General features: G+C 70.4%; 76 protein-coding genes, 3 tRNA genes and 3 pseudogenes (1 of these 82 running past the window's edge). 26 read left to right on the top strand and 56 right to left on the bottom strand.

Annotated features, from left to right (window positions below):
* From ACK4HH_RS01000 to ACK4HH_RS01040, 9 genes are all read right to left on the bottom strand, one after another.
* Positions 1–52, bottom strand: the start of a protein-coding gene (locus ACK4HH_RS01000; RefSeq protein ID WP_409647387.1) for a fumarylacetoacetate hydrolase family protein. It extends 809 nt beyond the left edge of the window; the window shows 52 of its 861 coding nt (coding positions 1–52); the start codon lies at positions 50–52; the stop codon falls past the left edge of the window.
* On the bottom strand, positions 49–525 hold the full coding sequence (locus ACK4HH_RS01005) for a YybH family protein (protein WP_409647389.1): 477 nt from the start codon (positions 523–525) through the stop codon (positions 49–51). The genes ACK4HH_RS01000 and ACK4HH_RS01005 overlap by 4 nt, the downstream gene beginning before the upstream one ends.
* Before the next feature lie 31 nt (positions 526–556).
* The gene (locus ACK4HH_RS01010) at positions 557–1,837 is read right to left on the bottom strand and encodes an FAD-dependent monooxygenase (RefSeq protein WP_409647391.1); all 1,281 of its coding nucleotides are present in this window, start codon (positions 1,835–1,837) and stop codon (positions 557–559) included.
* The gene (locus tag ACK4HH_RS01015) at positions 1,834–2,655 is read right to left on the bottom strand and encodes a dienelactone hydrolase family protein (protein WP_409647393.1); all 822 of its coding nucleotides are present in this window, start codon (positions 2,653–2,655) and stop codon (positions 1,834–1,836) included. Before ACK4HH_RS01015 ends, ACK4HH_RS01010 begins: the two co-directional genes overlap by 4 nt.
* Positions 2,656–2,698: 43 nt before the next feature.
* A complete protein-coding gene (locus ACK4HH_RS01020) occupies positions 2,699–3,598 on the bottom strand; it encodes a LysR family transcriptional regulator (protein ID WP_409647395.1) in 900 nt (299 codons plus the stop codon).
* A gap of 72 nt (positions 3,599–3,670) precedes the next feature.
* Positions 3,671–4,558 (bottom strand): ATP-binding cassette domain-containing protein, encoded by an 888-nt coding sequence (locus ACK4HH_RS01025; RefSeq protein WP_409647398.1) that lies wholly within the window; start codon positions 4,556–4,558, stop codon positions 3,671–3,673.
* Positions 4,555–6,450: a dipeptide/oligopeptide/nickel ABC transporter permease/ATP-binding protein gene (locus tag ACK4HH_RS01030; RefSeq protein ID WP_409647400.1), complete on the bottom strand. Its 1,896-nt coding sequence runs from the start codon at positions 6,448–6,450 to the stop codon at positions 4,555–4,557. The genes ACK4HH_RS01025 and ACK4HH_RS01030 overlap by 4 nt, the downstream gene beginning before the upstream one ends.
* Positions 6,447–7,391 carry an ABC transporter permease gene (locus ACK4HH_RS01035; protein WP_409647402.1) on the bottom strand — a complete coding sequence of 315 codons (945 nt, stop codon included), beginning with the start codon at positions 7,389–7,391 and terminating at the stop codon, positions 6,447–6,449. Before ACK4HH_RS01035 ends, ACK4HH_RS01030 begins: the two co-directional genes overlap by 4 nt.
* A gap of 43 nt (positions 7,392–7,434) precedes the next feature.
* Entirely contained in the window at positions 7,435–8,952 is a 1,518-nt protein-coding gene (locus tag ACK4HH_RS01040) for an ABC transporter substrate-binding protein (protein WP_409647404.1), read from the bottom strand.
* 193 nt (positions 8,953–9,145) lie between these two features.
* Between ACK4HH_RS01040 and ACK4HH_RS01045 the strand changes: the two genes are divergently transcribed.
* Positions 9,146–10,195: an amidohydrolase family protein gene (locus ACK4HH_RS01045; RefSeq protein ID WP_409647407.1), complete on the top strand. Its 1,050-nt coding sequence runs from the start codon at positions 9,146–9,148 to the stop codon at positions 10,193–10,195.
* Between the two features lie 8 nt (positions 10,196–10,203).
* Positions 10,204–11,508, top strand: a complete 1,305-nt coding sequence (locus tag ACK4HH_RS01050; RefSeq protein WP_409647410.1) for a DUF3500 domain-containing protein — start codon at positions 10,204–10,206, stop codon at positions 11,506–11,508.
* Here ACK4HH_RS01050 and ACK4HH_RS01055 read toward each other — a convergent pair.
* Positions 11,505–12,422: a LysR family transcriptional regulator gene (locus ACK4HH_RS01055; RefSeq protein WP_409647413.1), complete on the bottom strand. Its 918-nt coding sequence runs from the start codon at positions 12,420–12,422 to the stop codon at positions 11,505–11,507. The two genes, ACK4HH_RS01050 and ACK4HH_RS01055, sit on opposite strands and share 4 nt — an antisense overlap.
* A gap of 129 nt (positions 12,423–12,551) precedes the next feature.
* On the opposite strand from ACK4HH_RS01055, the gene hpaD reads away from it, so the two are divergent.
* From hpaD to ACK4HH_RS01095, 8 genes and pseudogenes are all read left to right on the top strand, one after another.
* The gene (hpaD, locus tag ACK4HH_RS01060) at positions 12,552–13,547 is read left to right on the top strand and encodes a 3,4-dihydroxyphenylacetate 2,3-dioxygenase (RefSeq protein WP_409647416.1); all 996 of its coding nucleotides are present in this window, start codon (positions 12,552–12,554) and stop codon (positions 13,545–13,547) included.
* 39 nt (positions 13,548–13,586) lie between these two features.
* Positions 13,587–14,288, top strand: a pseudogene (locus ACK4HH_RS01065) (hypothetical protein); the annotation flags it as partial.
* A gap of 6 nt (positions 14,289–14,294) precedes the next feature.
* A complete protein-coding gene (locus ACK4HH_RS01070; RefSeq protein WP_409647419.1) occupies positions 14,295–15,080 on the top strand; it encodes a fumarylacetoacetate hydrolase family protein in 786 nt (261 codons plus the stop codon).
* Positions 15,065–15,868, top strand: a complete 804-nt coding sequence (locus ACK4HH_RS01075; RefSeq protein ID WP_409647421.1) for an HpcH/HpaI aldolase family protein — start codon at positions 15,065–15,067, stop codon at positions 15,866–15,868. Before ACK4HH_RS01070 ends, ACK4HH_RS01075 begins: the two co-directional genes overlap by 16 nt.
* Before the next feature lie 84 nt (positions 15,869–15,952).
* Positions 15,953–16,429, top strand: coding sequence for a DUF2975 domain-containing protein (locus ACK4HH_RS01080; protein WP_409647424.1), 477 nt, complete (start codon positions 15,953–15,955; stop codon positions 16,427–16,429).
* Positions 16,429–16,650, top strand: a complete 222-nt coding sequence (locus ACK4HH_RS01085; protein ID WP_409647427.1) for a helix-turn-helix domain-containing protein — start codon at positions 16,429–16,431, stop codon at positions 16,648–16,650. Before ACK4HH_RS01080 ends, ACK4HH_RS01085 begins: the two co-directional genes overlap by 1 nt.
* On the top strand, positions 16,647–20,327 hold the full coding sequence (locus ACK4HH_RS01090) for an SCO7613 C-terminal domain-containing membrane protein (protein WP_409647430.1): 3,681 nt from the start codon (positions 16,647–16,649) through the stop codon (positions 20,325–20,327). Before ACK4HH_RS01085 ends, ACK4HH_RS01090 begins: the two co-directional genes overlap by 4 nt.
* Positions 20,328–20,432: 105 nt before the next feature.
* Entirely contained in the window at positions 20,433–22,061 is a 1,629-nt protein-coding gene (locus tag ACK4HH_RS01095) for an MFS transporter (RefSeq protein WP_409647433.1), read from the top strand.
* A gap of 145 nt (positions 22,062–22,206) precedes the next feature.
* On the opposite strand, the gene ACK4HH_RS01100 is transcribed toward ACK4HH_RS01095, so the two are convergent.
* A complete protein-coding gene (locus ACK4HH_RS01100) occupies positions 22,207–23,673 on the bottom strand; it encodes a leucyl aminopeptidase (protein ID WP_409647436.1) in 1,467 nt (488 codons plus the stop codon).
* A gap of 153 nt (positions 23,674–23,826) precedes the next feature.
* Here ACK4HH_RS01100 and ACK4HH_RS01105 point away from each other — a divergent pair, with 153 nt between their 5' ends.
* Genes ACK4HH_RS01105 through ACK4HH_RS01115 form a run of 3 tightly spaced genes read left to right on the top strand, consistent with a single transcriptional unit; the run spans position 23,827 to position 28,253 of the window.
* The gene (locus ACK4HH_RS01105; RefSeq protein WP_409647439.1) at positions 23,827–24,930 is read left to right on the top strand and encodes an AI-2E family transporter; all 1,104 of its coding nucleotides are present in this window, start codon (positions 23,827–23,829) and stop codon (positions 24,928–24,930) included.
* A 4-nt stretch (positions 24,931–24,934) separates the two neighbouring features.
* Positions 24,935–26,395, top strand: a complete 1,461-nt coding sequence (cls, locus tag ACK4HH_RS01110; protein WP_409647442.1) for a cardiolipin synthase — start codon at positions 24,935–24,937, stop codon at positions 26,393–26,395.
* Between the two features lie 43 nt (positions 26,396–26,438).
* Positions 26,439–28,253, top strand: coding sequence for an SLC13 family permease (locus ACK4HH_RS01115; RefSeq protein ID WP_409647444.1), 1,815 nt, complete (start codon positions 26,439–26,441; stop codon positions 28,251–28,253).
* A 15-nt stretch (positions 28,254–28,268) separates the two neighbouring features.
* On the opposite strand, the gene ACK4HH_RS01120 is transcribed toward ACK4HH_RS01115, so the two are convergent.
* The 15 genes and pseudogenes from ACK4HH_RS01120 to ACK4HH_RS01190 form a co-directional block, all read right to left on the bottom strand.
* Positions 28,269–30,023 carry a helicase HerA-like domain-containing protein gene (locus ACK4HH_RS01120; RefSeq protein ID WP_409647447.1) on the bottom strand — a complete coding sequence of 585 codons (1,755 nt, stop codon included), beginning with the start codon at positions 30,021–30,023 and terminating at the stop codon, positions 28,269–28,271.
* 9 nt (positions 30,024–30,032) lie between these two features.
* Positions 30,033–31,310 (bottom strand): saccharopine dehydrogenase family protein, encoded by a 1,278-nt coding sequence (locus ACK4HH_RS01125; protein ID WP_409647449.1) that lies wholly within the window; start codon positions 31,308–31,310, stop codon positions 30,033–30,035.
* A gap of 90 nt (positions 31,311–31,400) precedes the next feature.
* Complete coding sequence (locus ACK4HH_RS01130) at positions 31,401–32,630, bottom strand: multidrug effflux MFS transporter (RefSeq protein WP_409647452.1); 1,230 nt, start codon at positions 32,628–32,630, stop codon at positions 31,401–31,403.
* A gap of 169 nt (positions 32,631–32,799) precedes the next feature.
* Positions 32,800–33,966 (bottom strand): multiple monosaccharide ABC transporter permease, encoded by a 1,167-nt coding sequence (gene mmsB, locus ACK4HH_RS01135; protein ID WP_409647577.1) that lies wholly within the window; start codon positions 33,964–33,966, stop codon positions 32,800–32,802.
* Between the two features lie 87 nt (positions 33,967–34,053).
* Positions 34,054–34,512 (bottom strand): annotated as a pseudogene (locus ACK4HH_RS01140) (RDD family protein); the annotation flags it as partial.
* Between the two features lie 39 nt (positions 34,513–34,551).
* Positions 34,552–36,081 (bottom strand): multiple monosaccharide ABC transporter ATP-binding protein, encoded by a 1,530-nt coding sequence (mmsA, locus tag ACK4HH_RS01145; RefSeq protein ID WP_409647455.1) that lies wholly within the window; start codon positions 36,079–36,081, stop codon positions 34,552–34,554.
* 110 nt (positions 36,082–36,191) lie between these two features.
* A complete protein-coding gene (chvE, locus tag ACK4HH_RS01150) occupies positions 36,192–37,265 on the bottom strand; it encodes a multiple monosaccharide ABC transporter substrate-binding protein (RefSeq protein ID WP_409647580.1) in 1,074 nt (357 codons plus the stop codon).
* Between the two features lie 152 nt (positions 37,266–37,417).
* Complete coding sequence (araA, locus tag ACK4HH_RS01155) at positions 37,418–38,938, bottom strand: L-arabinose isomerase (protein ID WP_409647458.1); 1,521 nt, start codon at positions 38,936–38,938, stop codon at positions 37,418–37,420.
* Positions 38,935–40,530 (bottom strand): FGGY-family carbohydrate kinase, encoded by a 1,596-nt coding sequence (locus ACK4HH_RS01160; RefSeq protein WP_409647460.1) that lies wholly within the window; start codon positions 40,528–40,530, stop codon positions 38,935–38,937. The genes araA and ACK4HH_RS01160 overlap by 4 nt, the downstream gene beginning before the upstream one ends.
* Positions 40,527–41,234: an L-ribulose-5-phosphate 4-epimerase gene (locus tag ACK4HH_RS01165; RefSeq protein ID WP_409647463.1), complete on the bottom strand. Its 708-nt coding sequence runs from the start codon at positions 41,232–41,234 to the stop codon at positions 40,527–40,529. Before ACK4HH_RS01165 ends, ACK4HH_RS01160 begins: the two co-directional genes overlap by 4 nt.
* Before the next feature lie 190 nt (positions 41,235–41,424).
* Entirely contained in the window at positions 41,425–42,459 is a 1,035-nt protein-coding gene (locus ACK4HH_RS01170) for a LacI family DNA-binding transcriptional regulator (protein WP_409647465.1), read from the bottom strand.
* 94 nt (positions 42,460–42,553) lie between these two features.
* Entirely contained in the window at positions 42,554–43,738 is a 1,185-nt protein-coding gene (locus ACK4HH_RS01175; RefSeq protein ID WP_409647468.1) for a cystathionine gamma-synthase, read from the bottom strand.
* Positions 43,735–45,129 (bottom strand): cystathionine beta-synthase, encoded by a 1,395-nt coding sequence (locus ACK4HH_RS01180; protein ID WP_409647471.1) that lies wholly within the window; start codon positions 45,127–45,129, stop codon positions 43,735–43,737. Before ACK4HH_RS01180 ends, ACK4HH_RS01175 begins: the two co-directional genes overlap by 4 nt.
* Before the next feature lie 74 nt (positions 45,130–45,203).
* Positions 45,204–46,640: a mechanosensitive ion channel family protein gene (locus ACK4HH_RS01185; RefSeq protein WP_409647474.1), complete on the bottom strand. Its 1,437-nt coding sequence runs from the start codon at positions 46,638–46,640 to the stop codon at positions 45,204–45,206.
* The gene (locus ACK4HH_RS01190) at positions 46,637–48,826 is read right to left on the bottom strand and encodes an adenylate/guanylate cyclase domain-containing protein (RefSeq protein ID WP_409647477.1); all 2,190 of its coding nucleotides are present in this window, start codon (positions 48,824–48,826) and stop codon (positions 46,637–46,639) included. The genes ACK4HH_RS01185 and ACK4HH_RS01190 overlap by 4 nt, the downstream gene beginning before the upstream one ends.
* 192 nt (positions 48,827–49,018) lie before the next feature.
* Here ACK4HH_RS01190 and ACK4HH_RS01195 point away from each other — a divergent pair, with 192 nt between their 5' ends.
* Entirely contained in the window at positions 49,019–49,687 is a 669-nt protein-coding gene (locus tag ACK4HH_RS01195) for a DUF3105 domain-containing protein (RefSeq protein ID WP_409647479.1), read from the top strand.
* A gap of 2 nt (positions 49,688–49,689) precedes the next feature.
* On the top strand, positions 49,690–50,358 hold the full coding sequence (locus ACK4HH_RS01200) for a DUF305 domain-containing protein (RefSeq protein WP_409647482.1): 669 nt from the start codon (positions 49,690–49,692) through the stop codon (positions 50,356–50,358).
* Here the strand turns inward: ACK4HH_RS01200 and ACK4HH_RS01205 are convergent.
* From ACK4HH_RS01205 to ACK4HH_RS01220, 4 genes are all read right to left on the bottom strand, one after another.
* The gene (locus ACK4HH_RS01205) at positions 50,325–52,223 is read right to left on the bottom strand and encodes an ABC transporter ATP-binding protein (RefSeq protein WP_409647583.1); all 1,899 of its coding nucleotides are present in this window, start codon (positions 52,221–52,223) and stop codon (positions 50,325–50,327) included. The genes ACK4HH_RS01200 and ACK4HH_RS01205 overlap by 34 nt on opposite strands.
* A gap of 52 nt (positions 52,224–52,275) precedes the next feature.
* Positions 52,276–53,223 carry a carbohydrate ABC transporter permease gene (locus tag ACK4HH_RS01210; protein WP_409647485.1) on the bottom strand — a complete coding sequence of 316 codons (948 nt, stop codon included), beginning with the start codon at positions 53,221–53,223 and terminating at the stop codon, positions 52,276–52,278.
* Positions 53,220–54,212, bottom strand: a complete 993-nt coding sequence (locus ACK4HH_RS01215) for a carbohydrate ABC transporter permease (protein WP_409647488.1) — start codon at positions 54,210–54,212, stop codon at positions 53,220–53,222. The genes ACK4HH_RS01210 and ACK4HH_RS01215 overlap by 4 nt, the downstream gene beginning before the upstream one ends.
* Positions 54,213–54,328: 116 nt before the next feature.
* Positions 54,329–55,678, bottom strand: a complete 1,350-nt coding sequence (locus ACK4HH_RS01220; RefSeq protein WP_409647492.1) for an ABC transporter substrate-binding protein — start codon at positions 55,676–55,678, stop codon at positions 54,329–54,331.
* 376 nt (positions 55,679–56,054) lie between these two features.
* Here ACK4HH_RS01220 and ACK4HH_RS01225 point away from each other — a divergent pair, with 376 nt between their 5' ends.
* The gene (locus ACK4HH_RS01225) at positions 56,055–57,077 is read left to right on the top strand and encodes a LacI family DNA-binding transcriptional regulator (RefSeq protein ID WP_409647495.1); all 1,023 of its coding nucleotides are present in this window, start codon (positions 56,055–56,057) and stop codon (positions 57,075–57,077) included.
* Between the two features lie 94 nt (positions 57,078–57,171).
* Here the strand turns inward: ACK4HH_RS01225 and rplL are convergent, their stop codons facing one another.
* From rplL to ACK4HH_RS01280, 11 genes are all read right to left on the bottom strand, one after another.
* Positions 57,172–57,558 carry a 50S ribosomal protein L7/L12 gene (gene rplL, locus ACK4HH_RS01230; protein ID WP_409647498.1) on the bottom strand — a complete coding sequence of 129 codons (387 nt, stop codon included), beginning with the start codon at positions 57,556–57,558 and terminating at the stop codon, positions 57,172–57,174.
* A 48-nt stretch (positions 57,559–57,606) separates the two neighbouring features.
* Complete coding sequence (rplJ, locus tag ACK4HH_RS01235; protein ID WP_255160334.1) at positions 57,607–58,122, bottom strand: 50S ribosomal protein L10; 516 nt, start codon at positions 58,120–58,122, stop codon at positions 57,607–57,609.
* A gap of 309 nt (positions 58,123–58,431) precedes the next feature.
* Positions 58,432–59,277, bottom strand: coding sequence for an NAD-dependent epimerase/dehydratase family protein (locus ACK4HH_RS01240; protein WP_409647501.1), 846 nt, complete (start codon positions 59,275–59,277; stop codon positions 58,432–58,434).
* A 9-nt stretch (positions 59,278–59,286) separates the two neighbouring features.
* On the bottom strand, positions 59,287–60,729 hold the full coding sequence (locus tag ACK4HH_RS01245; protein ID WP_409647586.1) for a sensor histidine kinase: 1,443 nt from the start codon (positions 60,727–60,729) through the stop codon (positions 59,287–59,289).
* Entirely contained in the window at positions 60,729–61,469 is a 741-nt protein-coding gene (locus ACK4HH_RS01250; protein ID WP_409647503.1) for a response regulator transcription factor, read from the bottom strand. The genes ACK4HH_RS01245 and ACK4HH_RS01250 overlap by 1 nt, the downstream gene beginning before the upstream one ends.
* A 464-nt stretch (positions 61,470–61,933) precedes the next feature.
* Entirely contained in the window at positions 61,934–62,944 is a 1,011-nt protein-coding gene (locus tag ACK4HH_RS01255) for a sugar phosphate isomerase/epimerase family protein (protein WP_409647506.1), read from the bottom strand.
* Between the two features lie 30 nt (positions 62,945–62,974).
* Positions 62,975–64,057 (bottom strand): Gfo/Idh/MocA family protein, encoded by a 1,083-nt coding sequence (locus ACK4HH_RS01260; protein WP_409647509.1) that lies wholly within the window; start codon positions 64,055–64,057, stop codon positions 62,975–62,977.
* 9 nt (positions 64,058–64,066) lie between these two features.
* Positions 64,067–65,179, bottom strand: a complete 1,113-nt coding sequence (locus ACK4HH_RS01265; protein WP_409647512.1) for a Gfo/Idh/MocA family protein — start codon at positions 65,177–65,179, stop codon at positions 64,067–64,069.
* Complete coding sequence (locus ACK4HH_RS01270; protein WP_409647514.1) at positions 65,176–65,922, bottom strand: sugar phosphate isomerase/epimerase family protein; 747 nt, start codon at positions 65,920–65,922, stop codon at positions 65,176–65,178. The genes ACK4HH_RS01265 and ACK4HH_RS01270 overlap by 4 nt, the downstream gene beginning before the upstream one ends.
* A gap of 89 nt (positions 65,923–66,011) precedes the next feature.
* On the bottom strand, positions 66,012–66,689 hold the full coding sequence (locus ACK4HH_RS01275; RefSeq protein WP_409647517.1) for a DUF998 domain-containing protein: 678 nt from the start codon (positions 66,687–66,689) through the stop codon (positions 66,012–66,014).
* A 10-nt stretch (positions 66,690–66,699) separates the two neighbouring features.
* The gene (locus tag ACK4HH_RS01280; RefSeq protein WP_409647519.1) at positions 66,700–67,422 is read right to left on the bottom strand and encodes a Pr6Pr family membrane protein; all 723 of its coding nucleotides are present in this window, start codon (positions 67,420–67,422) and stop codon (positions 66,700–66,702) included.
* 159 nt (positions 67,423–67,581) lie between these two features.
* Here ACK4HH_RS01280 and ACK4HH_RS01285 point away from each other — a divergent pair, with 159 nt between their 5' ends.
* Positions 67,582–68,547, top strand: coding sequence for an NADP-dependent oxidoreductase (locus ACK4HH_RS01285; protein ID WP_409647522.1), 966 nt, complete (start codon positions 67,582–67,584; stop codon positions 68,545–68,547).
* Here the strand turns inward: ACK4HH_RS01285 and ACK4HH_RS01290 are convergent.
* The 6 genes from ACK4HH_RS01290 to ACK4HH_RS01315 all read right to left on the bottom strand — a co-directional run bounded on the left by ACK4HH_RS01290 (position 68,525) and on the right by ACK4HH_RS01315 (position 72,142).
* Positions 68,525–69,097 carry a GNAT family N-acetyltransferase gene (locus tag ACK4HH_RS01290; RefSeq protein WP_409647524.1) on the bottom strand — a complete coding sequence of 191 codons (573 nt, stop codon included), beginning with the start codon at positions 69,095–69,097 and terminating at the stop codon, positions 68,525–68,527. The two genes, ACK4HH_RS01285 and ACK4HH_RS01290, sit on opposite strands and share 23 nt — an antisense overlap.
* Before the next feature lie 208 nt (positions 69,098–69,305).
* Positions 69,306–69,995: a 50S ribosomal protein L1 gene (gene rplA, locus ACK4HH_RS01295; protein WP_255160344.1), complete on the bottom strand. Its 690-nt coding sequence runs from the start codon at positions 69,993–69,995 to the stop codon at positions 69,306–69,308.
* 94 nt (positions 69,996–70,089) lie between these two features.
* On the bottom strand, positions 70,090–70,521 hold the full coding sequence (rplK, locus tag ACK4HH_RS01300) for a 50S ribosomal protein L11 (protein ID WP_153982273.1): 432 nt from the start codon (positions 70,519–70,521) through the stop codon (positions 70,090–70,092).
* 155 nt (positions 70,522–70,676) lie between these two features.
* Positions 70,677–71,621 carry a transcription termination/antitermination protein NusG gene (gene nusG, locus ACK4HH_RS01305; RefSeq protein WP_409647527.1) on the bottom strand — a complete coding sequence of 315 codons (945 nt, stop codon included), beginning with the start codon at positions 71,619–71,621 and terminating at the stop codon, positions 70,677–70,679.
* 49 nt (positions 71,622–71,670) lie between these two features.
* Positions 71,671–71,955 (bottom strand): preprotein translocase subunit SecE, encoded by a 285-nt coding sequence (secE, locus tag ACK4HH_RS01310; RefSeq protein WP_409647530.1) that lies wholly within the window; start codon positions 71,953–71,955, stop codon positions 71,671–71,673.
* A 114-nt stretch (positions 71,956–72,069) separates the two neighbouring features.
* A tRNA-Trp gene (locus ACK4HH_RS01315) sits at positions 72,070–72,142 on the bottom strand.
* 163 nt (positions 72,143–72,305) lie between these two features.
* Here ACK4HH_RS01315 and ACK4HH_RS01320 point away from each other — a divergent pair.
* Complete coding sequence (locus ACK4HH_RS01320) at positions 72,306–73,514, top strand: pyridoxal phosphate-dependent aminotransferase (RefSeq protein ID WP_409647533.1); 1,209 nt, start codon at positions 72,306–72,308, stop codon at positions 73,512–73,514.
* Positions 73,515–73,516: 2 nt separating this feature from the next.
* Positions 73,517–74,146, top strand: a complete 630-nt coding sequence (lysE, locus tag ACK4HH_RS01325) for an L-lysine exporter (protein WP_409647535.1) — start codon at positions 73,517–73,519, stop codon at positions 74,144–74,146.
* A 30-nt stretch (positions 74,147–74,176) separates the two neighbouring features.
* Here lysE and ACK4HH_RS01330 read toward each other — a convergent pair whose 3' ends face one another.
* Positions 74,177–74,512 carry a histone-like nucleoid-structuring protein Lsr2 gene (locus tag ACK4HH_RS01330; protein ID WP_409647538.1) on the bottom strand — a complete coding sequence of 112 codons (336 nt, stop codon included), beginning with the start codon at positions 74,510–74,512 and terminating at the stop codon, positions 74,177–74,179.
* A gap of 164 nt (positions 74,513–74,676) precedes the next feature.
* Here ACK4HH_RS01330 and ACK4HH_RS01335 point away from each other — a divergent pair, with 164 nt between their 5' ends.
* The 4 genes from ACK4HH_RS01335 (at position 74,677) to ACK4HH_RS01350 (ending at position 78,265) form a co-directional block, all read left to right on the top strand.
* Positions 74,677–75,576 (top strand): ABC transporter ATP-binding protein, encoded by a 900-nt coding sequence (locus ACK4HH_RS01335; protein WP_409647541.1) that lies wholly within the window; start codon positions 74,677–74,679, stop codon positions 75,574–75,576.
* On the top strand, positions 75,573–76,427 hold the full coding sequence (locus ACK4HH_RS01340) for an ABC transporter permease (protein ID WP_409647544.1): 855 nt from the start codon (positions 75,573–75,575) through the stop codon (positions 76,425–76,427). The genes ACK4HH_RS01335 and ACK4HH_RS01340 overlap by 4 nt, the downstream gene beginning before the upstream one ends.
* A gap of 66 nt (positions 76,428–76,493) precedes the next feature.
* On the top strand, positions 76,494–77,642 hold the full coding sequence (locus tag ACK4HH_RS01345; protein WP_409647547.1) for a sensor histidine kinase: 1,149 nt from the start codon (positions 76,494–76,496) through the stop codon (positions 77,640–77,642).
* Between the two features lie 5 nt (positions 77,643–77,647).
* Complete coding sequence (locus tag ACK4HH_RS01350; RefSeq protein ID WP_409647588.1) at positions 77,648–78,265, top strand: response regulator; 618 nt, start codon at positions 77,648–77,650, stop codon at positions 78,263–78,265.
* Here the strand turns inward: ACK4HH_RS01350 and ACK4HH_RS01355 are convergent.
* From ACK4HH_RS01355 to ACK4HH_RS01375, 5 genes are all read right to left on the bottom strand, one after another.
* Positions 78,262–79,371, bottom strand: coding sequence for a UDP-N-acetylmuramate dehydrogenase (locus ACK4HH_RS01355; RefSeq protein WP_409647550.1), 1,110 nt, complete (start codon positions 79,369–79,371; stop codon positions 78,262–78,264). The two genes, ACK4HH_RS01350 and ACK4HH_RS01355, sit on opposite strands and share 4 nt — an antisense overlap.
* A complete protein-coding gene (locus ACK4HH_RS01360) occupies positions 79,371–79,787 on the bottom strand; it encodes a MaoC/PaaZ C-terminal domain-containing protein (protein ID WP_409647553.1) in 417 nt (138 codons plus the stop codon). The genes ACK4HH_RS01355 and ACK4HH_RS01360 overlap by 1 nt, the downstream gene beginning before the upstream one ends.
* The gene (locus ACK4HH_RS01365; protein WP_409647556.1) at positions 79,784–80,233 is read right to left on the bottom strand and encodes a MaoC family dehydratase N-terminal domain-containing protein; all 450 of its coding nucleotides are present in this window, start codon (positions 80,231–80,233) and stop codon (positions 79,784–79,786) included. Before ACK4HH_RS01365 ends, ACK4HH_RS01360 begins: the two co-directional genes overlap by 4 nt.
* 38 nt (positions 80,234–80,271) lie before the next feature.
* A complete protein-coding gene (locus ACK4HH_RS01370; protein ID WP_409647559.1) occupies positions 80,272–81,207 on the bottom strand; it encodes a hypothetical protein in 936 nt (311 codons plus the stop codon).
* Between the two features lie 104 nt (positions 81,208–81,311).
* The gene (locus tag ACK4HH_RS01375; RefSeq protein WP_409647561.1) at positions 81,312–81,446 is read right to left on the bottom strand and encodes a hypothetical protein; all 135 of its coding nucleotides are present in this window, start codon (positions 81,444–81,446) and stop codon (positions 81,312–81,314) included.
* A 159-nt stretch (positions 81,447–81,605) separates the two neighbouring features.
* Here ACK4HH_RS01375 and ACK4HH_RS01380 point away from each other — a divergent pair, with 159 nt between their 5' ends.
* Complete coding sequence (locus ACK4HH_RS01380) at positions 81,606–82,205, top strand: hypothetical protein (RefSeq protein WP_409647563.1); 600 nt, start codon at positions 81,606–81,608, stop codon at positions 82,203–82,205.
* A gap of 27 nt (positions 82,206–82,232) precedes the next feature.
* On the opposite strand, the gene ACK4HH_RS01385 is transcribed toward ACK4HH_RS01380, so the two are convergent.
* Both ACK4HH_RS01385 and ACK4HH_RS01390 read right to left on the bottom strand, forming a co-directional pair.
* A tRNA-Met gene (locus ACK4HH_RS01385) sits at positions 82,233–82,306 on the bottom strand.
* A gap of 45 nt (positions 82,307–82,351) precedes the next feature.
* Positions 82,352–82,423 (bottom strand) — tRNA-Thr (locus ACK4HH_RS01390).
* A gap of 147 nt (positions 82,424–82,570) precedes the next feature.
* Between ACK4HH_RS01390 and ACK4HH_RS01395 the strand changes: the two genes are divergently transcribed.
* Positions 82,571–84,280 carry a glycoside hydrolase family 13 protein gene (locus tag ACK4HH_RS01395; RefSeq protein WP_409647566.1) on the top strand — a complete coding sequence of 570 codons (1,710 nt, stop codon included), beginning with the start codon at positions 82,571–82,573 and terminating at the stop codon, positions 84,278–84,280.
* A gap of 162 nt (positions 84,281–84,442) precedes the next feature.
* On the opposite strand, the pseudogene ACK4HH_RS01400 reads toward ACK4HH_RS01395, so the two are convergent.
* Positions 84,443–84,955 (bottom strand): annotated as a pseudogene (locus ACK4HH_RS01400) (M23 family metallopeptidase); the annotation flags it as partial.
* On the opposite strand from ACK4HH_RS01400, the gene ACK4HH_RS01405 reads away from it, so the two are divergent.
* The coding region (locus ACK4HH_RS01405) for a hypothetical protein (RefSeq protein ID WP_409647569.1) at positions 84,837–85,187 on the top strand (351 nt) is incomplete at its 3' end. The pseudogene ACK4HH_RS01400 and the gene ACK4HH_RS01405 sit on opposite strands and share 119 nt — an antisense overlap.

The raw sequence follows: 85,187 nt of genomic DNA on the forward strand, positions 1-85,187 counted from the left end.
CGCGACCGATACGCGCGGGCTCGGTGCCGATGTGGAATCGTGCGAGCCTCATGCCTCAGTCCCGTGCCCGGCGCCGTTGTCGACGCCGCCGTGAGCGCCGTTCTCCGACGGCAGCGATCCCCAGACCTGCTCCCCCGTCGGCGTCATCTGAAAGCTCACGAACCGCCAGGCGCCGTGGGCATCGCGCCGCAGCACCTGTGTGGCGACGCCCGACAGTGTGCGCTCGCTGCCATCGGGATTGCGCAGCCGGTTCGTGAGCGGACCGGTCATGATCGCGACATCGCCCACCATGCGGATGGCCAGCTCACCGCGCACGGTGTTCAGGTACGGCCGGCGGGTGGCGAGGTGCTCGAGCAGCTGAGCCTTGCTGTGGGTCACGCCCGGTGCATGGATGTGCACCAGCTCGTCGTCGAGCAGCCCGGCGAGGGCATCCACGTCGACCGCCACGAGGGCGTCGCAGCGGCGGCGCTCGACGTCGATCAGTTCGGCGCGAACCGCGGCCGAGGGCTCGTCGACTTCGGTCATGCTCGATCCTTCCTTCACCCTCGACGTCGCGTCAGCCACGGTTCGCCGGCTCGTTCCACGTGCGGAACCCGGTCGCCTCGTTCGACTCGAAGCCCGGGCGCGGCTGCCCCACCAGCCGGTGGTAGCCGCTGAACAGCTCGTCGGCCTCGGCGAGCGGCAGCACCTGCTCGATGTCGTCGAAGGGCTTGCCATCGGTGCGCTCGGCCACCCAGCGGCGAATGACCTCGTAGCCCTCGCCGCGCATCGACATGACGATGCGGTTGACGGGCTCGCGCCGTTCGGCGTCGTACGCGACGAAGGCCTCGTGCGGGTCGGCGTGCGCGGCGAGCTTCTCGGCGACGACGCGCGCGTCGAGGAACGCCTGGCACACGCCGTTGCCACCGCGCGGGAACATCGCGTGCGCGGCGTCGCCCAGCAGCACGACGCGCCCGTCGACCCAGGTGTCGAGCGGCTCGTGGCGGATCAGCGGGAACAGATACACCTCGCGCGCATCGCGCATGAGCTGCTGAACGTCGAGGAAGGGGATGTCGACCGTGTCGTAGAGCGGCACGATCTCGTCGACCGTGCCGGTCTGGTTCCAGTCTTCGACCGTCTCGTCGCGCTCGTACTCGACGACCCAGTTGATGAGGTCGAGCCCGCTGCCCTCGAAGTCGTGAGCGATCGGGTAGATGATCATCGACGAGATGCGCGGGTCGCCGATGTGCAAGATGGTGTGGCCGTCGCGGAACGGCTCGCGCAGCGTCGTGCCGCGGTACATCGTGATGCCCGAGTAGTGCGGCTCCGACTCCGTCGGGTGCATCTGCTGACGCACGGCCGACTTGATGCCGTCGGCGGCGATGACCGCGTCGTGCCGCACCGACTCGGTGCGGCCGTCGCGGTGCTCGAGATGCAGCGTCACGCCCTCGGCATCCTGCTCGTAGCGCACCACGCGTGCGCCGAGGATGATGCGGTCGTCGCCGCCCATGCGCTCGACGAGCGCGCGGTAGAAGAGCATCTGCAGGTACCCGCGGTGCACGAAGCGCTGCTCGTGCAGGTACCCCATGTGCACGCCGCACTTCTCGGCGTAGATCTCTTGCCCGTAGTGGTTGAAGAAGATCGAGTCGACCGCGTCGACCGACATCGCCCGAAACTCCTCGAGCAGACCAAGCTCTTCGATCTCTTTCGTGCCGTAGACCTTGATGTCGACGCCGACGCCGAGCGGCTTGAGCTCGGCGACCGACTCGTACACGGTCGGGGTGATTCCCTGCTGCAGCAGGCGCAGGGCGGTGACGAGGCCTCCCGGGCCCGCGCCGATGATCGCGATGTCAGTCATGAGTGCGTCTTTCGTTCGTCGTTCGGTGAGGTCGTGGGGGTGGGATGCCCGGCGCGCGCGAGGGGCGCACCGTCGGGGTCGACGCCGTCGTCGCGCAGCACCTCGGCGAGCAGCCGCTCGGTCGAGAGCCAGGCGCGGCGAGCGCTGCGCGCGTTGTAGCCGAGCACGGGGTGCTGCGCCGCCCGCGGCACCGCGGGATTCGTGAAGGCGTGCTTCGTGCCGCTGTACAGGTCGACCTGCCAGTCGAGGCCCGCGCTGTCGAGCCCGTCGACGAGCGTGCGCCGCTGCGCCTCGGTCGCCATCGGGTCGTCGGCACCCGTGCAGACGAGCACCGAGGCGTCGCGGCGCGCGGCATGCCAGCCCGGCTCGAGCAGGTCGAGTCCGCCGTGCACACTGACGACACCGCGCAGGTCTGCTCCGATGCGCAGCAGTTCGAGGGCCGTGGATCCGCCGAAGCAGTAGCCGACCGCCGCCACGCGCCGGGCGTCGATCTCGGGCAGCGATCGCGCCGCGGCGAGCGCCGCAGCGGCCCGCGCGTGCCATCGCGCACGGTCGTTCGCCATCGCGCCGATGAGCGGGCCGATCTCGTCAACCGTCGACGGCTGCCGGCGCCCTCCCCAGACATCAGCTGCGAAGACGGCGTAGCCGAGGGCGGCGTACTCGTGCGCCCACTCGATCGCGAGCTCGCCGAGCCCGAAGGCGTCGTGAAAGAGCAGCACGGCGGGCAGCGCGGCCGCACCCTCGGGCGCCACGAGCATCCCGATCATCTCGGTGCCGTCGTGGTCGTACGCGACGTCGCGCGCTCCGATGGCGCTCATCGCCCGCCCCCGCGAGCCGACGACGCGCGGCGGCGGTCCGCCGTCAGTCGACGTGCGTGCGCCGGAACCAATCGGTCATGAAGTCGAGGAAGACCTTGACGCGCTCGGGCGTCTGCCCGCCCGGACCGTGCACGGCGTACAGCGATCGGGACTGCACGGGCGATTCGGGCAGCAGCTCGACGACGGCCCCCGACTCGAGCGCCTTGCGCGCCGACCGTCGCGGGATGATGCCGATGCCGTGCCCCGACTCGACCAGCTGCTCGATGACGAGGTAGGCATTGGTCGCGACGATCGGGTTCTGCACCTTCACATGCGCGACCTCGCCGTCGACGAGCAGGCGCCAGGTCGCGTCGCTCATGTGGGCGAGCAGATCGTGCTCGGGCAGCTCGGCGATCGACTGCGGTGTGCCCCGGCGCGCCAGGTACTCGGGCGACGCCGCCAAGAAGAACGGCAGCTCGGTGATGCGGCGCACGCGCACCCGCGAATCCTTCGGATCCCGCGCATGGAAGGCGACGTCGAAGCCCCGGTCGAGAAAGTCGTACGGCCGATCGGAGATGCCGCCGAGCTCGAGTCGAACGCGCATGCGCGGATGCTCGTGCACGAATCCGCCGATCGCGGCACCCAGGTCCATCAAGCCGATCCACTTCGGGCTGATGACCGAGAGCACCCCCTCGGCCGTCACCTGCCGACCCGTCAACCGCTCGTCGGTCTCTTCGATCTCGGTGAGGATCCGATCGGCGAACTCGGCGTAGGTCTGCCCGGCCTCGGTGAGCGTCACCGAGCGCGGTGTGCGATTGACGAGCCGCACCCCGAGGTTCTCCTCCAGGTCGGCGACGTGCCTCGAGACGAGCGAGGGCGAGATGCCCAGTTCTTGCGCCGCTCCGCTGAAGGTCGATGAGCGCGCGACGGCGGCCAGCGTGCGCATGACCACCAGTCGATCCACGTCGATCTCCTTCCCGCTCGCGAGCGTCGGGCGCCATTCTACCGAGGGCCATGAGGGCCGATACCGGGCTCATCACGACTCCACGGGCGCGACCTCGGCCGCCTTTTCGCGAAAGGCCTGGCGGCGCGCGCGGCGCTCTTCACGACCGTCGGGGTGCGACGAGGGAGTCGCCCCGAGCAGCCGCCGCGTGTAGGGGTGCTGCGGCGAGCGGAAGATCTGCTCGGTGTCGGCGAGCTCGACGAGCCGGCCGGTCGACATGACCCCGACCCGATGCGCGATGTGGCGCACCAGGCCGAGGTCGTGCGCGATGAAGAGGTAGCTGACCCCGGTGGCCATCTGCAGGTCGGCGAGCAGGTTGATGATCTGCCCCTGGGTCGACAGGTCGAGCGCGCTCACCGCTTCGTCGCAGACGACGAGTCGCGGTTGCAGCACGAGCGCGCGCGCGATGGCTACACGCTGCTGCTGGCCGCCCGAGAGCTCGTTCGGAAAACGCTGCAGGTGCTCGCGCGTGAGCCCCACCATCTCGAAGGCCTCGAGGCTGCGCGAGCGCAGCTCGACGCGATCGGTCACGCCGTGGCGGCGCAACGTGGTCTCGATCGCGTGCGAGACCAGGTGGCGGGGGTTCAGCGAGGCTGCGGGGTCTTGGAAGACGGCCTGCACCTGGCGCCGGTAGGCGAGCGGGGCACGGGCGCCGTCCTCGGCGACGTCGCGACCGTCGAACACGATCGAGCCGGACAGAGGGGCGACGAGGCGAAGGATGGCCTTGCCCACGGTGCTCTTGCCCGAGCCCGACTCGCCCACGAATCCGAGAGTCTCACCCGGGGCGATCGTGAAGGTCACATCCTCGACCGCCGGTACCACCGTCCGGCGGCCGAGGAATCCTGCGGGGGCCTCGTACCCGACGCTGAGGCCGCGCACGTCGAGCAGCGGGCTGCCCGTCGGGTGCTGATCGAGCGTCATCGGCCGGCCTCCTCGGCGTCGAGCAGGTCGATCTGCCGATCGATCTCCATGCGCAGTTCCCCGTCGATCGTCACGAGCCGGCCGCCGCGCGATGCATCGGCCGGGTTCGCGGCGAGCAGCGAGCGCGTGTAGAGGTGGCGGGGCTCACTGAAGAGCGTGGCGACGGGCGAGTCCTCGACGATGCGACCGCGGTACATCACGGCCGCCCGGTCGCACGTCTCGGCCACGACGCCGAGGCTGTGGGTGATCATGAGCACCCCCATGCCGTACTCGTCGCGCAGGTCGAGGATCAGGTCGAGCACCTGCGCCTGGGTCGTCACGTCGAGCGCGCTCGTCGCCTCGTCGGCGATCAGCAGCTCTGGGTCGGCGGCGAGCGCCATGGCGATCGCGACGCGCTGCGCCATGCCACCCGAGAACTGGTGGGGGTAGTCGTCGAGGCGCGACGAGGCGTTGCGCACCCCGACCCGCTCGAGCAGCTCGATCGCGCGCGCTCGCGCCTGCGCCCGGTTCATGCCCTTGTGCAGGCGCAGCGGCTCGGTCAGCTGCATGCCCACGGTGTGCACGGGCGAGAGGGCGTTCATCGGGTCTTGGAACACTGCCGCCATTCGCGTTCCGCGCACGTGGGTGAGCTCGCGCTCGTGCCGGTGCGCGAGCTCTTCGCCGAGCAGCAGGATCGATCCGGAGGCGAGCCAGGTGCTCGGCGGCAACATGCCGAGCACGGCACGGGCGAAGGTCGACTTGCCCGAGCCCGACTCGCCGAGCAGTCCGACGATCTCGCCCTTCGCGACCGACAGGCTCGCGTTCTTGACGATGCGGGTCTGGCTGCCGTCGGGCTGGGCGAGGGCGACGCTCACGTCGCGGGCGTCGAGCACGAGATCGGCGCTCGGCCCGGGCGCGGCCGGCGTGCCGGCCGCGGTGGCGGTCTGCTCGCTGGCCGCGGCGCGAGCGACGCGCTCGACCTCGGCCTGAGCCAGGCGCAGCCCCAGTCGTGGCAGCCGTCGGCGTTCGCCCGTGAGCGCGTCGTTGAGACCGTCGCCGAAGACGCTGAACGCAAGCACGGTGAGCACGATCGCGATGCCCGGAGGCCACGTGAGGTGGGGGGCCACCGCCTGGTTGTCGAGCGCGAGGCTCAGCATCGCACCCCAGGTCGGCACCTCAGAGGGCAGGCCGATGCCAAGAAAGCTCATGGCCGACTCGATCATGATGGCTGATCCGAGGAACACCGAGCCCTGCGTCACGATGGGCCCGACGAGGTTCGGCAGGATCTGGCCGAAGATGATCTGTCGTCGCGGCAGCCCGGCGACCTCGGCGGCTTCGACGTAGAGCTTGTTGCGCTCGACGAGCACGACGGCGCGCGTCATGCGGGCGAAGAGGCTCGCTCCGATGAGGCCGATCGCGAACATCAGGATGATGATGTTGCGCCCGAGGATGGCCACGACGGTGATGCCGATGAGCATGCCGGGCAGTGCCTGCGCCATGTCGACGAAGCGCATCCCGATGCGATCCCACCATCCGCCGTTGAAGCCGAAGATGAGGCCCAGCGGAACCCCGATCACCGCCGCGATCATGACGGCGCCGAGAGCCACGAGCAGCACGATCTGCGCGCCGAAGATGAGCCGGCTGAGCTGGTCGCGGCCGAGGTCGTCGGTTCCGAGCAAGAACTGGGCGGACGGCGGCTCGAGCACATTGTCGAGGAACACCTGCGTGGGGTCGTACGGCGCGATGACGGGCGCGAGCAGCGCCGTCGCCGCGAGCAGCACGATGAACAGCCCGGCCACGATCGTCGCCGGCTGCTTGCGCATGCGCGACAGGATGCGACCGGCGTTCGTCGAGTGGCGACGACCGTCGTCGGGGTCGGAGATCTGGATGACGGAGGTGGTGGTTTCGCTCATGAGGGACGCGACTTCGGGTTCAGGAGGCCATAGCTGACATCGAGGATGAGGTTGACGAGGATGACCATGATCGCGATCAGCAGCACACCGCCCTGCACGACGGCGAAATCCTTGCCCGTGACGCTGCGCAGCATGAGCGCGCCGATACCGGGGAAGGCGAACACCTTCTCGACCGAGAAGCTCGCGCCGAGCATGATGCTGATCGTGAGGCCGGTCGAGGCGAGCACGGGGACCAGGGCGTTCTTGAGGCCATAGCGCATCACGACTCGGCGGCGAGGGACCCCGACGGCGGTCAACGAGTCGATGTAGCGCGATGACATCGTCACGGCCATCGCCGTGCGGGTCTGCCGAGCGATGAGGGCTGCTCCTCCGATGCCGAGTGCGATCGAGGGCAGGATCAGCCCCCGCAGCCAGCCCGCCGGATCGACCGCGAGGGGCACGTACGAGACGACGGGGAAGAGCCCGAGCTGCACCGCGAAGACGAGCAGCAGCACGATGCCGATCCAGAACTCGGGCAGCGACATCGAGACCGAGCTGAACGCGGTGGCCGCGCGGTCGCGGATCGAGCCGGGCTTCGTGCCGCCGATGATGCCGAGGGCGAGACCCAGCACGACCGAGATCACCATTCCTCCCGCGATGAGCGAGAGCGTGGCCGGCAGTCGCTCGGCGAAGAGCTCGAGCACGGGTCGGCCCGAGACGAACGACGTGCCGAAGTCGCCGCGGAACAGACCGGCGTAGTACTCGATGAGCCGTTCGAAGAAGGGGCGATCCAGCCCCAGCTGCTGCTCGAGTCGCGCGATGCTCTCGGGGTTCGCGGCGACGCCGAGGATGGCGGCCGCCGGACTTCCCGGCACCAGATAGGTGAGCGTGAAGACCAGGAACGACAGGAGCAGCAGCTGGGGAACCGCCAGGGCGAGGCGGTAGAGGATGAGCTTGAGCATCAGTGACCTTTCTCGACTCGCCCTGGCTTCTGGATCTCGATCATCAGGATGCGGGCGTCAGCTCGCGGTAGTTGACCGACTTGGGCTCCCACGGCTCGTTGGGCGCGTCGACCGCCGAGACGGTGTCGGCGTTCCACGCGAGAACCTCGACGCCCCGCAGGTGCGCGCAGGTCAGGGCTTCATCCGAGATGATCTTCGTGACCTCGGCCCACAGGCCGGCGGCCTCCTCCGAGTCGCCCGCCGCGATCGCGGCCTCGGCGGCCGCGCTCAGCGCGTCGCTCTCGACGCCCGAGGGGTTGCCCGGAGCATCGGCGGCGAACCAGGCGCTGTACCACTCGAAGGGCGTCTGCTCTTCGTTGCTCGACAGGCCGAGCGGGTAGCGGCCGCTGTTCCAGGTGCTGTTGTACTCGGGCGGCGACAGCTCGGTCACCGTCACCGCGATGCCCGGCAGCGCTCCCGCGATCTGCTCCATGTAGACGGTGATCTGACGACCGTTGTACGGCGCGGCCACCATCTCGGCGGTCACCGCCGGGCTGCCCGCGGCGGCGAACAGCTCACCAGCCGCTGCGGCATCGGTCGGGTAGCCCTCGATGTCGGGGTTGTAGCCCAGCTCGCCCTCGGCGAAGTGCTGCGTGGCGGGCTCACCCTCACCGTCGACCTCGACCCACTGGGGCACGTCGATCGCGGTGCACATCGCCTGCCGCAGCTCGACCGACTCGAAAGCCCCGCCGGGGCCGCGGTCGAAGAAGAACAGGTTGTTGCGAATGGCGGGGTACTGCAGCGTGTCGATCGAGGTGCCCTCGAAGCGCGAGAACACCCGCAGCTCTGAGTCGGCGACATCGATCTCTCCGCTCACGAGGGCCGCCGCGACCGCCTCGGGGTCGGTGATCGCATACAGCTCGACATTTGCGAACCCGGGCTGCTCGCCCCAGTAGTCGGCGTAGTTCGAGAACACCATGCGGGTGCCGATGACCGAGGCGTCGACGTCGTAGGCCCAGGGCGAGGTGCCCACGGGGGCCTGGGCGATCGAGCCGTCGGCGATCGCCGCCGGGCTGCCGATGGGCAGCACGCGCGACGTGAGCGTGGTCGGCAGCGACGGGGTCGGGCCGGTGAGGTTGAGCTGCACGGTGAACTCGTCGACGACGTCGACCGACTCGACGACCTGCAGCGGACCGGAGTAGGCCGTGGCGCTGTCGCGCACGAGCTCGACGTTGGCCTTGACCGCCTCGGCGTTGAACGCCTCGCCGTCGTGGAAGGTGACGTCATCGCGCAGGGTCAGGGTGAGAGCGTCATCGGTGAGCTCCCACTCCGTCGCGAGCCACGGCTGGATCGAGCCGTCGTCGCCGCGTGCGAGCAGGGTCTCGTAGGGGATGCGGAGGGGACCGCCCTCCATCTCTTGACCGGGCGACCAGTTCTCGGGGAACTGGCCGAAGTTGACGCGCAGGGTCGCGTCGCTGACCGTGGGCTCCTCCGGCTCAGCCGTGGCCGTGCATCCGGCCAGGAAGAGGGCGGCCGCCGTCATCGGCACCACCGCCTTCAACAGCACTGACTTGCGTGGCATCGTTGCCTCCTTGCATCGTGGCCGTGGTGTCCAACAGGACGTCGGCGTCTGTGGGGTGTCTGTCACGGTAGCCAGCGGGGGGCGCGCCGCGTACGCCGGAACCCGCAACATAACTGTGCACGATCGTGGGGGTGCCCTCGACGCCGTGCTGTCTAGGGTGGGAGCCGCCCCCATCCAGAGAGCAGGAAGCACCATGCCCGTCGTCGACATCAACGTCCACCACCTGCCCGAAGATCTCTTCACCAACGAGAAGATCCTCAACGGCTTTCTCACGAGCGCCCCGCGCGGCTTCGGCGAGATCGCATCGGTCGGTGAGACCCCCGACGGACGCAAGCAACTGATCCTCGAGAAGCCGAAGGGCTTCCAGAACCTCAACTACGTCGACGGCGACTACTCGGCCGAGGCGAAGCTCGCCGCCATGGACGAGGCCGGCGTCGACTACGGCATCATGCGGGTGCCCGTCTGGCAAGAGTGGCTGGGGGTCGAGACCTGCCGTGCCGTCAACGACAACGCCTACGAGATCGTGCAGCGCTCGAACGGCCGACTGTTCTCGACCGCGGCCGTGCCGCCGTGGGGTCGCAAAGAAGACCTCTACGAGCTCGAGCGCTGCGTCAACGAGCTCGGCGTCGTGGGCGTGCAGATGGCGTGCCACTACGGGCAGCTCTACCTCGACGACGAGGTCTTCAAGCCCTACCTGTCGGTGCTCGACAAGCTCGGCCTGCCGGTTATCGTGCACCACACCCCGCTGCCGGTCGAGTGGAAGTCAGTCATCGACTACACCAACCTTCGTCGCGAGTTCGGCCGGGTCGTCGACCAGGCCACCGCCGTGGGCCGCGAGCTCTTCAGCGGCATGTTCGACGAGTTTCCGAACCTGAAGTTCATCCACACGATGATGGGCGGCAACTGGTTCGCCAATGCCGACCTCATGACGCCGCACGCCACGGTGAAGAAAGAGGCGCTGGACCGTCTCGACCCCACGGGGGGCGAGAAGATCCGGCAGTACCTGCAGAACAACATCTTCTTCGACATGACGCACCCGCACTCGTGGGGCAAGCACCAGGTCGAGGCCGCCGTGAAGATCAGCGGCGCCGATCACTACCTGTTCGGCTCGTCGTTCCCCGTGTTCTACAGCTGGATGGGCCAGGGCGTCGAGTTCATGAAGAACGAGATCGAGGTCTCCGACGCCGATCGCGAGCTCATGCTCTACGGCAACGCCAAGCGCCTGTTCAACCTGCCGATCTGAGCACCGCGATGGCCGACCGCACCGACGACGACATCGATGGCTTCTTCTCGACCGCGCGCGTCAGCGCGCGCGACGAGGCCGTCGAGCTGGGTCGCGAGAGCTTTCGCGATCACCTCTTCGACCACGCCGACCCGGCGCTCGCTCCCTGGCGCGGCCTGACCTACGAGCAGTTCACCGAGGCCCGCCACGACAACGCCTTCCTGCAGCAGCTGCTCGCCGACTGGAACACCCTCTACGAGCAGCCGTTCGTGGGCATCACGGTCGATGGCGTACCGCAGCCGGGCCTGTACGCGCTGCCCGCCTCGGGCACCGCCGACCCCGCGCTCGTCTCGGCCGCGCGCCGATTCCTCGACGCGCTCGACGACGAGCAGCGCGAGCAGGCGTGCTACGCGGTCGACGCGCCCGAGTGGCGGGCCTGGAGCAACCCCGAGTTCGTCTTTCACCGGGTCGGTCTGCGGCTCGAAGACCTCGCCGAGGGCATCGTCGACGCCGTGCACGAGGTGCTGCGGGCGGCCTTCAGCCCGGAGGGCTACGACCGGGTGCGCGAAGCGATGGCGCTCAACGGGTTCCTCGGTGAGCTCGTCGACCTGCCGCTCGTGATGAACGATCGCAGCTACTGGTTCTCGATCTTCGGCCGCCCGGCGATCGACGAGCCCTGGGGCTTTCAGATCTTCGGCCACCACCTCGCGGTCAACTTCTTCACGGTGGGCGGACGTGAGGTCATTGCCCCCGTCTTCATCGGTGCCGAGCCGGCTCTGAGCGACGATGCCCGCCCGCCGATCTTCGACGATCGCGAGCGGCTCGCGATTCGCCTCGCGAGCTCGCTGACGCCCGAGCAGCGCGCCCAGGCCGTGGTGTTCAGCTCGGTGCTTGACCCGGCGATGCCCGAGGGCCGACTGCACCCGGCCGACGAGCGGCATGTCGCCGGCGCGTTCCGCGACAACCGCGTCGTTCCGTACGAGGGAATCCGCGCGACAGCCCTCGACACCGGCCAGCGGGCGATGCTGCGCGAGATCGTCGAAGACTTCCACCTGCTGCTCGCCCTGCCCGAACGGGCGGCGACGATGGCCGAGTTCGACGCGCACCTCGGCGAGACTTGGTTCTCGTGGTACGGGGCGACCGATGGCTCACAGCCCGTCTACTTTCGCATCCACAGCCCGGTCATCATCGCCGAGCTCGACAACCATGCGGGCGTCTGGCTCGCGAACCGGCTTCCGGCACGGTTCCACGTGCACAGCACGCTACGGCTGCCGAACGGCAACGACTACGGTCGCGCGCTGCTGCAGGCCTGGCGCGAGCGGCAGAGCGCCTAGCGGGCGATGCCGACGATGCTCTCGAGAAATCGGGCGAGCGCCGGGTCGCTCGCGGCGCCCGCTCGCACGAGGGCCAGGGCCCGCAGCGGGGCAACGGCGGGCGCGAGCGCACGACGCTCGACATCGAACCGCTGCAGCGCCGACGGCTCGTGCGCGGGCCCGGCGTCGGGAAGGATCGCCCACCCCAGGCCGGCCTCGATGATCGGGATGCCCGCCTGGATGGTCTCGGTGGTGCGCACCCGCCCCGGCTGCACCCGGTGGCGCCGCAGCGCCGCGAGCACCGCTTCAGGAAGACTCGGCACGGCGGCCGTGCTGCGCGGCAGTACGAGGGTCTCACCCTCGAACGCCGTGAGCGGCACAGGATCGCCGGCCCCCGTTCCGGGCGGCAGCACCGCGACGAGCGGCACCGGCCCGAGGTCGATGATGTCGAGCTCACCGCGATGGCGACGGGCAAAGCGGCTCGCATCGTCGACGATGATGGCCGCGATGTCGACCGCGCGGCGGTGCAGTTGCTCGATCGCCTCCCACGGCGGAGGATCGACCACGCGCACCTCGACGTCGGGGTGCTCGCGGGCGTGCGCTCGCAGCCACAGCGGCACGCAGCGCCACGAGAGCGCGGGAACGGCCGCGAGGGTGAGCGCGCCGGCCGCCCCCGCACTGAACCGGCGCAGCCCGAGCACGAGGTCATCGGCCTCGCCGAGCAGGCGGGCTGCCGAGTCGAGCACGAACCGCCCCGCGCTCGTCGGGGTGACGCCGCGCGCGCTGCGCACGAGCAGGGCGGCACCAACCTCGGCCTCGAGCTTCTGGATGGCGACGCTCAGGGCCGGTTGCGAGAGGTGCAGCTCGGCCGCGGCGGCGGTGAGCGAACCGGTCTGCGCGGCGGCGACGAAGTACCGCAGCTCGCGAAGTTCCATAAGCAGAGCATACTCTCAGGCTGGCTCCATAGGCCGAGACTATGGCAGGCATGACCGACCGGCAGTACCGCGCGGCGGGGATGGCGCGCAGGCTGGCGGCATCGCATCCCGAACCGTCTGGAGGCCCTGATGCTGCCCACGACCAATCACACGCCCCCCTTCGTGATCACCCGCGCGAGCCACGTGGCCCTCTCGGTGACCGACCTCGAGAAGAGCCGCGACTTCTACCGCGACGTCATCGGGCTCGTCGTCACCGACGAGACCGACGACACGGTGTACCTGCGCGGTCTCGAGGAGGCTGCGCACCACAGCCTCGTGCTCGAGCGCGGTGACGAGGCGACGGCGCTGTGCGTGGGGCTGCGCGTGCGCAGCGACGCCGACATCGTCGCCGCCGAGAAGCACTTCACCGCGACCGGCATCGAGCACGAGCGCATCGAGCGCGACCACCAGGGCCCGACCCTGCGGTTTCGCGACCCCGTCGGCACGCACATGGAGCTGACGAGCTCGATGCAGACCGTGCCGCGCAAGATGCAGCAGTACCACGAGTTCGTCGCCGGGGCGCCTCAGCGGCTCGACCACTACCAGGTCGTCACCTACGACGTGCAGACCGCGACCGACTTCTGGACCGGGCTCGGCATGCGCATGTCGGAATACACCGCCACCGACGGCACCGACGAGCTCTGGGGCACCTGGATGGAGGTCAAGGGCAACACCCACGACCTCGTCTTCACCAACGGCCGGGGCCCGCGCCTGCACCACTTCGCCTACACCGTGCCCGACGGCCTCGCCCTGCTGCACGCCGCCGACGTGGCCGGCTCGATGGGGTTCGGCGACGAGATCGATCGCGGGCCGGGCCGGCACGGCATCAGCAACGCGCTGTTCCTCTACCTGCGCGACCCCGACCAGCACCGCATCGAGCTCTTCACGACCCACTACCAGTTCATCGATCTCGAAGACGAGCCGATGCGGTGGGACGTCAGCAACCCGCGCCGTGCGCAGCTGTGGGGCATGCCCGCCTCGAACCGCTGGTTCTTCGAGGCCAGCGAGTTTCCCGGCCAGGCCGTGCGCGAACCGCTGCTGACGGCCACACCTCCCACCCTCGAGGCCTACCTCGGGCTGCACTGACCCGCATCGCTAAGGAGACTCATGACCTCGCCGCACCCGCTCGACCCCGCCCTGCGCGAGCGCCTGCTCGCCGCCCCCGTCGCCGCCCTCTCGGCGCAACTGCGGGCGCGCGGCATCCAGGGCGTCTCGATCGAAGGCGTGCGGCCGCTGCGACCGGGCGCCCGGCTCGTCGGCGTCGCGAGAACACTGCGCTATCTGCCGCTGCGCGAAGACCTCTTCGCGAGCCACGGCGGCGGCTACAACGCGCAGAAGCGACTCTTCGACGACGTCGATGCGGGCGAGGTCATCGTCATCGAGGCGCGGGGCGACACCCGGTCGGGCACCCTCGGCGACATTCTCGCCGCCCGCGCCGTGGCGCGCGGTGCTGCCGGCATCGTGACCGATGGCGGAGTGCGCGACCTCGATGCCGTCGCGGCGATGCCCCTCGCCGTCTTCGCCGCGGGCGGCCACCCGGCCGTGCTCGGGCGCGTGCACGTTCCGTGGGAGCACGACGTGACGATCGCGTGCGGGGGCGCCGCAGTGCAGCCCGGCGATGTCATCGTCGGCGACAGTGACGGCGTCATCGTCGTGCCGCGCGCCCTCGTCGACGAGGTGGTCGAAGCGGCTCTCGCCCACGAGCACGAAGACGCCTGGGTCGCCGCGCGCGTCGCCGAGGGCCACCCGCTCGAGGGGCTGTTCCCCCTCAACCCCGAGTGGCGCGCGCGGTACGACGCCGAACGCAGCGACCGAGCGAAAGGCTGATCCCGCATGCTCTCCCCCGACCTCATCGCATCGCTCGGTGCCGAGCTGGCCGAGGCCACCCGCACGAGGTCGGTGCTGCCGCGCATCACCGCGCGGCACCCCCACGCGGCGGTGGAGGACTCGTACGCGATCCAGCGCGCCTGGCGCGACCGGCGCCTCGCCGATGGCCACCGCATCGTCGGGCGCAAGATCGGCCTGACCTCGCGGGCGATGCAGCTGGCCACCGGCATCACCGAGCCCGACTACGGCGTCATGTTCGACGACACCGTCTGGCACGACGGCGACGCGATCCCGACCGAGCGCTTCGCTAACACCAGGCTCGAGGTCGAGCTCGCCTTTTTGCTCAAGGCCCCGCTCGCAGGCGAGGGTCTCACGATCGACGATGTGCTCAACGCGACCGAGCACGTGACGCCCGCCCTCGAGCTGCTCGACTCGCACTTCGAGCTCGAGGGGCGCACGATCGTCGACACCATCAGCGACAACGCCGCCTACGGCGGGCTGATCCTGGGCGGCCGTCCCGTCGGCCCGCGCGAGGTCGACCTGCGCTGGATCGCAGCGACCCTGAGCCGCAACGGCGAGATCGAAGAGACCGGGGTGGCCGCGGGCGTGCTGGGACATCCCGCGCTCGGCGTCGCCTGGCTCGCCGCGAAGCTCGGCCAGCACGGCGATCGGCTCGAGGCCGGCGAGTACATCCTGGCCGGGTCGTTCACGCGGCCGGTCTGGTTCGCCGCCGGCGATACGGCCGTCGCCGACTACCGCGATCTCGGGAGCATCTCATGCCGCTTCGTCTAGCCCCCACCCTGCGCGACCGCTTGGCCGCGACCGACCGCCCGCTCGCCGGCATGTGGCTGTGCACGGGCAGCCCGCTTGTCGCCGAGATTTTGGCCGGCGGTGAGCCCGACTGGGTGCTCATCGACATGGAGCACGCGCCCCTCACGCTCGAGTCGGTAGCGGCGCAGCTGCAGGCGATCGCCGCCTACGACACCACCCCCGTCGTGCGCGTGCCCGCGAACGACCCCGTCCTCATCAAGCAGGTGCTCGATCTGGGCGCCCAGTCGGTGCTCGTGCCCATGGTCTCGAGCGCCGATGAGGCGCGCGCGGCGGTCGCGGCCGTGCGCTATCCGCCGCTCGGGGTGCGCGGTGTGGGTTCGGCCCTCGCGCGGTCGGCCCGCTGGAACCGCGTCGAGGGGTACCTCGCCAATGCCGACCGGTACACCGCGCTGTTCGTGCAGATCGAGACGGCCGCGGGTGTTGCGGCTGCCGCTGAGATCGCGGCCGTCGAGGGGGTTGACGGCGTGTTCGTGGGGCCGAGCGACCTGGCCGCATCCATGGGCCTCATCGGGCAGCAGTCGCACCCGGAGGTCGTGGCGGCGGTGCGACGCACGTTCGAGGCGGTGCGGGATGCGGGCACTCCGGTCGGCGTCAACGCGTTCGATCCGGCTCTTGCGCGGCAGTACGCCGCCGACGGCGCCCGCTTCGTGCTCGTCGCGGCCGATGTCGCGGTGCTCGCGCGCGCCTCGGAGCAGGTCGCGGCCGAGTGGAGGGACCCGAGCGCAGGCCCGACCCGCGCGTCGTACTGACGCCGGCGGGCAGGGGGACGACAGCCTCCGCTGCATCATGTATCGTTTGTCGATAGATATCACCCGACAAACGATAGGAACGCGATGCACCGGATCACCATCGTCTCGCTCAAGTCGCTCATTGCCGTGCTGCTCGGGCTGCTCGCGCTGACCCAGCTGGTTGTCGTTCCGATCATCGCGGCCGAGATGGCCGAGCGCCTGCCACCGCTCGCCTTTCTGCAGTGGCCCGGCGTCATCGCGGCGGCGGCGTTCGTGCTCTGCCTGCAGGCCGCGCTCGTCTGCGTCTGGCGCCTGCTGACGCTCGCGGGCGAGGGCGTCATCTTCAACGTCAGAGCCTTCGTCTACGTCGACGTGATCCTCACGGCCATCATCGTCGCGACCCTCATCGTCGTCGCGACGCTCGGGCTGCTCACGGCCGTGGGCGCCGCCTCGCCCTCGATCGCCCTTCTCTGCCTGCTCGGCATCGTCATCGGCGCCGTGCTCGCGCTGCTCGTCGTGGTGTTGCGCGGGCTGCTGCGGCAGGCCTCGCAGCTCGAGAGCGACCTCGCGGAGGTGGTGTGATGCCCATCATCATCAACCTCGACGTGCAGCTCGCCAAGAAGAAGATGTCGGTGGGCGAGTTCGCCGCCGCCATCGACATCACTCCCGCCAACGTCGCCGTGCTCAAGAACGGCCGCGCCAAGGCCGTGCGGTTCTCGACCCTCGACGCGATCTGCCGGGTGCTCGACTGCCAGCCGGGCGACATTCTCGTGTGGGTGGCCGACGAGGAGCACGGCGCATGAGCACGACGCACTGGAGCGCGACCACCGTCGAGCGCCTGCGCGACGCCACACGGTGCCCCGTGTGCACCCGGCCGCTCGATGCGGGCCTCTGCCGATCCTGCGGCGCCGACCTGCGCGGCGAGCCCGGTGTCGACGTGTGGCAGGCGGCGTCGGCCGCGGCCGACGCGCTCGCGGCGCTGCAGAGCGCGGTGGCGAGCATCCCGCGTCGCGCCCCCAGCGCCGCCCCCGATCGCCCCCCGGTCGCGCCCGCGCGTGCCCGGATCGCGCCCGTCGCTCCCGCGCGCGCCAGCACGACGCTGCAGTCGGTGCTCGCGGTCGCGGGCGCCGGCCTCATCGCGCTCGCCGCGCTCGTCTTCACGCTGCTCAACCCCGACCTGACCGACCCGGTCGCGCGCGGCGCCGTGCTCATCGCCGCGACGCTGCTCTTCGCGGTGGGCGCTGCGGTGCTGCGTCGACGCGCCCTCGCGGTCTCGGCAGAATGCATCGCCGCGCTCGCCCTCGTCTTCGCCGGTCTCGCGGGGGTCGCCCTGGCCCCCGTGCTGCCCGCCGCCGACAACGGCTGGGCGGGAGCCACGATCGGCGCGGCCCTCGGGGGTGGCATCGCCCTGACCCTCGGGCTGCGCACGCGGCTTCGTGGGTGGATGCTCGCCGGCAGCATCGCCCTGACCCTCGTGCCCCTGCTCGCGGCGGCCGCGCTCGGCTCGCCGCCCGCGACGCTGTGGGGGCCGCTCGGCACGGCGGCCGTCGCGCTCGCGCTGCTCGAGGGCGCGAGCAGGCTCGCCGCGCGTGGCGCGCTGCCGCTCTGCCCGGAGCGCCGAGCTCTCGTCGCCCTGCAACTGCTCGGGGCCGCGCTGCTCGTGTGGTTCATCGTCGACGCCTGGTTCGGCGGCCCCGACGACGGCTGGACGCACGGCACCGAGCGCTGGCTGAGCACGGCCGCCGCGGTGCTCGGGGGCGGCGCTATCGCGGCGCGCAGCGCCCGGCACAGTCTTCGGCTGCTGTGGAGCCTGATCGCAGGGGCCAGCGTGCCCGCGGCGCTCGCCATCGCGGCGCTCGGCATCGACCCGGCCTGGGTCGGCGGGCCGTCGGCCTTCATCGTGCTCGTGCCCGCCGGCGCGGCCGTGGGGGTGCTCGCGCTCACCATCGCGAGCCGCGCCGACGCCGCCGCGCATCGGCGCACGGTGCTCGCGGGCGCCATGTGCGTCTTCTCGATCACGCTCATCCCGCACGCCGGGCTCGCGACGCTCGGCGCGCTGACCGCGCTGCTCGGCGGGGCGCGGGCGAGCGCGGGCGGCGACTCGCCGCTCGACGCCGACACGGGCGCCGCCGTGGTGCTCGGGCTCGTGGTCGCGAGCGCGGCGCTCGGTCTGCAGGCTCGGCTCGTCGGCCACCGTGCCGGGCGCTCGACCGCCGCGGTTCACCGCGGGCGCGCCCTCAGCCTGGGCACGCTCGGGCTCGCCGGGCTCGGCGCACTCGGGCTGACCGTCGTCGACCCGACGGCGCGCGCGATCGCCGCCATCGTGCTCGTCACGGCCACCGCGGCCATCATGACCACGACCGCGGCCGGCCAGCGGGCACGGCTCTCGATGCGCCTGCCGATCATTCTCGCGAGCCACGCCGCCCTGGTCATCGCCGTGTCGCTGTCGTGGCAGTCGATCGAGACCGCGGTCACGCTCGGGCCCGCCGCCCTCGTCGCGCTCACGGCCCTCGCCCGCACGATCCCCCTGCGCGGCCGTGCCGCCCACACCGCCGCGGGCGTCGGCTACGCCCTCGTGCTCGCCGGCTCGGCGCTCTCGCTCACGGGTGTCGGCGGGCCCGCGCTGCTGAGCCTGACCGCGACGATCGGCCTCATGATCGCGATCGCGGTCACGCTCGTGCCGAGGGTTGCCGCCGCGCACTGGCTCGCCGTGCTGGGGGTGACGACCGTGCCGTTCGCGCTCGCGGTCGCACTCGTCGCGGTCGAGCGCAGCGGCTGGGCCGCCCTCTCGACCACGGCGATGATCGTGCTGGCCGTGAGCCTGCTGCGCACGCGTCGACCCGGGCTCGGAATCGTCGTGCGGGCGCTCGCGGGCGCCGTGATCGTGCCCTCGATCGCGGTCGTGCTCGTCGACCTCGGGGCCGAGCTGCTGGTCATGAGCGGTTCACCCGTCGTGCTGCCGACGATCGCCCTGCTCGTGGCGGCGACCCTGCCCGCCATCCCCCGCCTCGTCGACGCCGTGCACGACCGCGGCATGCCGACGGCGCACGCCACCGCCGTGGGCCGCGCGATCGAGGTCTCGACGCTGCTCACCGCCGTCATCACGATCGCCCTGGCCTATGCGCGCGAGGCCGCAGGGCCCGTGACCGCGATCATCGTGCTCACCCTGCTGGCCCTGGGCTGCGCGACCGCCGCGCGCGTGCGCGGTGCGGCACCGTACTGGTGGGCGAGCGGCGCCGCCGCCACCGCGGCGCTCTCGACCCTGTGGTTCGAGCTCGGCGTCACGGAGCCCGAGGCGCACCTGCTGCCGCCGACGATCGCCGCGGCAACGATCGCGGCGGTGCTCACGGCGCGAGGCACGCCGCGCCCCGAGCTGTACGGCGCGGCGCTGCTCACCGGCATTGTTCCCCTGCTCGCACTGCTCGCGCTCGATGCCGAGCCGGTGCCCGCTCGAGCGCTCGGGCTCGTGCTCGCATCGGTCGGGCTCGCCGCGCTCGGGGCGAGCATCCACCCCCGAGCCTCGTCGACCGACGGCAGCACAGAGCCGCACCGCCTCGCCTCGCTGCGGGGGTGGACGCTCGCCGCGGCGACCGTCGCGGGACTCGCCGGTGCCGTGCTCGCCGCGCGCCTCGGCCTCGGATCCGCCGCGCTCGCCACCGCGCAAGCGACGGCGCCGACCATCGTGCTCGTGCTGCTCGTGGCGCTCGCGGGTGCCGTGCCCGCCGGCGTCGCGGGAGTGCTGCGCACTGCGCCCCTCGACGCCTCAGCCCGCCGCTGGGCGCTCGTTCCGGCGATCGCAGCCGTCAGCATCGCCGCGTGGACAGCCGTCGAGAGCACCCCCCTGACCGTCGCGGTGCTGTGGATGCTCATGCTCGCGCTGCTCGTCACCATGACGATCGCGGTCGCGCGCGAGGGGCGCGGCCCGACCCTGCTGCCGCGGGCGTGGGTGCAGTTCGCCCTCGCCCTCGGTACCGCGATCGCCGCGTGGAGCACGCGCGAGTACCTGCGCGTCGAGGCCTTCTCGCTGCCGCTGGGGCTCATGCTGCTCGTCGCGGGCGCGATCGCCCTGCGGCGGCCCCGCCCGGCTGCCGCCGCCCCGCTGCAGCACTGGCCGCGCGGCCGCTCGGGATCATGGCCCCTGCTGGCGCCGGGGCTCGTCGTGCTCGTGCTCGCCTCGATGCTCGCGACCGCGACCGACCCGCAGACCTGGCGTGCCGTGCTCGTCATGGCGCTCGCGCTCGGCTTCATCCTCGTCGGCGTGCGCTGGCGGCTCGCGGCGCCCTTCGTGCTGGGCATGATCGTGCTGCCGCTCGAGAACGTGCTCGCCTTCTCGGTGCAGATCGGGCGCGGAATCGAGGCCATGCCCTGGTGGATCACGCTCGCGGTCGTCGGCCTCGTGCTGCTCGTCATCGCCGTCGGCTCCGAGCGCCGGGGTGGGCCAGGGGCGCCGTCGACGCCGCGCCTGCGCGACTTGCGCTGACGACGGCGCGAGCCGCGCTCGCGCTCTCTCGCCAAGCGCCCCCGGGTGGTGCAGTATTGCGGCAGAAGCGCACGCACCGATGCGCGCCCGACCCGGAGGTCCCCCATGTCTGCAGGTTCCGCCGTCGAGACCAGGTCCTCCTGGCTCCCGCTGTTCGTCGTCATGCTCGCGCAGGTGCAGCTCGCGTTCAACGCCTGGAACGTCTCGATCACCGGCATCACCGAAGACCTCGGCATCTCGCCGACGACGGTCGGCCTCGCGAACACCGCGAGCACCTTCGCGGTCTCGGCCTTCCTGCTGCTCGGCGCGAAGATCACCGCGAAGATCGGCCCCGTGCTGGCCTTCCGCATCGGTGTGATCATCCCCGCGCTCGCCGCGATCCTCATCGCGACGGCGCAAGACGGCTCGGTGCTCTTCATCGCCCAGTCGATCACGGGCGCCTCGAACGCCATCACGCTGCCGGCCCTCACGATCATCATCGCGGCCAGCTTCCAGGGCAAGCAGCAGGCCTCGGCGATCGGCTACTTCGCCGCGAGCATCCCCCTCGCCCAGGTGGTGTCGCTGCTCATCGCCGGCCAGTTCGCCTCGACGATCGGCTGGCGCTGGTCGTTCGTGCTCGTCGCCTCGATCGGCCTCATCAACTTCGCCGCGAGCTTCTTGCTCAAGCCCGTGCCGCCGCAGAAGAACCTCATCGTCGACTGGACCGGGGGCATGCTCGCCGCGATCTCGATCATCCTCATCAGCTTCGGCATGAGCGTGATGAACGATTGGGGCCTGCTGACGGCGACCGGAAACGCCCCGATCTCGATCGGCGAGTTCTCGGTCGTGCCGTTCTTCTTCGTCGCCGCGGTCATCTTCGCGCAGCTCTTCCTCAGCCGCACGCGCAAGCGCATGGCCGAGCAGAAGGTGCCGCTCGTCAACCTCGACATCGTGCGCGCGCGGCGCGCGCGCGCCACCGTCACGGTGATGGGTCTCATGCTCTTCGTCGGCACGGCCGTGAGCTTCCTTATGCCGCTCTACATGCAGGTCGTGCAGGGCTTCGTGGGCATCCAGGTCTCGTTCGCCGTCATTCCGTACACGATCTCGATCTTCATCGCGAACACCCTTGTCTCGCGGCTCTACAGCCGGTTCGCGCCGCGCACGATCGCGAGCGTCAGCATGACGGTCGTGACCCTGGCGCTCGTGTGGCTGTCGTTCACGATCGCGAACGACTGGGGCCAGGCATCCGTCATCGTCGGTCTCGTCGTGCTCGGTCTGGCACAGGGCTGCGTCGTGGCCCTCGTGTTCAACGCGCTGCTCACCTCGGCGCCCGCCGAGAACGCGGGCGACGTGGGCGCCATCCGCGGCCTCACGCACAACCTCTCGGGCAGCGCAGGCATCGCCGTGGCCTCGGCGTTCGCGGTCGGCCTGCTCACCTCGAGCGCCTACGCGGCGGCGAACGACTCTGAGGTCTTCACCCCCGAGATCGTCGAGCAGATCAACTTCGACAACGTGAACTTCTTCACCAACGCGCAGCTCGAAGCCGCCCTGACCGAGCGCACCGACGCCACCGACGAGCAGATCGCCTACGCGGTCGAGCAGTTCACCGAGTCGCGGCTCACCGCCCTGCGCACCACGATGCTCGTGCTCGGCGGCCTCGCGGCTCTCGCGATCGTTCCCGCGCGCCGCATGCCGGGCTTCCAGAAGGAGGACCTGTACGTGGGGTACCCGGAGTCGGACGAGAAGAAGGACTAGCTCCGCCCGCACGCGATGGGGCCCGGCGGATCTCCGCCGGGCCCCATCGCATCTCGCGCCGCGCTGCTCGCACTGTTTGCGACACGTCGTACGCCAGGAAGCGTGCGAGGTGTCGCAAACGGTGCGACGTGTGTGGGTCGGGCCGCTAGGCCGTGAAGCGGTGCTCGATCGCCGTGAGCAGCGTGCGCACCGAGACACCCGTGGCGCCCTCGGCGAGGTAGCCGTAGGCCGGTCCCTCGTTCACGGCCGCGCCGGCGATGTCGAGGTGCGCCCACGGGATGGGCGAGCCGTCGGCACCTGTGCCGATGAACTCTTTGAGGAAGATGCCCGCGACGAGCATCCCGCCATCGCGGTTGCCCACTTTGAGGTTGGCCATGTCGGCGAATCGCGAGTCGAGCTGCGGGCGCAGCTCCTCCGGCAGCGGCATGTGCCAGTGCGGCTCGCCGGTCTGCTTTCCGGCCTCGACGATCGCGCCGACGAGCTCGTCGTCGCCCATGACCCCCACCGTGCGGCGACCGAGCGCGACGATCGCGGCGCCGGTCAGCGTCGCGACGTCGATGATCGCGTCGGGGCCCTCTTCGCTCGCGAGCACGAGGCCGTCGGCCATGACGAGGCGGCCCTCGGCGTCGGTGTTCATGACCTCGACAGTCGTGCCGCCGCGGATGGTGAGGATGTCGTTGACGCGGATCGCCGTCGACGAGACGAGGTTCTCTGACATGCACAAGAAGGCCGTGAGGCGCACCGGCAGGCCCAGGCGCGCCGCCGCGAGCACGAGACCGAGCGAGACGGCCGCGCCGCCCATGTCGTTCTGCATGCCGTTCATGGCCTCGGCGGGCTTGAGCGAGTAGCCGCCCGTGTCGTAGGTGATGCCCTTGCCGACGAGGGCCACGTGCTTCTCGGCGCCGGCCGGCGCGTACGACACCTTGACGAGACGCGGCGGGCGCGACGAGCCCTGGCCGATGCCGATGATGCCACCGCAGCCTTCCGCCGCGAGCTTCTTCTCGTCCCACACCTCGACCGTGACGGGCGCGCCCTTCGCGGCCGCGATGGCGGCGTCGGCGAACGACTGCGGGTAGAGGTCGCCGCCCGAGCGGTTCGTCAGGTCGCGCACGAGGGCGATCTGCTCAGTGACGATGCGGATGCGCTCGATCGCCTCGGCCGAGATCGCCGCGGCTGTGCACACCGTCACGGCGCCGACCGGGGTCTTGACCTTCGCGGCGGTCTTCGCGCGGTAGTCGGTGAAGGCGTATGCGGCGAGCGCGGCGCCCTCGATCATGGCGTGCACGTGCGCCTCGTCGTCGAGGCCGAAGGCGAGCGCGATGGATGCGGCGCCGGCGAGCTGGCGCACGGCCGAGCCGGCCGCGCGACGGGCCGTGTCGGCCGAGAGCGTCGCACCGAGCCCGACGACGGCGAGGGTCGCGCGCGAGCCCTCGAGGGCGGGTAGCCGCACGAGCTCGTCGGCCTTGCCCGTGAGCCCGATGGCGACGAGCTGGTCGTGCAGTGCGGCGAGCGACGGGTGCGCGACGAGCTCGGGGCCGTCGGCCCCGATGCGCGCGGCGATCACAACGACCTCGACGTCGAGGGATGCGGGGGCGGCGGATGAGGTGGTCACCGTCAGGCTGCTCATGGGTGGTCCGTTTCTCGTGCGGGTCGAGACGATCGGTGGAGTGACGAATCGTCGCGCCCAGGCTATTCGCTTTGCCGTGCGGGCGATATGGTGACGAGGATTCTGTCGGCCGATCGGCGGAAGACAGAGAGGACCGCCATGGCGTCCGAGGCACCCGTCCCCGCACCCGAGCCGGAGGCCGTTCGCACCGAGCGCGTCACCTGGCTGCGCTCCGGGCCGTTCGCGATCGGGTTCATCGGCACGCTCGGCGTGCTGCTCGCCCTGCTGCTCGGCGCCGCCGTCGCGCAGCTCGCCTACACGATCACCCTCATCTTTCTCGCGACCTTCATCAGCCTCGGCCTCTACCCGGTCGTCACGCGCCTGCAGCAGCGCGGGCTCAGCAAGGGCGCGGCCATCGGTGTGGTGCTCGCGGCCTTCCTCGCCGTCGTGGCAGCCATGCTCTTCCTCATCGTGCCGATCGTCATCGAGCAGGCCACGGAGCTCGCGCGCACGCTGCCCGAGAACCTCACCGACGTGAACAACCAACCGTGGTTCATCGATCTCGACGAGCAGTTCAACGGCTACCCGCTCATCCTGCTCGAGTGGATCCGCCTCAACTCGGCCGACCCGAACCTCTGGCTCACGGTGGGCGGCGGGGCGCTGCGCATCGGCGCCGACATCATCAACGGCACGTTCGGCGTGCTGCTCGTCGTCGTCATCACGATCTACTTCGTCGCCTCGCTCGACGTGATGAAGAACGCGCTCTACGACCTCGTGCCGGGCTCGAAGCGCGCGGGCTTCGCCGAGATCGCGGAGGAGATCTTCGACTCCATCGGCAAGTACCTCAGCGGGCAGGTCATCATCGCGGTCACCAATGCGACCTTCTCCTTCATCCTGCTCACCATCATGGGCGTGCGCTACGCCGGAATCCTGGCGTTCATCGCGCTCTTCATCACGCTCATCCCCGTGGTGGGCTCGGTCATCAGCACGACCCTCATGGTGCTCGTGTCGCTCTTCACCTCGCCCGCAGCGGCGCTCGTCGTCGGCATCGTCATGATCGTGTACATGCAGCTCGAGGCCTACCTGCTGACGCCCCGCATCATCGGCAAGGCCATCAAGATCCCGGCCTCGCTCGTGCTCATCGGCGCCGTCATCGGCGGCACCCTCCTCGGCCTGCTCGGTGCCCTCGTCGCCTCGCCCGTCGTCGCGAGCATCCTGCTGATCCTCAAGAAGGTCATCGTCCCGCGGCAGAGGGTGAAGTAGTCGCGTGCCCACTGATGCGACCGGGCTGCTGCCCGCCCTGCTCGTCGTCGCGCACGTCGTGCTCGGCTCGATCGCGATCATCCTGATCTCAGCCCGACGCCGACCGTCGACGGCGATCGCGTGGATGCTCACGATCATCTTCATCCCCTACATCGGCGCGATCGCCTTCTTCCTCGTCGGTCTCAGCCGCCTGCCGAAGCGCCGGCGCGAGAAGCAGCACGAGGTCAGCCGGGCCATCCTCGACCGAACCGAGGGGCTCGACCGTGTGAGCCACCGTGACGAGTGGCCCGAGTGGCTGGGCTCGTCGGTGCGGCTCAACGAGAACCTCGGCGCCCTGCCCATGGTGGGCGGCAATCGTGCCGAGCTCATCGACGACTACGAGGGCGCGATCGCGGCGATGGTGGCCGACATCGACACGGCCGAGCAGTACGTGCACGTCGAGTTCTTCATCCTCACGCTCGATGCCACGACCGAGCCCTTCTTCGCCGCGCTCGAGCGGGCCCGCGCGCGCGGGGTGACGGTGCGCGTTCTGAGCGACCACCTGATGAGCATCCTGTACCCGCCGCGAAAGGCGACCCTCGGCCGACTGGCGGCGATCGGGGCCGAATGGCACGGGATGCTCCCCCTGCGCCCGTGGAAGGGCCAGTGGCAGCGCCCCGACCTGCGCAACCACCGCAAGCTCGTCGTCGTCGACGGGCGCGTGGGCCACACGGGCTCCCAGAACATGATCCAGTCGAACTACGGCAAGAAGAAGTCGATCGCCCGGGGGCTGCACTGGCACGAGGTCATGGTGCGGCTCGAGGGGCCGGTCGTGCGCGAGCTCGACGCCGTCTTCGTAACCGACTGGTACAGCGAGACCGACGAGCTGCTGCCGCTCGACACGAGCCCCGTCGTGCTCGGCGATGACCCGGCGCTGCTTGACGCGCAAGTGCTGCCGAGCGGCCCGAGCTTCGAGAACGACAACAACCTCAAGCTCTACACGACGCTCATCCACAAGGCTGAGCGCCAGGTGAGCATCACGAGCCCCTACTTCGTGCCCGACGAGGCGATTCAACTGGCCATCATCACCGCGGCGTCGCGAGGGCTGCTCGTCGAGCTCTACGTGAGCGAGATCGGCGACCAGTTCTTCGTGTATCACGCGCAGCGCTCGTACTACGAAGACCTGTTGCGCGCCGGCGTGCGCATCTACCTCTACCAGGCGCCGACGGTGCTGCACTCGAAGCACTTCACGATCGACGACGACGTCGCGATCGTGGGCTCGAGCAACATGGACATCCGGTCGTTCAGCCTCAATATGGAGGTCTCGGTCATGGTGCACGGCGCCGAGTTCGTGCAGCGCATGCGCGCGATCGAGGCCTCGTACCGCGCGGCGAGCCGCGAGCTGACGCTCGACGAGTGGGTGCGGCGCCCCTGGGGCGAGAAGGTGCGCGACTCGATCGCACGCCTCACCTCGTCGCTGCAGTGAGCGCGACTAGGCGCGCGCCGAGGCCGCGGATAGAGTCGGCATCGTGAGCGACATCACCATCACGATGCTGATCCTCGCCGTCGTGGTGCTGGCGTTCGTGACGAACCGCATCCCCGTCGGCCTCATCGCCGTGGGCGCCTCGCTGGCCCTCTACGCCTTCGGGGTGCTCGACCTCGGTCAGGCCTTCGCGGGCTTCGGCGACCCGGCCGTCGTGCTCATCGCGGCGCTCTTCGTCGTGGCCGAGGGGCTCGACGGCTCGGGGCTCACGGCCTGGACGGGCCAGCAGCTCGTCAAGCGCGGCGGGGGCGACCGCCGCGTGCTGACGGTCATCATCATGATCGTGGTCGCCGTGCTCGCCGCGCTCATCAGCGTCAACGGCGCCGTCGCAGCGCTGCTGCCCGTCGTCGTCGTGATCGCGACGAAGGTCACGATGCCCGCGGGCCGACTGCTGCTGCCGCTCGCCTTCGGCGCCCACGCCGGCTCGCTGCTGACCCTCACCGGCTCGCCCGTCAACGTCATCATGTCGGAGCTCGCCGACGAGGAGACGGGGCGGGCGTTCGGCTTCTTCGAGTTCAGTCTCGTCGGGCTGCCGATCGTGGCGGGCACCGTGCTCATCGCCGTGCTGCTCGGCCCGCGGCTCATCCCCGCCCGCACCCCGTCGACACTCGCGACCGACCTGGGCGATCATGCGCGCACGCTGCTCGCGCAGTTCGGCGGCGCTCAGCCCTTCGGGCGCGTGCGCGTGCTCTCGGGCTCGCCGCTCATCGGGCGCACCGCCGAGCAGATCGTGTTCGAGAGCGCCGCGCCGGTCTCGCTCATCGCTATCCAATCGCCGGGCGTGCGCGGCTCGCGCGAGGCGACGACGCCCATCCGCGCGGGCGACGTGCTGCTGCTGCAGGGCACCCCGACGGGCATCCGCTCGGTGTGCGACGACGCCAAGCTCGAGGGCATCGGCACGAGCACCGTCTCGAGCACCTGGGCGGCCATGGACTCCGAGTACGGCGTCGCCGAGATCGTCATCCCCCCGCGCTCGCGCGCGATCGGCGACGAGGTGTTCCCCGGCATGGTCACCGAGAGCGGCGACCTCATCATCGTCGCGATCCAGCGTGGGGGCGAAGACATCGGCGACCAGACCGGAATCCGCCTCGAGGCCGGCGACATCCTGCTCGTGCAGGGGCCGTGGGATGCGCTCGACGAGAACCTGCGCGACTCGTCGGTCATGGTCGTGGATGCTCCCGACCAGATCCGCCGCCAGGCGGCGCCCCTCGGGCGCCGCGCGTACCTCGCCCTCGGCGTGCTCGTGCTCATGGTCATCGCCCTCGCGACCGGCATCGTGCCGCCCGCTGTGGCCGGACTCGTAGCCGCGAGCATCATGGTGCTCACGCGCGTCGTGTCGATCGAGAAGGCCCACCGCTCGATCCAGTGGACGACGGTGCTGCTCGTCGGCGGCATGATCCCGGTCTCGACGGCGATCACCCAGACGGGAGCGGCCGACCTGCTCGCGACCGGCATCGTCGACGTCGTCGGGGCGTTCGGCCCCGCCATCGTGCTCGCCGCGCTCGCCCTCGTGACCTTCATTTTCGGCCAGCTCATCAGCAACACGGCGACAGCGCTCATCATCGCGCCGATCGCGATCTCGGTGGCCTACGAGATGGGCGTCTCGCCTCTGCCGTTCCTCATGGCCGTGGCCGTGACGGCCGCGGCGGCCGTGCTGACGCCGGTCGCGACGCCGGGCAACCTGATGGTCATGGCGCCCGCGGGCCTGCAGTTCGGCGACTACTGGAAGTTCGGGCTGCCCGTGGCGCTCGTGTTCTTCGCGGTCGCCGTGCTGCTCGTGCCCGTGCTCTTCCCCTTCTAGGGCGCCGGGGCGCGCTCAGCGCCGCCCGAGCGTGCCGAAGATGCCGCGCACGACCTCGCGAATCACGGTCTGGCCGGTGCGCGAGCCGAGCACGTCGCCGAGCATGTCGCCGACGCCGGGCGCAGGCTTGGCCGTGCGACGGTTCGGCGTGCGCGTCGTGGTGCGCTCTTTCTTCTGCAGGTCGCGCAGGGCCTTCTCGTATTCCTCGCGGGCGGCGTCCTTCTGCTCGGCGGCCTCCTCGGCCGCTTCGCGCGCCGCCTCGGCCTCGGCCGCGGCGTTCATGCGGCCGGTCAGCAGCTCGTAGGCCGACTCGCGGTCGACAGCCTTCCCGTACTGCGCCATGAGGGGCGAGGCCGCGATCGTCGACGCGACCACGTCGGCGGGCGCGGGATCCATCGAGCCCTGCGGTGCCCGCAGCCGGGTCCAGGCGACGGGCGAGGGGGCGCCCTTCTCGTTCATGACCGTCACGATCGCCTCGCCGATGCCGAGCGTCGTGAGCACCTCGTCGAGCTCGTATCCGCTGTTCGGGTAGGTCGACACGGCGGCCTTGAGCGCCTTGGCGTCGTCGGGGGTGAAGGCGCGCAGCTGGTGCTGCACGCGCGAGCCGAGCTGGGCGAGCACGTCGCCGGGAACGTCTTTCGGCGACTGCGTGACGAAGAAGATGCCCACGCCCTTCGAGCGGATCAGGCGCACGGTCTGCGTGATCGCGGCGAGGAAGTCTTTGCTCGCGTCGCGGAACAGCAGGTGCGCCTCGTCGAAGAAGAACACGAGCTTCGGCTTGTCGAGGTCGCCCACTTCAGGCAGGTCGTTGAACAGGTCGGCGAGCAGCCACATGAGGAAGGTCGAGAACAGCGCGGGCTTGTCGGCCACGCCCGGCACCTCGAGCAGGCTCACGATGCCGCGGCCGTCGGCCGTCGTGCGCAAGAAGTGCGCGGTGTCGAACTCGGGCTCGCCGAAGAAGACGTCGGCACCCTCGGCCGCGAAGGTGATGAGCTCGCGCAAGATCACGCCCGCGGTCGCCTTGCTGAGCCCGCCGAGCTCGGCCAGGTCGGCCTTGCCCTCGGGGCTCGTCAAGAACTGGATGACGGCGCGCAGGTCGTCGAGCCCGACGAGCGGCAGCCCGTTCTGGTCGGCGTAGAGAAAGACGAGCCCGAGGCTCGACTCTTGCGTGTCGTTGAGGCCGAGCACCTTGCTGAGCATGAGGGGCCCAAAGCTCGAGACCGTCGCGCGCACGGGGATGCCGTGACCGATTCCGCCGAGGCAGTAGAACTCGGTGGGGTGCGCCACGCCCTGCCACTGCTGCCCGAGGCCGCTCGTGCGGGCGAGCAGCTTCTCGCTGCTCTGCCCGGCCACGGCGATGCCGCTGAGGTCGCCCTTGATGTCGGCAGCGAAGACGGGCACCCCCGCGGCGCTCAGCTGCTCGGCGAGCACCTGCAGAGTCTTCGTCTTGCCCGTGCCCGTCGCGCCCGCGACGAGGCCGTGGCGGTTGGTCATGGCGATCGGAATGCGGATGGGCACGTCGGGCATCGCCGCCCCGTTGACGAGCGCCCCCATCTCGAGCACGGCCCCCTCGGGCTGGTACCCCGCGCGCACGGCTGCGACCTGCTCGGCATCGAGCGGGCCCTCGCTCGGGATGCTCGCCGCGGGTGCCGCCGCCTCGCTCGCCTGCGCGGCGGCGCGCGCGGCGGCCTCTTCGGCTGCGGCCAGCGCCGCCTGCGCCTGCTCGAGAGCCTGCTGGGCGGCCGTGACGGCCTCGCTCGCGTCAGTCATGGCGCCAGCCTAAGCGACGGGCGTGCGCTCCTGCAGGCCCCACGGTTGGCCGTAGCCGCCCTCGTTCTCGGGGCGCGCCATGAGGTCGAGGAAGGGCTGGGCGTCGAAGGCCTCGGGGCCGAGTACACCCGCGCCGCTCCACGCACCCGAGGCGAGCAGCTCGAGGGCGATGACGGGGTTGAGGGCGGTCTGCCACACGACGCACTGGCTCTCGTACTCGGCCATCGTCCACTCGTTGTCGCTCACGTGGTACAGGTAGACGTCGCGGGGCGCGCCGTCGACGCCGGTGCCCGTGACCCAGAGGCCCGCGCAGGTCTTGCCGGTCATCCGGGGCCCGAGGGTTGCCGGATCGGGAAGGCCCGCGGCGACGACATCGCGGGGGCTCACCATGACGGGGCCGTTCGCCGAGCGCACGCGAATGGGCTCGGTCTTGTCGAGACCGAGCTGGTGCAGGGTCTTCAAGATGCCGATGAACTCGTCACCGAGCCCGTACTTGAAGGTCACACGCTTCGCATCGACCCAGCGCGGCATGAGCAGCACCTCTTCGTGCTCGACGTTGACGCACTCGACCGGGCCGATGCCCTCGGGAAAATCGAAGACCTCGGGCTCGCTGAACGGCGGGGTCGTGTACCAGCCCGTGCTCTTCTCCCAGATGACGGGCGGGTTGAGGCACTCCTCGATCGTGGTCCAGATGCTGAACGACGGGGCGAAGATCTCGTTGCCCTCGTCGTCGCGCACCACGAGGTTGGCGCCGTCGCGCGTGCCGAGCTCGTCGATCTCGCTGAAGAGGTGGTCGGCGGCGTAGCGCGCGAAGACGTCGCTCAGCCCGGGCTCGACGCCCATGCCCACGAGCGCGAGGCGACCGGCGGCCTGCCAGTCGTCAGAGGCCGCGAACTGCTCGTCGCCGAGCTTGACCCCCGTGAGGGCGTAGGGCTGCTCGGGGTGGGGGTGCGAGAGGCTCATGGCCATGTCGAGGTAGTCGGCGCCCGCCGCGAGGGCTCCCGCGAAGATCGTGGGCACGAACTTGGGCTCGACGGCGTTCATGACGTGCGTCGCGCCGTGCTCGCGCGCGACGGCCGCGACGCTCTCGGGCTTCGAGGCGTCGATCTGCGCGGCGACGAAGCGGTCGCCCTGCGGGCCGTGCTTCGCCTCGATCCAGGCGATCGTGCGTTCGGCACGCGTGACGTCGTAGTCGCTCACGATCATCGTCTCGAAGAACGTGCGGCGTGCGGCGATCTTGGCGATGGCGTCTCCGACGCCTCCGGCGCCGACCAGGAGGATCCTCATGCCCCCAATGTTATACACATGGACAACAATCGCGCCAGACCCGCATCGTGCAGCGGGATGCGCGCACCCCGCCCGACCGCCGATCGAGTGTCAGCGATCGAGCGCCGGTACCGTGCGCGGCCGCACGATGAGCCAGAGGCTCGCGATCGACACCACCGAGGTCGCCGCCATGACCGCCCCCATCGGCACGGCGTTCGCGATGCCGAACAGCCCGACGATCGGCGAGAGCAGGCCGGCGAGGCCGAAGTTCATGGCGCCGAGCAGCGAGGCGGCGGTGCCCGCCTCTTTGCCGTGGTTGGCGAGCGCGAGGGCCTGGACCATGGGGAATCCGAATCCGCACGCCGTGATGAAGAACCACAGCGGCACGACCGTGCCCCAGAAGCCCGCGTCGGCGAGATCGAGCACGATGATCGCCACCGAGCTGCCGAGCAGCACGAGGGTCGAGACGCTGAGGATCCACTGCGGGGCGATGCGCTTCGCGAGCCGCGAGCTGATCTGCACGCCCGCAACGACGCCGATCGAGTTCATGGCGAACAGCAGGCCGTAGCCCTGCGGGTCGAGTCCGTAGACCTCTTGGAAGAGGAACGGCGAGGCCGAGAGGTAGGCGAAGAGCCCCGAGAACGACATGCCGCCGATGATCGCGACACCGATGAAGACCCGGTCGGCGAACAGCACGCGGTAGCGGTCGCGAATGGTCGCGTGGCCCTTGTCGACGCGCCGCGCGGGGGGCAGCGTCTCGACGATGAGCAGGCTCGCCGCGATGACGATGACGACGCCGTAGGCCGCGAGCACGACGAAGAGGCCGCGCCACGGCATGATGAGCAGCAGCTGCGAGCCGATGACGGGCGCGAGGATGGGCGCGAGGCCGTTGACGAGCGAGAGCCGCGAGAGCATGCGCACGAGCGGGTAGCCGCCGAACAGGTCGCGCACGGTCGCCATGGCCACGACGCCGCCCGCCGCGGCGCCGAAGCCCTGCAGCACGCGGAAGGCCATGAGCCAGGTGATGTCGGGCGCGAGCGCCACACCGAGGCTCGCGAGCACGTGCAGGCTCGTGGCGAGAATGAGCGGCAGGCGACGGCCGACCGCGTCGCTCCAGGGCCCCACGAGCAGCTGCCCGAAGGCGAACCCGATCGTCGTCGCCGTGAGGGTCAGCTGGATGGCCGCGGCCGAGACCGCGAGGTCGGCTTCGACTTGCGGGAAGGCCGGCAGGTAGAGGTCGATCGTGAAGGGGCCGAGCGCCGTGAGCGCACCGAGCACGATGACGTAGACGGCGCGCTGGCCACGGGTGAGCGAGTCTCCGGGATGCACGACCGTCGACACGCAGCGTCCTCCCGGGGCTCGAACAGGGGTGGGGCGGCCGATCGGCCCGGATCAGTCTAGAACCATCGGGGGCCGGAGTCGAATCGATTCGAGCGCCGAGTGGTCATCCTCAGACAGCGACGCGCCCCGCGGCACAGGGCCACGGGGCGCGTCAGCGAGGGGATGCGGGTCAGCGACCCGTGCCGCCGCCAGCCCGACGCTTGTTGTAGACGTCGAAGGCCACGGCGAGCAGCAGCACGAGGCCCTTGACGGCCTGCTGCCACTCGATGCCGATGCCCATGATCGACATGCCGTTGTTGAGCACGCCGATGATGAGACCGCCGATGATGGCGCCCGAGATGGTGCCGATGCCGCCCTGCACCGCCGCGCCGCCGATGAAGGCGGCCGAGATGGCCTCGAGCTCGAAGCCGTCACCCGCCTTCGGGCCGGCCAGGTTGAGTCGCGCCGTGAACACGAGGCCCGCGAGCGCGGCCAGGATGCCCATGTTGACGAACAGCCAGAAGTCGACCGAGCGCGTCTTGACGCCCGAGAGCTCGGCCGCGTGACGGTTGCCGCCGATCGCGTAGATGTGGCGGCCGAACACCGTGCGGTTCGCGACGACGCCGTAGATCATCACGAGCACCGCGAGCACGATGAGCGTGACGGGGATGCCCTTGAACGAGGCGAGCGCGTAGGTGAAGGCGCCGACACCGATCGCGACGAAGGCCATCTTGGCGATGAACCACACCGTCGGGTCGACGGCCTGGCCGTACTTCTTGCGGCCGTTGCGCGTGCGCACCTGCTGCACGATGAGGCCGACGATGGCGAGGGCACCCACGACGAGCGTGAAGACGTCGATCGCCGCATCGGGCCCCGCGAACGAGATGAAGCCGTTGCCGAGCGCTCGGTACTCTTCGGGGAACGATCCGATGTTCGAGTTGCCGAGCGTGATGAGCGCGAGGCCGCGGAAGATGAGCATGCCCGCGAGCGTCACGATGAACGCGGGTATGCCGACGTAGGCGATCCAGAAGCCCTGCCAGGCCCCGACCACCGCCCCGATGACGAGGGCGCCGATGATGGCGAGCCACCACGGGAAGCCGGCATCCCTGATCAGCACGCCCGAGAAGGCGCCGATGAAGGCGGCGATCGAGCCGACCGAGAGGTCGATGTGGCCGGCGACGATCACGAGCACCATGCCGATAGCGAGAATCAGGATGTACCCGTTCTGCACGATGAGGTTCGAGATGTTCTGCGGCCGCAGCAGGATGCCGTTGGTTGTGATCGAGAACAGCACGACCACCGCGATGAGCGCGAGGAAGATGCCGTTCTTGCCGAGGTCGCTCACGATGTAGGGCAGAGAACCCTTGGCAGTGGGGAACTTGCTTTCAGCTGGATCCGCGCCGTTGCGCACGTCGTAAGAGATTGAGCCCGTCGCTCGCTCATGCCAGCCGCGACGTCGGTTTTTGTCGTCCAGGAATGGCGAGATCAAGACAAGGATTCCACCGATGATGGGGACTAGCCCGCCAATGGCGGAGATGATGAGGTGGCGCCCAAACGAGCGGCCCCAGCCGATGGGCATGCCATCTGCTTCAGACAACACTCGAATTCCGAGAATGTGTTTGCCGACCGTATAGCCGCGAGTGCCCAGGTAACCAACATTGAATACCCATAGGGCGAGAGCTGCCGCGTATAGCACGACCGCAAAGATCAGGCCCGTAAGGCTCCCGCTGACTTGACCGCTCAAGAGTCCGCCGAAAAGGCTTACGTAGGCCAATACCAAGAGCAAAAGGTACAGGCCGGTATCGATGGCCGCGGCCCCGAACCGCCTTCCCCAGGGCGCCAAGACGACGCCGTCAGGAAGAGATGAACGCTCTACGGCTTGAATGGATTGCATTTCATTCATGGATTGTGTGGCTCCTTGTTCAGTTCACGCGACCCAAGGTCAGCGCGACGCTTCCACGGTCATGAGCTTGAGGAGGGCTTCGGGGGTGGCGTCGGCCACGGGCATCTGGCCCGTGATCCGGCCCTCGGAGAGGGCGTAGATGCGATCGCAGATGCCCAGCAGTTCGGGCAGCTCGGAGGAGATGACGATGATCGCCTTCCCCTCGCTCGCAAGGCGGTTGATGATCGTGTAGATCTCGTACTTGGCGCCGACGTCGATGCCGCGCGTCGGTTCATCGAGGATCAGAACATCGGGATCCGAGTAGATCCACTTCGAGAGCACGACCTTCTGCTGGTTGCCGCCCGACAGCTGCCCGGTGCGCTGCAGCACCGTCGGGCTCTTGATGTTCATGCTCTGCCGGTACTCGTTCGCGACCTTGTACTCCTCGTTGTCGTTCACGAGGCCGAAGCTCACGAGCTTGCGCAGCGATGCCATCGAGATGTTGCGCTTGATGTCTTCGATGAGGTTGAGGCCGTACATCTTGCGGTCTTCGGTGGCGTAGGCGATGCCGTTCTGGATCGCCTCGTCGACCGTGCGCGTCTTGATCTCTTTGCCGCGCTTAAAGACCTTGCCCGAGATGCGGCTGCCGTAGCTGTGGCCGAACAGGCTCATCGCGAACTCGGTGCGCCCGGCGCCCATGAGGCCCGCGATGCCGACGATCTCGCCCGCGTGCACCGAGAGGTCGACGTTGTCGACCATGACGCGCGACGAGTCCTGCGGGTGGTGGGCCGTCCAGCCCTCGACCCGCAGCACCTCCTCGCCGATGTGCGGGGTGTGGTCGGGGTAGCGGTGCTCGAGATCGCGGCCGACCATGCCCTTGATGATGCGGTCTTCCGACACGTCTTTGTGCTGGATGGTCTCGATCGTCTTGCCGTCGCGGATGACGGTGACCGAGTCGGCGATCTTCTTGATCTCGTTGAGCTTGTGGCTGATGATGATCGACGTGATGCCCTGCCCCTTGAGGTGCAGGATCAGGTCGAGCAGGTGGTCGCTGTCGCTGTCGTTGAGCGCCGCGGTCGGCTCGTCGAGGATCAGCAGCTTGACCTCTTTCGAGAGCGCCTTGGCGATCTCGACGAGCTGCTGCTTGCCGACGCCGATGTCGAGGATGCGCGTGACGGGGTCTTCATCGAGGCCGACGCGAGCAAGCAGCTTCTTGGCCTCTTGATTCGTGCGGTTCCAGTCGATGAGCCCGAGCGGGCCCTTGACCTCGTTGTTGAGGAAGATGTTCTCGGCGATCGAGAGGTAGGGGCTCAGGGCGAGCTCCTGGTGGATGATGACGATGCCCTTGGCCTCGCTGTCGCGGATGTCGCGGAACTCGACCGTCTCGTTCTCGAAGACGATGTCGCCCTCGTAGGTGCCGTGCGGGTAGACCCCCGAGAGCACCTTCATGAGGGTGGATTTTCCGGCGCCGTTCTCGCCGCAGATGGCATGCACCTCGCCGCGCGCCACCTCGAGGGTGACGTCGGAGAGGGCCTTGACACCCGGGAAGGTCTTCGTGATCGACCGCATCTCGAGGATGTTCTGGGTCACGTGCTGCCTCTTCCTTACGTCGTTGGGGGAAAGAGCCGGTGGTGGGGAGCCTAGTGCGACTCCCCACCACCGGCCAGATTCAACTGCTGGTGCTGGATGAACCGGTCTCGTTAGAGGCCGAGCTCCTCAGCGGTCCAGTAGCCGGTGTCGACGAGCGCCGACTCCACGTTGTCCGCCACGACCGGCACCGGGCCGAGCAGGAACGACGGCACGACGAGCACGCCGTTGTCGTACGTGGTGGTGTCGTTGATCTCGGGCTCGCCGCCCTCGAGAAGGGCGACGGCCATGCCGGCCGCGACCTTCGCGAGCTCGCGCGTGTCCTTGAAGATCGTCGCGAACTGCTCACCCGAGAGGATCGCCTTGACCGAGTCGATCTCGGCGTCCTGGCCCGAGATGATCGGGAAGTCGACACCCACGGCGTAGCCGGCGTCGGTCAGGGCCGAGATGATGCCACGGCTCAGGCCGTCGTACGGCGACAGAACGGCGTTGACCTTCGTGCCGTCCGAGTAGTTCGCCGTGAGGAGGTCCTCCATGCGGCTCTGGGCGACTTCGCCGTCCCAGCGCAGCGTGGCGGCCTGCTCGATGTCGGTCTGACCCGACTTGACGACGAGCGTTCCGTCATCGATCAGCGGCTGGAGGATGTCCATGGCGCCGTTGAAGAAGAAGAACGCGTTGTTGTCGTCGAGCGAACCTGCGAACAGCTCGATGTTGAACGGACCAGCCGGCGCGTCGGGGAGCGCGTTGCCCTCGAGGTCGGTGAGGCCGAGACCGTTCAGCACGGTCCACGCCTGCTGCTGGCCGACGAGGAAGTTGTCGAACGTCGCGTAGTAGTTGACGTTCTCCGAGTCGCGGATCAGGCGGTCGTAGGCGATGACCGGAATCTCGCTGTCGGCAGCCGTCTGCAGCACCTCGGTGAGGGTGGTGCCGTCGATCGCGGCGATGATCAGGGCCTCAGCACCCTTGGTGATCATGTTCTCGACCTGCGAGACCTGGGTGGGGATGTCGTCCTCAGCGAACTGCAGGTCGACCGTGTAGCCGGCCGCCTCGAGCTCGGCCACGAGGGCGTCGCCGTCAGCGATCCAGCGCTCCGACGAGCGGGTGGGCATGGCGACGCCGATGAGGCCTCCGCCTTCGCCTTCGCCCTCGGCAGCCGGGGCCGAGCAGGCGGCGAGACCGAAGGTCATCGCGCCGATGGCCACGGCGGAGAGAAGAACGTTCTTCTTCACTGTGTGTCCTTTCATAGGGGATGTGGTGGTGCTGCGGCCCTCGATTCGACGTCGAGTCGAGAACCGTTCCCGGGGCGAGCCCCGGGACGTCTAGGAGGTCGGCGCCGCGCTCACAGCGACTGCGCCAATCGGTAGTAGGCGGCGTTCGTGCGCACATCGCGCGCGAACCCCTCGAGCGTGGTGCTCTCGTCGATGACGAGCAGCTCGACGGCGGCCATCTGCGCGAAGTCCCGGAAGACGTCGACGCCCACTTGCGTGGTCATGACCGTGTGGTGGGCGGCCCCCGCCGTCAGCCAGGCTGCGGCGGAAGTGCTGAAGTCGGGCGCGGGCTTCCACACCGCGTGGCCAACAGGAAGGTGGGGCATCGGCGCCGGCAGGGCGACATTCTCGACGACGTTCGCCACGAGCCGGAACCGGTCGCGCATGTCGCTGAGCGCCACGACGACCGCGGGGCCGGCGTCGGCCGTGAAGACCAGGCGCACGGGGTCGTCTTTGCCGCCGATGCCGAGCGGGTGCACCTCGAGGCGCGCTTTCCCGGCCGTGAGCGAGGGGCTCACCTCGAGCATGTGGGCGCCGAGGATCAGCTCGTTGCCGGGCTCGAGGTGGTACGTGTAGTCCTCCATGAGGGATGCGCCACCGGGCAGCCCGGCTCCCATCACGGCGGCCGCGCGCACGAGCACCGCGGTCTTCCAGTCGCCCTCGGCGCCGAAGCCGTAGCCGTCGGCCATGAGGCGCTGCACGGCGAGGCCGGGCAGCTGCTTGAGGTCGGCGAGGTCCTCGAACGAGGTGGTGAAGGCAGAGAATCCGCCGTCTTCGAGGAACCCGCGCAGCCCCAGCTCGATCGCCGCGCCGTAGCGCAACGATTCGTGCCGCGCGGAACCGGGGTGCAGCTCGGCGGCGACGTCGTAGAGGTCGAGGTACTCGGCGACGAGGGCGTCGATCGCGGCATCGCCCACGGCGTGCACGGCGTCGGCGAGCTCGGTGACGCCCCACGTGTTGACCTGCACGCCGAAGCGCAGCTCGGCCTCGGTCTTGTCGCCCTCGGTGACGGCGACGTAGCGCATGTTGTCGCCGAAGCGGGCGAGCTTCAGCTCGTGCGTGGCGTGCCAGCCGGCCGCTGCGCGCGCCCAGACGGCCACGCGGTCGGTGACCGCGGGGTTCGAGACGTGACCGACGACGGTCGTGCGGGCGACGCCGAGGCGCGAGACGATGTAGCCGAACTCGCGGTCGCCGTGCGCGGCCTGGTTGAGGTTCATGAAGTCGAAGTCGATGCTCGCGAACGGCAGCTCGACGTTGGCCTGCGTGTGCAGGTGCAGCAGGGGCTTCTGCAGCGCATCGAGGCCGGCGATCCACATCTTGGCCGGGCTGAAGGTGTGCATCCACGCGATCACGCCGATGACGTTCGGGGCCGCGTTGGCCTCGTGCATGACGCGCTTGATGCTGGCGCTGTCGACCAGGGTCGGCTTCCACACGATCGAGACGGGGATGCTCGCCGCGGCCTGCAGGCCCGCGACGACCTGCTGCGACTGCTCGGCGACCTGGCGCAGCGTCTCGTCGCCGTAGAGGTTCTGGCTTCCGGTGAGGAACCAGACCTCGTAGGTCGAGAGGTCGGGAACGATACTGCGGGTCACGAGAGGGCTCCTGCGGGTCGGGGGTCGAGCGCGGCGCGCTGGAGGGCGAGGCCGCTCTCGAAGCGGTCGAGGTAGGTGGCGAAGCCCGTGAGGTCGGCGGCCTCGGGAGCGACGACCGAGGAAGCGGTGCCCGCGAAGACGCGGTCGTCGAGGTACCGAGCGAGCTCGGCGCCCTCGGCCGCGACGGCGGCGAGGAGGGCCATGCCCCACGCGCCGCCCTCGGCGGCGGCGCCGACGACGCCGACGGGCGCGTCAAGGGCGGCCGCGAGGGAGCGCTGCGCGACACCCTCGGTGCGGAAGAGGCCGCCGTGGGCCTGGATGCGGTTGACCTCGACGCCCTCGGCGCGCAGCACGCGCATGCCGACGGCGAGCGTCGCGAAGACGCTCAGCAGCTGCGCGCGCACGAGGGCGGCGAGAGTGAGCGCGGTGCCGGGCTCGCGCATGACGAGGGGCCGGCCGGCGTCGAGACCCAGCACGGGCTCGCCGGCCTCGAGCGGGTACGCCGTGACGCCATCGGCGTCGGCTGCCGCCGTCATGGCCTCGTCGAGCAGCAGGCGGTAGGCGGTGTCGGCGTCGACGGGCGAACCGGCGAGCGCGGCGAAACGGCGCAGCACGCCGACCCAGGCGGCGAGCTCGCTCGTGCCGTTGTTGGCGTGCACCATCGCGACGGGGTCGCCCGCCGGGGTGGCGACGATGTCGATCTCGGGGTGGATGCCCGTGAGCGCGCGCTCGAGCACGACCATGGCGAAGATGCTCGTGCCGACGCTGACGTTGCCCGTGCGCCGGCCGATCGCGTTCGTCGCGACCATGCCCGTTCCGGCGTCGCCCTCGGGCGGGCAGAGCAGGGCGCCGGGCTGCAGGGTGCCGCTGCGGTCGAGCAGCGCGGCGCCTGCGGCGCTCAGGGTGCCCGCGGGGCGACCGGCGGGGAGCACGGCGGGCAGCATCCCCTCGAGGGGGCCGGCGAGAGCCGACGCGGCGACGGTGTCGTAGCGCGCGAGCAGCGCGGGGTCGTACCCGGTGCCGTCGGCCGCGAGCGGGAACATGCCCGAGGCGTCGCCGACGCCCAGCACGCGCTCGCCCCCGAGCAGCTCGTGCACGTGGCCCGCGAGGGTCGTGATGGTGCGCACGCGCGCCACGTGCGGCTCGTCGTCGAGCACCGCCTGGTGCAGGTGGGCGATCGACCAGCGCTGCGGGATCGCCGTGCCGAAGAGCTCGGTGAGGGCGGCCGCCGCGGCGCCCGTCGTCGTGTTGCGCCAGGTGCGGAAGGGCACGAGCAGCTCGCCCTGCGCGTCGAAGGCGAGGTAGCCGTGCATCATGGCCGAGACGCCGACAGCGGCCAGGCGGCTCGGCGCCGCACCGTGCGTCGCCGCCGCGTCGGCGGCGAGCGCCGTGTAGGCGTGCTGCAGGCCTGAGCGCACGGCCTCGAGCGAGTAGCTCCAGTAGCCGTCGACGAGCTCGTTCTGCCACTCGTGGGCACCGACGGCGAGCACGGCGCCGTCGGCCGGGTCGATGAGGCAGGCCTTGATGCGCGTCGAGCCGAGCTCGATGCCCAGCACGGCGCGCCCCTCGGCGATGACGGCGGCGGCGCTCATCGGGCACCTGCCGCGGGCTGGCCGTAGACGTTCTGGTAGCGGTCGAAGAGCGCGTCGATCGCCTCGGAGGCGATCGGCACGAGCTCGCCGCCCTGGCGCGCGATGTGCACCGTGCGGGCCACGTCTTCGAGCATGACGGCGGCCTTGACGGCGTCGCGCGCGTCGCGGCCGATCGTGAAGGGGCCGTGGTTGCGCATGAGCACGGCGCGCGAGCGGTGGCCCTGCAGGGTCTCGACGATGCCGCGGCCGATCGAGTCGTCGCCGATGATCGCGAAGGGGCCGACGGGGATCTCGCCGCCGAACTCGTCGGCCATGGCGGTGATGACGCAGGGGATCGCCTCGGCACGGGCGGCCCACGCCGTGGCGTAGGTCGAGTGCGTGTGCACGACGCCGCCGACCTCGGGCATGGCGCGGTACACGTAGGCGTGCGCGGCCGTGTCGCTCGAGGGGCTGCGGTCGCTGCCGGGGGTGTCGGGCACGACCTCGCCGTCGAGCGTGCACAGGATCATGCTCGAGGGGTCGAGGTCGTCGTAGCCGACACCGCTGGGCTTGATGACGAAGAGGTCGGCGCCGGGAACCCGGCCCGAGATGTTGCCGCCCGTCCAGACCACGAGTCCGTAGCGCACGAGCTCGGCGTGCAGAGCGGCCACGTCGTCGCGCACACGCGCGATGGCGACCTGCACCTCAGGGCTCAGCGTGCTCACGGGACTCCATCGTCGCGGCGGCGGCGGTGGACCCGACGCCGGGGTGGTTCAAGGGGCGGACGCGGCGTGACCGATTTGTGACCGTTCACATCGCGTGATGGCCATCTAACGGCGAAACGGTCACATCTGTCAACCGGAGGGCTGTGCGAAACGGTCACAAGTCGATAACGACCGCGACCAACGGCGGGCCTCAGGCCCGGCGGGCGGTCGATTCGCGCACGATGAGCTCGGGCTTGACGGGGTCGTGGTCCATCCCCGTCTCACCCCGCAGCTCACCGAGCAGCAGGGCCACGGCGCGGCGGCCGATCTCGGCGAAGTTCTGCCGCACGGTCGTGAGCGGCGGGGCGTAGTGCGCCGACTCAGGAATGTCGTCGAAGCCCACGATCGAGATGTCGCCGGGGATGCCGAGGCCCGACTCGCGGCACGCGTGCATGAACCCCAGGGCCATCTGGTCGTTGCCGACGAACACGGCGCTGAAGTCGCGGTAGCGCAGCAGCTCGAGCCCCGCGTAGTAGCCGAACGAGGCGGTCCAGTCGCCCAGGATGGGCGCGCGCGTGCGCAGGTCGGCATCGCTCAGCTCGCGCAAGAAGCCCTGCATGCGGGCCTCGGCCTCGATCCAGTCTTGCGGCCCCGAGATGTGCATGATCTCGGTGTGGCCGAGGTCGATCAGGTGCTTCGTGGCCATGCGCGCCCCCATGACCTGGTCGACCCAGAGCGAGTGCGAGGTGTTGAGCCCCGTCGCCTCGAGGGTGACGAAGGGCACGCCGACCTGCAGATCATTGATCGCCTCGAAGACGCGCACCTGCGGGGCGATAACGATGAGCGCCTCGATCGACTGGCTCATGAGGTAGTCGAGCCCGCTCTTGATCGAGGCGTACTCGGTCGAGCTGATGTTCGTGATCGAGAGCCGGTAGCCGGCCTCGCGCGCCGCGGTCTCGATGGCCTGGATGCTCGTCTGCGGCCCGTAGTGCACCGTCTGCGCCGTGAGCACGCCGATCGTGCGCGAGCGGCTCGTGACGAGGGCGCGCGCCGCCTGGTTCGGCCGGTAGCCGAGCTCGTCGATCGCATCGCGCACGCGCTGCAGCGTCTCGGGCCGGATGCTCGGGCTGTCGTTGAGCACGCGCGAGACGGTCTGGTATGAGACTCCCGCCACCCGGGCGACATCGCGGATGTTGGGCGCGCGCACGCGCTCCGGCTCAGCCGGGCGATCCGTCTCCGTCGTCATCGTCGTCCGTTCGGGTCGCGATGTGTACGTTCACATCCGCGTCTCCATTATGCACGGCCCCCGGATGCCCGGCCCGGGCCGCGCGAGTGAGCGGCTACAGCGCCGCGAGCGACTGGCGCACGTCGTCGAGCAGGTCGTCGACGTCTTCGATGCCGACCGAGAGGCGGATGATCGCGTCGCTCACCTCGAGCTCGGTGCCGCGCACCGAGGCGTGCGTCATCTCGCTCGGGTAGTTCACGAGCGACTCGACCCCGCCGAGCGACTCGGCGAGGCTGAAGACGCGCAGGCCCTCGGCGAACGCGCGCGCGGCGGCGGCCCCGCCCGCAAGTTCGAGCGAGAGCATGCCGCCGAAGCCCCGCATCTGGCGCGCGGCGAGCTCGTGCCCCGGGTGCTCGGGGAGTCCCGGGTAGTACACGCGGCTCACGGCGCCGTGGCCGACGACGGCCTCGGCGATGGCCTGGGCGTTGGCCGAGTGGCGGTCCATACGCACCGCGAGGGTCTTGATGCCGCGGGTGGTGAGCCACGCATCCATGGGCCCCGAGACGGCGCCCGCGGCGAACTGGTGAAACTGCACCTGCTCGGCGAGCTCGAGGTCGTTCGTCACGACCGCGCCGCCGAGCACATCGGAGTGCCCGCCGAGGTACTTGGTCGTCGAGTGCACGACGACGTCGGCCCCGAGCACGAGCGGCTGCTGCAGATAGGGCGTGGCGAAGGTGTTGTCGACGACGACGAGCGCGCCGACCGCGTGGGCGAGCTCGGCGAGCGCCGTGATGTCGGTGATCTTCATGAGCGGGTTGCTCGGCGTCTCGAGCCACAGCACGCGGGGCTTCAGCGTCTCGAGCGCCGCGCGCGTCGCGTCGACATCGCTCAGCTCGACCGTCGTGAGGCCCACCTGCCAGCGCCCGAAGATGCGGCGCACGAGGCGGTGCGTGCCGCCGTAGACGTCGTTGCCCATGAGCACGTGATCGCCCGGGCTCAGCACGGCGCGCAGCAACGCATCTTCGGCCGCGAGGCCCGAGGCGAAGCTGAAGGCGCGCGCCCCCGACTCGAGCGAGGCCAGCTGATCTTGCAGCGCGTCGCGCGTGGGGTTGCCGCCGCGCGCGTACTCGTAGCCGCCGCGCAGGTCGCCGATGGCGCGCTGCACGAACGTCGAGGTCAGGTAGACGGGGGGCGTGACGGCGCCCGTCGTGGGGTCGAAAGCCTGCCCGGCGTGGATCGCGCGCGTGGCGAAACCCTGCAGGATGTGGGGGTCGGTGGGCGCAGGGTCGTGCTCGGTCATGCGTCTCCTCCCGCGAGCGCGGTGATCAGGTCGGTGCGGTGCAGCAGGCCGACGGGGTTGCCGCCGTCGAGCACCAGGAGCGTCTCGGGATGCTGGCCCCCGGTACCCCGCTCGCCGAAGCGCTCGCCCGCGGCCTCGAGGCTCTCGTGCGCGCCGACGATCGGCAGGCGCGGCCCCATCGCCGCGGTGACCGGATCGGCCGGGGTCACCGCGCCGCTCGCGAGCGCGCGCAGCAGCGTCGGGGCGTCGACCGTGCCGAGCACCTCGCCGAGCACGACCGGCGGCTCAGCGGCGACGACGGGCAGGGCCCCTCCGTGCTGCTCGAGCGCGGCGACGGCGTCGGCCACGGTGTGCTCGCGCCGCAGGTGCGCGAGCGGGCGGGCGGGGGTGCCGAGCAGGTGCGCCACGGTGGGCGAGCCCGTGGGGCGCGTGAAGCCGTGGCGGCGCATCCAGCCGTCGTTGAAGATCTTGCCGAGATAGCCGCGCCCGCCGTCGGGCAGCAGCACGACGACGACGTCGTGGGGGCCAAGCTCGCGCGCGACCTCGAGCGCTCCGACCGCGGCCATGCCGCACGAGCCGCCGACGAGCAGCCCCTCTTCGCGCGCGAGGCGCAGGGTCATGTCGAACGACTGCTGGTCGCTCACGGCGACGATGCGGTCGGTGACGCTCGGGTCGTACGCGGCGGGCCAGAAGTCTTCTCCGACGCCCTCGACGAGGTAGGGCTGGCCGCTGCCGCCCGAGTACACGCTGCCGACGGGGTCGACGCCGACGATCTGCACGCGCCCGCTCGGGCGGTCGGCGCTGATCTCGCGCAAGTACCGCCCCGTGCCGGTGATGGTGCCGCCGGTGCCCACACCGACGACGAAGTGGGTCACGCGCCCCTCGGTGTCGCGCCAGATCTCGGGACCGGTGGTCTCGTAGTGGCTGAGCGGCCCGTTGGGGTTGGCGTACTGGTTCGGCTTGAAGGCGCCGGGGATCTCGCGCGCGAGGCGGTCAGAGACGCTGTAGTACGACTCGGGGTCGTCGGGCGCGACGGCCGTGGGCGTCACGACGATCTCGGCGCCGTAGGCCGTGAGCACGTTGCGCTTGTCTTCACCCACCTTGTCGGGCAGCACGAAGACGCACTTGTAGCCGCGCTGCTGCGCGACGAGCGCGAGTCCGACTCCCGTGTTGCCGCTCGTCGGCTCGACGATCGTGCCGCCGGGCTTGAGCAGCCCCTCGCGCTCGGCGGCATCGATGATGCGCGTCGCGATGCGGTCTTTCGACGAGCCGCCGGGGTTGAGGTACTCGACCTTGGCGAGCACGGTGGCGGCAATGCCGTCGGTCACGCGGTTGAGACGGACGAGGGGGGTGTCGCCGATCAGATCGACAACCGAATCGGCGTACTTCATGGGGCGAATCTATCAGCGGCCCGCCGCGTGTGACGGGCGGGGCGGCAGCGAGACGGGTTCGGGATGCCCGGCGCTCAGTACGCGATCGTGCGCTGCCCCGCCGGCGCAGGCAGGCCGGCCTTCGCGAAGGCGGCGCTCACGAGGGCGCGACGGTTGTCGATCTCGCGCCCGAAGTCGCGTGCGAGCTCGGGCCGCTCGGCGACCAGCCGGTCGAGCACATCGACGGGCACGGCGAGCACGGTGACCTCGGTGGTCGCGTAGACGGCGGCGTTGATGCCCTGCCGGGTGAGCGAGGTGAGGCCGACGACCTCGTCGCGCGTGAGCTCGGTCACCGGAACCCGCACGCCCCCGGCCGCCTCGACGACCATGAGCGTCGCGCCCGAGTCGATGAGCCGGATTCCGTCGGGCACTTCGCCGATGTGCTGCAGCTTCTCGCCCGCGACGTAGCGCTCGACGCGCACGCGCTCGGCATGCTGCTGCAACTCGTCGGGCGAGCAGTACAGGGCCGAGCAGAACCGGGTGAGCATCGCCCGGCGCTGCTCGATCGTGTCGTACTCGACGTAGTAGTCGCGATCGAGGTGCAGACCGGCACGGCGTGCGGCGTACCAGAGCCGGCGGCGGAACTCGCTGAGCGCCCCGTACTCGTCGCTTGGGGTCGCGACGGGGATCGTGATCTCGTACGAGCCGGCCGCGAAGGCGTCGGCGCTCGGGGTCGCGCCCTCGACGATCATCGGCAGGTCGGCCGCCACGCGCGTCATGACCCGAATCACGGCCTCGGGCGGGTCTTCGGTGGCGAACTGCACCATCGCGCACGCCGAGTATGGCCCCTCTTTGCGCGAGAGGTTCGAGAACGAGGCACCGGCGAGCTCGGAGTTCGGCACGATGACGACCCCGCCGATCGTGCGGATGTGCACCGAGCGCCAGTTGACCTCGACGACGCGGCCTCGCACGTCGCCCACCTCGAGGTGGTCGCCGAGCTCGAAGGGCTGCTCGAACAGCAGCAGCAGGCCCGAGAGCACCGAGCCGACCGCGCTCTGCAGGGCGAGGCCGATGACGATCGAGCCGATGCCGAGCGCCGTGAAGAGCCCGCCGATGTCGGCGCTCCACACCCACGAGAAGAGCACCGCGATGGCCACGACGATGACCAGGAACCGCCCCACATCGACGAAGATCGAGGGCAGCCTCTCGCGCCACGAGCCCTTGCGCGCCGTGACGAAGAGCGCCACGTTGAGCCCGTTGATGAGCACGACGATGACGAGGAACCCGAGCACCGTCGCGATGATGCGGCTCCACGAGGCGTCGATCTCGGCACCGCCCGCCTGAGCGACGAGCACGAGCAGCGCTGCGACGGGTGCCACGTAGTTGCGCACGAGCCGTACGACGCGCGCGGCGGGGTTGCCGCGCTGCGCGAGCGCCTCGTAGAGCTCGCCGAGCACGAGCAGCACGATCGGCAGACCGACGATCACGGCGATCGAGGGCCAGAACCAGCTCTCGCCCCAGATCTCGGTCATCCCGCGCTCCCGACCTCGCCGCGCGGGGCCTCGAGCCGAGCGATATCGACGCGCCACACCCGCTCGTCGCCCTGGGCCGTCGCGATGGCCCCGGCCTCGATGAGCCGCACGGTGCCCGGCAGCGCCTCGGCCACGCGATCGGTCACGAAGATGCCCGACTCGGTGCGCTCCGACTGCAGGCGGAAGGCGAGCGTGACGGCGTCCCCCCAGAGGTCGTAGACCATGTGCGCCCGGCCGACGAGCCCGCTGCTGGCGCCGCCCAGGTCGACGCCGGCGCGCAGCGACAGGGCGACGCCCCACTGCGCGCTGAAGCGATCGACGATGCGCGTGAGCTCGATCGCGTAGTCGACGATGCGCCGGGCGTTGTCGATGCGGGGCACCGTGAGCCCGCAGCTCGCGAGGTAGCCCTTCGTGGTCGTGCGCACGTGCTCGACGCCGTAGGGCCCGCCCGCTTCGTCGAACTGCCGCACGAGCTCGTTGAGCGTCTCGAGCGTGGCCTCCGAGCCGCGGGTGCGGCTGAACTCTTCGAAGCCCACGATGTCGGCGTAGAGCACCGAGACGTCGGCGTGGTCTTCGGCGATCGTCTGGTCGCCGTCGCGATAGCGCCGGATGACCGGCTCGGGCATGAGCGCGCGCAGCAGCCGCTCGCTCTCGGCCCGCTGCTCGTCAAGCAGGTCGGCCTTGACCTGCAGGCTGCGGCTCATGTCGTTGAAGGCGGCCGAGACCGCGCGCAGCTCGTCGTTCGAGCCGGCATCGACCGTCACCCCCGACTCGCCCGCGGCGATGCGCTGCGCCGCGTGGGCGAGGCGGCGCAGCGGGCTCACGAAGATGCGCGCGAGCAGCAGCGACAGCACCGAGACGACGAGGGCGAGCACGGCCGACGAGACCACGAGATTGCGGGTGAACTCGGTGACGGGCGCGAAGGCCTCGGCGCTGTCGATCTCGGCCACGACGACCCAGTCGACCCCCGAGACCTCGACGGGTGCGTACGCGGCGAGCGTCTCGCGCCCCAGGTAGCTGGTCGCGATAATGGTGCCCGAGCGCCCGGCGAGCGCCGACTCGGCCGCGGGAGTCGTGACGGGCTGCAGCCCCAGCGTCGTGCCGCGCGCCACCGCGAGCTCGACCACCTCGCTCGCGGTCCCGGCCGCGCGCGCGGCCTCGGCGTACGCCTCGGGGTCGGTCATGAGCAGGCGCGAGGGCGACCGCATGAGGCCGTCTTGCCCGACGAGGTAGGCCTCGCCGGTGTCGCCGAGTCCGCCCTGCTCGAAGTCGGCATCGGCGGTCATCACCGAGCTCAGCCGCTCAATCGGCAGCTCAACCGCCATCGCCCCGATGATCTCGCCGTCGCGAGCGATCGGCGTCGCCGCCCAGCCCGCCGGCAGATTGAGCGAAGGCGGGTACGCCTCGAAGTCGGTGACCGCAACCTCGCCGAGCAGGTTGCTGCCAAGAGCGTCGCCGTAAGCGGCCGCGAGTGTTGAGAACCGGTACGGGCCAGTCAGCACGTTGGTGCCCAGGTCGACGCCCTTGTAGGCGCTATAGACGACGACGCCGCGCGCGTCGATCAAGAGCACGTCTTCGTACTCGAGCAGCTCGGTCATCGAGCGGAAGTAGTCGTGGTACTGCGCATGCACCGCCGACCACACGCTGCCGTCGCCCGCGTCATCGACCGCGATCGCCGAGGCGAAGTCGGCGTGCGGCGCCGTGTAGTGCACCTGCAGGTAGCGCGCGGCAGCACTCGTCGGCACGAACCCGGCCGGATCGGCGGTCGACCCCGTCGCCGTGCTGAGCGCCGGTCCGAAAACCTCGTCGTAGTAGCGGAACAGCGACTGGGTCTGCGCGTCGTCGAGAGGCGCAGACTCGAGCTCGGCGAAGGCCGCGCTGAACGCGGTGGTCGCGTCGACCACGCTCTGCCCGCGCGAGTGCACGACGACCGTGCGCTCGATCGTCGAGAAGAGCCGCTCGATCTCGCGCGCGCGCGAGTCGCGCACTTCGACGAGGCGCTCGAAGGCGGCATCGCGCAGCGAGTCGGTCGCGTTGACGTAGCCGATCACGCCGACGAGCACGTTCGAGGTCACGCTCACGGCGAGCAGCATGACGAGCACGGTCGACTGGATGCTGAGCCCGCCCCGGCGCCGACCAGCACGATGACCGCTCGGGCGGTCCCGCTCGTCCTCGGCGTGTGACATGGCTTCCTCGACGGTCGATGCCCGAAGGGCGCGAGTGAGCTGCTGGGTTCACAGTAGCCGCCACGAAGCGAAAGCGGGAGGGGTCGGCGAGCGCCGCTCACAGCATCCCCTTGCCCGATTTCTGGGAGGATGGGGCAGGGTCGTGCCCGACCCGATCTTCCTCCCTGCCCCGCATCTGACAGGAGCCCGCCCGTGGCCGACGACTCGACCTCCGCCGACGACCTCACCATCAAGCAGCAGCGCGAGAAGCGCCGCGCCGAGAAGGTCGCCGCGCTCAAGGCCAAGCAGGCGAAAGAGAAGCGCAATCAGCGCCTCGGCATCGCGGGCGCGATCGTGGGCGGCGTGGCCGTCATCGCGATCCTCGTGGGCATCGTCGTGACCTCGGCGACCCCGCCCATCGACCCCGACACGATCGAGATCGAGGGCCTCGAGACGTTCGAGGGCCTCGAGGCGCTGCACGTGCAGTCAGCCGTCGAGTACGACATGACGCCGCCCGCAGGCGGCCCGCACAACCCGACGTGGCTCAACTGCGGCATCTATGAAGAAGAGGTTCCGGCCGAGTACGCCGTGCACTCGCTCGAGCACGGTGCCGTGTGGGTGACCTACGACCCCGAGCAGGTCTCCGGCGGCGATCTCGATGCCCTTCGCTCGGCGATGCCGCGCTCGTACATGATCCTCTCGCCGTTCCCGGGCCTCGAGGCTCCGGTCGTGGCGAGCGCGTGGGGCGTGCAGGTCGCCCTCGACGGCATCGACGACCCGCGACTGAACGAGTTCATCATCAAGTACCGCCAGTCGCCCGACGCCCCCGAGCCGGGCGCTCTCTGCAGCCAGGCCCTCGACGGCCCGGGCAAGATCTCCTGATCGTGAGCGCCGCCACCACCGCAGCCGCTCCCCCGCTCAGCCGCACCCGGCTGATCGTCACGGGGGCGCTGCTGGTGCTGGTCGCCCTCGTCGTCGGCGCTCTCGTCGGGCGCGTCACGGCCGCCCCGACCGCGCCGATGCCAGGCGAGTCGAGCGCCGAGGCGGGCTTCGCGCGCGACATGCAGGTTCACCACGGCCAGGCCGTCGAGATGTCGCTGCTCGTGCGCGACCGCACCGACGACCCCGAGATCCGCCTGCTCGCGCTCGACATCGCGACCGCCCAGACCCAGCAGCAGGGGCAGATGTTCGCCTGGCTCGCGACCTGGGGGCTGCCGCAGACCTCGAGCGAGCCCGAGATGGAGTGGCTCGCGCGCCCCGTCATCGACGGCTCGGCGGGCCACGACGGGCACGGTGACCACACGCCCGGCGAGCCGATGCCGGGGGTTGCGAGCTTCGAGCAGATGCAGGCCCTGCAGAATGCGACCGGCGTCGAGGCCGAGCGCCTCTTTCTCGAGCTCATGATCGCCCACCACGAGGGCGGTGTCGAGATGGCCGAGGCGGTCATCGCGCGCAGCACCCACCCCCTCGTCACGGGCCTCGCCGAGGGCATGGTGCAGCTGCAGGTGAAAGAGCTCGACTACATGACCGAGCTGCTCGCCGCGCGATCCTGATCGCCCTCGGGCGCCGCCCGGCCGTAGTCGGCCGACTGCTGGGCCACGAGCCGCGCGTAGACGCCGTCGAGCGCGACGAGCTCGTCGTGCCGACCGGTCTCGACGATGCGGCCGTGATCGACCACGTGGATGACGTCGGCGGCGCTCACGGTCGAGAGCCGGTGCGCGATGGCGATGGTCGTGCGCCCGCGGCTCGCGGTGTCGAGCGCGCCCTGCACGACGCGCTCTGACACCGAGTCGAGCGCGCTCGTCGCCTCGTCGAGAATCAGCACGGGCGGGTCTTTCAGCAGCACGCGCGCGATCGCGATGCGCTGCTTCTCGCCGCCCGACAGCCGGTAGCCGCGCTCGCCCACGACGGTGTCGTAGCGGTCAGGAAAGCTCTCGATCGTGTCGTGGATGCTCGCCGCACGGCACGCCGCCTCGAGCTCCGCATCCGTCGCCTCGGGCTTGGCGTACCGCAGATTCTCGGCGATCGACGCGTGAAAGAGATAGGTCTCTTGGCTGACGATGCCGATGCTCTCGATGAGGCTCTGCTGACGAAGCCGCCGCACGTCGACACCGCCCACCTCGACGACGCCGCTCGTGACGTCGTGCAGGCGCGGCACGAGATACGAGATCGTCGTCTTGCCGGCGCCCGAGGGCCCGACGAAGGCAACGAACTGCCCGGGCTCGACCGTGAACGAGACGCCGTCGAGCGTCGGCGCGCTGTCGTCGGGTGCGTCGGGGTAGCGGAACACGACGTCGTCGAAGCGGATGCGCCCGAGCTCGCCCGGCTCCGGGTCGCGCGCGTCGGGCACCTCGGTGATGCGCGGCTGCAGGTCGAGGTATTCGAAGATGCGCGCGAAGAGCGCGCCGCTCGTCTGCAGGTCGAGGGCGACGCGCATGAGACCCATGAGCGGGTAGGTGAGGCGGGCCTGCACCGTCGTGAAGGCGACGATCGTGCCCGCCGTGACCGCGACATCCTGCTGTATGAGCCACGCGGCGACGAGGTAGATGACAGCGGGAATGACCGAGAGGAAGACGTTGACGGTGGCGAAGAACCACTGGCCGCTCATCGAGAGTTGCACCTGCAGGCCGCGCTGGGTGTCGTTCTCGGCGCGGTACCGCTCGACCTCGCCCTGCTGCCGGTAGAAGCTCTTGGCGAGCAGGATGCCCGAGACGCTCAGGGCCTCTTGCGTGATGGCCGTCATGTCGCTCAGCGACTCTTGCGTCTTCGTGGCGATGCGCGCGCGCACCTGGCCCACGCGGCGCTGCGCCACGACGAGCAGCGGCAGCAGCACGACGGCGACGATCGTCAGCTGCCAGCTGAGGATGACCATGGCGACGAAGGCCGCGATGACCGTGACGGTGTTGCCGATCACGCTCGAGACCGTGTTGCTGAGCACGCCCGCCACCCCGCCGACGTCGTTCTGCAGGCGCGACTGGATGATGCCGGTCTTGGTGCGCGTGAAGAAACCGAGCTCCATCGCCTGCAGGTGCGCGAAGAGCCGCACGCGCAGCTGCGCCATGACGCTGTTGCCCACGGTCGCCGTCAGGTAGGTCTGGCCGATGCCGATGCCCGCCGACACGAGCCACAACACGAGCATGGCGGTGACGAGCTGCAGCAGCACGGGCACATTCGGGGTTCCCTCGGGCGGGAACAGGCCGCGGTCGAAGGCTTGCTGGGTGAGCAGGGGCGGTACGACGCTGAGCGCCGCCGAGACGAGCACGAGCGCGATCGTGATGGCGAGCGGGCGTCGGTGCGGGCGGAACAGCTCGGCGATGCGGGGCAGCAGGTTCGGGATGCGCGGCGCCTCGGCGTTGGCCGCCCGCTGCGCGTCGACATCGCCGCTCGACACGCGAGAACCCCGGCGACCGCCACCCATGCTCATGCTGCGAGCCTAGGCGCGACCACCGGGGTTCTCGGTGTGAGTCGGATCAGCCCTTCGTCGAGCCCGCCAGCAGGCCGCGCACGAAGTAGCGCTGCAGGCTGAAGAACACGATGAGCGGAACGACGAGCGAGATGAAGGCCGCGGCCGGCAGTCGCTCTTGATTGCGCCCGAAGTTGCCCACGAGCTCGGCGAGGCGCTGCGTGAGCGGCGCGACGTCGGCCGTTCCGCCCGAGAAGACGAGCGCGACGAGCAGGTCGTTCCAGACCCAGAGGAACTGGAAGATGCCGATCGAGGCGAGAGCGGGCAGCGAGAGCGGGATCACGATGCGGAAGAAGATCTGCGTGTGGTTCGCCCCGTCGACGCGCGCGGCCTCGATGACCTCGCCCGGGATCTCGCTGATGAAGTTGTGCAGCAAGAAGATGCACAGCGGCAGGCCGAAGATCGTGTGCGCGATCCACACGGCCGGGAAGGTGCCGCTGATGCCGAGCACCTCGCTGAAGATCTGCAGCAGCGGGATGAGCGCCATCTGCAGGGGAACGATCTGCAGCGCGAAGATGAGCACGAAGATCGCACCCGAGCCGCGGAACTTGATCCACGCGAAGGCGTAGGCGGCCATCGTCGCGATGATGATCGGGAACAGCGCCGAGGGGATCGCGATGACGAGCGAGTTCACGAAGTACGAGCCCAGGTTCGCCGACGACGCCCCCTGCACGGTGAGCACGTCAGCGTAGTTCTCGAGCGTGAAGCTCGGGCTGACGAAGATGTTCCACCAGCCGTTCGAGCGGATCTCCTCCGGCGTGCGGAACGACGACACGAGCAGGCCGAACGTCGGGATCGTCCAGACGGTGGCGATGACGATGGCGGCGAAGGTCGCCCAAGGCGAGGTCAGGCGCTCTTTGACCCGGCGGGCCTTGCCGCCGCCCGCGGCCGTGGCGATGGCGCGGGTCGTCGGCTGCTCGGGAGCGTCGGCAGCGGCGGTGACGTCGGTGCTCATCGGATCTCCTTCTGCTTGCGCATGACGCGCACGTTGTAGACGACGATCGGCAAGACCATGAAGAACAGCACGACGGCGAGCGCCGAGCCGTATCCGGTCTCACCGCGGTTGAAGGCCTGCGTGTACATCTCGTTGGCGACGACCGAGGTGTCGAAGTTGCCGCCGGTCATGGCGCGCACGATGTCGAAGACCTTGAGGGTCGCGATCGAGATGGTCGTGATGACCACCACGAGCGTGCCGCGGATTCCCGGCACCGTGACGTTCCAGAACGACTGCCAGGCGTTCGCCCCGTCGAGCCGCGCGGCTTCGATGATCTCGACGGGCACGCCCTTGATGGCCGCCGAGAGCAGCACCATGGCGAAACCGGTCTGGATCCAGACCATCACCACGATGAGGAAGAAGGTGTTCCACGGGGAGTTGACGAGGAAGGGCTGCGGGTCTTGCCCGAGCCACACGAGGATCTGGTTGAGCAGACCGATCTGCTCGCTGAAGCCCACCTCGCGGTACTCGTACATGAAGCGCCAGATGATGCCGGCGCCGACGAACGAGATGGCCATGGGCATGAAGACGAGCGACTTGAGAACCTTTTCGCCGTGCGACTTGTCGATGAAGACCGCGTAGGCGAGGCCGAAGATCGTCGAGAGGGTCGGCACGAGCGCGACCCAGATGAGGGTGTTGACGAGCACGACGACGATCTCGGGCTGCGTCACCATCCACACGAAGTTGTCGAAGCCGACGAAGTCGGAGCCGTTGGCCGTCTGCCGGCTGAAGAAGGCGAGCACCGTGGTGCGGATCGCCGGGTAGACGAGACCGACCGCGAGCAGCACGATCGACGGGCCGACGAACGCGGCGAGCTGCCAGTAGTCGCGGCCCCGCTTGGGGGCTCGATCGGCGAGGAACAGGATGAGGCCCACGACCGCGGCGAAGACCGCCAGGCCCACGACCATGATCCCGAACTTCGCGATGAGATCAGACCAGAATTCACTCATGCCCTATCAAACCTCCATTGGTTTGGCGTGGATGTGGGCCACGTTACCCGACAGACCGGCCCACCGGACTGCGAGAGTCCGATGGGCCGGTCTGTCATGCGGTCAGCTGATGCTGGTTACTGCGGGAACGTGGCGTCGATGGCCCGGAGGACCTCCGGCGTCGGCGTGCCGTTGACCCAGTCGACCATGCCGGTCCAGAACGAGCTGGTTCCGACGGCGGCGGGCATCAGGTCAGAGGCGTCGAAACGGAAGATCGTGTCGTCGCCCTGCAGGATCTCGACCGACTGGCGGGCGAGGTCAGAACCGGCGAGCGACGGGTCGAGACCCTTGTTCGCCGAGATGACACCGCCGCGCGAGACGCGCTCGTTGGCGAAGGTGTCGCTCGAGAGGTAGGCCTGAAGAGCGCCGGTCGCCTCGTTGTCGTTGAACGCGGCCACGAACTCGCCACCACCGGTGACGGCGTTGGGGTCGCCCTCGGCGATCGGCGGGGTGATGAAGGCCCAGACGTCGCCGTCAGGAGCAACCGTCACGCCCTCGCCCCACTGCGCCTCGTAGAACGACGCCTGGTGGTGCAGCGAGCAGGTGCCGTCGAGGATCGAAAGGCCGCCATCCTGGAAGGTGGTCGTCACGATCGACTGCACGCCGCCGAAGCCGCCGTTGACGAACTGGTCGTTCAGCAGCACCTCGCCGACGAGGTCGAACGCCTCGGTGATCTCGGGCGAGTCGAACTTCAGCTCACCGGCGACCCACTGGTCGTAGGCCTCGGGGCCAGCCGTGCGCAGCACCAGGTCTTCGACCCAGTCGGTGCCGACCCAGCCGGTCGCGTCGCCCGAGCCGAAGCCGACGCACCACGGACGGTACGGTCCGTCGTTGCGCTCGGTCATCTGCTCCGAGAGGTCGAGCAGGCCCTGGTAGGTCGTCGGGATCTCGTAGCCGTTCTCCTCGAAGTCGGCCGGCGAGTACCAGACGTAGCCCTTGACGCTCGCGAGCAGCGGCGCGGCGTAGAACTCGCCGTCGACGGTGCCGTAGCCCTTCCACGACTCGCTCCAGAACTCGTCGACGTTGGCCTCGACGGCCTCGGGGGCCGCCACGACGTAGCCGTCGGCGATGAGACGCTGCAGCAGACCGGGCTGCGGGATGATCATCAGGTCGGGGGCGTCACCGGCAGCGGCACGCACGTTGATCTGCGTCTCCGCCTCCTGCGTGCCGTTGTACTCGACGGTGATGCCCGTGCAGGCCTCGAAGTCGGCCATGCTCTCGACCAGGGCGTCGGCCTCGGTGTCGATGATGGTCGCGTACAGCTCGACGGACTCGCCCTCGAAGGTGCCGTACTGCTCGTAGGCGGCGCAGTCCGCGTCGCCGCCGGCGCCGGGATCGGTCTCGGCAGCGCAGCCGGCGAGCACGAGGCTCAGGGCTCCGATGGCCGCAGCAGGCGCAATGAGCCTGCGTCGGAGAGTGGAACTCATGTGTTTCCTCCTCATTGAGGTCGGTCAGCGCGCCGTTCGACGCGCGTGGTTGTGGTGGTGCAAGAGGTGGAATTCGGCGTCAGACGGGCCCTGGGACACGTCGTCGGGAACCGGTTCCAGGTGTCACCGTACGTCACGCGTGCGCGCGCCGCAACCCGCAATCCCAGAGCCGTTATCGATCCGTTGCCGAACTCCCCGGCGCCGCCCAGGTGCGGGCTCGAGCACGACGCGCCGTGAGACCGCTCCCACGTGGCATCGGTTCCACACTCGTGCGATTCGGGCTACACTGACGCCACGGCGCCCCCGGTCGACCGCTGCAGGCAGCGCGGCCCGCGCTCCGCATCCACCGCCACCGTCCAATGGAGGGCACGAGGCCATGAGCATCCTCGCCGATGTCGCCCGCATTGCCGGCGTCTCGAAGTCGACGGCCTCGCGCGCCCTGAGCGGGCGCGGCTACGTCTCGGACGACACGCGGCGACGGGTCGAGGATGCGGCTGCCGAGCTCGGCTACGTCGTGTCGTCGACTGCCGCGAGCCTCGTGACGGGGCGCACGCGCAACGTCGGCGTCGTGATCCCCTACATCAACCGCTGGTACTTCGCCGAGGTGCTCGAGGGCATCGAGTCGTCGCTCATCCGTGCCGGCTACGACCTCACGCTGTACCGGCTCAGCACCGACCGCGACCTGCGCCGCCGCGTCTTCGACTACTTTCTCGTGCGCAAGCGCGTCGACGCCGTCATCTCGGTGGCGATCGACCTGAGCCCGCACGAGGTGCAGATGCTGCAGGCGCTCGGCAAGCCGCTCGTCGGCATCGGCGGCCGCATCGACGGCATCCCTTCGCTCTCGATCGACGACGTCGAGACGGCGCGGCTCGCGACTGAGCACCTCATCAGCCTGGGGCACCGTCGCATCATGCACGTCGGCGGCGACCAGAACGAGCAGATGGACTTTCGCGTGCACTCCCAGCGCTACACGGGCTTCGCGCAGGCGTTGCGGGATGCGGGCATCGCGGTCGACGACGACTTTCGCGACGCCGACTTCTCGATCGAGGGCGGCTACGCGGTCGGGCTCGCGGTGCTCGGAGACCCGCGCACGCGACCGACGGCGATCTTCGCGGGATGCGACGAGATCGCGATCGGCATCACGGTCGCGGCGCGCCAACTGGGCATCAGCATCCCCGGCGAGCTCTCGATCATCGGCGTCGACGGCCACCCGCTCGCCGAGATGTTCGGCCTCACGACGCTCGCGCAGCAGCCCGGCGCCCAGGGCGCGCGCGCGGTCGAGCTGCTGCTGAGCCAGCTCGAGCACGCCGAGGCCGCGCCGCCCGACGAGCACCTGCTGCTGCCGACGGCGCTCACCGTGCGCACGAGCACCGCCGCGCAGCGCGTTCCCGCCTCCTGACCGCGGCGTCCGCCCGATCAGCGCGAGCGCCCCGCACGCACGAGAGCCCCGCACCGACTCGCGTCGGGCGGGGCTCTCGGGGTGAAGCGGGTGACTACTTGAGGGTGACGGTGGCGCCGGCCTCTTCGAGCTGGGCCTTGGCCTTGTCGGCCGTCTCCTTGTTGACACCCTCGAGAACGACGCCGGGGGCGCCGTCGACGACGGCCTTCGCCTCGCCGAGGCCGAGGCTCGTGAGCGCGCGGACCTCCTTGATGACCTGGATCTTCTTGTCGCCAGCGGCCTCGAGAACGACGTCGAACGACGACTTCTCCTCGACCTCTTCGGCAGCGGCGCCACCGGCGGCGGGGGCAGCGGCGACCGCGACGGGCGCGGCGGCGGTGACCTCGAAGACCTCTTCGAACTTCTTGACGAACTCGCTGAGCTCGATGAGCGAGAGCTCCTTGAACGCCTCGATGAGCTGGTCAGTCGTGAGCTTGGCCATGATTTCTCCTTCTGGGTTGTGTCGTGTCGTGAACCGGTCGGCTGAGAATCAGCTGCCGGACTCCTGCTTCTGCCGCAGCGCGTCAACGGCGCGAGCGGCCTGCGCCAGCGGCGCGTTGAACATGTATGCGGCACCGAAGAGCGAGGCCTTGACGGCACCGGCCAGCTTGGCCAGCACCACCTCACGGCTCTCGAGCTCGGCGAGCTTCATGACCTCGGAGGCGTCGAGCGGGCGACCGTCGAAGTAGCCGCCCTTCACCACGAGGTTGGGGTTCGCCTTGGCGAAGTCACGCAGCGCCTTCGCCACGGTCACGGGGTCACCGTGCACGAAGGCGAGGGCAGACGGGCCGGCGAGCATGTCATCGAGCGAGTCGATGCCTGCCTCGTTGGCCGCGATCTTGGTCAGCGTGTTCTTCACCACGGCGTACGACGCGTCAGCACGGATGTTGCCGCGCAGCGTCTTCAGCTGCGCCACCGTGAGGCCGCGGTACTCGGTGAGCAGTACGGCGGTCGAGCTGGAGAACAGTTCCTTCAGCTCGGCGACCGTTGCTTCCTTGTTCGCCATGGTGCTCCTCAATTGATTGTCGTTGGTCTCACCACGACCTCCGGGAGGGGGCAACCCCGGCACACATGACGAAAGGCCCGTGCGCATGCGCACGAGCCTCGGCACGCATCCTCATCAGAGAGGAAGCGCGATCTCAGTTCGGTACACCTGCGCGGGCCGTCGTCCGCTCGGTGAGGAGCGTGCGAGCCTTCGGTCGTCGTGACCACGAGCAGACAGGGTCTGCGAGCGAGCACGGCGACAACCGGCGGTCTATGGCAAGAGGCCAGCATACGTCACGTGGGCGGCCCGCTGCAAAACCGCGGTCGGGCGCTACCGACCGTCGAGCCAGGAGTGCCGCGGTGCGTACCCGAGATCGCGCCGAGCGGTGTCAATCGAGAGCAGGGTCTCGCGCCCCGAGAGCGGTCGCGTGAGCGGCACCTCGGCGAACTCGGCGGCCATGAGCTCGGCCGAGTCGCGCCGCATGACCGTGTCGGCCGCGGCGATGATGTAGGTCGCGTAGCCGGGCCCGCGCACGGCGAGGGCCCGCTCGACCGCGTGCGCGCCGTCGCGCCGGTCGATGTAGCCCCAGAGGTTCCAGCGGCGCACCGCGGGGTCGTCTTGCCAGCTGTCGAACTCGGCGTAGTCGTCGGGGGCCATGACGTTGCTGAAGCGCAGCCCGGTGATCGAGAGGTCGGCGTCGAGGCGGCAGATCTTGCGGCCGAGCTCTTCTTCGAGGTGCTTGCCGACCGCGTACATGAAGTTGGGGCGCGTGGGCTGCGTCTCGTCGATCGGCGCGGCGGGCGGCGCCTCGGTGAGCGGCAGGCCGAGCAGGGTCTCGCTCGAGGCGTGCACGATGCGCCGGATGCCCGCGCGACGCGCCGCCTGGAACACGGCGATCGTCATCGCGAGGTTGTCCTGCAGCAGCACCGTATCGGGCCGGATGCCCGGGGCCGGGCTCGCCGCCAGGTGCACGACGGCGTCGAGACCGTCGTAGCGCTCTTCGACCCCGGCGAGGGCATCCAGCACCTGCCCGGTGTCGGTGAGATCGACCCGAACGAAGCCCTCGCCGGGGGCGCCGACGGCGTCGAGCCCGGTCACGGAGTGCCCGGTCTCGACCAGGTGCGAGACGACGGCCTGCCCGAGCTTGCCGGTCGAACCACTCACGGCGATGCGCATGGTGCGAGCCTAAGCGCTCGTCGTCGCCGGGGTGCGCACGAGCGGCAGGCTCACCCGGAACACCGTCTCGCCCGGGCGTGACGAGGCCGCGACCTCGCCGCCGTGCGCCTGCACGACCGCCGCGACGATCGAGAGGCCCAGGCCCGTCGAGCCCGTGGCGCGCGAGCGCGAGGTGTCGGCGCGCGCGAAGCGCTCGAAGAGCACGGGCTGCACCTCGGCGGGGATTCCGGGGCCCGTGTCGGTGATGGTCACGATCGCGCGGCCCTCGAGCGTGCCGAGCGCCGCGGTCACGCGCGTGCCTTCGGGGGTGTGCACGCGGGCGTTGGCGAGCAGGTTGGCGACGACCTGGTGCAGCCGGTGCTGGTCGCCCTCGACGATGACGGGGGCGCGGGGAACCCGCACGACCCAGTCGTGCGCTGGCGAGGTGGCTTGAGCATCGGCGACGGCGTCGGTCATGATCGCCGAGAGGTCGACGGGGTCGCGCCGCAGCTCGCGCCCCTCGTCGAGCCGGGCGAGCAGCAGCAGGTCGTCGACGAGCGCCGACATGCGCACCGACTCCGACTCGATGCGCGAGAGCGCGTGGCGGATGTCGTCGGGAAGCTCGTGCCCGCTGCGGCGGGTCAGCTCGCTATAGCCGCGGATGGCGGCGAGCGGCGTGCGCAGCTCGTGGCTGGCGTCGGCGACGAACTGCCGCACCTTCTGCTCGCTCGCCTGCCGCGCGTCGAAAGCGTTCTGCACGTGCTCGAGCATGCGCGTGAAGGCGGCGCCGAGCTGGCCGACCTCGGTGCTCGGATCGGTGTCGAGCGCGGGCAGCCGGTCGGCGAGGGCCACCGTGCCGCGGTCGAGCGGCAGGGTCGTGACGGCCGTGGCCGCCTCGCGCACGCGCGTGAGCGGGCGCAGACCGAGGCGCACGACCTCGCGCCCGAGCACGGCGGCGACGATCAGGATGCCGGCGAGCACGGCCGCGATGACCGCGGCGAGGCGGGCGACCGTGGTCGTGACCTCGCGCGTCGAGAGGCCGACGATGAGCACGGTGTCGCGGTCGGCGCTCGTCGCGAGCACCCGGAACTCGCCGAGCCCGCCCGGCAGGCGCAGGGTAACGGGCTCGCCGAGCGCGCGGATGGCGAGCACGCGCAGCTGCACGCTGCTGAGCTCGCGCACCGTGGCGTTGTCGTCGAGGTACGCGGCGACCGTCGACCCGTCGGACTGGATGACGCCGATGAGCGAGCCCGTCGGCAGGCCGGGGCCCTCGAAGCTCTGCGCGGGGCCGCGACCGGGGGCCGCGACGTTCTCGATGCGCTGGGCGATGATGCGCAGCTCGTCGTCGAGCTGGGCGACGATGTTGGCGCGCACGAAGTACACGCTCAGCACGCCGATCGCGAGCGTCGCCATCATGAGCAGCACGAGGATGCCCGCCACGAGCCGCTTGCGCAGCGACCACCCTCCGTGCATCACGTGACCGGCTTGATCATGTAGCCGACGCCCCGAACGGTGTGGATCATGGCGGGGCCGAGCGTGTCGATCTTCTTGCGCAGGTACGAGATGTAGATCTCGACGATGCTCGAGCGCCCGCCGAAGTCGTAGCTCCACACACGGTCGAGAATCTGCGCCTTGCTCAGCACGCGCTTGGGGTTGCGCATGAGGTAGCGCAGCAGCTCGAACTCGGTCGCCGTGAGCTCGATCTCGGTCTCGCCGCGGCGCACCTCGTAGCTCTCTTCGTTGAGCACGAGGTCGCCCACGCGGATCTCGGGGTCGGCCCGCTCGCTCACGACGAGCGCGCTGCGGCGGATCAGGCCGCGCAGGCGAGCGACGAGCTCTTCGAGGCTGAAGGGCTTCGTGACGTAGTCGTCGCCGCCCGCCGTGAGCCCGACGACGCGGTCGTCGACCGAGTCTTTCGCGGTGAGGAACAGCACGGGTACATCGGTGCCGTCGGCACGCAGGCGGCGCAGCACCTCGAGGCCGTCGAGGTCGGGCAGCATGATGTCGAGCACGACGATGTCGGGCTTGAACTCGCGGCCGTGCTGCAGTGCCTGCTGCCCGGTGAGCGCGGTGCGAACATCCCACCCCTCGTACTTCAGGGCCATCGACACGAGGTCGGCGAGCGATGGCTCGTCGTCGACCACGAGAGCCCGCACGGGCGAGCCGTCGGGGCGCGTGAGGCGGGGGGACTCGGGGAGCTCGTCATCAGCCATGGCTCCAGTAAGACGTAGAAGTCTATGAGCCTGCTTGGAGCATCCTAGGGCCGATGGCGGGGGCGATCGGCGGGGCGCCGGGCGCACGAGAGCCCCGGCGGCGAGGGGATGCGGGCCGGGGCTCTCGTCGATGAGCGCGGTGCGCTCAGGCTCTGCGCGTCAGGCGCGGTGCGCGCCGCGGCTGCGACGGCCGGCGCCGGCGATACCGACGATGAGGCCGAAGAAGCCCACGAGCGACGCGATCATGATGAGGGGGAGCGTGATCATCGGGTGCCTCGCGAACGGTTTCGGGAATCCAGGGGGTCTCACCGCCTCGGGTGCGGCGAGTCCTCCCTGTGGGGGACTCAGGTCGTCCCCCGCATCCCAGTGTGCGCTTAACGAACACTGTTCACAGTCCCCCGTTGGGGGGCACCGCGGTCCCCAGAAGGGGGGACCGCGTCGTTCACTTTTGTCCCCCGGCGGGCCTAGTCCTGGTTCGAGAACGCCGCGTCGAACGACTGCTCGGGCAGGTCCCACAGCAGCGATCGCACGAAGCCCACGGCCTCGGCCGCGCCGTGCAGCCGGCTCATGCCCGCGTCCTCCCACTCGATCGAGATCGGCCCGGTGTAACCGATCGCCTTGAGCGCCCGGAACGCGTCCTCCCACGGCACATCGCCGTGCCCGGTCGACACGAAGTCCCAGCCGCGCTTCGGGTCGCCCCACGCGAGGTGCGAGCCCATGACCCCCGCGCGACCGTTCTGGGGCCGCAGCCGCGTGTCTTTGCAGTCGACGTGGTAGATGCGGTCGGCGAAGTCGACGATGAACCCGACCGGGTCGATGTTCTGCCACATCATGTGGCTCGGGTCCCAGTTGAAGCCGAAGGCCTCGCGGTGGTCGATGGCCTCGAGCGACCGCACGCTCGTCCAGTAGTCGTAGGCGATCTCGCCGGGGTGCACCTCGTGGGCGAACCGCACCCCCTCGCTGTCGAAGACGTCGAGGATCGGGTTCCAGCGACGGGCGAAGTCGTCGTACCCGCCGTCGATGACGCTCGCCGGCACGGGCGGGAACATCGCGACGTACGGCCAGATGCTCGAGCCCGTGAAGCCCACGACGGTGTCGACGCCGAGCCGGCGCGCCGCCCGGGCCGCGTACTGCAGCTCGGTGGCCGCGCGCTGCCGCACGCCCTCGGGCTCGCCGTCGCCCCAGACCCGGCTCGACAGGATCGCCTGGTGGCGAAAGTCGATGGGGTCGTCGCACACGGCCTGCCCGGCGAGGTGGTGCGAGATCGCGTAGACCTGCAGGTTGTGGCGCTTCAGAATGTCGAGGCGGCCCTGCAGGTAGGCGTCGTCCTCCACCGCGCGCTGCACGTCGAGGTGCTCACCCGAGGCCGCGATCTCGAGGCCGTCGTAGCCCCACTGCTCGGCGAGCGTCGCGACCTCCTCGAGCGTCAGGTCGGCCCACTGACCGGTGAACAGGGTGACGGGATGCGTGGACACAAGTGACTCCTTCGTGGTGGTGGCGCGGGGCTAGAGATCGATCCAGTCGCCGGTGCGGGCCGAGGTGAGCACCGCATCCGTGATGCGGGCGGCGCGCACGCCGTCGGCGAAGACGGGGAGGCCCTCGGGGGCGGTGCCACGCACGGCGGCGTAGGTGTCCGCGGCGAAGGCCGTGAAGGCGTCCTGATAGCCGAGCGGGTGCCCGGGCGGCAGCACCGAGAGCCGCGCGGCCTCGGGGTGCAGCTCGTCGGTGTTGCGCAGGTGCCGCTCGCTCGCGGTGCGGCGGCCGATCCAGAGCTCCTCCGGGCGCTCCTGCTCGAACCGCAGCGACTCGCTCGCACCGTGCACCTCGAGCACGAGCCCGTTCTTGCGGCCGGGCGCGACCTGCGACACGAGAAGGCTCACTACGGCGCCGGCGGCGGTCTGCGCGAGCACGCCCGCGAGGTCCTCGGTCGCGACGGGGCCCGTGGATGCGCGCTCGGGGTACACCGTGCTCGTGAGCGCCTGCAACCGCACCAGGCGGTCGCCCGTCACGAACTCGAGCAGATCGCACAGGTGCGAGCCGATGTCGGCGAAGGCCCGCGAGGCTCCCCCGGCGTCGGTCGACACACGCCAGTTGTCGTCGGCCGCCGCGAGCAGCCAGTCCTGCAGGTAGGCGCCCTGCACGCTGAAGAGGCGGCCGACCTGGCCGGCGGTGACGCGGGCCCTCGCCTCGCGCACCATGGGGTGAAAGCGGTAGACGAACGGCACGGTCGCGACGACTCCCGCCCGCGCGGCACGCACCTCGAGGTCGAGAGCGTCGGCGACCGTGATCGCGAGCGGCTTCTCGGTCACGACGTGCGTTCCGGCATCGAGAACCCGCACGGTGAGCTCGTGGTGCGTGGCGTTGGGGGTGACCACGTGCACCACGTCGACGCGGTCGTCGGCGAGCAGGGCATCCACGTCATCGAACGCGGTCTCGGCGCCGATGCGCTCGGCGGCCGCGCGCGATCGCTCGGGGCTCGAGCTCGTCACGCCGATGATGCCGGCGCCCGCCGCGCGTGCGGCCCGGCTGTGCACGTCGGCCATGAAGCCGCCGCCGATGAGGGCGACGCCGAGGGGTGCGGTGGTCATGCGTGGCTCCTAGAGGGTCGACGCGGTCGGGTCCCAATCCTCGGGCAGGGCCGGCGGGATCGCCACGGTGCTCGCGATGTCGACCGCGGCCCCGTCGGTCTCGGCCGACCGCTGTATCGACACCATGAGGTCGAGAACGTGGAAGGCGAACTCGCCCGAGGCGCGCTCGGGTCGGCCCGCGCGGATCGCGCGCGCGAGCTCGACGACACCCGCACCGCGCGAGAAAGTCGAGCCCGAGGCGGGCACGACCTCGGCCTCTGACTCGTCGAACATGCCGTCGCGCCAGATGCGCAGCTCGCCCTCGAACATGTTGGGGTCGGGCAGCGTGAGCGTGCCCTCGGTGCCCGAGATCTCGACCACGCCGACGCGCGGGCGGCTCGACTGGAACGAGAAGGTGCTCTGCGCGCTCGTGCCGTTCTCGAAGTCGATGAGGGCGGCCACGTGCGTCGGCACCTCGACGGGGAACGACTCGCCCGCGCGTGGACCCGACGCGATGATGCGGGATGCGCGCGCTTGCGAGCCGCGCGCGACGACCCGCGCCGCCGGGCCCATGAGCTGCACGAGCGTCGAGAGGTAGTACGGGCCCATGTCGAAGAGCGGCCCGCCCCCGCGCGCGTACAAGAAGTCGGGGCTGGGGTGCCAGGCCTCCGGTCCGGAGACCTGGAAGAGGGTCAGCGCCGTGAGCGGCGTTCCGATGACGCCCGACTCGATGAGTCGGCGACCGGTCTGAATGCCCGCTCCGAGCACGGTGTCGGGCGCGCACGCGACGCGCAGGCCCGCGCGGTGGGCCTCGTCGAGCAGCGCCTGGCCGCTCTCGAGGTCGAGGGCGAAGGGCTTCTCGCTCCAGACGTGCTTGCCCGTAGCGAGCGCGTCGAGGGCGACGGGCACGTGCGCGGCGGGGATGGTGAGGTTGACGACGATCTCGATGTCGTCGCGCGCGAGCAGCTCGGCGACCGTTCCGCTCGCGGCGATGCCGTACTCGGCGGCGCGGGCCGCGGCGCGATCGGTGTCGAGGTCGGCGACCATGACGACGCGCACGTCGGCGGCGCGCGTGAGGTTCTCGAGGTACTGCTGGCTGATGACGCCCGCGCCGATGACGCCGACGCCGACGGGGCCGCTCACGCCTCGACCCCGAGCGTGCGCACGAAGGCGAGGCTCTCGGCGATGCCGTCGAACAGGTCGGCGCCGTAGGCGTCGAACTCGATGACGGGGCGGGCGTGAGGTGCCGCCGCGAGGATCTCGGCGATCGGCATCGCCCCGCTGCCGGCCGGCAGCTGCTGATCGATCTCGCGGTTCACGGGTCCGTCTTTGATGTGCAGCGCGACGACGCGCTCGCCGAGGCGGCCGAGCAGCGCGACGGGGTCGACGCCGCCGACGGCGCTCCAGTAGGTGTCGAGCTCGAGCACAACGCCGTCGCCGAGCGCGTCGGCGAAGACCTCGAGGGCGGGGCTGCCGTCGATGCGGCTCTCGAGCTCCCACCAGTGGTTGTGGTACCCCACCTGCAGACCGTGATCGGCGGCCGCGCGGGCCACCTCGGTCAGCTCGGCGGCGAGGGCGGTGACGTCGTCGCGCGACGTCCAGCGCTCGTCGGGCACATAGGGGTCGATGACCGTCGCGACGCCCACCCGGGCGGCGGCGGCGAAGGCCGCGGCGTGCGCCCCGCCGAGCAGGGTCGCGTGCGAGGTGGGGGCCGTGAGCCCGGCCGCGGCGAGGGCGGGCTGCAGGGTGTCGGCCGCCTCGGTGAGGCCGAAGGGCTCGACGCAGTGGAATCCGAGCTCGGCAAGGCGCTGCAGGGTGCCTCCCGCGTCGGCGGCGAGCGCGTCGCGCACCGTGTAGAGCTGCACAGAGACGGGGGGACGGGGCACGGCAGAACTCCTCGACGATGGTGGCGGGCCGGGCGCGGCCGTGCTCCACTCTACGGTCGCGCGGGCACAACCGACAACAAAGGTATGACCTAAGCGGTGTCCGGGCCCGCGATGCGCACGAGCGAGGGTCGCGTCACGAGCCGGGCCGCCCGCACGATGCCGAAGACCACGAGCCAGCCGATGCCGATCGTGGTGGCGACGAGCTCGAGCCGGCTGCCGAAGACGGCGTTCCAGCGCGCGAGCGAGAGCAGTCCCCCCGTCGCCGCGACCACGCCGACCGCGACCGCCATGAGCAGGGTCAGCCCGCTCAGCGCCCGGTGGCCGGGCGCGAACGCGACCTGCAGCATGGCCCAGCACGCCGCCCCGAAGGCCACGACGGCCGCGAGCGTGTGCACGAAGTCCTGCACGGTGAAGGTGTCGCCGACCGGCAGCGGGCAGGCCTGCGCGCACGGCACCTGGGCGGCGATGAGAAACGCCGAGCAGGCCAGGGCGAGCGTGAGAGCAGGGGTGCCGCGTCGCAGCAGTGGCGGGCGGCTGCGCAGCTCGCGCATCGACCATGCCACGAGCATGCCGCCCGCCACGAGCAGCAGCAGAGCGAGCTGAAACTGCTCGGCCGTCGGCTCGCCGAGGGCTCCGAGCTCGCTCACGTAGAGCTCGCGCGGCACCGAGACGCGGGCGAGCCAGATGAGCACGAGGGCGGCGGCGACGAGCAGGGCGCCGACGATCGCGAGCGCAGCATCCCGAAGCCGATGGGGGCTGTCGACCATGGTGGGCGCGTCAGGCGGCCGCGGCGGTGCGGTCGCCGGAGTCGGGCTCGTCGTCGATCGCGTGCGCGGCGCCCGGGCCGCGGCGCAGCCGCGAGATGCGGATGACGCCCGCGCCCACGAGGCCGATCACGGCGGCGATGAGGATGACGTAGAACGCCACCGACAGGTAGCCGTTGGCCGAGGTCTCGGGGTTGAGGAAGGGGTAGGGGTACCAGCCGCCGTCGAGCACGGGGTCGTACGTGACAGCGCCCCGCACGAGCGTGTAGACGGCCCACACGATCGGGAAGGCCACGATCGTGCCGATGTGCTTCCAGTCGAGTCGGTGCCGCCCGGGGGCGAACAGCCAATCGACGAGCAGGTAGAGGGGGCCCCACAGGTGCAGGATCTCGTTCGACCAGCCGAGCGTCGACCCCTGCTCGAGCTCGATGCCGCGCAGCAGCAGGTTGTAGACGATGCCTGTCGTCACCATGAAGGTCGTCGCGACGGCGCGCAGCACGCTGAACCACCGAGGGCTCTTCTTCAGCAGCGTCAGGCCGATGGCCATGACGAGCACGACCGTGGCGAGGATGTTCGATTCGATCGTGAAGAAGCTGAAGAAATTGGTGAGCCGGAACGGGATGTCGGTGAGGCCCTGCAGCTGCCAGTACCGCAGCGAGGTGATGATCTGGCCCACGACGGCGGCGCCGATCGCGAGCGCCGCGACGATGCGCAGCACGAAGAAGAGTCGGGTCACGCGCAAGGGCCTTTCGACATCGGGCGGCGGGGCTTCGCTCATGCTATGTCGCGGCAAGCCCAAACCGAGCATGCGTCTTCTCCGGGTTGTGACCGGCAGTTAACACGCCCGAGACGCACATCGTGTTCACTGGGCACAGCAGGGGGAGGGCGAGAAGCGATGACGATGATGCGCGCGATGGTCATGACCGGGGTCGGCGGTGCCGAGGTGCTCGTGCCGGCCGAGCTGCCCGTGCCCGTTCGGGCCGGCGCCGAGGTGCTCGTGCGGGTGCACGCGACGAGCGTGAATCCGATCGATGTGAAGACGCGCGCAGGGCGCGGCGCGGCCTCGGCCATCGACCGGTTTCCCGCCGTGCTCGGCTACGACATCGCCGGCACGGTCGTCGAATCGGCGTACCAGTCGCATGCGCTCGCACCCGGTCGCGAGGTCTACGGCATGACGATGGTGCCGCGTCTCGGGGGCGGCAACGCCGAGTTCGCGGCGGTGCCCGAACTCTTTCTGACCCCCAAGCCCACGACGCTCTCGATGACCGAGGCGGCGGCCGTTCCGCTCGCGGCGCTCACCGCGTGGGGCATGGTCGTCGACGTGGCGCGCGCCCACGAGGGGCAGCGCATGCTCATCCACGCCGGCGCCGGCGGTGTGGGGCACTTCGCCGTGCAGTTGGCGGCCTACTTCGGCGCGAGCGTCACGGCCACGTGCTCGACGGCCAACGTGTCGTTCGTGCGCGAGCTCGGGGCCGCGCGCGTCGTCGACTACACGAGCGCGCGCTTCGAGCACGAGGTGCACGACCACGACGTCGTCATCGACCTCATCGGCAATGTGCACGACGACACCGGTACGCGGTCGCTCGCGACCCTGCGGCCCGGCGGGCTGCTCGTCAACGCACCGAGCGGCAGCTGGCCGGGCATGCTCGCCGACGCCGCCGCCGCGGGCGTGCGGGCGACCGACTACAAGGTCTCGCCGAACGGAGCGACCCTCGCCGTCATCACCCGCATGATCGAAGCCGGCGACCTGCGCGTGCACGTCGACCGCGTGCTGCCGCTCGATGAGCTCGCCGAGGCGCACCGGCTCGTCGAGTCGGGCCGCACGCGAGGCAAGATCGCTATCGAGGTATCCCGACCGTGACGCCCGTCCAGACCAGCTGGCGCTCGCGCACGTAGTCGTCTTCGATCGTCTCGCCGACGAGAAAGCCCTTCGTGCCCACGATTGCGAACCCCGACTTCTCGTAGAACCGGTTCGCTCGGGCATTGTGGATGTTCACCCCGAGCCACACGCTCACCGCACCCTCATCGACCGCCGCGTGAAGCGCGTGTTCGACGAGCGCCGACGCCACCCCGCCGCCGTGCTGGTCGGGATGCACGTACAGCTTGCTCAGCTCGGCCGTGGGGCGATGCCGCACCGCGGCCGCGACGTCGGGGTCGCTCGGCTCACCGTGCACGAGCATCGCGTAGCCCGCGAGCTCGCCGCTCTGCTCGGCCACCATCACGAGGCGCTGCGCGTCGGCGAGGTACCGCTCGAACGCGGAGCGGCTCAGGCGCTGCTCGATGAACGCGGCCTTCGCCGCCTCGGTCGTCGACGGCGGGCACGCGAGCGGGAAGGTGAGCGCCGCGAGCAGGTGCAGCGCCTCGGCCTCGTCGCGTCGGGCCTCGCGCACGTGCACACCGCTCTCGACCATCCCCCCATTCTGCCCGCCGGTGTTCGCAACTCAGGCTGTACCGCCAGATGTGCCGCACGAACCGCGCACGTTTGCCTGCTCAGCCTGAGTTGCGAACACGCCCGCGGCGAGACGCGGTTCAGCGCGCGGCGAAAACACGAACGGCCCCGCCGAAGCGGGGCCATTCGTGCGTCGCGCCGCAGCAGCGGCGGCGGCGCGACAGAAAACGCTAAACGGCGTTGACGTCGAGCGGGATGCCCGGGCCGAAGGTCGTCGAGAGCGAGCCCTTCTGCAGGTAGCGCCCCTTCGAGCTCGACGGCTTGAGGCGCATGACCTCGTCGAGCGCCGCCTTCAGGTTCTCGTGCAGCTGCTCTTCGGTGAACGCGGTCTTGCCGATGATGAAGTGCACGTTCGCGTGCTTGTCGACGCGGAACTCGATCTTGCCGCCCTTGATGTCGGTGACGGCCTTGGCCACATCGGGGGTGACGGTGCCGGTCTTCGGGTTGGGCATGAGGCCGCGGGGGCCGAGCACCTTGCCGAGACGACCGACCTGGCCCATGAGCTCGGGGGTCGAGACCGCCGAGTCGAAAGCGGTGTAGCCGCCCGCGACCTTCTCGATGAGCTCGACGCCGCCGACCTCGTCGGCGCCGGCCGCGATCGCGGCCTCGGCCGCAGGGCCGGTCGCGAACACGATGACGCGAGCGGTCTTGCCCGTGCCGTGCGGCAGGTTGACGGTGCCGCGCACCATCTGGTCGGCCTTGCGGGGGTCGACGCCGAGCTTGAGCGCGACCTCGACGGTCGAGTTGGTGTTCTTCGAGCCGGTCTGACGAGCGACGGCGACGGCCTCGGCCGTCGAGTAGAACTTGCCGTCTTCGATCTTCTCGGCCGCGGCCCGGTAGGCCTTCGACTTCTGTGCCATGTTGTGTCTCCTAGAGGTGAGTTCGCGGTTGACGAGCCTGGCTGGCTCTCCCGCTGGGGTGAAGGTCCTGCTGCTGTGAAAGTGGCGAGTCGAGCTACTGCTCGACGGTGATGCCCATCGAACGAGCAGTGCCGGCGATGATCTTCTCGGCCGCCTCGATGTCGTTGGCGTTGAGGTCGACCTGCTTCTGCTCGGCGATCTGGCGCACCTGCTCCTTGGTGAGCTTGGCCACCTTGACGGTGTGCGGGGTCGACGACCCTTTCTGCACGCCCGCGGCCTTCTTGATGAGCTCGGCGGCCGGCGGGGTCTTGAGGATGAACGTGAACGAACGGTCTTCGTACACGGTGATCTCGACCGGGATGACGTTGCCGCGCTGCGACTCGGTCGCGGCGTTGTACGCCTTGCAGAACTCCATGATGTTGACGCCGTGCTGACCGAGCGCCGGGCCGATGGGCGGGGCGGGGTTGGCGGCGCCGGCCTGGATCTGCAGCTTGATCAGACCCGTGACCTTCTTCTTCGGTGCCATGTTCTCTTCCTTCGTGTCGAGCGGCATCCGGGTGGATGCCGCGCTCCCGCCTGCGTGCCCTGTGCACGCCGCGGTCGCGCTGGAGCTCAGGGAATTGCGCAGCAATTCCGCGACGCCAGCGCCGATGAGGCTACGCCTCATCGGGTTCTATGTGGTTACAGCTTGGTGACTTGGTCGAACGACAGCTCGACCGGGGTCTCGCGCTCGAACAGCGAGACGAGCACCGTGAGCTTGCCGCTCTCGGGCTTGATCTCGTTGATCGTGCCGGGGAGCCCGGCGAACGAGCCCTCCTTGATCGTGATGGTCTCGCCGACCTCGAAGTCGATCTCGGCGGGGATGACGCGTGCCGCGAGCCCGCCGCCCTTGGGGCCGCCCGCCTTGGCCGGGGCCTCGGCGATCTGCACGGTCGACTTGAGCATCTGGAACGCCTCGTCGAAGCGCAGCGGCGTGGGGTTGTGGGCGTTGCCCACGAAGCCCGTGACGCCCGGCGTGTGCCGAACGACCGACCAGCTGTCTTCGTTGAGGTCCATGCGCACGAGCACGTAGCTGGGGATGCGCACGCGCGTCACGAGCTTGCGCTGGCCGTTCTTGATCTCGACGACGTCCTCCATGGGAACCTGCACCTCGTAGATGCTCTCCTCCATGTTCATCGAGATCTTGCGGTTCTCGATGTTCTGCTTGACGCGCTTCTCGAAGCCGGCGTACGAGTGCACGACGTACCACTTGCCGGGCTTCATGCGCAGCTCGAGCTTGAACTCGTCGTAGGGGTCGACCTCGGCGGGCTCGGCGTCGCTCTCGGGCTCGTCGGCCTCGTCGTGCGTCGCCTCGGCGGCGGCGTCGGCCTCGTCGGCCGAGTCGATGTCGAGGGCGTCGTCGACGATCGCGTCGGCCTCGGGGTCGGCGGCGGCTTCGAGCGCGTCGAGCAGACCGTCGAGGTCGGGCTCGTCGCTCTCGTCGACCAGGTGCATCGCCGAGTGCTCGACGGCGTCGACCGAGTGCAGGTCGGCGGCGAGGGTGTTGCCCTCTTGCGCCTCGTCCTCCTCTGACGACTGCTCAGCGGCGGTCGAGTAGTCGAGGTCGCTGGGGAGCTTCTCGGTCACGGTTTCTCTTTCTCTCTGTACAGCGGGCGATCGGGTGCGGAGCGGCGGCCTACAGGCCGATCGCGGCCGATCCGTCGCCGAAGACGAAGCGCACGAGCCACAGGAACACGATGTCGAGGCCCGAGACGATCGCCATCATGATGATCACGAAGACGAGCACGACGACCGTGTAGGTGATGAGCTCGCGCCGCGTGGGGGTGACCACCTTGCTGAGCTCGTTGAGCACCTGGCGGATGAACAGCGCGAAGCGCCCGAACGGACCACGCTTCTCGGCGCGCTCCTTCTTCGCGTTCGCGACGATGTCCTCGCCGGGCTCATCGATCACATTGCTCACGTGATGCTCTCCTCACGACTCATCGTCGTCATGACTCTGGTGGGGTGTGCCGCGAGGCACATGTCATCGCCGTTCCCGGGGGCTCCCTGCGGAACCCCCGGGCCGACGACTCTGCAGGGCGGACAGGACTCGAACCTGCAACCTGCGGTTTTGGAGACCGCTGCTCTACCAATTGAGCCACCGCCCTCTGCGGTGGATCGCTGATCTTCGGGCACGCGAAAGCATGGCAGAGATCAACTACCTCGACCCAGTGTAGGCGACGACGCGGGGAGCGCCAACCCGGGCCCCGTGCCGACGATCGGCACGAGCATCCGGCGCGAGGGATGCGGCGCCCCCGTAGAATCGGGGCCGTGACCGCCGACTCCTCCCGCATCGCCCGCCGTATCGCCGCGATCAGCGAATCCGCCACCCTCAAGGTCGACGCGAAGGCCAAGGCCCTCAAGGCCGCCGGACGGCCGGTGATCAGCTACGCGGCTGGCGAGCCCGACTTTCCCACCCCCGACCACATCGTCGAGGCCGCCGTCGCCGCCGCGCGCGACCCGAAGAACCACCGCTACACGCCCGCCGCCGGCCTGCCCGAGCTGCGCGAGGCCGTGGCCGAGAAGACCGCGCGCGACTCGGGGCTCGAGACGAGCGCGAGCCGCGTCATCATCACCAACGGCGGCAAGCAGGCGGTGTTCCAGGCCTTCGCGACGATCGTCGACGAGGGCGACGAGGTGCTGCTGCCCGCGCCGTACTGGACCACCTACCCCGAGGTCGTGCGTCTCGCCGGCGGCGTTCCCGTCGAGGTCTTCGCGGGCGCCGACCAGAACTACCTCGTGACGGTCGAGCAACTCGAGGCCGCGCGCACGCCGCGCACCAAGGTGCTGCTCTTCGTGAGCCCCTCGAACCCCACCGGCTCGGTGTACAGCCGCGAGCAGACGACGGCCATCGGCGAGTGGGCCCTGCAGCACGGCATCTGGGTCATCAGCGACGAGATCTACCAGGCCCTCACCTACGACGGCGTGCGCGCGGTGTCGATCGTCGAGGCCGTGCCCGAGCTCGCCGAGCAGTGCATCCTCGTCAACGGCGTCGCCAAGACGTACGCCATGACCGGCTGGCGCGTGGGCTGGATGGTCGGCCCGGCCGACGTCATCGCCGCCGCGTCGAACCTGCAGTCGCACCTGTCGAGCAACGTCGCCAACATCTCGCAGCGCGCGGCGATCGCCGCCCTCACCGGGCCGCAGGACGCCGTCGCGAGCATGCGCGAGGCCTTCGACCGGCGGCGGCGCGTGGCCGTCGCCGAGCTCAACCGCATCCCCGGCATGGTGACGCCGACCCCGACGGGCGCGTTCTACGTCTACCCCGACGTCACCGGGCTGCTGCACCGCGAGTGGAAGGGCCAGACGCCGACGACCTCGCTCGAGCTCGCCGACCTGATTCTCGAGCACGCCGAGGTCGCGGCCGTTCCGGGTGAGGCGTTCGGGCCCAGCGGCTACCTGCGCTTCAGCTACGCGCTGGGCGACGCCGACCTGCTCGAGGGCATCCAGCGCCTGCAGGCGCTCTTCGGCACGCGGTAGCGATGGCCGCAGCGCTCGCCGGGCTCGGCCTCGGCCTCTCGCTCATCATCGCCATCGGGGCCCAGAACGTCTTCGTGCTGCGGCAGGGCATCCGGCGCGAGCACGTGCTCGCCGTCGTCATCGTGTGCGCGGTCTCTGACGCCGTGCTCATCGCCGCGGGCATCGCGGGGCTGGGCGCCGTGCTCGAGGTCGTGCCCTGGCTCGTCGACGTGGTGCGCTGGGCGGGCGCGATCTTCTTGGTCGGGTACGGGATGCTCGCCGCGCGCCGCGCGTGGCGCCCGACCGGCGCCCTCACGGTGGGCGAGCAGCCCGAGGGCGGCGAGCCCGCGCCCGCATCCGGCCCCCGTCTGCGCAGTGTGCTGCTCACGGCGCTCGCGCTCACCTGGCTGAACCCGCACGTGTACCTCGACACCGTCTTCTTGCTCGGGTCGATCGCGAGCACGTGGGACGAGCAGCGCTGGCTGTTCGGCGCGGGGGCGATGCTCGGCAGCGTTCTGTGGTTCACCGCGCTCGGCTTCGGCGCGCGCTACCTCGGGCGCTGGCTGTCGAGCCCGCGCGCGTGGCGCTGGCTCGACGCCGGCATCGCGGTCGTGATGGTCGCGATCGCCGTGTCACTCGTCTGGCCTGCCTAGGGTCGGCCAGCACGTGAGCGCAGCGGCGAACTAGCGCTGCGCGGCCGCGTAGGCTTCGCGCACGTCGGCCGGGATGCGGCCGCGGTCGCCGACCGTGTAGCCGTTCTGCTGCGCCCATGCCCGCACGGCGGCGGTGTCGCCGCTGCCGGCGGAGCGCGTGCGCGGCGCGGCGGCCGAACGGCGGCCGGTCGAGCGCGCACGGGCGATGAACGGCGCGAGAGCATCCCGCAGCGCCTGCTGGTTGGCGCGGCCGAGGTCGATCTCGTAGCTCGCGCCGTCGAGCGCGAAGGTGACGGTGCCGCCCTCGCCCGGGCCGATGACGGTGCTGTCGAGATCGTCGACGAGCTCGGTCGTAATGCGCTTCATGAGAATTCCCCTCGGTATTCGAATAAACCATTGTGAGTTTATCGGTAATTGCCACACGAAAACGTAATTGCGCACCAGCGATTATCAGCGTCCACCGGTCGGTGGACCCGGGAATCCGCCGGGCGGAGGTTCCGCCGGCAGGGGCGGGGCGGGATGCTGGTGCCATGACCACTTCTGAGAACGTCGTCGAGGTGCGCGACCTGCGCAAGACCTACGGCGACCTGACCGCGGTCGACGGAGTCTCGTTCGACATCCACCGCGGCGAGACCTTCGCCCTGCTCGGCCCGAACGGCGCCGGCAAGTCGACCACCATCGAGATCCTCGAGGGGTACCGCTCGCGCTCGAGCGGTGCCGTGAGCGTGCTCGGCGTCGACCCCGGCCGGGGCGGGCTCGACTGGAAGGCGCGCCTCGGCATCGTGCTGCAGTCGAGCGGCGAGAGCGGCAACGTGACGGTCGCCGAGCAGCTGCGGCACTTCGCGGCGCTCTACCCCAACCCGCGTGACGTCGACGAGGTGATCGCCGCAGTCGGGCTCGAGAGCAAGGCGGGCGTCTTGATCCGCAAGCTCTCGGGCGGGCAGCGTCGCCGCGTCGACGTCGCGGTCGGCATCGTCGGACGGCCCGAGCTGCTGTTCCTCGACGAGCCGACGACGGGCTTCGACCCCGAGGCGCGCCGCAGCTTCTGGCAGCTGATCCGCACGCTGCAGAGCGAGGGCACGAGCATCCTGCTCACCACCCACTACCTCGACGAGGCCGCCCAGCTGGGCGACCGCGCCGGCATCATCGCGGGCGGCCGCATGGTCGACCTCGCGCCGATCGACGAGATCGGCGGCCGCGAGTCGCGCGTGCCGCTCGTGCGCTGGCTCGAGAACGGCGAGCGCCGCGAGCAGCGCACCACGACGCCGGCGACCCTGGTCACCGAGCTCGTGACCCGCCTGGGCGCCGAGCCCGACTCGCTCGAGGTGATCCGGCCCAGCCTCGAAGACGTCTACCTCGACCTGGTCGGCCACGAGCACGCGAGCGATCTGAGCGCCGAGGCGCTGAACGAGACGGAGGCAGCACGATGACCGCCATGACGACGCCCCGACCGGGGCTGCGCGAGAACGGGGCGGCGCGCGCGCTGCGCCTGGGGCTGCTGCGCATCGGCTACGAGGTGCGCGCCTACTTCAGGCAGGGCGACACGGTGTTCTTCACCTTCCTCTTCCCCGTGGTGATGCTCACGATCTTCTCGGTCTCGTTCAGCGAGGCGAGTTTCGGGCAGACCGCCGACGGCGACGAGATCACCGCGGCGTGGTTCTTCTTGCCCGCCATGCTCGCCGCGGGCGTGCTGCTGAGCGGCCTGCAGAACCTCGCGATCGACATCGCCATGGAGAAGAGCGACGGCACCCTCAAGCGACTCGCGGGCTCGCCCCTGCCGGTCGTGAGCTACTTCTTCGGCAAGCTCGGGCAGTCGTTCACGACGGGTCTGCTGCAGGCCGGCGTACTGCTGCTGCTGGGCTTCACGGTCTTTCAGGTGCCGCTTCCCGAGAAGGCCGAGAACTGGTGGGTCTTCGCGTGGGTCTTCACGCTCGGCGTGCTGTGCTCGGCCATCCTCGGCATCGCGCTGAGCGCCGTGCCGCGCAGCGGCAAGAGCGCGACGGCCGTCGTGATCCCCATCACGCTCGTGCTGCAGTTCATCTCGGGCGTCTACCTGCGCTTCAGCGACCTGCCCGAGTGGCTGCAGAACGTGGCCTCGGTGTTCCCCCTCAAGTGGATGGCGCAGGGCATGCGCAGCGTCTTCTTGCCCGACGAGCTCGTCGTGCTCGAGCAGAACGAGTCGTGGGATCTGCCGGGCATCGCGCTCGTACTCGCGATCTGGCTCGTGGCCGGCCTCGTCGTCACGAGCCTCACCTTCCGCTGGATCCGCAAGGATTCGTGAGCGTCAGGATGCTGCGCCCGAGTCTGGCCCCGACCGCACCGGTCACCCGTGGCTAGGCTCGGGCGCATGACCGCCCGTCGAGTGTGGAGTGCCGCCGTCATCGGCATGGCGACCCTGCTCGGTGTGCTGCTCGTCATCACGGGCCGCGATGCCCTCGACGCCGTGCTCGGAACCGCCGGCATCGTGCTGCTCGTCGCGGCGTGGTTCACGCTCGGCCTGCCGCGGCTCGACGACCCGCGCGGGGCGCCGGTCTTCGTGGGGGTCGTCGCCGTCGCCGTCGCCCTCATGGTCTCTGGCTCGCCGACGCTCGCGATCGTGCAGGGCATCGCCTACCCGATCGCGTGGGTGTTCTGCGCATCGATCCGCCGGGCGGTCGTGCAGAACATCGTCATCGCGGCCGGGGTCACGATCGGGTTTCTCGTGAGCCTGGGCACGACGCCCGGCGCCCTGCTGCAGACCGGCTTCACGATGATCGTGTCGCTCGGCTTCAGCCTGGCCATGGGCTTCTGGATCGCCCACATGAGCGAGCTCGGCGAGCGCAACGGCCGCCTGCTCGCCGAGCTGCAGGGAGCGCAGTCGCAGATCGCGACCCTGAACCGCGAGGCGGGTGCGACCGCCGAGCGCGAGCACCTCGCGCGCGAGCTGCACGACACGATCGCGCAAGACCTCACGGGGCTCGTCATGCTCGCGCAGCGCGCTCGGCGCGAGCTCGGCGACAGCGAGACCCTGCGCATGATCGAAGAGAACGCCCGAGCGACCCTCGCCGAGACCCGCGCGCTCGTCGCCGCAAGCGCCGCCCTCGGCGACGAGTCGACCGACCTGGCGTCTGCCCTGCACCGGCTTGCCGAGCGCTTCTCGCGCGAGACCGGCGTCGCCGTCACGTGCGAGGTGGCCGTCGGGCTCGCGCTCGACCGCGAGACAGAGGTCGTGGTGCTGCGCTGCGTGCAGGAGGCGCTCGGCAATGCGCGCAAGCACGCGCGGGCATCCCGCATCTCGATCGCGGTGACGATCCCCGATGGCGACGGGCATCGCGTGCGCGTGGCGATCACCGATGACGGCATCGGGTTCGACCCCGATTCGGCGCGCGACGGCTTCGGCCTCTCGGGAATGACCGATCGGCTCGCTCTCGTGCACGGCACCCTCACCGTGCGCAGCGCGCCGGGCACCGGCACGACGCTCGTCGCCGAGCTGCCGGCCGCGGGGGTCACAGCGTGAGCGGCGTGATCCGCGTGCTGGTGGCCGACGACCACGCTGTCGTGCGCGCCGGCATCGTGGCGCTGCTCTCGGCCGAGCCGGGAATCGAGGTCGTCGGCGAGGCCGTCGACGGCGTGCAGGCTGTCGAGCTCGCCCTGGCGCTGCTGCCCGACCTGGTCGTGATGGACGTGCGCATGCCGCACCTGACGGGGGATGCCGCGACGGCGCGGATTCGCGAGCGCACCGACACGGTGCGGGTGCTCGTGCTCACCACCTACGAGTCGGATGCGAGCATCCTCTCGGCCATCGAGGCGGGCGCAAGCGGCTACCTGCTGAAAGCGGCCCCGGCCGACGAGCTCATCGCGGGCGTGCGGTCGGTCGCCGCGGGCGAGGTGGCCCTGTCTCCGGCGATCGCGGCCCAGCTCGTCGCGCGCATGCGCGAGCCCGCGCCCGCCGTGCTGACGCCACGCGAGACCGAGGTGCTGCGGCTCGTCGCCGACGGGCTCTCGAACCGGGCGATCGGCGAGCGCCTGTTTCTCGGCGAGTCGACCGTCAAGACGCACCTGCTGCGCACGTTCGAGAAGCTCGGCGTCAACGACCGCACGCGGGCCGTGACCCTGGCGATGCAGCGCGGTCTGCTCTAGAAGGGCTGGTTGACGAAGACCGGCTCGGGGTGCAGCACGACCCCGAACTCGGCCATGACGCGCGTCTGGATGTAGCGCGCGAGCTCGGCCACCTCGGCGGCCGTCGCGCGCCCGCTCGCGTTCGTGAGGGCGAGCGTGTGCTTCTTCGACACGGATGCGCCCGAGCCCGGCAGCGCGAAGCCGCGAGCGATGCCGGCGTGCTCGATGAGCCACGCGGCGCTGAGCTTGACGGTGCCCTCGGTCGGGGGCGGCGGAGCCGCCGGCTCGGCGCCGAGCGGCACGGCGAGCGCGGGCGGCTCGGGCTGCTGAGGCCAGCGCGGGGCGTCGGGCGGCAGGCCGAGGGCGAACGACGCGCTCACGATCGGGTTCGTGAAGAACGATCCGGCACTCACTGAGTGCGGGTCGGCCTCGTCGAGCACCATGCCCTTGCTCGCGCGCAGGGCGAGAACGGCCGAGCGCACGCCCGCGAGCGGAGCCCGCTGCCCCGCGTCGACCCCGAGCGCGTCGGCGAGCTGCGCGTAGGCCACGGGCCGCCCGAGCGCTTCGGCGCTGCGCTCGAGCGCGAGGTCGACGCTCAGCACGACCGCGCGCCAGCCCTGCTTGATGGCGCTCGTGCGGTATCCGAGCGCGAGCTCTGGGGCGGGCACCGTGCGCCGGTCGCCGCTGTCGACGTCGAGCACCTCGACGCTCACGAGGCTCTCGGCAATCTCTTGCCCGTAGGCCCCGATGTTCTGGATGGGCGCAGCTCCCGTCGAACCGGGGATGCCGCTGAGCGCCTCGATGCCGCCCCAGCCGCTCTCGACGGTGTGCGCCACGAGCGCATCCCACGGTTCGCCCGCCTGCACCCGCAGTCGCACCGGGCGCGCCGATCCGTCGACGTCGGGCAGCCGCTCGACGCCGCGCGTCGCGACGCGCACGACGACGCCCTCGACTCCCCCGTCGCCGACGAGAACGTTCGAGCCACCCCCGAGCACGAGCCACGGCTCGCCCGATCCCTCGGCCTCGAGCACGGCGGCGACGAGCTCATCGCTCGTCGTCGCCTCGACGAGGCGATCGGCCGGGCCGCCCACGCGCAGCGTGGTGAGCTCGGCGAGCCGAACGGTCATCAGTCGAGCGGGGTGACGCGCACCTGCGCCTTGCCGAGCACCGTCTGCTCGCCCACGGTCGCGGTGAGGTCGATGCGGGCCCCGGTGTCATCCACCGCCGCGACGGTGGCCGCGACCGAGACGACCGCGCCGAGCTGCGGGTCGACCACGACGGGGCGGGTGAACCGCACCTGGTAGTCGCTGACCCAGCCGCGGGCATCCAGCCAATCGATCACGGGCTGCACGGCGAAGCCCATCGTCAGCATGCCGTGGGCGAGCACTCCCGGCAGCCCGACCGCGGCGGCGACGTCGTCGCGGTAGTGGATGGGGTTGAAGTCGCCGCTCGCCCCGGCGTAGCGCACGAGGCTGTCGCGCGTGAGCGGGAACGAGCGCTCGGCCACGACCTGGCCGACCTCGAGGCCGTCGAGCAGGCTCATGAGTCGTCTCCTCTGATGACGAGCGTCGAGATGCTCGTGACGACGTGGGCGCCGCTCGCGTCGGTCATGGCCGACTCGCTCGTGACCATGCTGTTGCCGCCGAGCGACTTGATGCTCGTGACGCGCAGCGTCGCGGTGAGCTCGTCGCCCGCGACGATGGGCCGCGAGTAGCTGAAGCGCTGGTCGCCGTGCACGACGCGGCTGAAGTCGATGCCCGCGTCGGGCTCGGCCAGCAGCTGCTGCAGGGTCGCCTCGGCGATGACGATGGGAAAGGTCGGGGGCGCCACGACGTCGGCGAAGCCGGCCGCACGGGCCGCCTCGGGGTCGTGGTGCAGGGGCGCGGTGGCGAAGACGGCGCGGGCGAACTCGCGCACCTTCTCGCGCCCCACGAGGTAGGGCGCACTCGGCGCGAAGGCGCGCTCGGTCAGCTCAGGATTCACGGGCACGCGCCCAGTCTAGGCGCGAGGGGATGCCGTGGCCGGGTCTAGAAGAGCGTCGCGCCGAGCAGGCGGTCGAGCATCGCGCGCCCGAGCGCGCGCTCGGCGGTGTGCCCGCGGGCCTCGCCGCGCACGAGCAGCTCGAGGCCGCGCGTCGCCGCGACGGCGCGCAGCGCGAGCTCGTCGCGCTCGGTCGGCGTGCGCCCGTAGCCGTGCAGGAACGCCGCCCGCAACCAGGGCTCATCGCGCCAGGGGCCGTACTCGAGCCACAGCAGGTCGACGATGCGCGGCTCGAACTCGAGGTGCGCGAAGTCGATGAAGCGCACGTGGCCGCCCGGGTCGATGATCCAGTGCTGCGGCGTGAGGCGCCGGTGCGCGGGAACGTGATCGAACTCTCCGAGGTCGAGCGCGGCGGCGACGTGCTGCCGGGCGAGGTGCCGCTCGGCCGCGAGCCGCTCGGCGCGCTCGTCGCGGCCGTCGAGCCCATCGCCCCACAGCGCGTCGGCGGCGCGGCTCCAGCGCTCGAACTCGGCGGCGATGTGCCGACCGAAGCGGTCGTGCTTGCGGGGCGGCTCGGCATCGTGCAGCCGCCGCACGAGATCGCCCGCGCGCATGTGGATGTCGGGGTCGCGCTCGTGGGCCGTGCCGGCCGCGGGTTCTCCGAGCAGCCGCGAGAGGGTGACGAGACGCAGTGCCGGGTCGCTCAGCACGATGCGCGGCGCGTCGCCGCCGAGCGCCACGGCGTACTGCTGCAGGGCCTCGGTCTCGCGGTGGTGGGGGCCCGCATCCCGATGCCATTTGACGACCGCCTGCTCGCCGCCGCGCGTGACGACGTGCAGCACGCGCGAGAGCTTGTGGGCGCCCCAGTGCTCGGCCACGACGTCGACGGGGCCGAGCGTGCGGTGCACGCGGTCGAGCACTTCGGCGTCGCTCGCGAGGCGGGCGCGGGAATCGGAGGATCGCGCATCGACGGTGATGCTCACGGTGTCCTCCTCCGGCCGGTGGAACAGGCCCTCAGGGCCTATGCGAAACCCCGGTCCGCCGTCGTCGGCGTTCCGGGGTCTCGGTGGTTCGTGGTGTCAGCGGGCTACTGGCAGCTCTCGCACTGCAGCATGTCCATCGGGTCGACGGGCACGGCGTAGCCGCCGATGGTCTCGTTGTCGTTGTCCATGATGGACCTCCTTCTGCTGAATTCTCCGCCCCCGGCGGCTAGGGGTCTCACTATATAACGGGAATCACACGCGTGTCATTCCCCTACATGTTGTGTTTTCGGCGTGTCGCGCCCCTTTTTCTCGGGATGCTCGCCGGGCTCCCTCCGGCATGCGCGCAGGCACGGCCCGTACCCTGGAGGCCTCCCCCTCTCGAGCTCGCGAAGGTCGACATGCGCTTCTGGCCCGCCTCAGCATCGGCGATCCCCGTACGGTCGCTGCCAGCGGTGCCGCGCGACCTGGCGCACCAGATCGACGAGGGCTACCTCGTCGCCCTCTCGGCGCTGCGGCTCACGGTGAAGAACGGCGTCATCATGCGCATCCTGCGCGATGGCGCTGCGTGGGACGAGCACGAGTCGGCCGCGCTCGCCCGGCAGGCGATCGACAGTCTCGCCGCAGAACTGCGCACGACCGCCGCGCGCCTGGCCGACGACAGCGTGCTCGCGGCACCGACCGCGCGCGAGTCGCGCAGCGCCCGCTCGAAGCGCGATGCCGCGCGCGTGCGCCGCAAGCGCGACGAGGCCGCTCGGCTCGCCGCCCGCAGCCGCACCCTGCGCGGGGTCGTCGAGAAGCTCGAGGCGGCGCGCGACGACGAGGCGGTCGTGCGCGACCTGGCCCTGCGGGCGCGTGACGACACGATCGGCGAGCTCATGCAGGCGCGGCTGATCCCCCGCGCCGAAGCGGTGGTGCTGACCGAGGAGGAGCAGCGCGAGTCGATCGCGGGCGTCAAGGCCGACCTGCAGCGGCTGATCGACGAGCGCACCGGGTACTGAAACGGTAGCGAGGGCGGGACGAAACGGTAGCGAGGGCGGGACTCGAACCCGCGACACCACGATTATGAGCCGTGTGCTCTAACCACCTGAGCTACCCCGCCGGGCAGGTACTCCGCGCGACCGCGAGGCCGATACGGATGAACCGGAGCCCCGAGTCAGGATTGAACTGACGACCCCTTCCTTACCATGGAAGTGCTCTACCACTGAGCTATCGGGGCGCTGCCGATGCCGCGAACGGCGATTGGCACCAGAGAAGATTAGCACTTGAGAACCGGCCCTCCGCACCCCGCTCAAGCCCGCATCCGCGCGGTTCCGGGTATGGAACCGATTCCATTTTCGACCGCGGGGTGTCGTAGGGTGGCGGAATGCCGAACGAGCCCACCACCTCGACGAATCCTGCCGCGGTCGACCACCACCGCTCTGCCGCACCCGGCGCCGAGTGGTGGCGTTCGGCGGTCATCTACCAGATCTACCCGCGGTCGTTCGCCGACGCGAGCGGCGACGGCATCGGCGACCTCGCCGGCATCACGCACCGCCTGCCTGCCCTGCGCGAGCTCGGCGTCGACGCCGTCTGGCTCTCGCCCTTCTTCCGCTCGCCGCAGCGCGACGCGGGCTACGACGTCAGCGACTACTGCGATGTCGACCCCATCTTCGGCACCCTCGCCGACTTCGATGCCCTGCGTGACCGCGCGCACGAGCTCGGCCTGCGCGTGATCGTCGACCTCGTTCCGAACCACTGCTCGAGCGATCACCCCTGGTTCCAAGAGGCCCTGGCCGCCGGCCCGGGCTCGCCCGAGCGCGACCGCTTCATGTTCCGCGAGGGCACGGGCGAGCACGGTGAGCTGCCGCCCAACAACTGGCAGTCGATCTTCGGCGGCAACGCCTGGACGCGCATCACCGAGGCCGACGGCACGCCCGGGCCGTGGTACCTGCACATCTTCGACACCTCGCAGCCCGACTTCAACTGGAAGAACCCGTGGGTCTGGGAGCAGTTCCGCCAGATCCTGCGCTTCTGGCTCGACCGCGGCGTCGACGGATTCCGCGTCGACGTGGCGCACGGCCTCATGAAGAAGGAGGGCCTGCCCGACATCGTGCAGGTGGCCGAGGCCGGCGGCCTCGCCGACGCCATCTCGGCCCCCGACGAGGTTCCCTACTGGGCGCAGCCCGAAGTGCACGAGGTCTACCGCGACTGGCACCAGGTGCTCGCCGAGTACGAGGGCGATCGCGTGCTGTGCGCCGAGGCCTGGGTCGAGCCGCTCGCGAAGGCCGCGCTGTGGGTGCGCCCGGACGAGATGCACCAGGCCTTCAACTTCAGCTACCTCGGCACGCCGTGGGAGGCCGAGCGCCTGCGCTCGGTGATCGACGAGTCGATCGCCGCGTTCACCGCCGTCGGCGCTCCGAGCACCTGGGTGCTCTCGAACCACGACGTCGTGCGCCACCCGAGCCGCTACGGCCTGAGCACCTACGGCGCCGCGCCCGCGAGCGGCATCGGCCCCAAGTCGGCCGACAAGCCCGATGACGAGCTCGGGCTGCGCCGCGGTCGTGCCGCGACGAGCCTCATGCTGAGCCTGCCCGGCAGCGCCTACCTCTATCAGGGCGAAGAGCTCGGGCTGCCCGAGGTCATCGAGCTCGACGACCACGTGCGCGAAGACCCGACGTTCCACCGCACCAACGGCGAGGTCTACGGGCGCGATGGATGCCGAGTGCCGATCCCGTGGGAGACCGCCGGGCCGGCGTTCGGCTTCAGCGCCTCGGGCGAGAGCTGGTTGCCCCAGCCCGACCGCTTCGCCCGGTTCGCCCGCGACGTGCAGCAGGGGGATCCTGCGTCGACGCTCGAGCTGTACCGTTCGGCGCTCGCGCTGCGGGCCGAGCACGGCCTCGGCACCGGATCGGTGCAGTGGCTCGAGGGCTTCGCCGATGACGTCGTGGCGCTGCGGAACGGCACCGTGATCGTCATCGCCAACGTGGGCGCGCATCCGGTGCCGCTGCCCGCGGGCGAACTGCTGCTCGCGAGCGGGCCGTTGACCGACGGCGCCGTGCCCAGCGACACCACGGTCTGGATCGCGGCGAGCTGAGCCCCGCCGAGCAACGAGCGACGGCCCCCGGAGGAATCCGGGGGCCGTCGCTCGTTGTCGCAGACCGGTGGCGTTGCTGGGGTTCGCCGGCAGCCCCGGGGAGGGGTCGATGGCGGTGTCGTCGATGCGGATCTCGAAGTGCAAGTGCGCGCCCGTCGAGGTGCCGGTGCTGCCGACCGTGCCGACGAAGTCGCCGACGAGCACCTGCTGGCCGGGCACGAGCGGCGAGCTGCCGCCCGTCATGTGGGCATAGGTGCTCGTGACGCGCTGACCGTTGATGACGTGCTCGATGATGGCGTGCTGGCCGAAGCCGCCGCTGTACTCGGACTGGATGACGACGCCGTCGGCGATCGCATAGATCGGCGTGCCGGCACCGGGGTTGAAGTCGAGGCCCTGGTGGTAGCTCGAGCACCAGCGGCAGGGCGCGACGCGCTCGCCGAAGCCCGACGAGATCGGCACCGCGTAGGGGAACGGCCAGCGCACGGCGCCGGTTCCCGAGGTGCTGTACGAGAACGAGCGGTTGCCGTACTTGAGGCGCAGCAGCTCGGCGTACGAGGTGACCGACCAGTCGTCGCGCGTCGCGGCCGTGGCGGCGAGCTCGCTGCTCGCCTCGACGTCCATGACCTGGCCCTCCGGCGCCGCGGCATCGGCCGACTCGGGCGACACCGACGACATGGCCATGGATGCGGGGGGCGCCTCAGGATCGAACAGCGCGTTCGCGGGCACCGAGGTGCCGACGAGCAGGGCGGCGGCCGCGAGCATGACCGCGGGCGGGAAGGCCTTCTTGGCGATGCGGCGTGCGAGCGGCACGCGCGGAGCGGCGGGGCGCTCGGGCACGACGGCGGCGGTCGCGGTCGCGGTCGCGGGTGCCATCGGGGCCGGGCCTGCGGCGGCGCTCGAGCGACGG

Source organism: Microcella sp. (assembly GCF_046296455.1).
Lineage (GTDB): Bacteria > Actinomycetota > Actinomycetes > Actinomycetales > Microbacteriaceae > Microcella.

Coding starts and splice junctions, on each gene's coding strand:
- ACK4HH_RS01260 (WP_409647509.1), bottom strand. CDS start 64,057: ATGACCACCGCACCCCTCGGCGTCGCCCTCATCGGCGGCGGCTTCATG.
- ACK4HH_RS01090 (WP_409647430.1), top strand. CDS start 16,647: ATGAGCACGACGCACTGGAGCGCGACCACCGTCGAGCGCCTGCGCGAC.
- lysE (WP_409647535.1), top strand. CDS start 73,517: ATGGCCGCAGCGCTCGCCGGGCTCGGCCTCGGCCTCTCGCTCATCATC.
- ACK4HH_RS01250 (WP_409647503.1), bottom strand. CDS start 61,469: ATGGCTGATGACGAGCTCCCCGAGTCCCCCCGCCTCACGCGCCCCGAC.
- ACK4HH_RS01225 (WP_409647495.1), top strand. CDS start 56,055: ATGAGCATCCTCGCCGATGTCGCCCGCATTGCCGGCGTCTCGAAGTCG.
- ACK4HH_RS01290 (WP_409647524.1), bottom strand. CDS start 69,097: ATGGTCGAGAGCGGTGTGCACGTGCGCGAGGCCCGACGCGACGAGGCC.
- ACK4HH_RS01185 (WP_409647474.1), bottom strand. CDS start 46,640: ATGACCGAGATCTGGGGCGAGAGCTGGTTCTGGCCCTCGATCGCCGTG.
- ACK4HH_RS01170 (WP_409647465.1), bottom strand. CDS start 42,459: ATGACGACGGAGACGGATCGCCCGGCTGAGCCGGAGCGCGTGCGCGCG.
- ACK4HH_RS01330 (WP_409647538.1), bottom strand. CDS start 74,512: ATGAAGCGCATTACGACCGAGCTCGTCGACGATCTCGACAGCACCGTC.
- hpaD (WP_409647416.1), top strand. CDS start 12,552: ATGCTGCCCACGACCAATCACACGCCCCCCTTCGTGATCACCCGCGCG.
- ACK4HH_RS01275 (WP_409647517.1), bottom strand. CDS start 66,689: ATGGTCGACAGCCCCCATCGGCTTCGGGATGCTGCGCTCGCGATCGTC.
- ACK4HH_RS01005 (WP_409647389.1), bottom strand. CDS start 525: ATGACCGAAGTCGACGAGCCCTCGGCCGCGGTTCGCGCCGAACTGATC.
- ACK4HH_RS01075 (WP_409647421.1), top strand. CDS start 15,065: ATGCCGCTTCGTCTAGCCCCCACCCTGCGCGACCGCTTGGCCGCGACC.
- ACK4HH_RS01210 (WP_409647485.1), bottom strand. CDS start 53,223: ATGAGCACCGACGTCACCGCCGCTGCCGACGCTCCCGAGCAGCCGACG.
- ACK4HH_RS01180 (WP_409647471.1), bottom strand. CDS start 45,129: ATGAAGTACGCCGATTCGGTTGTCGATCTGATCGGCGACACCCCCCTC.
- rplA (WP_255160344.1), bottom strand. CDS start 69,995: ATGGCACAGAAGTCGAAGGCCTACCGGGCCGCGGCCGAGAAGATCGAA.
- ACK4HH_RS01105 (WP_409647439.1), top strand. CDS start 23,827: ATGGCGTCCGAGGCACCCGTCCCCGCACCCGAGCCGGAGGCCGTTCGC.
- ACK4HH_RS01070 (WP_409647419.1), top strand. CDS start 14,295: ATGCTCTCCCCCGACCTCATCGCATCGCTCGGTGCCGAGCTGGCCGAG.
- ACK4HH_RS01055 (WP_409647413.1), bottom strand. CDS start 12,422: ATGGAACTTCGCGAGCTGCGGTACTTCGTCGCCGCCGCGCAGACCGGT.
- ACK4HH_RS01160 (WP_409647460.1), bottom strand. CDS start 40,530: ATGAGCGCCGCCGCCGTCATCGCCGAGGGGCGCGCCGTGCTGGGCATC.
- ACK4HH_RS01285 (WP_409647522.1), top strand. CDS start 67,582: ATGACGATGATGCGCGCGATGGTCATGACCGGGGTCGGCGGTGCCGAG.
- ACK4HH_RS01345 (WP_409647547.1), top strand. CDS start 76,494: ATGACCGCCCGTCGAGTGTGGAGTGCCGCCGTCATCGGCATGGCGACC.
- ACK4HH_RS01035 (WP_409647402.1), bottom strand. CDS start 7,391: ATGCTCAAGCTCATCCTCTACCGCCTCGCCCTGGCGGTTCCCCAGCTG.
- chvE (WP_409647580.1), bottom strand. CDS start 37,265: ATGACCTTCGGTCTCGCCGCCTGCTCGGCCCCGGCTGCCGAGGGCGAA.
- ACK4HH_RS01360 (WP_409647553.1), bottom strand. CDS start 79,787: ATGAGCCTGCTCGACGGCCTCGAGGTCGGCCAGGTCGTGGCCGAGCGC.
- ACK4HH_RS01175 (WP_409647468.1), bottom strand. CDS start 43,738: ATGACCGAGCACGACCCTGCGCCCACCGACCCCCACATCCTGCAGGGT.
- ACK4HH_RS01085 (WP_409647427.1), top strand. CDS start 16,429: ATGCCCATCATCATCAACCTCGACGTGCAGCTCGCCAAGAAGAAGATG.
- ACK4HH_RS01190 (WP_409647477.1), bottom strand. CDS start 48,826: ATGTCACACGCCGAGGACGAGCGGGACCGCCCGAGCGGTCATCGTGCT.
- ACK4HH_RS01095 (WP_409647433.1), top strand. CDS start 20,433: ATGTCTGCAGGTTCCGCCGTCGAGACCAGGTCCTCCTGGCTCCCGCTG.
- rplL (WP_409647498.1), bottom strand. CDS start 57,558: ATGGCCAAGCTCACGACTGACCAGCTCATCGAGGCGTTCAAGGAGCTC.
- ACK4HH_RS01220 (WP_409647492.1), bottom strand. CDS start 55,678: ATGAGTTCCACTCTCCGACGCAGGCTCATTGCGCCTGCTGCGGCCATC.
- ACK4HH_RS01030 (WP_409647400.1), bottom strand. CDS start 6,450: ATGAGCGAAACCACCACCTCCGTCATCCAGATCTCCGACCCCGACGAC.
- ACK4HH_RS01205 (WP_409647583.1), bottom strand. CDS start 52,223: ATGGGTGGCGGTCGCCGGGGTTCTCGCGTGTCGAGCGGCGATGTCGAC.
- ACK4HH_RS01125 (WP_409647449.1), bottom strand. CDS start 31,310: ATGAGGATCCTCCTGGTCGGCGCCGGAGGCGTCGGAGACGCCATCGCC.
- ACK4HH_RS01395 (WP_409647566.1), top strand. CDS start 82,571: ATGCCGAACGAGCCCACCACCTCGACGAATCCTGCCGCGGTCGACCAC.
- ACK4HH_RS01045 (WP_409647407.1), top strand. CDS start 9,146: ATGCCCGTCGTCGACATCAACGTCCACCACCTGCCCGAAGATCTCTTC.
- ACK4HH_RS01245 (WP_409647586.1), bottom strand. CDS start 60,729: ATGCACGGAGGGTGGTCGCTGCGCAAGCGGCTCGTGGCGGGCATCCTC.
- ACK4HH_RS01120 (WP_409647447.1), bottom strand. CDS start 30,023: ATGACTGACGCGAGCGAGGCCGTCACGGCCGCCCAGCAGGCTCTCGAG.
- ACK4HH_RS01215 (WP_409647488.1), bottom strand. CDS start 54,212: ATGAGTGAATTCTGGTCTGATCTCATCGCGAAGTTCGGGATCATGGTC.
- ACK4HH_RS01080 (WP_409647424.1), top strand. CDS start 15,953: ATGCACCGGATCACCATCGTCTCGCTCAAGTCGCTCATTGCCGTGCTG.
- rplJ (WP_255160334.1), bottom strand. CDS start 58,122: ATGGCGAACAAGGAAGCAACGGTCGCCGAGCTGAAGGAACTGTTCTCC.
- ACK4HH_RS01040 (WP_409647404.1), bottom strand. CDS start 8,952: ATGCCACGCAAGTCAGTGCTGTTGAAGGCGGTGGTGCCGATGACGGCG.
- ACK4HH_RS01335 (WP_409647541.1), top strand. CDS start 74,677: ATGACCACTTCTGAGAACGTCGTCGAGGTGCGCGACCTGCGCAAGACC.
- ACK4HH_RS01050 (WP_409647410.1), top strand. CDS start 10,204: ATGGCCGACCGCACCGACGACGACATCGATGGCTTCTTCTCGACCGCG.
- ACK4HH_RS01380 (WP_409647563.1), top strand. CDS start 81,606: ATGCGCTTCTGGCCCGCCTCAGCATCGGCGATCCCCGTACGGTCGCTG.
- ACK4HH_RS01010 (WP_409647391.1), bottom strand. CDS start 1,837: ATGACTGACATCGCGATCATCGGCGCGGGCCCGGGAGGCCTCGTCACC.
- ACK4HH_RS01355 (WP_409647550.1), bottom strand. CDS start 79,371: ATGACCGTTCGGCTCGCCGAGCTCACCACGCTGCGCGTGGGCGGCCCG.
- rplK (WP_153982273.1), bottom strand. CDS start 70,521: ATGGCACCGAAGAAGAAGGTCACGGGTCTGATCAAGCTGCAGATCCAG.
- ACK4HH_RS01025 (WP_409647398.1), bottom strand. CDS start 4,558: ATGACGCTCGATCAGCACCCGACGGGCAGCCCGCTGCTCGACGTGCGC.
- ACK4HH_RS01240 (WP_409647501.1), bottom strand. CDS start 59,277: ATGCGCATCGCCGTGAGTGGTTCGACCGGCAAGCTCGGGCAGGCCGTC.
- ACK4HH_RS01015 (WP_409647393.1), bottom strand. CDS start 2,655: ATGAGCGCCATCGGAGCGCGCGACGTCGCGTACGACCACGACGGCACC.
- ACK4HH_RS01340 (WP_409647544.1), top strand. CDS start 75,573: ATGACCGCCATGACGACGCCCCGACCGGGGCTGCGCGAGAACGGGGCG.